Origin of the sequence: Psychrobacillus mangrovi, from assembly GCF_037104765.1 — a bacterium.
Classification (GTDB): Bacteria; Bacillota; Bacilli; order Bacillales_A; family Planococcaceae; genus Psychrobacillus; species Psychrobacillus mangrovi.
This window is the reverse complement of sequence record NZ_JBAWSY010000009.1, coordinates 1-115,343: the sequence shown is the minus strand read 5'-3', so window position 1 is coordinate 115,343 and position 115,343 is coordinate 1. Positions and strand designations below refer to the sequence as shown.

96 protein-coding genes, 1 other RNA gene, 1 pseudogene and 1 riboswitch (1 of these 99 running past the window's edge) are annotated in these 115,343 nt (G+C 34.4%); of the genes and pseudogenes, 24 read left to right on the top strand and 74 right to left on the bottom strand.

The genetic code is table 11. The annotated features are described in order from the left end of the window. From WAX74_RS13100 to WAX74_RS13070, 7 genes are all read right to left on the bottom strand, one after another. Nucleotides 1–597, bottom strand: partial view of a methionine ABC transporter permease gene (locus WAX74_RS13100; RefSeq protein WP_336498121.1) — the 5' portion only. It extends 72 nt beyond the left edge of the window; the window shows 597 of its 669 coding nt (coding positions 1–597); it begins with the start codon at nt 595–597; its stop codon lies beyond the left edge, outside the window. Then, on the bottom strand, nt 590–1,615 hold the full coding sequence (locus WAX74_RS13095) for a methionine ABC transporter ATP-binding protein (RefSeq protein WP_336498120.1): 1,026 nt from the start codon (nt 1,613–1,615) through the stop codon (nt 590–592). The genes WAX74_RS13100 and WAX74_RS13095 overlap by 8 nt, the downstream gene beginning before the upstream one ends. Nucleotides 1,616–1,719: 104 nt before the next feature. Beyond that, nucleotides 1,720–1,826, bottom strand: a riboswitch (SAM riboswitch). 37 nt (nt 1,827–1,863) lie between these two features. Further along, nucleotides 1,864–2,190, bottom strand: coding sequence for a thioredoxin family protein (locus WAX74_RS13090; protein ID WP_336498137.1), 327 nt, complete (start codon nt 2,188–2,190; stop codon nt 1,864–1,866). Between the two features lie 4 nt (nt 2,191–2,194). Beyond that, nucleotides 2,195–2,545 (bottom strand): toprim domain-containing protein, encoded by a 351-nt coding sequence (locus tag WAX74_RS13085; RefSeq protein ID WP_336498118.1) that lies wholly within the window; start codon nt 2,543–2,545, stop codon nt 2,195–2,197. Between the two features lie 79 nt (nt 2,546–2,624). Further along, a complete protein-coding gene (gcvH, locus tag WAX74_RS13080) occupies nt 2,625–3,005 on the bottom strand; it encodes a glycine cleavage system protein GcvH (RefSeq protein ID WP_336498117.1) in 381 nt (126 codons plus the stop codon). Between the two features lie 70 nt (nt 3,006–3,075). Continuing rightward, nucleotides 3,076–3,438 carry an arsenate reductase family protein gene (locus tag WAX74_RS13075; RefSeq protein WP_336498116.1) on the bottom strand — a complete coding sequence of 121 codons (363 nt, stop codon included), beginning with the start codon at nt 3,436–3,438 and terminating at the stop codon, nt 3,076–3,078. Nucleotides 3,439–4,135: 697 nt separating this feature from the next. Continuing rightward, nucleotides 4,136–5,257: an acyltransferase family protein gene (locus WAX74_RS13070; protein ID WP_336498115.1), complete on the bottom strand. Its 1,122-nt coding sequence runs from the start codon at nt 5,255–5,257 to the stop codon at nt 4,136–4,138. 221 nt (nt 5,258–5,478) lie between these two features. On the opposite strand from WAX74_RS13070, the gene WAX74_RS13065 reads away from it, so the two are divergent. Further along, nucleotides 5,479–5,778: a site-specific integrase gene (locus tag WAX74_RS13065; protein ID WP_336498114.1), complete on the top strand. Its 300-nt coding sequence runs from the start codon at nt 5,479–5,481 to the stop codon at nt 5,776–5,778. Between the two features lie 344 nt (nt 5,779–6,122). On the opposite strand, the gene WAX74_RS13060 is transcribed toward WAX74_RS13065, so the two are convergent. Genes WAX74_RS13060 through WAX74_RS13050 form a run of 3 tightly spaced genes read right to left on the bottom strand, consistent with a single transcriptional unit; the run spans nt 6,123 to nt 11,531 of the window. After that, nucleotides 6,123–7,904, bottom strand: a complete 1,782-nt coding sequence (locus tag WAX74_RS13060; RefSeq protein WP_336498113.1) for an acyl-CoA dehydrogenase family protein — start codon at nt 7,902–7,904, stop codon at nt 6,123–6,125. Between the two features lie 36 nt (nt 7,905–7,940). Next, nucleotides 7,941–9,116 (bottom strand): acetyl-CoA C-acetyltransferase, encoded by a 1,176-nt coding sequence (locus tag WAX74_RS13055; protein WP_336498112.1) that lies wholly within the window; start codon nt 9,114–9,116, stop codon nt 7,941–7,943. A gap of 30 nt (nt 9,117–9,146) precedes the next feature. Continuing rightward, nucleotides 9,147–11,531, bottom strand: coding sequence for a 3-hydroxyacyl-CoA dehydrogenase/enoyl-CoA hydratase family protein (locus WAX74_RS13050; protein WP_461787010.1), 2,385 nt, complete (start codon nt 11,529–11,531; stop codon nt 9,147–9,149). 252 nt (nt 11,532–11,783) lie between these two features. Between WAX74_RS13050 and WAX74_RS13045 the strand changes: the two genes are divergently transcribed. Together WAX74_RS13045 and WAX74_RS13040 are read left to right on the top strand one after the other, a co-directional pair. Then, nucleotides 11,784–12,101, top strand: a complete 318-nt coding sequence (locus tag WAX74_RS13045) for a thioredoxin family protein (RefSeq protein WP_336498110.1) — start codon at nt 11,784–11,786, stop codon at nt 12,099–12,101. 171 nt (nt 12,102–12,272) lie between these two features. Next, a complete protein-coding gene (locus WAX74_RS13040) occupies nt 12,273–12,749 on the top strand; it encodes an STAS domain-containing protein (RefSeq protein ID WP_336498109.1) in 477 nt (158 codons plus the stop codon). Nucleotides 12,750–12,785: 36 nt separating this feature from the next. Here WAX74_RS13040 and WAX74_RS13035 read toward each other — a convergent pair whose 3' ends face one another. The 3 genes from WAX74_RS13035 to WAX74_RS13025 are packed head-to-tail and all read right to left on the bottom strand — an operon-like array spanning nt 12,786 to nt 15,553. Next, on the bottom strand, nt 12,786–13,664 hold the full coding sequence (locus tag WAX74_RS13035; protein ID WP_336498108.1) for a GNAT family N-acetyltransferase: 879 nt from the start codon (nt 13,662–13,664) through the stop codon (nt 12,786–12,788). Beyond that, nucleotides 13,661–14,281 carry a TetR/AcrR family transcriptional regulator gene (locus tag WAX74_RS13030; protein WP_336498107.1) on the bottom strand — a complete coding sequence of 207 codons (621 nt, stop codon included), beginning with the start codon at nt 14,279–14,281 and terminating at the stop codon, nt 13,661–13,663. The genes WAX74_RS13035 and WAX74_RS13030 overlap by 4 nt, the downstream gene beginning before the upstream one ends. 15 nt (nt 14,282–14,296) lie before the next feature. Then, the gene (locus WAX74_RS13025) at nt 14,297–15,553 is read right to left on the bottom strand and encodes a GNAT family N-acetyltransferase (protein WP_336498106.1); all 1,257 of its coding nucleotides are present in this window, start codon (nt 15,551–15,553) and stop codon (nt 14,297–14,299) included. A 534-nt stretch (nt 15,554–16,087) separates the two neighbouring features. Here WAX74_RS13025 and WAX74_RS13020 point away from each other — a divergent pair. Then, entirely contained in the window at nt 16,088–16,600 is a 513-nt protein-coding gene (locus tag WAX74_RS13020) for a C39 family peptidase (RefSeq protein WP_336498105.1), read from the top strand. Here WAX74_RS13020 and WAX74_RS13015 read toward each other — a convergent pair. Then, on the bottom strand, nt 16,597–17,478 hold the full coding sequence (locus tag WAX74_RS13015; RefSeq protein ID WP_336498104.1) for a 5'-3' exonuclease: 882 nt from the start codon (nt 17,476–17,478) through the stop codon (nt 16,597–16,599). The two genes, WAX74_RS13020 and WAX74_RS13015, sit on opposite strands and share 4 nt — an antisense overlap. A 104-nt stretch (nt 17,479–17,582) precedes the next feature. On the opposite strand from WAX74_RS13015, the gene WAX74_RS13010 reads away from it, so the two are divergent. Then, the gene (locus tag WAX74_RS13010; protein ID WP_336498103.1) at nt 17,583–18,797 is read left to right on the top strand and encodes an NAD(P)/FAD-dependent oxidoreductase; all 1,215 of its coding nucleotides are present in this window, start codon (nt 17,583–17,585) and stop codon (nt 18,795–18,797) included. Between the two features lie 30 nt (nt 18,798–18,827). Here the strand turns inward: WAX74_RS13010 and WAX74_RS13005 are convergent, their stop codons facing one another. From WAX74_RS13005 to WAX74_RS12950, 12 genes are all read right to left on the bottom strand, one after another. Next, nucleotides 18,828–19,628 (bottom strand): polysaccharide deacetylase family protein, encoded by an 801-nt coding sequence (locus WAX74_RS13005; RefSeq protein ID WP_336498102.1) that lies wholly within the window; start codon nt 19,626–19,628, stop codon nt 18,828–18,830. A 166-nt stretch (nt 19,629–19,794) separates the two neighbouring features. Beyond that, on the bottom strand, nt 19,795–20,508 hold the full coding sequence (locus WAX74_RS13000; RefSeq protein ID WP_336498101.1) for a hypothetical protein: 714 nt from the start codon (nt 20,506–20,508) through the stop codon (nt 19,795–19,797). 52 nt (nt 20,509–20,560) lie between these two features. Beyond that, nucleotides 20,561–22,159, bottom strand: a complete 1,599-nt coding sequence (locus WAX74_RS12995; RefSeq protein WP_336498100.1) for a GNAT family N-acetyltransferase — start codon at nt 22,157–22,159, stop codon at nt 20,561–20,563. Between the two features lie 46 nt (nt 22,160–22,205). After that, the gene (locus WAX74_RS12990; RefSeq protein WP_336498099.1) at nt 22,206–23,117 is read right to left on the bottom strand and encodes an NAD-dependent epimerase/dehydratase family protein; all 912 of its coding nucleotides are present in this window, start codon (nt 23,115–23,117) and stop codon (nt 22,206–22,208) included. Continuing rightward, a complete protein-coding gene (locus tag WAX74_RS12985) occupies nt 23,114–24,214 on the bottom strand; it encodes a glycosyltransferase family 4 protein (protein WP_336498098.1) in 1,101 nt (366 codons plus the stop codon). The genes WAX74_RS12990 and WAX74_RS12985 overlap by 4 nt, the downstream gene beginning before the upstream one ends. Before the next feature lie 337 nt (nt 24,215–24,551). Beyond that, nucleotides 24,552–25,781: a lipopolysaccharide biosynthesis protein gene (locus tag WAX74_RS12980; RefSeq protein WP_336498097.1), complete on the bottom strand. Its 1,230-nt coding sequence runs from the start codon at nt 25,779–25,781 to the stop codon at nt 24,552–24,554. Nucleotides 25,782–25,818: 37 nt separating this feature from the next. Continuing rightward, nucleotides 25,819–26,187: a hypothetical protein gene (locus WAX74_RS12975; protein ID WP_336498096.1), complete on the bottom strand. Its 369-nt coding sequence runs from the start codon at nt 26,185–26,187 to the stop codon at nt 25,819–25,821. A gap of 231 nt (nt 26,188–26,418) precedes the next feature. Beyond that, complete coding sequence (locus WAX74_RS12970) at nt 26,419–27,609, bottom strand: hypothetical protein (protein ID WP_336498095.1); 1,191 nt, start codon at nt 27,607–27,609, stop codon at nt 26,419–26,421. 98 nt (nt 27,610–27,707) lie between these two features. Continuing rightward, entirely contained in the window at nt 27,708–28,406 is a 699-nt protein-coding gene (locus WAX74_RS12965) for a CpsD/CapB family tyrosine-protein kinase (protein ID WP_336498094.1), read from the bottom strand. Between the two features lie 4 nt (nt 28,407–28,410). Continuing rightward, nucleotides 28,411–29,319: a YveK family protein gene (locus WAX74_RS12960; protein ID WP_336498093.1), complete on the bottom strand. Its 909-nt coding sequence runs from the start codon at nt 29,317–29,319 to the stop codon at nt 28,411–28,413. A 58-nt stretch (nt 29,320–29,377) separates the two neighbouring features. Continuing rightward, nucleotides 29,378–30,130, bottom strand: a complete 753-nt coding sequence (locus WAX74_RS12955; RefSeq protein WP_336498092.1) for a tyrosine-protein phosphatase — start codon at nt 30,128–30,130, stop codon at nt 29,378–29,380. 111 nt (nt 30,131–30,241) lie between these two features. Further along, entirely contained in the window at nt 30,242–30,874 is a 633-nt protein-coding gene (locus tag WAX74_RS12950; RefSeq protein WP_336498134.1) for a sugar transferase, read from the bottom strand. Between the two features lie 1,427 nt (nt 30,875–32,301). On the opposite strand from WAX74_RS12950, the gene WAX74_RS12945 reads away from it, so the two are divergent. Continuing rightward, nucleotides 32,302–32,607, top strand: a complete 306-nt coding sequence (locus WAX74_RS12945; protein WP_336498091.1) for a hypothetical protein — start codon at nt 32,302–32,304, stop codon at nt 32,605–32,607. 87 nt (nt 32,608–32,694) lie between these two features. Here WAX74_RS12945 and WAX74_RS12940 read toward each other — a convergent pair whose 3' ends face one another. From WAX74_RS12940 to WAX74_RS12905, 8 genes are all read right to left on the bottom strand, one after another. Next, on the bottom strand, nt 32,695–33,402 hold the full coding sequence (locus tag WAX74_RS12940) for a hypothetical protein (RefSeq protein WP_336498090.1): 708 nt from the start codon (nt 33,400–33,402) through the stop codon (nt 32,695–32,697). A gap of 69 nt (nt 33,403–33,471) precedes the next feature. Further along, on the bottom strand, nt 33,472–37,113 hold the full coding sequence (locus tag WAX74_RS12935; protein ID WP_336498089.1) for a multicopper oxidase domain-containing protein: 3,642 nt from the start codon (nt 37,111–37,113) through the stop codon (nt 33,472–33,474). Between the two features lie 14 nt (nt 37,114–37,127). Beyond that, entirely contained in the window at nt 37,128–37,418 is a 291-nt protein-coding gene (locus WAX74_RS12930; RefSeq protein WP_336498088.1) for a hypothetical protein, read from the bottom strand. Between the two features lie 19 nt (nt 37,419–37,437). Next, nucleotides 37,438–37,728 carry a hypothetical protein gene (locus tag WAX74_RS12925; protein WP_336498087.1) on the bottom strand — a complete coding sequence of 97 codons (291 nt, stop codon included), beginning with the start codon at nt 37,726–37,728 and terminating at the stop codon, nt 37,438–37,440. Between the two features lie 19 nt (nt 37,729–37,747). After that, nucleotides 37,748–38,461 carry a hypothetical protein gene (locus tag WAX74_RS12920; RefSeq protein ID WP_336498086.1) on the bottom strand — a complete coding sequence of 238 codons (714 nt, stop codon included), beginning with the start codon at nt 38,459–38,461 and terminating at the stop codon, nt 37,748–37,750. A 36-nt stretch (nt 38,462–38,497) separates the two neighbouring features. Beyond that, nucleotides 38,498–39,073: an SCO family protein gene (locus WAX74_RS12915; RefSeq protein WP_336498085.1), complete on the bottom strand. Its 576-nt coding sequence runs from the start codon at nt 39,071–39,073 to the stop codon at nt 38,498–38,500. A gap of 37 nt (nt 39,074–39,110) precedes the next feature. Then, nucleotides 39,111–39,560 (bottom strand): hypothetical protein, encoded by a 450-nt coding sequence (locus tag WAX74_RS12910; protein ID WP_336498084.1) that lies wholly within the window; start codon nt 39,558–39,560, stop codon nt 39,111–39,113. Between the two features lie 20 nt (nt 39,561–39,580). Continuing rightward, nucleotides 39,581–40,000, bottom strand: a complete 420-nt coding sequence (locus WAX74_RS12905) for a hypothetical protein (RefSeq protein WP_336498083.1) — start codon at nt 39,998–40,000, stop codon at nt 39,581–39,583. Nucleotides 40,001–40,304: 304 nt separating this feature from the next. Here WAX74_RS12905 and WAX74_RS12900 point away from each other — a divergent pair, with 304 nt between their 5' ends. Further along, nucleotides 40,305–42,344, top strand: a complete 2,040-nt coding sequence (locus WAX74_RS12900) for a PKD domain-containing protein (protein WP_336498082.1) — start codon at nt 40,305–40,307, stop codon at nt 42,342–42,344. A 53-nt stretch (nt 42,345–42,397) separates the two neighbouring features. Beyond that, nucleotides 42,398–43,219 carry a collagen-like domain-containing protein gene (locus WAX74_RS12895; protein WP_336498081.1) on the top strand — a complete coding sequence of 274 codons (822 nt, stop codon included), beginning with the start codon at nt 42,398–42,400 and terminating at the stop codon, nt 43,217–43,219. Nucleotides 43,220–43,440: 221 nt separating this feature from the next. Here the strand turns inward: WAX74_RS12895 and WAX74_RS12890 are convergent, their stop codons facing one another. After that, nucleotides 43,441–43,899, bottom strand: coding sequence for an SRPBCC domain-containing protein (locus tag WAX74_RS12890; RefSeq protein WP_336498080.1), 459 nt, complete (start codon nt 43,897–43,899; stop codon nt 43,441–43,443). An 18-nt stretch (nt 43,900–43,917) separates the two neighbouring features. Further along, nucleotides 43,918–44,397 (bottom strand): MgtC/SapB family protein, encoded by a 480-nt coding sequence (locus WAX74_RS12885; protein WP_336498079.1) that lies wholly within the window; start codon nt 44,395–44,397, stop codon nt 43,918–43,920. A 699-nt stretch (nt 44,398–45,096) separates the two neighbouring features. Here WAX74_RS12885 and WAX74_RS12880 point away from each other — a divergent pair. Beyond that, nucleotides 45,097–48,144: an efflux RND transporter permease subunit gene (locus tag WAX74_RS12880; protein ID WP_336498078.1), complete on the top strand. Its 3,048-nt coding sequence runs from the start codon at nt 45,097–45,099 to the stop codon at nt 48,142–48,144. Between the two features lie 51 nt (nt 48,145–48,195). On the opposite strand, the gene WAX74_RS12875 is transcribed toward WAX74_RS12880, so the two are convergent. The 10 genes and pseudogenes from WAX74_RS12875 to sstT form a co-directional block, all read right to left on the bottom strand. After that, entirely contained in the window at nt 48,196–48,405 is a 210-nt protein-coding gene (locus WAX74_RS12875; RefSeq protein ID WP_336498077.1) for a hypothetical protein, read from the bottom strand. Between the two features lie 152 nt (nt 48,406–48,557). Then, a complete protein-coding gene (locus tag WAX74_RS12870; RefSeq protein ID WP_336498076.1) occupies nt 48,558–48,779 on the bottom strand; it encodes a gamma-type small acid-soluble spore protein in 222 nt (73 codons plus the stop codon). 184 nt (nt 48,780–48,963) lie between these two features. Next, nucleotides 48,964–50,088: an NADH-dependent flavin oxidoreductase gene (locus tag WAX74_RS12865; RefSeq protein WP_336498075.1), complete on the bottom strand. Its 1,125-nt coding sequence runs from the start codon at nt 50,086–50,088 to the stop codon at nt 48,964–48,966. A 305-nt stretch (nt 50,089–50,393) separates the two neighbouring features. Then, a complete protein-coding gene (locus WAX74_RS12860; protein WP_336498074.1) occupies nt 50,394–51,701 on the bottom strand; it encodes a CitMHS family transporter in 1,308 nt (435 codons plus the stop codon). Between the two features lie 260 nt (nt 51,702–51,961). Beyond that, nucleotides 51,962–52,956, bottom strand: a pseudogene (locus tag WAX74_RS12855) (AbrB family transcriptional regulator). A 493-nt stretch (nt 52,957–53,449) separates the two neighbouring features. Further along, nucleotides 53,450–54,418: a tripartite tricarboxylate transporter substrate binding protein gene (locus WAX74_RS12850; RefSeq protein WP_336498073.1), complete on the bottom strand. Its 969-nt coding sequence runs from the start codon at nt 54,416–54,418 to the stop codon at nt 53,450–53,452. Between the two features lie 141 nt (nt 54,419–54,559). Further along, nucleotides 54,560–55,234 (bottom strand): response regulator, encoded by a 675-nt coding sequence (locus WAX74_RS12845; RefSeq protein ID WP_336498072.1) that lies wholly within the window; start codon nt 55,232–55,234, stop codon nt 54,560–54,562. A gap of 18 nt (nt 55,235–55,252) precedes the next feature. Beyond that, nucleotides 55,253–56,854, bottom strand: coding sequence for a sensor histidine kinase (locus WAX74_RS12840; protein ID WP_336498071.1), 1,602 nt, complete (start codon nt 56,852–56,854; stop codon nt 55,253–55,255). Between the two features lie 285 nt (nt 56,855–57,139). Beyond that, complete coding sequence (locus tag WAX74_RS12835; protein WP_336498070.1) at nt 57,140–58,318, bottom strand: NupC/NupG family nucleoside CNT transporter; 1,179 nt, start codon at nt 58,316–58,318, stop codon at nt 57,140–57,142. Nucleotides 58,319–59,359: 1,041 nt separating this feature from the next. Next, nucleotides 59,360–60,592 (bottom strand): serine/threonine transporter SstT, encoded by a 1,233-nt coding sequence (gene sstT, locus WAX74_RS12830; RefSeq protein WP_336498069.1) that lies wholly within the window; start codon nt 60,590–60,592, stop codon nt 59,360–59,362. Nucleotides 60,593–61,091: 499 nt separating this feature from the next. Here sstT and WAX74_RS12825 point away from each other — a divergent pair, with 499 nt between their 5' ends. Then, the gene (locus WAX74_RS12825; RefSeq protein WP_336498068.1) at nt 61,092–61,730 is read left to right on the top strand and encodes a 2OG-Fe(II) oxygenase; all 639 of its coding nucleotides are present in this window, start codon (nt 61,092–61,094) and stop codon (nt 61,728–61,730) included. Between the two features lie 748 nt (nt 61,731–62,478). Here the strand turns inward: WAX74_RS12825 and WAX74_RS12820 are convergent. From WAX74_RS12820 to WAX74_RS12775, 10 genes are all read right to left on the bottom strand, one after another. After that, entirely contained in the window at nt 62,479–66,885 is a 4,407-nt protein-coding gene (locus WAX74_RS12820; protein WP_336498067.1) for a coiled-coil domain-containing protein, read from the bottom strand. Then, nucleotides 66,872–67,609, bottom strand: a complete 738-nt coding sequence (locus WAX74_RS12815; protein ID WP_336498066.1) for a DUF6063 family protein — start codon at nt 67,607–67,609, stop codon at nt 66,872–66,874. Before WAX74_RS12815 ends, WAX74_RS12820 begins: the two co-directional genes overlap by 14 nt. A gap of 2 nt (nt 67,610–67,611) precedes the next feature. After that, nucleotides 67,612–69,102 carry a replicative DNA helicase gene (locus WAX74_RS12810; protein WP_336498065.1) on the bottom strand — a complete coding sequence of 497 codons (1,491 nt, stop codon included), beginning with the start codon at nt 69,100–69,102 and terminating at the stop codon, nt 67,612–67,614. Further along, entirely contained in the window at nt 69,102–70,118 is a 1,017-nt protein-coding gene (locus tag WAX74_RS12805; RefSeq protein ID WP_336498064.1) for a Wadjet anti-phage system protein JetD domain-containing protein, read from the bottom strand. The genes WAX74_RS12810 and WAX74_RS12805 overlap by 1 nt, the downstream gene beginning before the upstream one ends. A 1,148-nt stretch (nt 70,119–71,266) precedes the next feature. Further along, nucleotides 71,267–72,607, bottom strand: coding sequence for a hypothetical protein (locus WAX74_RS12800; RefSeq protein WP_336498063.1), 1,341 nt, complete (start codon nt 72,605–72,607; stop codon nt 71,267–71,269). Between the two features lie 16 nt (nt 72,608–72,623). Continuing rightward, nucleotides 72,624–73,718, bottom strand: coding sequence for an HNH endonuclease (locus WAX74_RS12795; RefSeq protein WP_336498062.1), 1,095 nt, complete (start codon nt 73,716–73,718; stop codon nt 72,624–72,626). Between the two features lie 626 nt (nt 73,719–74,344). Further along, nucleotides 74,345–74,680: a hypothetical protein gene (locus WAX74_RS12790; protein WP_336498061.1), complete on the bottom strand. Its 336-nt coding sequence runs from the start codon at nt 74,678–74,680 to the stop codon at nt 74,345–74,347. An 8-nt stretch (nt 74,681–74,688) separates the two neighbouring features. Next, complete coding sequence (locus tag WAX74_RS12785; RefSeq protein ID WP_336498060.1) at nt 74,689–74,829, bottom strand: hypothetical protein; 141 nt, start codon at nt 74,827–74,829, stop codon at nt 74,689–74,691. Between the two features lie 21 nt (nt 74,830–74,850). After that, on the bottom strand, nt 74,851–75,261 hold the full coding sequence (locus tag WAX74_RS12780; RefSeq protein WP_336498059.1) for a hypothetical protein: 411 nt from the start codon (nt 75,259–75,261) through the stop codon (nt 74,851–74,853). A 278-nt stretch (nt 75,262–75,539) separates the two neighbouring features. Then, nucleotides 75,540–77,759: a phage/plasmid primase, P4 family gene (locus WAX74_RS12775; RefSeq protein ID WP_336498058.1), complete on the bottom strand. Its 2,220-nt coding sequence runs from the start codon at nt 77,757–77,759 to the stop codon at nt 75,540–75,542. A 294-nt stretch (nt 77,760–78,053) separates the two neighbouring features. On the opposite strand from WAX74_RS12775, the gene WAX74_RS12770 reads away from it, so the two are divergent. Both WAX74_RS12770 and WAX74_RS12765 read left to right on the top strand, forming a co-directional pair. Further along, nucleotides 78,054–79,028 (top strand): ParM/StbA family protein, encoded by a 975-nt coding sequence (locus tag WAX74_RS12770; RefSeq protein WP_336498057.1) that lies wholly within the window; start codon nt 78,054–78,056, stop codon nt 79,026–79,028. Continuing rightward, nucleotides 79,025–79,315, top strand: coding sequence for a hypothetical protein (locus tag WAX74_RS12765; RefSeq protein ID WP_336498056.1), 291 nt, complete (start codon nt 79,025–79,027; stop codon nt 79,313–79,315). Before WAX74_RS12770 ends, WAX74_RS12765 begins: the two co-directional genes overlap by 4 nt. A 334-nt stretch (nt 79,316–79,649) precedes the next feature. Here the strand turns inward: WAX74_RS12765 and WAX74_RS12760 are convergent, their stop codons facing one another. Next, nucleotides 79,650–79,781, bottom strand: coding sequence for a hypothetical protein (locus WAX74_RS12760; RefSeq protein ID WP_336498055.1), 132 nt, complete (start codon nt 79,779–79,781; stop codon nt 79,650–79,652). 213 nt (nt 79,782–79,994) lie between these two features. Between WAX74_RS12760 and WAX74_RS12755 the strand changes: the two genes are divergently transcribed. Genes WAX74_RS12755 through WAX74_RS12740 form a run of 4 tightly spaced genes read left to right on the top strand, consistent with a single transcriptional unit; the run spans nt 79,995 to nt 82,022 of the window. After that, nucleotides 79,995–80,384: a DUF1878 domain-containing protein gene (locus WAX74_RS12755; protein WP_336498054.1), complete on the top strand. Its 390-nt coding sequence runs from the start codon at nt 79,995–79,997 to the stop codon at nt 80,382–80,384. Then, nucleotides 80,381–80,863, top strand: a complete 483-nt coding sequence (locus WAX74_RS12750; protein WP_336498053.1) for a hypothetical protein — start codon at nt 80,381–80,383, stop codon at nt 80,861–80,863. The genes WAX74_RS12755 and WAX74_RS12750 overlap by 4 nt, the downstream gene beginning before the upstream one ends. A 42-nt stretch (nt 80,864–80,905) precedes the next feature. Continuing rightward, entirely contained in the window at nt 80,906–81,751 is an 846-nt protein-coding gene (locus WAX74_RS12745) for a hypothetical protein (RefSeq protein ID WP_336498052.1), read from the top strand. A 1-nt stretch (nt 81,752) separates the two neighbouring features. Next, nucleotides 81,753–82,022: a hypothetical protein gene (locus tag WAX74_RS12740; protein WP_336498051.1), complete on the top strand. Its 270-nt coding sequence runs from the start codon at nt 81,753–81,755 to the stop codon at nt 82,020–82,022. A 326-nt stretch (nt 82,023–82,348) separates the two neighbouring features. Here WAX74_RS12740 and WAX74_RS12735 read toward each other — a convergent pair whose 3' ends face one another. The 5 genes from WAX74_RS12735 to WAX74_RS12715 all read right to left on the bottom strand — a co-directional run bounded on the left by WAX74_RS12735 (nt 82,349) and on the right by WAX74_RS12715 (nt 95,362). Further along, nucleotides 82,349–85,537, bottom strand: a complete 3,189-nt coding sequence (locus tag WAX74_RS12735) for a DEAD/DEAH box helicase family protein (protein WP_336498050.1) — start codon at nt 85,535–85,537, stop codon at nt 82,349–82,351. Nucleotides 85,538–85,549: 12 nt separating this feature from the next. Then, nucleotides 85,550–88,705: a site-specific DNA-methyltransferase gene (locus tag WAX74_RS12730; protein ID WP_336498049.1), complete on the bottom strand. Its 3,156-nt coding sequence runs from the start codon at nt 88,703–88,705 to the stop codon at nt 85,550–85,552. A gap of 176 nt (nt 88,706–88,881) precedes the next feature. Further along, nucleotides 88,882–92,007 (bottom strand): site-specific DNA-methyltransferase, encoded by a 3,126-nt coding sequence (locus tag WAX74_RS12725; RefSeq protein WP_336498048.1) that lies wholly within the window; start codon nt 92,005–92,007, stop codon nt 88,882–88,884. An 18-nt stretch (nt 92,008–92,025) separates the two neighbouring features. Continuing rightward, complete coding sequence (locus WAX74_RS12720; RefSeq protein ID WP_336498047.1) at nt 92,026–94,896, bottom strand: SNF2-related protein; 2,871 nt, start codon at nt 94,894–94,896, stop codon at nt 92,026–92,028. A 124-nt stretch (nt 94,897–95,020) separates the two neighbouring features. Then, on the bottom strand, nt 95,021–95,362 hold the full coding sequence (locus WAX74_RS12715) for a hypothetical protein (protein WP_336498046.1): 342 nt from the start codon (nt 95,360–95,362) through the stop codon (nt 95,021–95,023). 305 nt (nt 95,363–95,667) lie between these two features. Between WAX74_RS12715 and WAX74_RS12710 the strand changes: the two genes are divergently transcribed. Then, nucleotides 95,668–95,934, top strand: coding sequence for a hypothetical protein (locus WAX74_RS12710; protein WP_336498045.1), 267 nt, complete (start codon nt 95,668–95,670; stop codon nt 95,932–95,934). 35 nt (nt 95,935–95,969) lie between these two features. On the opposite strand, the gene WAX74_RS12705 is transcribed toward WAX74_RS12710, so the two are convergent. The 4 genes from WAX74_RS12705 to WAX74_RS12690 all read right to left on the bottom strand — a co-directional run bounded on the left by WAX74_RS12705 (nt 95,970) and on the right by WAX74_RS12690 (nt 99,009). Next, complete coding sequence (locus tag WAX74_RS12705; RefSeq protein ID WP_336498044.1) at nt 95,970–96,947, bottom strand: hypothetical protein; 978 nt, start codon at nt 96,945–96,947, stop codon at nt 95,970–95,972. Between the two features lie 63 nt (nt 96,948–97,010). Further along, entirely contained in the window at nt 97,011–97,463 is a 453-nt protein-coding gene (locus WAX74_RS12700) for a helix-turn-helix domain-containing protein (RefSeq protein WP_336498043.1), read from the bottom strand. Nucleotides 97,464–98,128: 665 nt separating this feature from the next. Continuing rightward, the gene (locus tag WAX74_RS12695; RefSeq protein WP_336498042.1) at nt 98,129–98,329 is read right to left on the bottom strand and encodes a hypothetical protein; all 201 of its coding nucleotides are present in this window, start codon (nt 98,327–98,329) and stop codon (nt 98,129–98,131) included. 410 nt (nt 98,330–98,739) lie between these two features. Further along, the gene (locus WAX74_RS12690) at nt 98,740–99,009 is read right to left on the bottom strand and encodes a hypothetical protein (RefSeq protein ID WP_336498041.1); all 270 of its coding nucleotides are present in this window, start codon (nt 99,007–99,009) and stop codon (nt 98,740–98,742) included. A gap of 225 nt (nt 99,010–99,234) precedes the next feature. On the opposite strand from WAX74_RS12690, the gene WAX74_RS12685 reads away from it, so the two are divergent. Both WAX74_RS12685 and WAX74_RS12680 read left to right on the top strand, forming a co-directional pair. Continuing rightward, complete coding sequence (locus WAX74_RS12685) at nt 99,235–99,363, top strand: hypothetical protein (RefSeq protein WP_336498040.1); 129 nt, start codon at nt 99,235–99,237, stop codon at nt 99,361–99,363. Between the two features lie 139 nt (nt 99,364–99,502). Then, on the top strand, nt 99,503–99,727 hold the full coding sequence (locus WAX74_RS12680; RefSeq protein ID WP_336498039.1) for a DUF2188 domain-containing protein: 225 nt from the start codon (nt 99,503–99,505) through the stop codon (nt 99,725–99,727). A gap of 562 nt (nt 99,728–100,289) precedes the next feature. Here the strand turns inward: WAX74_RS12680 and WAX74_RS12675 are convergent. Both WAX74_RS12675 and WAX74_RS12670 read right to left on the bottom strand, forming a co-directional pair. Next, entirely contained in the window at nt 100,290–102,038 is a 1,749-nt protein-coding gene (locus WAX74_RS12675; protein WP_336498038.1) for a GTPase, read from the bottom strand. Further along, nucleotides 102,038–104,194 carry a GTPase gene (locus WAX74_RS12670; protein ID WP_336498037.1) on the bottom strand — a complete coding sequence of 719 codons (2,157 nt, stop codon included), beginning with the start codon at nt 104,192–104,194 and terminating at the stop codon, nt 102,038–102,040. Before WAX74_RS12670 ends, WAX74_RS12675 begins: the two co-directional genes overlap by 1 nt. Nucleotides 104,195–104,662: 468 nt before the next feature. On the opposite strand from WAX74_RS12670, the gene WAX74_RS12665 reads away from it, so the two are divergent. Beyond that, nucleotides 104,663–105,400, top strand: coding sequence for a hypothetical protein (locus WAX74_RS12665; RefSeq protein ID WP_336498036.1), 738 nt, complete (start codon nt 104,663–104,665; stop codon nt 105,398–105,400). A gap of 171 nt (nt 105,401–105,571) precedes the next feature. Here the strand turns inward: WAX74_RS12665 and WAX74_RS12660 are convergent, their stop codons facing one another. After that, nucleotides 105,572–106,207, bottom strand: coding sequence for a hypothetical protein (locus tag WAX74_RS12660; protein ID WP_336498035.1), 636 nt, complete (start codon nt 106,205–106,207; stop codon nt 105,572–105,574). Between the two features lie 582 nt (nt 106,208–106,789). Here WAX74_RS12660 and WAX74_RS12655 point away from each other — a divergent pair. After that, nucleotides 106,790–107,059 (top strand): helix-turn-helix domain-containing protein, encoded by a 270-nt coding sequence (locus WAX74_RS12655; protein WP_336498034.1) that lies wholly within the window; start codon nt 106,790–106,792, stop codon nt 107,057–107,059. Nucleotides 107,060–107,209: 150 nt separating this feature from the next. After that, on the top strand, nt 107,210–108,379 hold the full coding sequence (locus WAX74_RS12650) for a site-specific integrase (protein ID WP_336498033.1): 1,170 nt from the start codon (nt 107,210–107,212) through the stop codon (nt 108,377–108,379). A 124-nt stretch (nt 108,380–108,503) separates the two neighbouring features. Here the strand turns inward: WAX74_RS12650 and ssrA are convergent. The 5 genes from ssrA to secG form a co-directional block, all read right to left on the bottom strand. Beyond that, nucleotides 108,504–108,858, bottom strand: a transfer-messenger RNA (tmRNA) gene (gene ssrA / locus WAX74_RS12645). A gap of 95 nt (nt 108,859–108,953) precedes the next feature. Continuing rightward, nucleotides 108,954–109,421 carry an SsrA-binding protein SmpB gene (smpB, locus tag WAX74_RS12640; protein WP_053588444.1) on the bottom strand — a complete coding sequence of 156 codons (468 nt, stop codon included), beginning with the start codon at nt 109,419–109,421 and terminating at the stop codon, nt 108,954–108,956. A 306-nt stretch (nt 109,422–109,727) separates the two neighbouring features. After that, on the bottom strand, nt 109,728–112,040 hold the full coding sequence (rnr, locus tag WAX74_RS12635; RefSeq protein ID WP_336498032.1) for a ribonuclease R: 2,313 nt from the start codon (nt 112,038–112,040) through the stop codon (nt 109,728–109,730). Nucleotides 112,041–112,082: 42 nt separating this feature from the next. Beyond that, complete coding sequence (locus WAX74_RS12630) at nt 112,083–112,829, bottom strand: alpha/beta hydrolase (protein ID WP_336498031.1); 747 nt, start codon at nt 112,827–112,829, stop codon at nt 112,083–112,085. 160 nt (nt 112,830–112,989) lie between these two features. Continuing rightward, nucleotides 112,990–113,217 (bottom strand): preprotein translocase subunit SecG, encoded by a 228-nt coding sequence (secG, locus tag WAX74_RS12625; RefSeq protein ID WP_053588441.1) that lies wholly within the window; start codon nt 113,215–113,217, stop codon nt 112,990–112,992. Nucleotides 113,218–113,407: 190 nt separating this feature from the next. On the opposite strand from secG, the gene WAX74_RS12620 reads away from it, so the two are divergent. Next, nucleotides 113,408–114,949 (top strand): hypothetical protein, encoded by a 1,542-nt coding sequence (locus tag WAX74_RS12620; protein ID WP_336498030.1) that lies wholly within the window; start codon nt 113,408–113,410, stop codon nt 114,947–114,949. A 228-nt stretch (nt 114,950–115,177) separates the two neighbouring features. Further along, a partial coding sequence (locus WAX74_RS21015) for a transposase (protein WP_413788968.1) occupies nt 115,178–115,343 on the top strand: 166 nt, incomplete at its 3' end.

The window sequence follows — 115,343 nt, the reverse complement described above, 5'->3', positions numbered from 1 at the left end:
TATGGTTGCAACAAGCGTTACATCTTCTCTACTTCGTTGAAACCCATCTAAGAAAGCTAACGTACCCAAGCCGCCTGCCCCAATAATACCCGCCATTGCCGTATATCCAACTAGCGATATACATGTAACTGTTAGTCCAGAGACTAATGCTGGCATCGATTCAGGCAATAAAACCTTCCATATAATAGTAGAAGTTTTAGCACCCATTGATTTAGCTGCTTCTAGTACACCTTTGTCAATTTCTCTTAATCCAATCAAAACCATCCGAGCGTAAAATGGAGCTGCTCCAATTACAAGAGCGGGAAATGCTGCATTAGGGCCGCGAATTGTGCCTAAAAGAAACTTTGTTAATGGTATTAGCAATATGATTAAAATAATAAATGGTATGGAACGAAATATATTTACAAATGCTCCCGTTAACCAATTTGCTAGTTTGTTGGCCCATGCTTGGTGCGGACTTGTTAAAAACAAGAGTAATCCTAGTGCTAGACCAAATACAAATGTTAATAAGGTAGAAACTGCAGTCATATAAAGAGTTTCCATTGTCGCTTCCCACATTTTTGGCCAATCAACATTTGGAAATAAAGTATTAATCATTGTTGATCACCTCTGTGTGCACTTTTTGTTCATTAATAAAAAGAATTGCTTTATCAATTGCCAATGCATCACCGTCAATTTGGAGAATCAATGTTCCATATGCTCCACTTTTCGTATGCGAAACATTTCCTTGGACTATATTTACTTCCAAATCGAATTGTTTAATTAGTCTTGAAAGAATCGGCTGTTCTGTTTGGTCACCTACAAAAACAAGCTTAATCAGTTTGCCATTTGGATAAAGTTCTCTTAAATTTTGTATCGTTTGCTGAGCCTGCGCATTTTCGGACACTTGCGAAACAAATCTCTTTGTAATAGGCTGTTTGGGGTTTTGGAAAACTTCAAGTACGTCCCCTTCCTCTACCACTTGACCATTCTCCATAACTGCTACTCGGTTACAAATCTTTTGAATGACTTGCATTTCATGAGTTATTAATACAATGGTTAAGCCTAATCTTTCATTAATACTAATTAATAAATCTAATATCGAATCCGTTGTTTCTGGGTCAAGTGCAGATGTAGCTTCATCACAAAGCAGTACTTCTGGACGATTTGCTAGTGCTCGAGCAATTCCTACTCGTTGCTTTTGACCTCCAGATAGCTGAGAAGGATAATAATCCCCTCTTCCTTCTAAACCAACTAGCTCTATCAACTCTTTTACACGAGTAGCTCTTTGTTCTTTTGGCACTCCTGCGATTTCCAATGGAAAAGCTATGTTTTCTGCAACTGTTCTTGACCATAAAAGATTAAAATGTTGAAATATCATACTTACTTTTTGTCTTACTTGTCGAAGCTTATCTTCGGTAATTGATGTAATTTCTTTATCATTAACAACAATTTGTCCGGAGGTTGGCTTTTCCAATCCATTTAACAATCTAATTAACGTACTTTTTCCGGCACCACTATATCCAATAATTCCAAAGATCTCACCCTGCTTAATTGTAAGATTTACATTATCAACAGCAACAATGGTACCTTGCTTCGTACTGAACTTTTTCGAAATATCTTTCAAGCTAATCACGTAAATCTTCCCTCCTGTATAGACAGTACAATACTATAAAAAAAACCCTTCTGCAAAAGAGCAGAAGGGGTGTATGTTATCATTCAAAATAACAGTCATCCATTCTCTCATTTTCCAAAGCAATTACGCTTTGTGTGATTTGGCACCATTTCATTTACATGACGGTTGCTGGGTTTCATCGGGCACTTCCCTCCACCTCTCTTAATAAGAGCGACACTATTCAATTGTTATCAGTAAATCGAATTTTATCATGATAATTCGGTGTCGTCAACACTTTTTATAACATCTAAGAGATAAGGGATAGATTGAAAAGCATATATCTTTTTATAAACTATTCCATGTTTTGCAATTAAAAGACATGGGACACTTTCAATTTCATAATCCACAGCTAATTCTTTTATGTAATTAATATTTGCTTGTCCAACTGGAAACTCTACAATTTCCTTAATAACCTGCATCATTTTAGAGGCTACCAGGCATGTACCACACATTGGGGTGTAAATATATAAAAGAGAAAGACTAGGAGCATTTTTAGCCTGCTCCCATTCCTCTCGCGACCATTCATTCACAAACATCATCCTATGCTAAAAATTCTTTTTTCACTTTAATCTTAGCACGTTGCAAGATAGAAGCCAAAACATCAAGAGGGGTATTTGCAACTTCACCATATACAGGATTCGTATATAGATGGATAGCTTCTGGATATACTTTTCTTACAATCGATCGTATTTGTTCTCCTGATTTATCGGAGTCTAAAAAAGCATAAATGGGCAATTCTTCTAAAGGACTTAAAATTTCTTCTAATTTTACATTAGAAATAGTACCATTCGTACAAACAATTTCAGCTGCTTCTTCAAGAATAGTTAAAAGTCTCAGTTTATCTGATCTACCTTCCACAAGAATTACTTTTTCACTAAATACCTTAGCCATTAGCTTCGCTCCCAGCACATCATATATACGTAGTATATGAAAAAGCGCCAGTAAATAACCGGCGCCTTCCCTTATCAAATTATTCTTGAATTAACTCTTCATATTGTTCTGCAGATAATAGTGCATCCACTTCCGCTACATCAGAAGGTTCAACTACAATCATCCATGCATTTTCATACGGAGATTCGTTTACATATTCAGGGCTATCCTCTAATTCAGCGTTTACTTCTACTACTTTACCGCTGATAGGAGCATAAAGTTCAGAAACAGTTTTAACTGATTCAACACTTCCGAAAGGATCTCCAGCTTTTATATCGTCTCCTACTTGTGGAAGCTCGACAAATACGATATCACCAAGTTCTGATTGTGCAAAATGTGTAATACCAATGCGTACTTTACCGTCTTCTGTTTTTACCCATTCATGCTCTTCTGAGTATTTTAATTCTTTAGGTGTGCTCATGTTATACCCCTCTCAAAAATATATATTCCTCTATAATATTCACATATTTCTATTGTAAAAACAAGCAACTTTATACGCTTTTCCAAATATGTTCAAACTCTTCTTCTTTAAAACCTAGTGTCAAATGTTCTCCATCATATACAAGAGGTCGCTTAATAAGCATTCCATCTGACACAAGCGTTTCAATTTGTTCTTCCTCAGTCATATTTGGTAGCTTGTCCTTCAATTGCAGTTCCCGATATTTAGTGCCGCTAGTGTTAAAGAACTTTTTTAAATCAATATTTGTCTTTTCTAACATTTCTTTTATCATTTCTTTTGAAGGTGGGTTTTCCACTATATGATTATCCATAAATTCTACTTGATGATCTTTCAACCACTTACTTGCCTTTCTGCATGTACTACATTTAGGATAACCAAAAAATTGAATCGTCATTAAAATCACCTTTTTCTTCTTATCATATACAATACTATTGCACAAAAGCAATGTTCTTGTGTGACGAAAGAAAAGGTGTTTTCCAACTAAACAAACCATCTTTAAGAGAATGGCAGAGTAAGTTTTTCCGAATCACACCGCTCGCTTTCCGTTGGCGAGCCACGAGCCGCTTGAGCAAACACGGTTGGTCATGAACTTGGCAAGTTCCAATTACGGACATCATGCCGTTCATCACTCAATGTTATAAATTAAGAAAGAATACACCTTTAAATCTCTAAAAAACAAAGGATTTTACATTTTTACTGTTCACATAACTATTAAAATAATAAAAAGTGGTTAAAAAAGTGGTCAGATTAAAACTAAATAAAACTCCTTGATTTTACAAGAGAACAACTGAATATGAAGTCTACCCGAAATGTTAGAAACTTTATTTAGTTAAGTACCCGTTAGCCATCCATGCAGCACAAAAAAGTACTGCACCACAGAGAATGAAAATGGTCAAGAAATGTCAATACTGATACTGACCTTAATTCAGTCCATCCTAATCCATAGACTTATTAATGTACGTCTCTTCATTTTTTTCTCGATTAATCTGGGTCTTTTTAAGTGTTGTCATTTTCCTTTTCTTGAAGAAATCTATATTCATGGTAGTTGAACAAGATAAATGAACAATATGTTGTTCTTAGTGTTCAATAAGCTATCGGACTTGTCTGAATACTCGATTCTGTTTTTTCTCTTGATCCCTAGATGAGAACGGCTTAAATTTCATGGTTGGTTTCTCAATTATCCACCAAGAAAACATAGCCATTAATAAAGTAAATAATAAAACTATGAAATGTACTATTGTCCCAGGAAGATTCGGGTATTTATCTGTAAACTGGAATGTCATTAGTGTGTTAATAACCACCATATGCCAAATATATATACCATAACTATAATCACCTAATTTAGTTACTTTCAAAAAAAATATAGGTGCGTTATAACCGAACCAAATTACAGCATAACTAAGTGGTAAAGCCCAAGCAAATTCATAAAAAGGTCCCAAGAAATTTTTCATTTGAAGTATATCGTATCTAATAACAATATAAAACCATGCAGCAAGAGCTGCTAAGACAGGTGAATGCTTGACGCTTCTCCACGTTCTTAACCAAAATATACCAATACCAAAATACAGTAGATGTGGAATGAAAGTTACTAAGAACAGTTTCTCAGCTAAAGTTTCTAAAGGGTTTATAATTAACAACCACTTTATACATTCTCCAAACAAAGAAACAACAACTACAAAAATTATCATTTTCTTAAATCCATATTTTGTCTCTAAAAAGAAAAGGACTGGAATGAAAGTGTAGAAACCGAACTCGACAGGTATAGTCCAAAGACTACCGTTTACAACTCCTACCCCAAAACCTTCATAAATAATTGGATGATAAACAGGAACTAAAAAAATATTGCTTAAGAACCAAGCAAAAAACGATACTGAAAAAATCTCCTTTGTTGAAAGTATCCCAATAACTAACAAGAGGGTAATTGTTATCAAGACATAAGCGTATATTGCAGGAGCTATTCTAAGTAAGCGATTGGCGAAGTATTGCCAAATAGGTCTGCCGCTTGAGACACATTTTTCGCAAGATTGATAGACTAGTAGCCCACTCAAGATGAAGAAAAGAGGAACGCCGTCCCAAAACCAATAAGACTCCCCTGTATCTAACCAAAAAAAAGAAGCTTCTAAATGTGCTATAGCATGTTGTACTACCACACACACAGCTGCAAATAATCTTAAAAAATCAAAACCATTTTCATTTCGATTATTACTCAACATCCAATAAAGCGACCTCCTTATTTCACCATTCGCGCTACAGATTGTACCATGTAAAAAAGACTTTTCAATCGCAATTTGAAACATTGATAATTGTAAAATTAATTGTGTATGTTTCCAATTTGTTTAGCTGTGCCAACGGATTTAGACCAAACCTTTTTAGTTTAATACAGCACTTCTTATCCTAAGAAATTTTAAAAAAGCCATCTGAATTATTTAATATATTGGATGCTGCAAAACATCAAGAAAATATAACAAACTATTCTTTCCTTCAAACAGTTCCCTACACAGGTATAAGACGAGGTGAAGCTTTCCATCTACAATGGAAAAATATCGAGAATATTTATCGTAAATGGTGTAGAGAAACCATGCTCTCTTTTGAGTATAAATTTAAAGATGATTCCTTTGTTTTTATCATATCAAACTGGAAAATTCTTCTTCAGACAACAGTAAAATATATGCTTGCTGATATAAGATTATTAAAGAAAACTGGACTACCTCTTGTTATAATCCATGGTTTATGACATAAACATTGTACAATATTATTGAACAACGTTTCGGATGTAATAGTAATTGTTGAACGATTAGGGAATACTCCACAAAATGATTTACGATAAATATGGTCATGTTCTGAAGGAATTAGAAACAGAATCAGTTGCATTGTTTAGTATAAATTTAGAAGAAATTAGGACTAATCAAAGGAACATCGTTGAAGTATTGATATAACAAGGGTTATAAATACTATTGACTTCCACTTCATTAATGTTAGAGATTTATTTAAGCAAAATTTTAAAGGCAGTTGGAATGAGCAAATTCCAACTGCCTTATGTTTTAGATTTAAGCCGATCTTTTTGGCTCTTTCATTTAATTAAACAACATATTTCTCAGCTTCAATTAACTTAACAGAAGCTTCGCGTTTCTTAGCAATCACATTGTATGGAGTATAGCGAGTTAGTTTACGAAGTGCAGAAATCATCATTCGTAAGTTATCACCTTCAACAGATGCAATTAATGTTTCTTTTGCTGCTTTTTCAATTTCATCAAATGCTTCTTGGCAGAAGATCTGCGTATACAGTAATTTTTGGCTAGCTTTTTCTGCTCCGTCACGGTCAATTGCTTTTTCTGTACGAAGGACCGCTGATTCCATTGCAAAAAGGTTATTAGCAATGTTCGCAATATTAACTAATACTTCTTGCTCTGCTTCAAGTTTTGCACCAAAGCGTTGTGCAGCAAGACCTGCAGCAAGTAAACCAATTTTCTTCGCATTTGCTACTAATACTTTTTCTTGTGCTAGTGGCTCATCACTTACTTCTTCTGGCATCATCATCAGTAGCTCTTCTTGTAGACTTTGTGCTTTTTGAAGTAATGGAAGCTCGCCTTTCATCGCTTTTTTCAAGAATGTACCAGGAACGATTAATCGGTTAATTTCATTCGTCCCTTCGAAAATACGGTTTATACGTGAGTCACGATAAATACGCTCTACTTCATATTCTTGCATAAAGCCATATCCACCATGTAATTGAACAGCTTCATCGACGATGTAATCAAGAACTTCTGATCCAACTACTTTATTGATAGAGCATTCAATTGCATATTCTGCGATAGAAGCTGCAATTGCTTTTCCATCTTTTTGTTCTGCCTCACTTAATTGTCCCATGCGTTCTTCAAAGTAACCAACAGTTCGGTAAATCAAGCTTTCTGTTGCATATAACTTAGAAGCCATTGTAGCAAGCTTTTGTTTTGTTAAATTAAAGGAAGAAATAGGTGTTTTAAATTGTTGACGTTGATTTGTATATGAAATTGCAAGCTCTAAAGCACGTTTAGATCCACCAATTGTACCTACCCCTAATTTGTAGCGACCGATATTTAAAATATTGAAGGCAATTACATGACCACGGCCAATTTCACCAAGTAAGTTTTCTACAGGCACCTCTGCATCTTGTAAAATAAGTGTACGAGTAGAAGAAGATTTAATACCCATTTTCTTTTCTTCTGCTCCTACTGAAACGCCTGGGAACGTTTTTTCTACGATAAATGCCGTGAATTTATCTCCATCAATTTTCGCATAAACAACAAATACATCTGCAAAACCAGCATTCGTAATCCATTGTTTTTCACCATTTAAAATATAGTGAGTTCCTTCTGCATTCAATTTTGCAGTAGTTTTTGCACCTAAAGCATCCGAACCTGAACCTGGCTCAGTCAATGCATAAGCAGAGATTTTGTCTCCTGATGCAGAGTTTGGTAGATACTTTTGCTTTTGCTCTTCATTACCAAATAAAACGATTGGTAATGTCCCAATTCCAACATGTGCTCCGTGCGTGATGGAAAAACCACCAGCAACTGAGAGTTTCTCTGCAATTAATGCAGAAGAAATCTTATCTAGTCCTAAACCGCCATATTCTTCTGGAATATCAGCAGCAAGTAACCCTAGATCTCCAGCTTCTTTTAATAGACGTACTGAATGCTCGAATTCATGGTGTTCTAGATTTTCTACAACTGGTAACACTTGATTTTTTACATATTCTTCAGTTGTTTTAGCAATCATTTTTTGTTCATCGGTAAAATCCTCTGGTGTAAACACTCGGCTTGCCTCTAAATCTTCCACTAAAAAGCTTCCGCCTTTAATTACGTCTTTAACTTCTGTCATGTTAAATCTCCCCTTTTGTTTGAAATTTGTGATAGCTTATAAAAGCTCAAATACTCCAGCTGCTCCCATTCCCCCGCCGATACACATAGTAACGACTCCGAACTGTTTTCCTTGGCGTCTTAATTCGCTCATCATTTTTAAAGTTAAAATAGTTCCAGTAGCCCCAAGCGGATGTCCAAGTGCGATTGCTCCGCCATTCACATTAACTTTTTCAATGTCGATCCCTAAATGGCGAACTACTTGAAGTGATTGAGAAGCAAAAGCTTCATTGATCTCCCAAACATCAATATCTTCTATAGATAGTCCTGCCAACTTTAATGCTTTTGGTACTGCTACAATCGGTCCGATTCCCATTACTTCTGGTGGAACACCGCCAACTGCGAATGAACGGAATTTCGCAAGAGGTTTTAGCCCTTGAGCTTCTGCCACTTCTCGGTCCATAACAAGAACTGCACCTGCCCCATCAGATGTTTGAGAAGCATTTCCTGCCGTTACAGATCCACGAACATTAAATGCTGGACGTAATTTAGAAAGTGTTTCAACCGTTGTACCTTCTCTAACGCCTTCATCCATTTCGAATAAAAACTTTTTCACTTGAGCTTTATTGTTTTCATCAATATAATGCTTTACTACTTCGACAGGAACGATTTCATCATTGAATTTACCTGCTGCAATTGCAGCAGCTGCACGTTCATGTGAACGTACGGCAAAAGCATCTTGATCTGCACGACTCACACCATATTTGTTTGCTACTTGCTCAGCAGTGTGACCCATTCCCATATAATATTGCGGTGCCGTTTCTGCTAAATGAGCATTTGGACGAATCGTATTTCCCATCATTGGTACCATACTCATTGACTCTACCCCTCCAGCAATAATTGCTTCTGAGTGGCCTAGCATGATACGTTCTGCTGCATATGCAATGGATTGTAAACCGGAAGAACAGAAGCGGTTTACTGTAATAGCAGGTGTTGTATCTGGAAGACCTGCCAGTGCTCCGATATTTCTTGCAACGTTCATTCCTTGTTCTGCTTCAGGCATTGCACAACCTAAAATTAAATCATCTATTGGACCATCATAACCACCAGCCCTTTTCAATGTTTCCTTCACAACTAAAGCTCCAAAATCATCTGGACGAACAGTTGCTAAAGAACCTTTTTTCGCTTTTCCTACTGGTGTTCTTGCACCTGCTACGATAACTGCTTCACGCATGAGTATTCCTCCCTTATCACCTACGCAAAATTAGTTGCGTAATGGCTTACCTTTCACTAACATGTGCTGCATTCTTGCTTGTGATTTTGGATCTGCAACTAAGCTTAAGAAAGCTTCGCGTTCTAAATTAAGTAAATATTGCTCATCCACTAAAGTGCCATAAGGAACTTCTCCACCAGCAATAACATATGCAATTTTTTTAGCTATTTTTAAATCATGCTCACTAATATAACCGGATAGGAACATGCCCTCTGCACCTAACAGTAAAGTTGCATAACCTGGCGAACCCGTAACAGGAACTTTTTCACGAATAGGTGCTTTGTATCCAGCGTCTGCAAGCGCAAGTGCGGCTTGTTTCGCATCATATAATTGATGATCTGGATTGACACTAATACCATCAGCAAAGTTTAGGAAGTTATTTTCACGTGCTTCTTCTCCTGAAGTGGAAACTTTCGCCATCGCTATTGTTTCAAACACTTTGTTCGCAACATATTGATAGTCAACTTGAACCCCGTTCGGAAGACCTTTTAAATGTTTCATATAAAGCTCTTTGTTTCCACCGCCACCTGGGATCAAACCAACACCAGCTTCTACTAGACCCATATAAGCTTCAGTAGTTGCTTGAATATGCGTAGCTGGCAAACAAGCCTCTGCTCCTCCACCTAATGTCATGCCAAACGGAGCAGCGACAACTGGTTTAGAAGAATATTTCATTTTCATCATGGCATCTTGGAAGCTACGAATAACAAAATCAAGCTCAAAAATATTATCGTCCTGCGCTTCCATTAAGATCATCCCTAGGTTCGCTCCAACACTAAAGTTTTTCCCTTGGTTTCCGATGACAAGCCCCTTGTAATTCTTTTCCACTTCGTCGATTGCAAAGTTAATCATTTGGATTATGTCTAAACCAATTGAATTTGATTTCGAGTGAAATTCCAAAAGGGCAATTCCGTCTCCTAAATCTATTAAACTTGCACCAGAATTTGATTTAATAACACCATGTTTTTTCTTAAATCTTTTTAAATCAATTACTTTTTCATTAACTGGAACAACTTTATAGTCATTTCCATCGAAGAAGTAAAGATCTCCCTCTTCTTCTTTATAGAATGATTCAAAACCTTTATCTAATAACGACTGTACAAATGAAGGAATTGCTTTATCTTCCTCTTTCATTTTCACAACGGACTCTTTCACTCCAATGGCATCCCATATTTCAAATGGTCCTTGCTGCCAGCCAAATCCCCATTTCATAGCTTGGTCGATTGCTACGATATCATCAGCAATCTCACCGTGTAGTTCAGCAGAATAAAGAAGTGTTGGACTCAAAATGCTCCATAAAAGTTCTCCAGTACGATCCTTTGCATACGTTAAAGTCTTCACTTTTGCAGCTAGGCCTTTTTGTTGCTTAGCCATTTCAATAGAGGCAGTTTTTAGCTTTTTAGCTGGTTCATATTCGAGTGTTTCAATATTTAATTCCAATATTTCCTTATCTTTTTTCAAGAAGAACCCTTGACCTGATTTAGCTCCAAGCCATTTATTTTCTAGCATCTTATGAAGAAATGCTGGAATTTCAAATACTTTTTGCTCTTCACCAGACGTTTGGTCATATACATTTTTGGCAACATGTGCAAATGTATCTAATCCAACAACATCCAAAGTACGGAATGTAGCTGATTTTGGACGACCTAATAAAGGACCAGTGACTGAATCCACTTCTCCGACGGAATATCCACGTTCTTGCATCTCCCGTAAGGAAATAAGTAATCCGTATGTTCCAATGCGATTTGCAATAAAGTTTGGAGTGTCTTTTGCCAAAACGACTCCTTTCCCTAAAATGTCTTCTCCAAATTGCTTCATAAATTCAACTACTTCAGAATCCGTAGTTTTTGCTGGTATTACTTCTAATAATTTGAGGTATCTTGGGGGATTGAAGAAATGAGTTCCTAAGAAATGTTTTCCAAAGTCCTCCGACCGTCCTTCAACCATCGCATTAATACTTATACCTGAAGTGTTGGAACTAACGATTGTTCCCGGTTTTCGTACTGCATCTATTTTTTCATATAAGCTCTTTTTCACATTTAAATTTTCTACAACTACTTCAATGATCCAGTCAACATCTATTAATTTTTCTAGATCATCTTCTAAGTTTCCAGCCGTTATTAACTGTAGGCTTTTAGTAGAAGTAAGTGGAGCCGGTTTCTGCTTTAATAGTTTTTGTAATGCTGTTTGAGCAAAACGATTACGAACCATAGGATGCTCCAAATTCCATCCTTTTGCTGATTCCTCTTTATTTACTTCATTCGGAACGATGTCTAATAATAATGTAGGAATGCCAATATTGGCTAGGTGAGCAGCTATTCCAGATCCCATTACCCCTGAACCTAAAACAGCAGCCTTTTTGATTTGATATGTCACGTACAAAGCCTCCCCTTCGCTTTGAATGAATACTCATTCATTTTATAGGTAAAAAAAATAAAAGCACTTCTATATCTATTAGTTTAGAACAATTTTTAAATTTTCGCAATAATAAAATGATATGTTTAGAGCAGTTTTCTTTCTAGTACTTCCGAAACAGTGTACACTGTTTAAGAAAAGTGTTCTACGTTACTTTTGCAGAGAGCGTTTTGCATTTAGAAAACCCCAAAAAATCATCGGAGGTATATTTATATGAATAAAATTACAACAGCAGAACAATTTAATGAAATTATTTCTGGGGACAACGAAGTACTGGTAAAATTCGAAGCTGGCTGGTGCCCTGATTGCCGCCGTATGGAAATGTTCATCGACCCAATTGTAGAAAAATACAATCAATATACTTGGTATGAAGTAAACCGTGACGAACTTCCTGAAATTGCTGATAAATATGAAGTAATGGGAATTCCAAGCTTACTTATTTATCAAAATGGAGAGAAAAAAGCACACTTACATAGTGCAAATGCAAAATCTCCTGAGCAAGTAACAGAATTTTTAGATGCACAAAACTAATAATCATTTAGCCCTTTCGAGTTCTAACTCCTAAGGGCTTTTTTAGTTTATTCTTTTAAGTGTACATGCTTCATTCAAATATCATTTATTCTATTTAACTATTCTTTTTCTAGTATAAATTTGATTTATCCGAGTCGTATTCGTATAATGGAAAAAAGTAGAGGTGTCAGTATGTCACAAGAAGTAGAAATTCAACAGCTAAAAGATAAAATAGCCTATTATGAACAAATAATTCAAACGATGTCTACTCCTATTATTCCATCTATTGTTCCTAAAACGATCATGATTCCAATTGTTGGGTATATGTTTCCCGAACGTTTCGAAAATATTGAAACACAAACCCTTATGTATATTGGGGAAAATAGAGACATTGAAAATGTTGTTTTTGATTTCACAGGAGTTAGATTAGAAGATGTAGTATCATTTGACTACAATGATCTTGCAATTTCGATATCTCGCTTAAATGGTTCTCTACGACTTATGGGTGTTCGTTCCATTTATGTAGGCTTCAACCCTAAATTCATTCGAGAGATTGTTCATGCAAGTATTCATGTGGAAATTGAAACGTATAAAAGTTTCCGTGCTGCCTTGAATCGCCTCTTAAGTGAAACAAACCAAACAATTGCTTCTATTTATGAAGTGAAGTAAAACAGCAACTATAGAAATTATAGTTGCTGTTTTTGATTACATTAAAATTTTAACCATAAATACTTGTGATATCTCTGTACTTTTGAATCCATTATTCTGCAAGAAAGAAAGTGTTCTTTGATTCAGATCCAGCAAATTATAAGTTGTTCTTTTAATAGGTTGTTTGAAGTCAAGCCCTTCCTGTAATACTAATTGGAGTGCTCGCTCCCCTTCCACATTTTCCTTTTTCAAGACCGTTTGAAATAGTGTGACACCTTCAAGTTCAGATCCATATTGATGTCTTTTTCTTATAAGGCAAGCGGCAAATACTTCATTATTTTTAGTTGCGATGACAGCCTCTCCCCCTACTTTAGGCATAATAGATGGATCAACCTGCCAGGGTACTTGAGTTGGAAAAACTCCACTATTAACTGTTTGAAATGCAGGAATACGAATAATGGTAAATTCATTCTCTAAATCTTCTTTATAAGGGAGCACGCCTTCTGCCTCCAAAAAGTGTAATGTGTCGATTACTTCATAGCCAACATTTTCATATAATTTTATTGCCGGTTTATTTACAGACAACGCTTCTAAGCTAGCTATAGAAACATTTTGTTGTTTTAATAGATCAACCGCTTTTTCCATCAGAACAGTTCCATGCTTTTTCCCTCTATAAGCAGGAATGATTCCTGTGCCCCCATTCCATGCTATTTTTTGACCTTCTACTTCCCTTACACCTTGTAATACAAAACCGATTGGATAATCTTCATCGTACATTACAATTGATAGTTCTGGAGAAAGGCCTTCATTTCCCATACGGGCCACAAAAGCATCAAGTGACATCTTCATGGGAATAAAATAACCTTCAAATCCATTTATAAAAAGTTCATGTGCTACCTTAAAAGATAAACTTTCCATTGTTTTAAACGTAATCATCCTAAGTTCCCCTTTTGTAGAAATGATATATACATCTCTTTTGCCGTCTTCACGATTTGCAAATATGAAAAGGAAGGTAAGACAGATGCATGTAAAAGCATTCCATCGATCATACTCCAAAATAATTTTGCAGCGTGTGATGTATTGAGTTTTCTTGAAACTTCTCCGCTATCTCGACCTTCTTCTAAAATAGAATTGATAAGATCATGAAAAATTTTACTATGTCTTTCAAATTTCGCTCGTTCTTCTTCTCTACTTCCTGCAATCCAATGCTCCAATTGGTTTCTTACACTATTTAATTTTGGTTCCTTCAACCACTCGTTAGACGTATATAGATCGAATAAGACAGCAATCTTTTCTATCGAGGAATGAACATGTGAGAATTTATCTGTCAACACTTGAATAGTCTGTTCCACTTGCTGCTGAAGCATATGCTCATATACTTCTTCCTTACTTTTAAAGTAATGATAGATTGCTCCTTTACTAATCCCCGAAGCTTTAACTAAATCATCCATCGTCGTGGAATAAAAACCATTTGAACCAAAAACAGTTGCTGCAGCCTGTATTATTTCTTTTTTCTTTTCTTCCTTATACTCTTCTGATACTTTTGGCGTCAAATGAACACATCCCTTTTAAAACGATGTAAAGCAAATCGGGGTAATACTTGGAGAAAACCACTCGTCTAGTATTTTTGCCTCTACATTAAATAAAGTAACTTCTCCATATTTATGAAGCGCTTCTATAGAAACACATCCCATCCACCAAGAGCTTAAATCATGAATACCAATGGAAATGTTTGCATTTTCTTTAGAAGTCTCTAGCTTTGTCGCATTCCAAAAATCACCATTAAAAACGACTTCAAATAAACCATTCTGTTCGTTTAGAAATGTGTCCTCTATTTTTATTAATATTCTAGTAAACTCCTCTGGTCTTTTAAGATTATGAAAATTTGTCGTATGCACAAAGGAAATAACATTACAAACGCGATACATCAATCCTGCTCCAGTTGTTGCTACTTCATGGTTTGCACTAGGTATTAGATGATTGGAATCATTTAATGGATTGGTAAGTGCAAACAAAAAGGATTGATCATTCGTTCGAAAAATAATACGATCCACTTGATCTTGTTGTGATTGCAGCCAAGCAGCTATTTGCTTATAGGCACTTGGCTTTGACCAAATCCATTCATGTACAATTAATTGTTGATGTAAAAAGTGACTATCTTTTACAGGTTCCAATGTGAACGCTAATGCACCGATAAGTTGCTCATTTTCTTTTACACCTACGTAATTGGTTACTGCATTTTTAATTCTCAGCCGCTCATTCCATGTTCTTTTAATCATCCCGTGATGTTGTTGAGCGTAGTCATTGTATAATGATACGATTGCTTCTTCATCGTTTGAGGATAAAAACTGTACTAATCCTTTTTCCCCGTTACTAACAAGTGCACTCGGTTTTATTTTGAACTCATACTTCATAGGTCCGTACCCATAGCCCATATTACGATAAAAACTTGGATTAAAGGGATAAAGAGAAACGAGCGATACATTTTCCTGCCTAGCATATTCATGAAAATGAGAAAGCAACTTAAAAGCAATTTTTTCTTTTTTATGAAGAAGATGAACAGCAACCATTCCTATTCCAAAAATACGTTGAAACCTACCGTTTAAATTGCAATCAAATTCATTTAAGCGATAAATACCAATGAGTTCTTCATCCTCGTTAAAATAGCCAAAATACTGAATACCATTTTGTTCCTCATCTTCTTTTTTTAAACGATCAATAAATGCCTGTTTACTTTCTGGCGTTTGTATATGCATACCTGGATATGCAAGTGCGGCAATATTAGCAGCACTCTCAAAATCCTCTGTCTTTAAAAGTCGAATCATACCTTTACCCCCTTTAAATGTAAATAAACTACTCAGTCGGTTTTATTATAAAATAGTCGAATTATTTAAACAATACTTTTTTTATATACTATTTTTGTTGCAAATAGACCTAGGGATGATTAAAGTAAATAAAAAAGCTCTTCCTATTTTAAGGAAGAACTCAGACTGTAGACAAACTCAATTTTGGATGCTTAGAGATGTATATTAAATTCGGCAAGGACCACCACTTCGCTTTCCGTGGGCTTGGCTTCAGCCTCCTAGGCCAACAGGATGTTGGTCATGCAATCGTTGCCGCAGGATGCGGGGAACTTAGATTGCCTTCCTCTCAACCTGCGGGGTCTTCTGCTCAAGCTGTTCCCACAGGAGTCTTCGTGGTGGTCCTTGCCTTATATACAATTCCTTATATATTTCAACTGTAGATAAAGAAACCACTTTTGGAAGATTTATTTTATTCATAACGTTTATAAATACTTATCTGACTCTTCCTATTTAAAGGAAGAACTTCTAATCCATTTCGTTATCCGGAGGTTTCATATGAAAATACAATTGCCTGTTCGAGGTCATTCCCAATATGACTCTTCCATACGAACCAATTATCAAGCGTCCGCTTGTGGACCAGTCACAGCTTATGTTCTATTAAACTACCTATTTCCAAATGCATGTCCCTATCAACCGAACGAACTTTATGAAAAATTGGGTGGTACTCGTATTGGATTATTTACTCATCGTTTTGTTCGCAATTTACGTAAAATACTTGGACCTGACTGGAAAGTAGACAAGTGTACACTTCGAACTGCTTTAGAAGAATTAAAAAAGGGACGTCCTGTTGCATTAAAATTTGATAAATACTTTTCATTCCATTTGAAAAGAAAATTTACATTTGCTTATCACTGGGTACCTCTTATAGGGTACGAACTAATTGATGATGAACTATTTTTAATCATCCATGATAATGGAGGGCGTAATAGAGCAAGTCAAATTCGCAAAATACGTTATTCGGATGAAGCTCCTATTTTAACATTTGTACAAGTAACTCCAAAATCCTAGATTTGATTTTGGAGTTGTCTTGCTAAAATCGTATACCCGTTATCATATAAATAATCGAATTTTGAGTCTGAAATAGTTTGTACAATTAGTTGATCTAATTCTGCTTCTATTGGGACGTCGCGACGAATCGTTGCTAGTTCTTTAGATAGTTGAAGCATTTGTAAATCTGTTTCTATTTTAGTTCGGTGACCTGCTTTTAATAAATGAAGAGACTCAAGAATTTTATCTACTGTCCCATATGTTTGAACCAATTGTAATGCCGTTTTTGGTCCAATCCCCTTTACTCCAGCATAACCATCGCTAGAATCTCCCATGAATGCTTTTACATCTGGAAAAAGAAGCGGAGAGATACCGTATTCTTCTAAAAAGCGAGCTTCACTGTAAACATCATAAATAGTAAAACCCTTTTTTGTAAACGCAATTTCCGTAGAGGGGTGAAGAAGCTGAAGTAAATCCTTATCTCCACTCACAATCGTAAATCTAGCATCATCCTGCCATTTATGTGTAACAGAAGCAATCGTATCGTCTGCTTCCATCCCAACTACCCCAAAGTTCATCCATCCCAAATGTGCGGAAAGATCTTGTGCCATATCAAATTGTGGTATTAATTCTTCTGCTGGTTTTGGACGATTAGCTTTATACCCATCATATAGCTCATTGCGAAAAGTATTCATTCCTTTATCCCAGCAAATAGCCAGATGAGTTGGTTGCATTAAATTTTGTGCAGCTAATACATGCCTTGCAAAGCCCTGGACTGCATTTGTAGGAATTCCTTTTGAATTTTTAAAAAAATTACCGGACATCGCCGTTGCAAAAAAAGATCGAAACAACAATGCCATTCCATCTATAACTAATACATGTGGTTTATCTTCTGTCATGTCAAACACCCTTTATAGTAGATTAGTTTAAGTATAACATGTTTATGTTTAGATCTAAGAAAGTTTGGGTATTAGAGTGGATATGAATATTTGGAGGTTCTCACATGAAAATACATAATGGATCACTTTATTGGCCTTCTACAACAGAACTATTTGAACCAAGCGCTAATTTTGACAAACTTGAACTTTATGATGTGGTCATTGTTGGTGGAGGAATGTCTGGTTGTTTAACAGCTTTAGCAATGGTAGAATCCGGGCTTTCAGTTGCTATACTAGACAAAAGAAAATTTGGAACTGGAAGTACTAGTGCAAACACAGGCCTACTTCAATATTCAAATGATATAATGCTCCATGAACTTATTGAACAAATTGGCGAAGAGGATGCAGTTCAATTTTATAAGCTCTGTTATCAAGCATTATCTGAACTTGAAAAAATAGTTAATGAATTACATATAGATTGTGATTTTATACGTAGACCTAGTATTTGTTACGCAAGTGATGAAAATGATGTAGAAAAAATAAAAGCTGAATATACAACTTTACAGAAATATGGTTTTCCAAGTGATTATTTTGGACCTAATGAAATGCGCGAGAAATTAACTTTTTCTAAACCTGGCGCATTAATAACGTTTGAAGATGCTGAAATAAACCCATTAAAATTTGTCCAAGGTTTACTACAAAGATTAGAGGAAATGGGAGTGCATTTATTTCCATATATAGAAGTAGAAGATGTCTTTGAAATAGATGATCAGCTAGAAATAAGAACTTCAGGACAATCATTTTTAGCGAAAAATATAGTTTTCACTACTGGATATGAAACGGTTCCTATTGGAAAGCGCATTGGCGCTGACATAAATCGTTCCTATGTATTTGTTAGTAATCCAATCAACAACTTCGATGATTGGTACAAACAGGCACTTATTTGGGAAACAAAACGACCTTACTTATATGTACGCTCAACGATAGATAATAGATTAATTGTCGGTGGCCTAGATGAAGATCAACCAGATGCCCCCCATTCACAAGAATTAATTCAACAACGTGCGGAGAATTTATTGGAAAAGGCCGAGGAGCTGTTTCCTCAATATAATATTGAAATTGACTTTGCATATGCAGCAAGCTTTGGAGAATCCATCGATAATCTTCCTTTCATTGGGGAACATCCTACGAAGGATAAACACTATTACTTGTTAGGTTACGGTGGAAATGGAACAGTTTATAGTATGCTTGGATCTCAGATACTTAAAGATTTAGTTATAGGCAAACCAAATGAGGATGCAGAGATTGTACAATTGAAAAGAAAATGTGGAGTGAAATGAAAAACGAAGGGAGATGATTCCCTTCGTTTTTTATGAATTAATGTTCATAACGTCCACAATATCTCGCATATGCATACTCTGAAAATTATACTTCTCTCTTAAAAGATCTACATGTTTTAAAATTTCTTCTAAAAGTTGCAGATTTTCTTCTATATTCTTTCCAAAGTTATGTGGGTGCCACCATAAATGATATAACTCATTAGACTTGGCTGCTTTTGTCAATCCATTTTTGATACGCCGCAAACGTAATTCCTCTACAACTTTTAATCGTTTACTGAATGGCCTTAAAAACCTACTAGATTTTATATTTATCAGAGGGTCTGTTTGTATATTTGCAACTGAATACGTATGATGCCCTGTCAAATTCACATATGCATCAGCTAATCGAAGCAAACGTTTAGTTTTCGAATTTGTTTTACTAGTATAAGGTGCATAAATCCAACTATCCTCATTACCTCTAAAAGCTGTAATTCCATATTTTTTACTCATGTTTAAATATTCCATATTCGTTTGATTTCGTGGAAAAACTAAGGATGAAGTGTTTTCATTAAGGCTAACAACCTCTTTCAGGTCAGCCTCAAATTGTTCAATATGTTGACCTTCTTCTAAACAATAATAATGGGAAAATGTATGAGTGCCGATTTCTTGATTGGGGATTGTTTTAATAATATCAATTAAAGATGTACCAAAATGATAGGGATCATGAGTTTCATTTTCTCCTACGTTTGCGAGATTATTTTTAGGAGAAAATGATTCATTTACATAGGTAATATTTAGCTGCTCTAACCTTTCTAACAGTTCCTTTTTGTTTTTGCAATATAACATACCCACGATAGCCCAAGTTGCATGAATATCATACTTTAAAAAAAGCTGTAGAATCCGAGGGATAGCCTGTCTAGCCCCAAGTATATTTTCACCATATTCCTCAAGAGTAAATACATCATGTACGCCCCAGTTTAATTCAAAGTCGAGTGAAATAACAAGTGCTCCCAGTACTTCATCCTTTCCTCATCTTAATCGTTCTTACCCATAAGACCAGCTTACCTACTAATGAATTTGCTTCATAACCAGAGTATACTGGGGTGATTTCCCCACCAAATTCCATCTTAAAGCTACGAATGTTTTCATTCGCTGTAAGTCCACCCATATCGTAAATTGTAAGATTTAAATCTTTGAAATATAAAATATTACGCCAAAGTAAATATCGACTAGCCAAACTTAATAGTCTTTTCTCTTCCTTTTTTTCCTTCAATCGAAAATGCGAAGCCGAATATAGAGAAAATACCGTGTCGCCATCTGAAATATATACTCGGTAACATAAGATTTCATTTTCTTCATTTAAAAGCTGAGTAATAACAAGAGCATTCTTGTCTTTTAACTTACTCATCGTATTTACATGAAAGGAATTACAAGAGTACGTGTTTGTAAATTTTGCAAAATGATTATAAAACTTCTGAAAAGCACGAATATCAGCAATCGTTGGTTTATCAATCACTAATATATGAAAGTTATGTCGGGAAGCTTTATTAATTTGTTTTCTATTCGTTCGATGTAATTTCTGAAGCAATTCTTCTTCACTCTTCGTTAAATCAATATGAACCGTTTCGAATTGCTGTAGGTTTTTATTGTGGACTAATGAATGAGTGAAACCTCCAATATCCATTAATTGTTCATTTAAAATTGGCTCTTTCAAAAAATAATAAGTATTCATTTTAATATTTAGAAACTTTCTTTCTAAAAGTATAATATAGGCACCTTCTCTTTTATATTACTTCTTCTTTTATTACTTTTTTAATTCCAAATATTCTTGAATAAGTGATCCTCTCTGTTAATTTAAATCCAAATTTTTTCATTGTTTTAACACTTTTTTTATCACGCTTGTTTACATGCACAAATATATGTTTAGGACGGTAGTTTGCTTGGACAAATAAAATGATTTTCTCTAAGTGTTCATTCTCCCAGTCCCTAATATAAACGCTTCTTTTCTTGAGGTTTGATACCACATCAATATCATCTATACGTATTACATTTTCATTGACCCAAAATGCTTTATTCGGATCTGTAGAGTAGTAACCAGTATATCCGTTATAAATTTTTTGCAATATTTCTTTTCGATTATTCTTCATATTAAGAGCTGTTTCAGTTGTTACTTTTTCAAAGTGACTTTTCATATTTATTTCATTTACATCTAGTTTAGCAATAATATATTGTTTTCGCTCATATAGGTAAGGCAGTAACTTTTTTTTCCAAATAATTTTTCTAAAATTAAATTTTTGCTTATTTCGGATATAATACTTCAATTTACCAATATAATTTCTTCTGAAAATCACAAGCGAATAATATTTTCTTAGCTTAGAAATAATCGTTTCTTTTGCAAATAAAAAATTTCGATAGGTTTTAGCTCTAAAAGTATTTGTAGAAAAAATTGTTTTTCTTGTGTAATCAAGATCAGTATTCCACTCAAATTTATAAGGTTCATATCCTATGCTCATATCTAATTTATGAAATCCATCATCTATATTTCTTTTAATCTTCTCTTTAACTAGAATCCTACCAGGGCCATAAACATCAAAGTCGGAATCATGTCCTAATACATATCCCAAATATCTTCCACGGCAAGAAAAACCATACGTAAAAGAAATAATTTTATTTTCCAATGTTAATGTTGTAAGTCGAACACCCAATTTCCCATGATTCTGTTCTGCTAAATATTGAAAGAAAGCTTTTTTTCTATCACTTGAAAATCCGCTTGTATCATTCTTCTTTTCCCATCTTTTTTGATGCACTTTAAATATTTGGTTCATCTGTATTGCGGGAGAGATTTGCAGACGAACTTCTCCAAGTAAACGTAATCTTTTTTCCCTTCTATCTAAACCATGCAACTTTTGACGCGATTTCATATATTCTTCATAGGAAAGTTTTTGTAAATCAATATAAGGCGTTACAATTCGATAATATTGCTCTTTCATATTTCTACCTTTCAAATAATTGGATAGTTGAAATGGTGTATCTACGCTTTCTAATAACCCATGTAAATAAAATACTACACTCTTCTTCTTTTTAATTATTGCATCAAAAACATACATAATGACCCGATCAACGTCTCTTTTTCTTGCAATAATATCCATATAATTAGCATCACCTAGAGCTAGAAAATGAAGAATATAACCAAACCAAGTTTTTTCCAATTGAAACGGGAAAAATGCTATTATACGGTTATGCTCTTTTACTGCATATATTTCTACTTCTTCATTTTCACCTAAAAACTGCCACCAATTATAAACAAATTCATATTCTATAAATGGGTTCGTATTTTGATTTGCTTCTAAAATAGCCGACCATTCTTTCTCATAAACACTCAAATGTTTATACGATTTAATAAGAATGAGCTCCAAATAATCATCCGTTCTAGTTAGGTTTTTTAAAAAAAGAGTAATATTGAATAGTTTCTTTTAGTCCTTCCACAAAACTATATGTTGGCCTCCATGCAAGATTAATTTTCGCTTTTTCATTCGAAAGGACGCTTCTTTCTATCTCTCCATCTCGTAACGATTCATAAATTGGTTGCGTCTGAACTCCAGTAAGTTCCGATAATTCTTCATACACTTCTTGAATGGATATTTCTGTAGAAGAGCTAATATTAAAAACACCTGTTTTATCAGACATTAATGATTGTATACAAGCTACTGCAACATCTTTCACATAAATAAAATCTCGTGTTTGATTGCCATCAAAAATAACAGGATCTTCCCCCTCTAAAAGACGATTGAGAATACTCGTTACTACTCCACTTGCTTGCATAGGTCCATACACATTTGAGAAACGTAATATACAGCTTTTTAAACCAAATAAATTTTCATATAACTGAACATATTTTTCTGCTGAAAGCTTTGATAATGCATAAAAAGAAAGCGTAGCAAGCTTACTCTCCTCTTTAACTGGTAGTATACTTGGATTACCATAGACTGCTGCGGTAGATGCGAAAATACATTTTTTCACTTCAAACTGTTTACATAATCGAAGAATATTAAGAGTCCCAACCAAATTTGCATGGCAGTCTTCCATCGGATTAACCATCGAATTTAATACAGATGATTGAGCAGCTAAATGAATAACATATTCTGGACTTTCAATTCGAAAAACCGCTTCTAACTCACTACTTGTAATATCCATCTTGTAAAATGGAACATTTTCAACCAAATTACCTTCGTTGCCTGTAGATAAGTTATCTAAAGCAATTACTGAATAATTTTCTAGTAATAGTGCTCTTACAACATAAGAACCAATAAACCCCGCCGCTCCTGTTACTAATACCTTCAACCATTCTCCCCCAATTTAAGTAGATTAAGATATGTAGAAATTGTCTTTTCATACATTTTTTCAAAAGTAAAACTTGCTTCATATATTTCTCTACTCTTTTCTCCCATATTTTTTCGAAGTAATTCATTTTCTATTAATATGGAAAGAAGTTCAGATAAGTTATTACGAATTAAAAACCCATTTTCTGTATCTCTGACGGCTTCTTTTACTCCTCCAACATTGGATGCAATAATGGGAAGACCGTGTACCATTGCTTCTAAAATGCTTAATGGTAGTCCTTCCCAAGCAGAAGTAAGCACGAAAAGATCCGCATCACTTAATAGATCAGAAACATTCGAATGACTCCCAAGAAAAGTGACTTTATTACCTAAATAGTTTTCTTGAACAAATTGTGCAGATGCTCTTTTTAAACTCCCATCTCCCACAAAAATCATTTGCCATTTTAGATTTTTAATTTGCAAGAGTGCCTCTAAAAGCTCTAATTGTTGTTTTGGTTTTTCAAAACGAGCAACCATCAAAATTTTCATGACTTCTCTGTTCCCTTTTTCTGATGGTGTATTTTTTAAATCCATTACCCCATTGTGAACAGTAATTATTTTTTCGGATGGAAGCACTTGATTACGAAGTGCTAAGTTTCGATCATGATCACATACCGTGATTACTTTGGTGGAAATTTTCCCTACCCATTTCTCGACGGTTCTATAAAAATGTTGCTGTTTTTTCTCCACTCCTTCAGTGAATGACCAGCCATGTGCTGTAAATACAGAAGGAATTCGAAGTGACCAGCAGGCAATTCTACCGATAATCCCAGCTTTAGAAGAGTGAATTGCTACAAGATTTGGTTTTGTAAGCTTTAATTTTTTCCTAATTTCTAAAAAAGCAAGGAAGTCTTTTACTACATTAATTTTTCGGATTAAAAATTTGCTATGATTATAAGTAATAGTATCTACTATTAAATCATTCGCGACTATTTCATTTCCACCATAAATAATCGTCACGGAATGCCCTTCCAGAGCTAGTTGTTTGGACAAATCCCGTACATGCACTTGGGCCCCGCCAATTTCATTCATATGTGTGATTAGCTGAACTATTTTCATCAATTATCCCTCATTTTCTCTTATGGAAACCTGCTAAAAAAGTAACCAAAATGTTGTTAATGAATGATATATACATAATACAGTTAAATGCTAGCCTGATAATTTAGGAAAATAATACGAGATTAAGCTAATGTTTTATTTCCATCAAGGCTAGTTAAAGATTTACTTAAAGATAATCAAATCAATAGAAAACCTAACCAATCGTTTTCAATGTATACGTGGATACTTAAAATTAGTCAAAAGTACATAGAATCCATGTGCACACTAAAAACATTCGTCATTATAAATGAACTAACTCTAAAGAGTAAAAATAATAGAATTGCAATCTTTGTTGTAATCATATATTTGCTAACCTTCTTTTCATTACAAACCATGCAAAAAAACCATGAATAAAGTAACCTAAAGAGCTTATGAGTGTAATGCAAATCATTGCAGCATAGGGAGAAGAAAAATAAAAATAAGCTATCAAAATGGACCCTCCAATAAAGAGAAGTCGAATACATTCACTTATAATTTGAAATGTTAATGCTTCGAAAATAATAAAATTACCACTAATTGGATTAATGATAATTTTCATTAAATACAAAATCGCAAGAATCTGTAAATACACACCTGAATCTTTCCAAACTTCTCCGAATACAAGTTCAATAACAAATGGAATCGTAATGCTAGCGGCAATCATTGCAAAGGCACCCATGATTAGCATTTTCTTCACAATCTCCCAAAAGAACGATTCGATTTCCTTTATAGAAGTCCTCGCGTAAATCGCAGCCTGAGAAATATAAACTTGAGATGCAGAAAATCCAATTAATCCTTCTGGAATATTTCCTATCCGTTGTGCGAGAAAAACGAGACCTGCTGTCGTGGGATCAAAATGAAATGCTAAAAAAAATGTTGGTAATTGACTTCCAAAGCTATTGATTAAAGCGGCCCAGTTTGACAACAAAGGAAACGACTTATATCTGCTCGTTACTTGTTTCATTAAAGGCAAATTAACTACTTGTCGAGTAGGGAAATGGATTTTAAATTGTTTCATATAGGAAATGGATCCAGCGATTCTTCCCACTACTTCTCCAACTAATAACCCAATTAGGCCAAATTGAAATACCCCCAATAAGAGTTGAACTGAAAGTTGACCACCATTCATCGCAATTTTCGCTTTAGATATCACTCCAAAAGATTCCACTCGAATAGCCCATGCATTAAAAACTTGATATAAACCAATGCCAAATAAACTAAACGAAACTAAAAAAATATATTTTTCCTGAAAAGGGATTAATAACGTAACGATGAATGTTAATGTACTAATAATCACTACAACTGCTATTGAAAGAATCGCTAATTGATGTGCATCTTTGTCTTTTTTTGGTAATGGGATTGCCGTCTCCAAACGGAGAGATGCAATAATGGATAGCGTAAACAATACAGAAAGAAAAACAGACAAATGTCCAAACTCTTCTGGTGTATATAATCGAGTAAGTATTGGTGTTGTTATTACAATAAGTACATTCGAAAACGCAGAACCCATCATTAATACAGACAGACTCTTAATAAATTTATTAGACAATATTTTTTTCTTCCAACCTAGTAGCCTTGCCATACTATTACGAGATTCCTAATATTTTAAATAGATGAATTTTCGTCAACTTAGGACTAAATTTTCTTTCTAAATACTTATATTTTTGTTTTAATCCGCTTTTTGTAAATGCTAATAAAAGATAATCCAACATAGTTACATACAAACGCACTTCCATTCCAGGTAAAAACTTAATCGGACTAGAACGTTGCTGAAATTGAATGTTCATATCTTCTACTTTGCCATTAATCACAGAAGTAATATTGATGTTTTTTCCATCTAAATGATTTAAAATTGCAGTATTATGCGTTATTCTATTTGCAGTTGCATCTTTAGCTAGAAATAATGTCTGTTCCTCTAATCCAGGTAAAATCTGATTTTGAATTTCAACAAGCAATTACCCTCTCTCCTTCAGTAACTATTAGTAGATTCTTCTCGGTAATTTTTGATTTATGATTGTCTCTACTATATTTGCTTGTACTTTTGGAAATACTCTAGACTTTCCCTTGTCTCATCCAATTGTTATATCTATAAATCTTTGGGCATCTGATAAGTTACTTTCACTTAATGGTTAAAAGGTGTAATGAGCTAAGAAGCCCACTTACCTCTTATACTAAATGGTATACATTCAATTAAGATTTTGACGAGTTATTCTTTTTATCTCTCTAAACGATTTCTTACTAACAATATGTTCACCATATACTTTTGAAAAAACGAGTACTAACGGAAACCAACCCACTATTCGCAATCGAGCGGCTGCTCCGATATTATCATTAAATATGCCAATTAACATAAACCATATAACACTATTAATTATCAGAAAATAATCATATTTACTTAGCATCCATCGTAATTTATAAATTTTATAGGAAATAAAAAAAAGAAGAAGAGACTCTGTAAAAAATAGAATCATTGAGCTGATACCCGTGAACTGCCATGGAAAAGGTCCTAACGCGTTACTAAAAATACTATAAAGATAGTTTGTGTAAAACAAAAAAACATTTGTTTGATCCAATGATATATACATTTGGCTCCCACCTGCATACAATTCTATATTAACAGCGCGATATTCGAGGATATCTTCTATTGACAAGTTAATAATTGGGAACTTAAATGATTTTAAGAATGTATACATAATAGTAAAAACAAAAAAAACATAAACAAATATTTTCTTACCATTTTTCAAAGGTTGTTTTCTTTCAAATAGAAGAAAGTAAATGACTGCACTAGCCAAAAAGCTTAGTAAAGCATATTCACGATATCCAACTAGCAACAATAAAGAAAGTAACAAAATTATAGTATTTATAACTTTCAGGTAAAACTCTCTTGATTGTAATATCTTTAACAACATTAAGATTGATAACAAATAGTAAAAAATGATCCAACAATCTCGTATAATGGATCCATTAGAATTCATCAAGTAACTTGGATAATAAGAAAGAATTGCCACGAAAATTATTCCAGCAGTTAGATTTCTATTAGCCATCTGTAATAGAAAAAGACTCTTTAATCCTACAAATAAAATTAGTATATTACCAATAAAGTTAAAGGCCCTAAGCACAAATACATCATCTGTTTGAAATAGATTTAATATCCCCCCAAGAACTACTGCATGGATAGAGGTTAGGTCAGCAGGACGACCATATGCAATATTTAATGCTTGTTCATAATAAAATCTATCGTCTCCTCCCTTGAATAATGGGATTGCAAGCCCTTCATATCCTAAACTCATGCTATATATATAGATAAATGAAGTTAGAAAAAAAAATATTAGACAGTTAAATACAATACAAAAGGAGAATAGATTTTTGATCTTCAATATATAGTTCTCCTTCTTTTTCTTTTAGCTTCCAAGGTAATTTTGAACACTTTTCGGATAAATTTTGGAATCATAAAACAATACTATTAAGGTCTTAATCATTCTGTATGTCCATAATACTCGTAATAGTAATGACTCTTTTCAAGCTTAAAGTTATTAAGAATAGTCCCAATAATATTTGCATTCGAGGCTTGAAGTGCTTCCTTAGCTTTTACAACATTACCTTTATCCGTTGCCCCTGAGCTAATGACAAGAATAGTGCCATCACATTTATTGGATAGAATTTGTGCATCTGCAACCGATAGGACTGGAGGAGCATCGAAGATAACAATGTCATATTTTGATTTCATTTCTTCAATAAATAAGTCCATTGAAGTCGAGCCAAGGAGTTCAGCAGGATTTGAAGGTATTGGTCCGCATGTAATTAGACTTAATCCTACGATTCCAGAATTTTTAACAATATATTCAAATTTCCATTGACTCATAAGTCGGTTTGTTAACCCTGGGGATATTAATGTATTAAATGTGTAATGGATAGTCGGTTTCCTCAAATCTGCATCAACGAGAAGCACCTTCTTACCTTCTTGTGCAAAAGAAATGGCAACGTTTGCTGCTACCGTTGACTTGCCCTCTCCCATAGAAGCCGAAGTGAATATAAGTGTACCCATTTCCTTACCCTTCATCGCGAAATTAATATTCGCACGGAGAGTTCGAAATTGTTCCGAAACGATTGATTTGGGATCAGTGATTGTTACAAGTTTCCGTACAGCTGGTATCCGCTTTTTCTTTTTAAACATCCTTCTATCTCCTCGACCTTCTACTGCTTTTGCGTTCCTCTTTTATTTTCGATTCTTTTGTTATTTCCGATACCTTTGTTATTTTCGATTCCTCTTTTATTTTCGATTCTTTTGTTATTTCCGATTCCTTTGTTATTTTCGATTCCTTTGTTATTTTCGATTCCTTTGTTATTTTCGGTTCCTCTGTTATTTTCGATTCCTTTGTTATTTTCAGTTCCTCAGTTATTCTCGATTCTTTTAGAGGAATTGGGCTAATGAGACCAAGAATTGGTAACTCTAATAATTCATCAACATCCTGCTCTGTTTTTACTGTGGTATCTAAATATTCAATTAGGAATGTAATTCCGACTCCTAGCATTAATCCAATAATAGCTGCAATTGCCATATTGAGAATTGGATTGGGGAAAACAGGATTTATATTCTTTGTATTGATTGCAGGTGATAAGATGTTCACATTATCGACGTTCATTAGTGTTCTAATTTCTTCTTGAAACACTTCTGCGGTCATATTGGCTATATCTACAGCTTTTTTCATTTCTGGATCTTGAACTGTCACGTTAATTACTTGGGAGTTTTGTTCACTGCTCACTTTAATTTTTTTATTTAGTAATTCTGGAGTGGTACTTAAATCTAGATTATCGACTACTTTTGATAAAATAACTGGGCTTTTAATAATGACATAATATGTGTTGATCAGTTGAAGATTCGTTTCTATATCCAGAGTGTTAAATTGATTTTGCTCTATTTCCTTTTGATTAATTAGAATTTGAGTTGAAGCTTCGTAAATCGGAGTTAGAAAGAAGTAGCTAACTACCCCAGTAATCGTCACTGCTAAAACGAATGTACTGATAATGAGCACAAGCCGTTTCTTCATTATTTTGAATAATTCTTGTAGACTAATCGTTTCTTCCATAAGAGTCGAGCCCTCCTTTTGTTACTCAATTCGATAGCATCCGCCTCTATTTTATTAATCATGTATTTTTTTGGAAGCTAATGGGTAACATTGGTTGAAATTCAGTACCTAATATGACATGTTTTGCATTTTCACTAAAATAAGTTACTTGATTTTCAGTAAACTTTTTTTGTACATATTGATACGCATCATTCAATAAAAAAGGCCGCTTTACATGATGATGTGCATCTGAAGATATAAAGTGAGCTAAATTATGTTTTATTAAATCTATTGTGTATTTTTTCAAATTTCTACCGTGCTCACCGAGCAAAGTAGAAGCAGTTATTTGTACTAGAGATCCTTTATTCACCAAATCATAAACTTTTTGCTTGTCTTTTCTTAGTACAGTATTTCTTTCCGGATGCACAATGATTGGGGTATATCCCCTCAACAGTATTTTATAAAGAGTTTCAAAAGTTGAAACAGGAAAATGATTTCTAGGTAGTTCTATTAATAAATATTTTCCACTATTAGCTAGTGTTAATAGATCATTCTCTAAATCTTCAACAATGCTATTGTAAAAATAAACTTCTTGCCCTGAAAAGATTTCCACCGGGATATCCTTTTTAGAAAGCTCCTTGTTTAAATTGTTTACTGCCTCTTTTACTATTGAAGAAGAGTTTATATATTTTCCATTATTATGATGAGGAGTAGCAATAATATGTGTTATTCCATTATCAACTGCATTTGTAGCTAGTAAAATTGCCTCTTCAATGGACTTTGGCCCATCATCTAGTCCAGGTAAAATATGATTATGAATATCTACAAGCAATTGATTTCGCTCCTTCAGTAATAATTATGCGATCCAAATTATTAAAATTTCTTTGATATAATTCTTTCTACTATTTAACTCACTTTGTAGAGATTCTACTCTTACGAATGATCAGTATGCTCCCTTTCCAGTAATTACAAGTACTACCGTCTGAATAATAATTTTCAAATCTAGCAGAAATGAGTAATTCTCTACATAGTACAAATCATGCGCTATTTTTTCCCCATGTGTAATAGAAGATCTTCCATGAACTTGTGCGTACCCCGTAATTCCAGGCCTTACTTGTAAACGCTTCTTTTGCTCTTCGGAATAATGATTCGTAATTTCGATTATTTCTGGTCTAGGTCCAACCAAGCTCATATCTCCTTTTAACACATTCCATAATTGAGGAATTTCATCTATGCTATATTTCCGGTATATTTTCCCAACCCTTGTAACATTCAAATGTCTTGGCTTTGCAAAAGAAAAGTCATTAGGAACCCCCCCTTGCCAGTTATATTGGTGACTATTGGACTCCAATGTACTTGATTCCATCGTTCGAAACTTCCAAATTGTAAAAGGTACATTGTGCAAACCAGTACGAATTTGCACAAAAAAAATAGGTTTTCCGGATAGTATGAAAAGTATAATAGCGAATAAAAAAATTAATGGCATGAAGATTAATAGAAGAGAGGAACTACCTACTACATCTGCTATCCTTTTGCCAATACGGTGATACAAGTAATGCTTAGAAGTCCTCAACATCATATCTTTACACGCTCCAAATCACTATCTTCTTGATATTCGTAAAATGCGAGCTACTAAATATATTATTCTTATCTGCTTAAATAGAACTAATTAAAAAAACATAGAAAAGTTGTTATAAAAAAAGCTGTCCAAGGTTATCGCATTAGAATTGCTCGTAAATACAGTTTTCAGATTATAGGACTATATTTGACCCCCTTCGTTTATCATAATTATTTCCGATATATTCTGGTCTTCCACACTAGTTTATGCAGTAGAAGAAAGCCCATTTGGACACTCTCAGACAGTTGACAATTTTCTCCTGCGATGAATTTGAGTCGAAGGGCCTAGCTTCTAGGACAATCTATAGGTCAGAGAACTAAGTGGGTAAGCAATATGCTAGTGTATTGTGGCTGTTCAATTTTATTAGGAGGCAAAATAATTGATGGGTACGCCAGTAGGATTATTTCCGCTAGCTGTAACTGGAATGGATGTGGTGGAATTACTTAAAGGGGCGAAACAAGCAACGATTGATTTAATGCGTCCAATTTAAAAGGCAAACTCTGCATACGATTGTGCATTGTCTAGATTTTTGTTTGAGAAAAAAGGTTATTCATAAAAAATAATCGTGTCGTTTGAGCAGTCACTTCGCAACTTCTTCGAATGGTTGAAACAATTATTTGGAGAAAGTGAAGGAAAGGTCAGGAAAGGGATCTTTCCTGCATCTTTTACTTTCACGACAGACCTTCTAGGCTTCTTCTGTATTTTTCCCAAAAAGCGTGTGCAATGAGTGCATATTTGTCGTAAACCTTTTGATCAACCAAAGTATATGTAATGTTTTTTTGGCTGCATTGCGATTTCCTTAACACTCTCCAAGAGCAGCCTTCTCTAATATTTGTACCTTAAAGCTTCTAAACAAGTATATTCACCTTTCCTACTAAAAAAGAACTAACAAAATAACTTTTAGGCATGTTAAATGGAACGAAAAAGTAGCAACTAGCCGGGTAATTTCTTAGTATAACTTGAAGATATTATTTTGAAGTATTATTTAATCGTCTCTATCTATTTTCTTAATTTTATTAATTAGACACTTAATTTTTTTCCAATATTAGTTACTTCTCCTTTTGTCATCTGGTTGATTATTGCTTAGGTTTTAATTGGAAATGTCATAGGTTCACCAACCATTGATGGCCTTTAAAAACTCATATACTACTATATAAATTAGGAAAGGAATGTGAGATATGGAAATGCATTTTTCTTCGGATTGTAACTGCCAAAAATCTAAAAACAGTTTGTGCGAGGGATGTTCCCACCATAATTGTTCCTGTCACTGCAATCGTTGCCGTAAAGATTTATGTAGTACCGATTTTAAAATTCGCTTAGCTGGTTTACAAGGGGGGCTTAACTTCCGCCTAAGTCAGAATCTGTGGCGTGAAGCTGAGGTTGAATTGGATAACGGGAGTATAGTCAAAGGAACGATTGTCTTTGTCGGATCTAATTTTGTTGAAATTCTTGTTGATGAGCCTTTAGCGTTGGACGAGGGGGAACAAGTGGTAGAAGATGTAGAGATTGTTGCCGACGAAACAGCAGCTGAGTTAACTGCCGAAGTAGATTTGGACAAAGAGTTAACACATAAACCCCCAGTAGAAGAAAATAAACTTGATGAGGGTGAAAAAAGAGAACATGTAAAAGGTAAAACATGGATCTTTTCTATTGATAAAATAGTAAAGGTCAAACTATCAAATTCTAACTAACAATTAAGTTAGTAGTTCTAATTCCTTTTTCTTCAAAAAAATAAGTCAGCATTATTGAAGTGATACTTCAGTGAGCTGACTTTTTTTTTATGATTTTATTGTTATAAGCAAGATCTTATCTATTGGAAGGATGTTTCTTTCTTCTTCCACTTTTAAAACAATCGTATCTTTATTTACATCTTCAAGAAATCCTTCAACTAGTGAATTTTCTATTTTCACTTGAATTCGTTTAGCTATCATTTTAAGCAAATAGACATTTAAACGGATTCTGAAAAATAAATGAATCAATTCTGGAGACGAAGAAACGACTTCACCAAAGTGAAATGTTAATTCCCGTCTGAAGCAAGGATCTATCTCACTTAGTTCAGGGTCATGGTAACGCTCTGCAAACCGACCATAGGGCTTGATTGTTTCAATTTGACTATAAGGCAAAATGGTGATTTTTTCTTCTTCTCGAAGAACGACAAAATCGTAACCAGCTATGTTTACGTTTCCCTCGATTGTTTCACCTAGCAAATTTGTAATTTCAACTCGTAAACCAATCAAACCATCAAAAGCTTTTTGAAATGTTTCCTCTGGAGGGCGTTCATCAGCTAAAGCAAGATCCATAAGCAGCTCATTTGCATTTCTAATTTCTTCCTGAACTTTTAGAAAAGCTTCTTGTTGTAGACAGTCTGTTGGGGACGGAAGTTGTGGAGAGGGAAATCGTTCGGGGCAACATTCTTCTGGAAAACAAAAATCATTTGTTCGTTCTTGTACTCGCATAAATAAATCCATATCCTTTTCTTGTTCCATTTTTTCACCACCTTTCTGCTAGTATTTATGTAGAAAAAGAGAAGATAATTTTCTTCTCTTTTTGCTTATCTATTGTTCTAATGGAGGTAAGTGATCTTTTTGCTCACTGTGCACTCTCATTATTCCCCACATACCTTGTTCAAGATCCCATTGAATATTTCCTGAACGATACATATAATCTCCTGGTAAGCTCTCGTATGCACCTGCTCCGCCTAAAAGTTCTAAATTCCGCTTAGCCCCTGCGACGTTGAATCCAGCGAATGATTCAACTCTCGAATTAATATCCTTAATGTCAAAGCGGAATCTGTGCCCGTGAAGATGAAATGTATGAGACCTTCGTCTTTCTGCAGGGGTAACTAGTCTTATTGTTACTGGTTCCCCAGCATAGCTTTCGAACAGTGGTGTCGCTGGATCACCGAACACATGAGTACTAAATAAATCTTGAAGAACAGGGTGTTTTCTATAACGATTAATTAATCGTTCACTTCTATAGTTAAAGCCTCTCGATCCTTGATCATACGTATCTACCACTTCGTCTACTGCATCTGGAGGTTGCAAGACAATTCCGGCTATCGGGTCGAGAATGACCTGTTCATTTTTATCTAAAAGTCTTACACCATCGTGCATAATAATGATAAATTCTCTAATATCGGGTAAAAAAGGGTTACACAAAATAACATTCGATCCTGTTTTTACAGGCTTTTGCGTATACGGATCCAAATACTTAGTTCCTCTTGGTTCTGCGATAAAGGCTCCAAATGCCCCTTGTGATTTATGATTGCGAATGTCCGCCATATCCCACATACCACAAGCTCCTACTTGAGAATCCACGTACCAACTATACATCCTTGTCTCTCCAGGTCCGACCGTTTGATCTCCATTAAACCCTACTGTTTCTCCCGCAGAAGTTTTCACGTCATACTGAATCAATTGAGGATGCAACGAGATTCGCAAGGAAGGCGGATAAAAAGCCTGTTCCTTTACCTCAGGATAAGGATAAATTCCATCTTTAAAAGGGAATAACTCTTCCTTCAACATGCTTGTTAATTTCACTTCCACTGTATCTCCAACATTTGCGCGTATGACTAGCGGTTCAGGCTTTTTGATACCCATTAATATGGCTTCTCTATCTTCCTCTAACGCGAAAATAATTCCATGTGGATCATGATCATTGAATTCATTGTAAGTAATAGGTAATTGGAAAGCTACAATGTCAAAATTGCAAACCGATACCCCTTCTGAAATAATCACTGGTTCTTCCGCTTGTGGAGGCTTTTTCCCATTACATTCAGGTAGAGGTTTTGATCGTTTTAACGGCTCTGGACGATCTGATAAAGGAATCAAATCTGGTACTTTTTCATCGAATGCTCGAATCAATCCCCAAAGTCCATTCCATAAATCTTCTTCTGTCTCGAATGCCCATAAATAATCACCTGCTCTTGGGATAAACGTTTCTATCGTAAATGATTCAGAAATTCCGATATGCTGCTGATCTTCTAACTTTGAATTCAAACTACCTCTCTCTTTTAGCCAACTTAGTCCATGAACATTAAAACTGTGGGATTCTTCTTGGGCTCCTTGAAGTAAACGGATTCGAATGGAATCCCCTTCATAAGCCTTGAATATTGGTGTAATTGGATCACCATTCACGAAAGAACTAAATGAGTATGCAGGGTCGCAATCCTTTCCTAAACGAAATTGAAGCGGTTCGTTTTTATAATTTACACCAAATAGACCTGGGTCATCTTCAGAACCTGGAAAGTTTGGTGGTTGAAGTGGCTTACCATTTTTGTCAAATAACATAGCGAAGTCATGAACAAACAATATAAAGTCACGATAATCTGGTATTAATGGATTGACGGAAGTAATTTGCGTTCCATGAACCACTTTCTCACCAGATGAAGAGTCAAGAAATGTGGAAAAACGGGGATGAACAACACCTGAACCAAATACTCCATGTTGCTGATGAGCACTTGGATATAAGTGATCATGGAAAAACCATGCTTTTAACTCTACATCCGCATAATAGGAATACTGCATTGTTTCACCGGGTAAAATGGAGGAATCATAATTCCAACCCACATTCGCTCCATCATTAACTAGAACGTCAAACTTCACAAAATGAACATGCATAGCACTTTCATATGTTCTTGTGACAAGTTGAAATGCATCCCCATCAAGAATGTGAGGTAATTTATTTGTAAAGTTTATATGGAAGCAAGTATGTGCTGGGGCATGTATCACGAGAGGCTCTGGTTCTTTTTTTCCTGAACAAATATCTTCAATATCCTCGTCTAGAACATACAATCTCCCTTTAGGATCGTGCCAACCTTGTTTGTTATATATAATTGGCAACTCGATTAACGAGATATTAAATTCTTTCACTGGCGTACCTTCAGGGCAAGGATCCGTAAATACTGCACCAGGTCTAGGATTGTTAATAGCCGCGTGACGCTCCAATTCAGTCAGTCCACGCCCACCTTTTATACCAAGTGGCGGTCGAGGTGCCTTGTGACCAACTTTACCAGGAATAAAATTCGGGAATCCGGGTTTTATTTTTGTCGGCTTTGGCGGCGCTTTTCGATCAGGTAGTGGCTTTAGCGATTTAATAGGAACACCATTTGGATAGCACTGGCTTCCATCTTGAAGTGTATTAAAAACACGGTTCAATCCCCACATTCCAGCTGCAAAATGTGGATAAAGGTGACAGTGAACTATTGCATCACCAAATGACCCTTGCAAACTTCCTAATCCATAAAGAGGCTCAATTGTGTAATGTGACTGAGGACTAATTGCCTGTGCATCAAAAATTTCAGAATTTAAATCTTGTGGATCACTTAACCACTGATGAACATGATAATGAAAGACATGTGTTTCTTTTGCCCCGCCGTGTATGACTCGAATTTTCGCTGGGTCTCCAACATATCCTCGCAAAATTGGAGTAGATGGATCTCCAAATACCCATGAGTCATGATGGACTTCTTCTCCATCAGTATTTGGACCAACGACCCCTTCTGCAATAAGTTGTTGACGTCTATTTATCGGCTCATATCTATAATTGGCTCCATGGAAAGATTCCTCTTCCTGGTTTGTTAAATGATTGATTGGCCGATTCCCAGTTAAATCATCTACTTCCATCTCATCATGGAAAATCCAAGCATATTCACGGAAAGATGGTAAAAGCGGATGATGGATATCTGCATACACTCCACTATCCATTGGCTTCCCTGTCTCCGGATCCGTCCACCAGGAAAAGCGTTTCTCTATAAACAGCGCCCCAAACAGACCATTTGAATTGGAACCATTTTGACCACTAGAGGGATTACCTAAATCCGAAAAGAAATAAGTTCCTTCTTTTACACCTTGTATTCGATATAAAATTGAATCGAAGGGTGCAACCGTACTATCTTTGTTTAAACCAACGTTCGCTCCATCTGCTTGATTCACTTCATATTCTGCTTCTTGAAAGTGCATACCTATGTGAAATGGTAGTTTATTTTCTAATGTAATTTCCACTGTTTCCCCTTCATTAGCCCTAATCACAAGGGGCTGAACGAGATCTACTGGAGAAAACTGATTTTTATTAACTAATTCCTTTACCTTATGTTCGTTTTCTTTTAACACGTACATCATACCATTTGGATTATGGTCGCCAAATGTGTTCAAGACGATACGAATTGGAATGGCTACTACATGGTAACTTCTAATCAAGAGACCCCTCTTTTCTAACTATCTTTTAAATGAGGGATTTTTGGTCCAATCCCTGTTTCAACATAAAACACATCAATAGAGTCAATATGCACATTCCACCTTTTTCCTTCTAAAGCCGGTACGGAGGTTGTCTGTACATCTAATTCAATAATATCTCCAAGTATATTTTGAATTCTTCCGATAAACATAAATGGAAATGATTCAGTCAGAATAAAAACTCTTCGACCGATATTTTTTCTAAAGTAAGTAACCATTGCTCCTTCTTTAATCTGATTAATCGTACTGGGTTCATTCTGGTTAGCCATTCAAGTACCTCTCCTTTAGTTATGCTAATGGATACACTAAGTCACTTGGGACTTCAGTCGAGTAAGATACAATTTGTTCAAGTGGAATACTTAGGGGAAAAGGGAATTTATAAAATGGAGCGTTCACCATTTTTATAATCACTGGAGATATTGTTAGATGCCCTTGTTGAACATCTGAAATAGTTCCGGTAAAAATGGGACGAAATACTTGACCCAATAAATTAAGCTGAACTGCCCTAGTAATAACAAGGATTTCTTCTCCAACTAGCTGTTTTAATTCCTCAAATATGTTATCTCCTATTAGTTCCAAATAATATAACCTCCAATTATTAAAGAATACTTAATTTTAAAATTGACTTTAAAACATTTCTCCATAAAGGAATAATCCCTATCGTTGATATAAAGCGAATGTCATCTAAAGCGATAACTTTCTTTGACTTAAAGACCTGAACCAATAGCTCTTTTTTCGTCGTTTCTATAATCTTTCCATAAACTACTTCATTCGCTGTTTTTACCTCTATCCACATTCCACTCCACGATTTAAGGTTTGTTTGTAGGGTTTCTTCAAAGAATTGTTTAATAAGAGCTTCCCTTTTAGCTACTGTTTCACCAAATTGTAGAACGAGCTTTTGCTGTAAATTGTTATCATATATAAAGTGTTGATGGGTATTTGAATAGGAAGGAAAGCCGAAAGGGATATTTGCGGTTTCAATTGCATTATAAGGGATCCATATCCTTTTTTTGAGGTTAGTAAGCATTATAAAGTCTCTTCCGATTGTTGAGACTTTTCCCTCTGTTGTCACGGTAACATCTTTTTCTAAAACAGAAGTAACTACCACTTCTTGATTTCGTTTCATTTTAAAAAACTGCTTTAATATAAGAGGTTTCCTACGTGTTTCATCCCGATTAACCACGTTAAATAAATTCTTCTGATTAATATATTCTGAAAGAATTCTTGTCTCTTCTATTGATACTGCACTTGTCGGTGACGAAAACGATGAAGGGCTTTTTAATTGATCCTCTATTTGATTTCCCTCTCTCATTTTATCAACCCCCTCCTTCATCGGGCTTACCCCTAATCACTTTATAAGCTGCTGCAAATGATTAGCAATTTCTTCTATATTCACCCGTTTATTCCCAATTGCCATATCATGATGTGCTCTAATTTGATCATTTGAATCTACTATATACATGGAGGTTGAGTGAGTAAGAAATCCATTCTGATCTTTTTTATAGTAAAAATTGAAGTTATCACTAAATTCCTTTGTTTCTTCTTCCGTTCCTCTTAAAAATAACCAATTAGAGCTTGATATCTCAAATAAGTCTTTATACTGTATAATCCTCTCATTTGTATCGTATTCAGGATCCAGCGTAACGGATAGGACAATATACTCATCTTCAGATATACCTTTTTTATTCATTAATTCTTGCATTTTTATTATGTCCACCATTGTGGTAGGGCAAATATCCGGACAGTTTGTATAGTAGAAAGAAACAAGCTTTGGTTTTTTTTCCATGGATATTTCATTTCCACTCACTTCAGACAGTGTCCACTCTTCTACTTCACCAATCTTTGGTAAATCAATTGATTTTGGCCAAAAAAAGAATGCTATAAATCCTATGAATACTATCATCACACTGACAAATATTTTCATTAGGAGCTCCTTATATCTCTTTACGAAAAGAGTTTTTTTACACTTTAAACGAATAGCGGATGAAATGACTTATGAGTGCATGAAGAAATGCAGTAAAAATTGCAATATAATACATATTTGTCTTAATCAGCGTATCAGACACTATCGGGATATTACATAGTGCAGGATTCTTTAAAACAGCTCCTAGCATTGTTCCCATAATTCCTCCCATAACGCCATTATAAATACCGTTCAAGGTTGCTGGAGCCTTCATGATTGCACTAAATTTCCATCCAACAAATAATCCAGTTAATATAGGAAGAAGATAAAAAATCCTTTCAATGGAAGGAAGTAATAGTTCAAGGTAAATTGCAAAGACAAATGAAGAAACCATTGTTATGGCCATGCACATTGTCTTTATAAATCGATCATCGAAAATCAAATGTTTCTTTTTGAAAATCCTATAAACAAAACCTAATTCAATTAGATTCAACGTAAATAACATCATGATGAGCAACAAGGATTACATCACGACCTTTTTATTGAAATTATTATTGTGATTAAACTTAAAACAAAAAAAACATGCATGAACCAAATAAACAAGTTTGGCATTTCTATAACAGTACCAATCATAGGTGACATCAGCCCTACAAGCATTCCATTCGTTAACCCTGTCACAAATGTTTGATAATCGAATAACCTCCCAAATGATGCTCCTGCGATCATTCCAGCAGAAGTGGATAAAATAGTAATTAAAGTAAAATGAAATGGAAATTGTAGTATAAGTAATACTCCGAATAATAAAGAAATCATTCCACCCATAACAACGCTAATATTCGTACCTAATTGAAACCCAATCAGTTTCTTGATTCTTCGTAAATACATATAAAAACCAATAATTAAACATACATCTATATACAGTAAAAGTAAGATTCTAGTATGTTCCATCCCACCACCTCTACATACGTTATGGCATAGAAGACAAAAACGAAACTTGTCCAATTCATACGTATTGAAAAACAGATTAGTAGGAACAGATTGTTAGGTCAGCATTCCTACATCTTCATACCCCTTGTACATATACTACATACAGTTTCACTTTATAGATGTGGATTAATTAATATTTAGAAACTAAGTGGAAGTGGATTCGCCCGATGTAACTTTATCCTACAAATATAAAGTTAGGCATTATTGTTGTAATTTTTTTATTTTAACTTTTTGCAATCACTTTATTCTATCGAGGAGGTTTTTTATGGAAGTTGGACCTATTAATTCGTTTGATGGATTTCCAGATTGGTATAAAGATGAGAATGGTTTACGTCTTCAACTAAATGTTAACCCTACCGACCCGTTCTCCGGCATCACAACAGCTGATTTACCTGATTCATCACAGCCTGTTTCTTTTCCTAACAATTACCCAGAGGAAGCGTTTTATCAGCTGGTCGAAAGCGAAATGTTAACAGGCACGGGTGAAAGAGCACGGCTTGTTTTAGCATTAGAAGCTGCATTTGTAAATGAAATTCCTAGAGCGGGTGAACAAATTGTATTTGGTAGAGTTCGCATTCGTGTTGCTGGACTACAGCCAAATGCAGAATATGTTGTTACTCACCCATATGGAGTCGACTCATTCATCGCAGAACCAGATGGAGAAGGCTTTGGTGAAATTAATTTCACGGAAGATATCGGAGGATTAAACGGTGGGGATTTTGATCTTGCGCTGAATAGTCGTGTGCATCCGTTCTTACAATGGGATCCTTCAGTTGCACCTGCAGCACCAGAGGGATACATTGGAAATCCAGCAGTGTTACATCCAATTGTCGGAAGCTTGTTCATTGATCGTTTTGGGCAACCTCAAAACTATTTTCGAATTGAAGGTCCCGGAATTGGAATCGGTTCACCAGATCGATCAACTACCCCAGGCATTGATGGAGATAACTGCATTGAAACTGTTAGCTTTACGGTAATTGGGAAAATCTCAACCATCTCCGGCGTGGATGTATCAAGAGCTACTTACACACAAATTGAAAGTTTGGGTGGGTTTATAGATGTCTTCGCTACGTCTGATGACTCGGCTCAAACTATTAATGTGACTGGAACTGGCATTGACCCAACATTATTAGAAGGCAGCGTTGGGCAGTACTTTGCTCGTATTCTTTTTACAGGTGCACGTCCACCTAACACAATTACCGTCACCAATGTAAGCGACGTTCCTAACAGTATAAAGGAACTTGTTCCTGTAGACTTCATTACAGCTTCTGCCACTTATGACACGAATACGAAAGTACTTACTATCGTAGCTAATTCTAGTGATTCAATAGGTGCACCAATTTTATCTATATCGGACTTTGGACTCGGTGACATAATCATTCCATCAGATGGAATTAGCACAACAAGTCTTACTTTTGCTCCAGCCATTGTGACAATTAACTCAACTGCTGGAGGAAAAAGCTCCATATCGGTAACTGTAACAGGGTCACCAAATGTTCCAATTCCCGTAACAGCCAATGCTGGTGAAGATGAAACGGTTATTTTTGATTCAACGGTTATGCTGGATGGCACAAAATCTACCGGGGTAATTACATCTTATAATTGGACTCAGCTTTCTGGTACACCAATTACATTAACAGGAAACAATACTGCAACTCCAACCTTTATAGCACCCAATTCAACTTCAACTCTAGTATTTGAATTAACGGTTGACGGTGAAGGTGGACCATCTACTGCCACAGTGAGTATCTCAGTAATTGAGTTTACACCAATACCTATAGCAAATGCTGGTCCGGATCAAACCGTGCAACAAGGATCGTTCGTAACATTGTCAGGGAGTGCAACGGGTATCGTTACAACCTATCAATGGGAACAAATCTCTGGATCTCCTGTTCAGTTAACCAATGCGAATATGCCATCAGCTTCGTTTTCATTTCCTCCGTTAGATGAAACGCTTTCTTTTCAATTAACAGTTCGAGGGCCAGGTGGTACATCCTCTGACGTAGTCGATATTACATCCCTATCTGAAAGCTTAACGGTTACACGGGCAGAATTTAGAACCAGTGATGCTGAATGGCGAATTTCTGGAACATCTAATGTTCTTGTGACTGAAGCCAACATCTCCATTTATATTGGTAATGATTTGGGCGGTCCACTTCTATCTGAAGTGTCAGTAGATGCACTTGGTGAATGGGAATATCGCGCTAAAGGTTCTGATATTCCACCAGATGGAACGAGAGCAATTTCGATTCAATCGAGCTCAGGTGGAACACTCATTAATGTCCCACTCAATATTCGTAGTTAACTTTAGTTAAATTTAGATGTTAAAAATGATTTAGTAGAAAAGGAGAAGAAAGCATGGATCATTGTCCAAAATGCAATGAATGCGAATGTAAATGTGGGCTTGGGTCAAGAGGCCCAAGAGGCTATCAAGGACCTCCAGGAATCAGAGGGGAACAAGGTCCTCCAGGGCCCAAAGGTGAACAAGGCATTCCAGGACCCAAAGGTGAACAAGGTCCTCCAGGGCCCAAAGGTGAAAAAGGCATTCCAGGACCCAAAGGCGAACAAGGCATTCCAGGACCCAAAGGCGAACAAGGTATTCCAGGACCCAAAGGTGAAACAGGCATTGGTGAACAAGGACCAAGGGGTAAAAAAGGTTCTCGTGGACCAAAAGGAGGTCCAAAAGGTGAAAGAGGGAAACAAGGCCCTGAAGGACCCAAAGGTGAACAAGGTCCTCCAGGACCAAAAGGTGAACCCGGACCTAAGGGTGAAAAAGGCGAACAAGGACCAGAAGGGACGATAGATTCAGCATATGGATATGCCTATTCCGAATCTTTAAGTCATACATCGGGAATTGTGAGATTTAACATTGCCGGTCCATTACAAGAAGTTGAATTAGTCCGCGAAGGTTTAAAAGTATTAAAAGCTGGGGTTTATCAAATTAGCTATAAAGCAATATTGGAATCAGAAGATATAACAAACATTCCTTCAAAGTTTCAACTTCTAATAAATGATGTTATTAAGGTAGCATCATCAATGACTCAGTCAGCTACCTCAACTACACTAACTTCCACTGCATTGTTTTCTTTATTAGATGGAGACGTCGTAAAACTAGTTGCAGAATTACAGGAAGGTTTTAGTTATAAGTTGGCAACATTACAAATAATAAAAGTTGGATAACATCAAAATTTAAAAGCTACAGTCCCGCTAATTGGCGGTGACTGTTGCTTTTATTTCATAAATCAATTCAACTGTTTTTAAATAAATGAAAATATTAGATGTAAAAAAATATATTCTATTATTCTTACCTAGCTTGTATTACTAATCGTTGCGTTCTCTTTCAGCCTAAAACTAAAAAAGTTAACAGATTGATCTGTTAACTTTTTATTAGTTGTTAGGAATTAAACTGTTATCGAAGGAAGAGGTTCCCCTGTCTCAAGCAAACTTTTCAAATTGCTTAGTATTGCTGGCCAACCATTGTTAATCCCTTGAAAATTATCATTTTCTTCATAAATATCGGAAGGTAACAACTCCTCGTGCTTGAGTGATAATTTTACAATGATATCCATTTCACGGAGTGTAAATGTCACGATAGGTGAAACTTCACGTTTCGTTGTATCTTGCACCCACTCAAATGTATAAGATAGAAGTTTGCTTGGCTCAAAATGTATAACCTGTCCTTTATCTACAATGTTATCGAACTTATCTAAGAAAACTACAGATGAACCCTCTGTCCAATCAGATTTAATTTCATGGCCGAACCAGTATTGTTTTGTGTAATCTCCACTAGTCAGTGCTTCCCATAGTTTTTCGGGTGTGGTTGCAATGTAGGTTACGTATTCAAAAGTAATATTACTCATTTTTTACCTCCTTATTATTTATTCTTCCCCGTCACTATCATGCTCATCATGTCTTGGTGGTAAGATTCCTATCTTCTCAATAAACTTTGGTAAATTCATAGCTATAAACATTAAAATGACCGTTATAATAGCAAGATCATATGCACCATACCCGATGGTTAATCCTACACATGCAGTTATCCATAAATTCGCTGCAGTAGTGAGACCACGTTTCACATTATCCTTATCTACCCAGATTACCCCCGCACCAAGAAATCCAATTCCACTAATTACTTGAGCAGCTAATCGCATTGGGTCCATGTATGGGCCTTGATTTAATGAAGATAGAGACATTGCCAAGGTAGCTCCTAAACAAACTAAGATGTGAGTTCTAATACCTGCTGGCTTATTTTTGATCGCTCTTTCTAAACCAATTAATAACCCTAAAAATGTTGCCACAATTAATCGAATGTATAAGTCATAATGTGAATTAAATAAAGATGTTATAAAGTCCAGCATTTATTAACTCCCCTTTCCATAATTGTTTAATTAATCATACAGATGTTTTATGGATTTTAAAAGAGAATGGGTTATTAGATAAAAAAATTTTGGAAGTACAGCCTGGAGTAATTAAGGTCGTGCTTCTTTTTTGATGTAGACGAATGAAGTGAAGTATTAGTTGAAACACCAAAGGCAAAATAAAAGAAGCCCATAACGACCTCTTGTAAAATGTAGTTACCACACCAACATTTTTAAAAGAAGTACTCTGATCCCGTGCTCTAGTAGTATTACACCATCTACACTACTTCCTACTTGTCAAAAGCCCGTCCATAAATACCTATCCCGCAACCTTCCAATAATTGCTGACTTGAGGGGATGCTATTGCCCATTATTCCTCTAGATAACCCAGTCCTTGCAATAAAACAGCAAATCTACCAGAAGCCCACAAATCAGTATAAATGCTATTGCTATAAAACCACATTTTTTATCTTCTAAGTCTTAGGTCTTAGTAAAATATAATTCTTAGGATCAATGTGGAATATTTTTCTATTTTCTACAATAAAGAAGAGCCATAAATGTTAAATAGAAGGGAGTTCCCAAATAAAAATTAAGTTTTCGTAAATTTTTTTAAGTTTTTAATCAATTAAGTTATTAGTATTGCATTTATGTTAGGATTTTATTGGTACAAATTTGTCATTTTCAGGAGGAATTATTTCTATGTCATTATTCACCAAGTGGGCTTTTAGTAACAAAGCAGCCGTATCCGTATTAACCATTTTAATATTAGTAATCGGCGTTGTTAGTTACTTTAGATTGCCAATGGAATTTTTACCATCTGCTGATAATCCACAAGTTACGATTATCACAATGGGTCAAGGAACTGACTCCAAAACAATGGAATCAGAGGTAACCACCCCGATTGAAAGAGCAGTTAATGGACTGAATGGAAAAACATCCGTTTTTTCAAGAACTGGAGACGGATATTCGAAAGTAGATCTAGTCTACGAGTCAGGCTATGATATGAAGCAAGCCAAACTGGACGTACAAGATGCATTAAGTAATGTAAATTTGCCTCAGACTATAGCTAAGCCAATTATTTCACAACTAAATACATCAATGATTCCAATTGTTAATATTGCAGTCACCTTTGATGAAGGAATGACTACAGAAAATATGGATTTTGCACGTAACGAACTCCAAACTAGATATCAAGATATCAAAGGGGTTTCTAGCGTTGAGATTTATGGAATAACAGATTCTGTCATATCCGTTAAGATTGATGATGAAAAAATGGCTGACAACCAAATTTCTCTACAAGCAGTTATGGGTATTCTAAATGGGCAAAACACCGCTGTAGCTGTTGGCGAGAAAAATATTGATGGAAAAACAAGTAATATTAAAGTGATCGGCGATTTAACAAGCATTGAAAAATTAAAAGGATTGACTGTAGCACCTGATGTAACGCTTGGGGATATTGCAACAATTGAAGAAACAAAAGATGCGAACTTCGTAAGCCATTTCAATGGTAAGGATAGCTTAGATATAAGCATCACAAAAGATAGTCAGTCCAATGCAGTGACTATAAGCAAAGAAGTTGCAAAAGTTACAAAAGAAATCAATGAAAAGTATGATCAGCAGGAATCCACTCTTTACATATCCTCTGCTGATTTAGTAGAAAATTCCGTTCATACAATGATAAAAGAAGTTCTTCTCGGTGCACTGTTTGCAACGATTGTCATTATGCTTTTTCTACGTAATATCCGTTCGACTTTTATTACCATTGTTTCAATTCCATTATCACTATGCTTCACATTATTCCTACTGTCGATGTCAGGAGTGACATTGAACATTTTAACACTTGGAGGAGTAGCTGTTGCAGTTGGTCGTCTAGTGGATGACAGCATAGTTGTTATCGAAAATATTTTCCGTAAAATGCAAACAGAGAAATTCTCCGTCAAAATGGTTATTGATGCTACTAAGCAAGTTGGAGTTGCGATCACTGCTTCTACATTAACAACTGTTGCAGTTTTCTTACCAATGAGTTTATTGAATGGCGGACTTCAGGACTTCCTACTTCCATTCGCATTAACTGTTACCTATTCGTTACTTGCCTCTTTAATCGTGGCGTTGACTGTTGTTCCATTAATGAGTGCCGGGCTATTAAAGAATGCAAAAATTCCAGAACATAAACCAGCTGTTCATTTTCCAAAAGCAGTAACATGGTCTTTAAATCATAAATGGATTGTGTTTACAATTTCTATCCTTCTGTTTGTTGGTTCCATAGGAGCTTACTTTGCGATTCCAAAAGGTGCAGTTGATAACTCATCTGCAGATTATGTTGTGGCTACGCTGAGCTATCCGAATGATACACCAATTGATGAAGTAAAAGAAAATACGTTTGAACTTGAATCCTCTATACTAGCAATGGATGAAGTGAAATATGTGTTTGCACAAGTAGGTTCTCCAGCAGAAGCAGCACAATATGGCTATGTTGGATCTCCGACAGAAGCATCCTTTAGTATTTTATTGGACGATAAAAAAGATACGGATGTCATCGTAAAAGAAATGGAAAAGAAAAAAGATCAATACACTGATGCCAAATTAGAAGTAAATACAGCCAGCTTCATGATGGGCGGAGGAAGTACGAATATCACCATAGATGTTGTAGGTGAAAATATAACTGACCTTGAAAAAGTTGCAACGACTGTTAAAGAAAAAGTGCAGAATATTGATGGCGTAGAGGAAGTAACGACCAACCAAGATGAAAAGAAAACAGTATACTCTCTCGTTGTGGACCCGACGAAAGGAAATACACAACAAATCGCACAACAATTAGGTGTCATGTTAAATAAAACACCAATTGGTACGATTAATATTAACGAAAAACAAAAACCTGTATTCCTTGAGCCTGTACTTGATACAAAAACACCAGAAGACTTGGAGAACATACAAGTTATGACCGATACTGGCCTAGTCCCTGTATCTGATCTCGCTACCTTACAAAGTGAAGAAAGTTCAACGAGCCAGTTTCATAAAGATGGGGATGCTTATCTTCGTGTAACAGCTACCGTTGATCCTGCAAAGTTATCGGAGATTTCAAGCGCAGTAAGCTTAGAGATACTTGGCGATAAAAAGAACAACGAAGGCATGGATATTCCAGAGAATGTCGAAGTTCTAATAGGAGGAGCAAGTAGTCAACAGTCCGAGGATTTTACAGATTTATTCCTTATCATGCTTGTTTCCATTGGAATTGTATTTTTAATAATGGTCATCACATTTAAGTCCATTAAAGCACCGATTGCCATTCTTTGCTCGCTTCCACTTGCTGCAATTGGAGCAATCTTAGGAATACTTATCAGTCGAATTCCAGTTGATATCACAGCACTTCTAGGCGCGTTAATGCTAATCGGTATCGTCGTAACAAACGCGATTGTGCTTTTAGATCGAGTAAAACAAAATGAACAAAAAATGATTATTCGTGACGCTCTTGTTGAAGCAACAGCAACAAGAATGAGACCAATCTTCATGACTGCAATCGCAACCATCTGTGCAATGCTTCCATTGTTAATGAAAAAAGCAGAAACAGGAAGCTTAGTATCGCAAAGTCTTGCAATTGTTGTAATCGGAGGGTTAGCTATGGCAACAATGTTAACGCTGATTGTGATTCCATGTATATATGAATTGCTTTACTTTAGAAAATCTAAGAAGCAGCGTGTTAGTCAAGCTGCGGAGCAAGATGCTTCACTTGAATCAACAGTCGAATAAAAATATACCAGACCATAGCTTAAATGTTATGGTCTAGTTTTTCAATAAAAATTAACGTGAAGGTCTTGCTTCTTGACAATTAGGACATTTTTTTTGATTACTACCTTTGAACTTTGTAAAAGTCTTTTCAAAATTATTTCCGCAAGAACATTTAAACAGTAGTTTTTGCGAGTATCCTACGTATTCAGTTGAAAGTAATACACTATCTGAATTCTTTTTTACATAATCACGTATTTCTTCAATCGTCCACTTTTTATTCATTTTGACACCTCCGTTACGAATTTGGAAAAATTTACAGTATGGGAAACATAGCTTGCTTATGTACATAGATACCAATTATATCATCACTTGACTACCTTGTCTTAAACTCAAATAAAAAGATGGGAGCATTAAACTCCCATCGTTTTTATTAATTAGTACTTATTATTTTTTCTTTGCGCTTGTGCTTTTTGGTTTGCTTGAGCGTTTTGTTGTTTTACTTCTTGTGCATTTGTTTGACTCTCTTGAGAAACTCCAAATTCAGATCCAAATTCAGCTTGAGAAGCATTTTGATTTGCTTGAGCATTTTGTTGTTTTACTTTTTGAGCATTTGTTTGACTTTCCTGTGGAAGATTGTTTTTATTGTTGTTTGCCATTTTTTCTTCACCTCCATAAAAATTATCTTTGCCAAAACAGAGGTAATTATTAATAGCAAATGTTGGAGTGTGACTAATTAAGTTTTTTAAGACAAATTTAATTCATACTAATAGTGAAGAGAAATTAAGTAATTTTAAAACAATCGAGGAACTCATCAATTTTGAGTTCCTTGATCGAAAGTATTTAATCTACTACTGGCAACCAACCTTTTACATTCATCAATCTGTTCCATAATGGATCTGGAATTACTAATTTTTCCTGATCTTTTCTAGATAAAGTTGTACGGATTTCTTCTATTTGCCCAGCTTCCACTTTTTCAATCCATTTTGGCTCCATTAATAGTTCGCGGCCTAAAGCAATTAAAGGGATGCCTGCTTCTAACGCTTCCACTACCTCATCTGGCGTGTGTAGTGAACCTACACCGACTATTGGAACTCGACTTCCAACTGCTTCATGAATTTTAATAATCCTAGATTCAGATTCATTTTTATCACGGAAAGACCCATTCCAAAATGTGTTTACAGAAATATGTAAATAATCAAGGGATTGATCCGCTAATTTATCCACAAACTGAAGAGTATCTTCTAATGTTATTCCTGGATTTGTTCCTTCTTCAGGTGAGATACGATAACCAACAATAAATGGTTTCTTAGAATGTTCAGCAACAATTTGTTTTACAGATTGTACGATAGCTAACGGGAACTTCATGCGATTTTCAAGCGATCCACCCCATTGATCATCTCTTCGATTCGAATGTGGTGAGAAGTATTGCTGTAGTAGATACGTATTAGCACCGTGAATTTCAACACCGTCAAAACCTGCTTCAATTGCTCTTCTTGTCGCTTCACCAAAAGCTTTAATAGTATTTTGTATTTCTTCTTCCGACATTTTACGAGGTACTGGTGAACCTTCTCTTTCTGCTGCAACAGCACTTGCCGATACAGGCTGTTGATCTGGTAATAACTCTGGTGGTGACTGTCTTCCCCCATGGTAAATTTGGATAATTGCTTTCGTTCCATTTGATTGCATGGTTTCAGCTAATTTCTTCAATCCTGGAATGAAAGAGTCATCGTCAACACTAAACTGCCCTGGAAATCCTTTTCCATCCTTGCTTACATAGGCACATGCTGTAATAAATGTCCCAACGCCGCCAGAACGCTCTTTGTAATAAGCAAGTTCTGCTTCAGATACTTCTCCGTTATCGTGGGAAGAATAATTGGTCATTGGTGCGACCATAATACGATTCTTTACTTCTACCCCAGAAGGAAAGGTAAAGGATTGAAAGATTTGTTCATATTTCGTATTCATATGTAGTCCCCCTATCATTTTAATATATTCAACTATTACCATACACTTTTCATTCTTTTATGTCTTGAAAAAGGTTTCAGTAAATCTTAACTTAGGATGGGTTTTGTTTAATTTTGTTATACCCTTAATCAAATCACTAAAAAAACAAAAAAGCCACAATCAACGAATCAAAGCGACGAATGAAAACTTCGAAGATACAATTTAGCTCCCACCCAATCGTACAAGAATTTTACCATTTTCTAAAAAACACAAAAAAATCACCTCCATCTAGAAAGATGAGATGATTTTTTGTGTTGTTTTCTAAATTAGAAAGTAATAACTCCGAAGATAATTGCCGCTATAATCATGACAAAACACGACCCTAGTGCCCACTTAAAAATAAACTTTTGATGGTCTCCAAATTCCACACCAGCCATACCAACAAGTAAGTAAGCTGATGCCATTAATGGACTCATCGCATGAACTGGTTGTCCTAGTATAGATGCACGCGCAATCTCTACTGGATCCACACCATAAGCAGCCGCAGTTTCAGCTAAGATTGGCAACACTCCGAAATAGTAAGGATCATTTGCCATAAAATAAGTAAACGGAATACTTGTTACAGCTGTAATGACCGCAAAAGACGAACCTAAAGATTCTGGAATTACTGCAACTAAGCTATTGGCCATCGCATCAACCATTTCTGTTCCAGATAAAATTCCTGTAAAAATACCGGAAGCAAAAACTAACCCAACAACTGCAAGTACATTTCCTGCATGATTAGATATTCTTGCTTTCTGGTCATCTAGATTTGGATAGTTAATCATAAGCGCTATAACAAAGGCAATCATGAATAAAGTAGATAAAGGTAATACAGAAGTAACCAAACAAATAATAAGTGTAATAGTTAAAGCAAGATTGACCCATAACAGTTTCGGACGCTTATAGTCTTCCACTGCTGAAGTTGCAGCTAGTTCACTTATAGCAAGCATCTCTTCCTTTGAATATTGAATCTGGGCAATTCCCAATCTTTTGCGCTCTTTTTTCCCAAGAATAAACGCAGTAAATAAAGTCCATAATAGACCAGCGGCCATAACAGGGATAAGTGGTGTAAACACATCTGCTACATCAAGCTGCAGTGCTGCTACTGCTCTAGCTGTTGGTCCTCCCCAAGGTGTCATGTTCATAACACCAAATGAAAGCATCGCAATACATGTTAATATTAGCGGATTCATTCCAATACGCTTATAAAGTGGAAGCATTGCTGATACTGTAATCATATAAGTTGTCGTTCCATCACCATCAAGTGCTACAAGCATCGAAAGGATAGCTGTACCTAAAACAATTTTTAATGGATCTCCCTTAACAACCGCTAAAATTTTTGAAACAAGCGGATCAAATAAGCCCGCATCGATCATTACACCAAAATAAAGTATAGCGAACATTAACATAACACCAGTCGGTGCAACTTGCTTAATACCATCTAGCATCATCTCACCGATGCCTGGTCCAAATCCTCCTAGTAACGCGAACAAAATTGGTATCGCAACTAATGCTACCATCGCAGACATTCGTTTTGTGATGATTAAAAACATAAATACGGCGATCATTGAAAAACCTAAAAGCGCTAACATACTATTCCTCTCCTTACTGCTTTTCCACAATTGTAATTTATCAAATAAATTTAATAATTTAGATATTGTTTATACAATATAGAATAGTAGTAAGCGCATGTAAACGTTTACAAAATATTATTATTTAAATACTTTAAAGCTATTTCGTTCATTTAATCCATAATCTGATAATTCTTTCATTTAAGACCTAATATATATGGTGGATAAAGCTCTCTCTCAATAATCCAAAGTTCCAAATGGCAAAACTCATTATGAATGGTCTATAATGCCTTTACCGGTCTTTCAAGAACCTCCTGTCTACCAAATAGATACCTTAAAAAAATCGGCACGATGAATAATATGAAAAAAACACGAAACAACTGATAGGCGGCAACCATTGATACATCTGCATGGACAGCATGAGCCGTAACACCCATTTCTGGTAAACCACCTGGAGCTATACATAAAAATGCAGTTGTCATTGTAATCGGATAGATCATATGTAAGCCGTAAGCTAAAACGAGAGCAAAACCGACAATCAATAATCCAGAAATAAACGAATATGGCAGTAATTTTTTCCAATTTTTCAACATATTAATTTTGATTCCAATACCAAAATAAATACCTAGAGAAAGTTGTGCAAGTACGATAAAAATGGGGGGTAGATTAGGTGTTTCAAAGCCACTTACGGTTAAAATTGCTGATGATAGTAGAGGCCCAATAATCAATGGAGCTGGGCATTTGAAGCGAACTGCACATGCAGTAATAACTAGAACAATCGCAATAACCGTAATAACCTGAAAAAAATTACCGTATCCAGTTTGCGTTACTAGATCGATTGTAGGTTCACTTTTTTGTGTTCCACCACTTGAAAATGCATGAATCGATAGTGTTGGTACAATGAAAATAACTGTTAACATTCTAATTGTTTGCATGAATGTAACAACTGTTGAATCTGCTCCCTTGATCTCTTCGCTCAGTACAACCATTTGGGATAGACCACCTGGTGTCGTCCCCATCACAGCACTTGGAATATTAATGCCAGTTAACTTTGAAACAAAAAAGCACTTGCAAGTCCAAAAACTACCATTAGTATGGTAATAATAGCCATTGATGGCAACTGGTCTACAATCTGTCTCGCACTAGCAATCGTAAACGATAAGCCCATACTATAACCTAATAACATTTGGCCGCCATTTCTAAAACTTACCGGCCAATATAAATCCCGTTTTGATAGTAGCTTCCAAATCAACACAGCTGTTAATGGCCCTAACATCCATGACAATGGTAAATTTAATAGTGTGAATATAAATCCACCTAATATGCCACTTAGTAAAGTTTCTACAAATTGAAGTTGACTTTGTTTTCTTGTATTTATCAACTTTGAAATCAATGTAAAAGTCATGATGCCCTCCTATACTTACAACTCAGCTACATACGTAACAAAACGAGGCTGCCCCGGGTATTGTTATAACTCTCAACCAACTTGAATAATACGGTGGAAGTGAAGTGTTAACACATATGTCCCCAAGTCAACCTCGAAATAAGATAATTTCAATACCATAACAGCTTCTATAAAATAATCATAAAAAAAGACAACTTTCGTGAGGATTATTCACTTGCCTCATTCCTAGCTTTTTAGATTCGAGCCAAGTAGTTTTGTATACTTTTACCAATACCGTATAGCTATTAAAATAAGAAGTAAATAATACGAAAGATTTTTTCATTAAATTCATTTAAATTATTATGTTTATTCTGTTCAAAAAGTATTAGTCTTCACCATTAACATTCATTAAGTCCTCATACATCTTACCCTGCTCTTCTAGAAATTTAGAAGTTTCACTACTATTCATATAATAATCTTTCCACATATACTTCTGTAGCGTTTGTTGCCATTCTTCTGTTCGTACCATTTTTTCAAATGTCATATCCCAAAATTGAATTTCATCCTTCGTCATATTAGGCGGCCCCATAATACCGCGCCAATGTTCAAAAACTAATTCAATTCCTTCTTCTGACCATGTAGGGATTTCAGGAAGTTCTTTTAATCTATCATCAGATGAGATAACGAGCAGTTTCACTTGATTTAAATCATAATACTCTTTAGCCTCTGCTAAAGTCATTGTCGCAACATCTATTTGCTTTTTTAATAATGCATCAACTACTTGAGCACTATTTTCGTATATAAAAAAATCAAGTTCTTCGGGTTGCACTCCAACTTGTTTGCTCGCTAATACAAAAGAGAGCTGATCGTCATTCCCTAATCTTGGAGAAACACCAATTTTATAATCATGAGGTGTTTCTTTCAAATTTTCCATTAAGCTTTTTGCACTGCTTATGCTTGAATCTTTCGGAACTATAACAACCTCCCATTCTGTAGCCAGAATAGCGATTGGTGTAAAATCTTTATAAGTTATCTTACTTTGACTTAATAAATTATTAGTAATGAGCAAGCTTGAATTGATGGCTAATACATGATCTTTTTGCTGTTTTGTATATTTCCAACCTAATTCTCCACCAGCTCCAATTTTATTCAGAACACGAATATCTTCGTCAATTAAGTTTTCACTCATTAAAACGTCTTGTATCGCTCGTGCTGTTAAGTCCCATCCTCCACCAATAGAGCTTGGAGCAATTATCGTTACTTCATCTGTAATCACTTCTTGATTCCCTTTTGGTGAACACCCGGTTAAAGCCGTGACAAAAAGTGCAAAAACGATAATAATTTTTTTCCTCATTGTTCATCCCTCGTTAACTTAATCAAATAACCTCTGCGTATTTGAGCTCAGATTTTCAACTTTATTCAACAGGTGCTGTGGTCCCATCACAACATGCAAGAAGTGGTAGACTTCTGCCGAATGTTTATTGAATTCTACTAGTTATTCTACAAAGTAATATTTCCTCTGAGGTCTTCCTACAATTCCATATTCATGTTTTGCTGTGCAGACATTTACAGAAACAAGATACTCTAAATATCTTCTTGCAGTCGTTCGAGATGCCCCCATCTTTTCACTCATTTCATCGATGGAAACGCCTTTAAGTTCTTCCACTACCTCTTTTACTTTCTCTAAAGTATGGTGATCAATACCTGTAGGGAGATCTTTATGCATTATTGTTGATTGATTAGTGATTCCAAAGAATCGATCAATCATAGTCTGATCAATCTCATCACTAATACTAAGTAATTCTTTCTTTCTTTTATAATCTTCAATCGTTTCAACAAATTTCTTCATTGTTACTGGCTTTAATAGATAGTTAAATACACCATATCTGACAGCCTTCTCAAGCATTGTTCTTTCAGTTGCAGCAGTCACCATAATAATATCAATTATCGGATAACTCTCCCTGATTTTCGATAATAAATCAGTACCAAGTTCATCAGGCAAATAGATGTCTAGTAAAAGTAGATCCACTTCATTTTCACTTAAAAGATCCATTGTTTCTTTCGCATTTAGCGCTTTCCCGACCAGTTTTACACCCGTTATCTTTTGCAAAAACTGCTCTTGTACTTGTGCAATTCGAAAATCGTCCTCTGCTATTACAACCTTAATCACTTTATTCCACTCCTTACTCTATCCTAGAACCTTTTTTGGAAGGTAGACTGTAAAAATAGACCCTCCATTTCGTTCATTACTCACTTCAATTGTTCCACCGAATGATTCTACAATGCGCTTAACATTGAATAGGCCATACCCCCTATTTTCACCCTTAGAGGAGTATCCTAACGTAAACAAAGACTCTAACAAGTCTTCTGAAATTCCTTTTCCGTTATCCGTTACTTCTATAATAATATCGTTTCCAAGTCCCGTAATGGAAAAAGCCACTTTTTTCTCTTTCTGATTCGCAACTGCATCAAATGCATTATCGATGAGATTCCCTATAATTGTAACGATATCTGTTACCTCTATATGACTTGGTAAGGGATCTACATAACTATCGGCATCAATTTCAAGTAAAATTTTCTTTTCTGACGCTTTTCCAAGTTTACCTAACAAAATAGCTTGGACATTTGCATCATGAATCTGATTAAATAATATCTGATTTTGATGCTGATGAATGACAGACTCTTTTTGAATAAATTCTAATGCATCCTGATATCTTTCTAAATGTAATAATCCTGATAACAAATATAATTTATTGGCGTACTCATGTGTTTGCGCACGAAGTCCGTCCGAATAATCACGAACCTCTGTTATTGTATTCATAAGCTTTTTTAATTCAGTTTTATCCCTGAAACTAGAAACGACACCTACAACATTCCCATTTTCAATAATCGGGATTAAATTAAAGATAAAAATTTTATCGTTAATCAAGACCTCAACATTATGAGCAGTCTGTCCTGTCTGTAACACATCATCTATTTTTATATCCTGAAGGACATGCTGAATGTGCTTGCCTATAAAATCTTCTTCGTAGAGATTTAACATCGACTTTGCAGAATGATTAATTAAAGTTAATAATCCAGTATCATCAATAGCTATAATTCCTTCTTTGACGGATAAAAGAATTGCACTTCTTTCCCTATACAATGATGCAATTTCATGGGGTTCCAGTCCCAACGTATCTTTTCTAATACTTTTTGTTAGAAAAATACCGCCAATGATTCCCAGCAGTAAAACAATCAATGACGCAATAATAATGATTTTAATTCGTTGATATATACTCTGATAAATATCCTTTTCCAAAAACTCGACGGATACCGTTCCAATCACCTGAGTATATTCTCCATAATCCGCAATAATAGGGACCTTCCCAGTTATAACTGAACCTTGCTCTCTTTCAACTTCAAAATTGTTAGAACCACCAAAAATTAACGCCTGATAACTTGTGTGGTCTAAACTCTTCTGACCGACCAGGCTTGGATTTACGTGTGAATAAATGATTCCCTCACGATTTTCGATGATAATATTTGCCGCATGCACCTGATCTTTAACTTGCTCCGCTATTGGTCGAAAATGGGCTTCTATATCCTTTTCTTCAATAGCATCCCTAAGCTCAGGCATAAGAGAAATCGTCTTAGCCGATTGCAAAGCTAATTGTTTCACTTGATTCCTTGTATCAACAGTTTGCAAGTAAGCAAATATGCTTGCGAGAAGAATAATAATTAAAAGAATTAACGAACTAATTAGCCCTAATATTTTTGTTTGTAATGGAATATTTTTCATATTATTCATTGTCATAACTCTTTTCTAATATAGCTATTATTCTAATATAGCATTTCATCAAACTAATTTCCTCTTAACTACAAAGAGTCATGGAAGCAAGATGAAAAAGAAGATGATTCAAGTTATTGGAAATATTAAAGATACCTGATTTTCAGACACAAAAAAACCTCCTAATCATAATTGATTTAGAAGGTTCTTTATCTTTACCAGTAGGTCCTGATTCAGTGGTCCAGAATGGTTTAATGCGAAGAAAAAAAGCAGACCAGCAACGACTAGCTGATCTTTTTTTTCTGATTATAGGATAAAACTTACAATTACTGCTGATAGTACGCTCACTAACGTTGCTCCGTATAAAAGTTTCAATCCGAATCTAGCTACAACGTTTCCTTGTTTTTCATGAAGTCCTTTTACAGCTCCTGCAATGATTCCAATTGAAGAGAAGTTTGCAAATGAAACAAGGAAAACTGAAATGATTCCGATTGATCGTTCACTTAAGCCTGACCCTAAGTCATTTAATGAGAGCATCGCTACGAATTCGTTCGTAACTAGTTTGGTAGCCATAATACCGCCTGCTGTTACTGATTCTGAAACAGGGATTCCCATTAAAATCGCAAATGGTGCAAAGACATATCCAATAATTTCTTGGAATGAAATTCCGAATATCATATCAAATACGCTATTTACTCCTGCCATTAGTGCAACGAAACCAAGTAACATCGCCGCAACTATGATTGCTACCTTGAATCCATCCAGAATATATTCGCCTAGCATTTCGAAGAAGCTTTGTTTTTCTTCTTGCACAACAAGGAGATCTTCTTCTTCGGTTACAGTGTATGGATTAATAATTGAAGCAATGATGAATCCTCCAAATAAATTAATCACGATTGCAGTTACGACATATCTCGGTTCAACCATCGTCATATAAGCTCCGACAATTGACATCGATACAGTAGACATCGCTGACGCACTTAGTGTATATAGACGTTGAGGAGATAATTGTCCAAGCTGTTTTTTTACGGTAATAAATACTTCAGATTGTCCAACAATAGCAGATGCTACTCCGTTGTAAGATTCCAATTTACCCATGCCGTTTACTTTACTGAGTGCCCAACCAATCCATTTCATAATGAAAGGAAGAACTTTAATATGTTGCAGAATTCCAATCAGAGCCGAAATGAATACGATTGGAAGTAAAGCAGTTAAGAAGAAAGGAGCCTGTCCTTCATTCGCAATGCCAGCAAATACAAAATTGATTCCTTCATTTGCGAATTCTAGTAATTTTGCAAACCCGGCTGCGACTCCCTCAACAATTATCAATCCAAATTTGGTATTCAGTAATAAAAAAGTTAATATTAACTGAATAACGATCATTTGGATAATTGGTCTGATTTTAATTTCTTTACGATTGTTACTTGCAACCCAGGCAAGACCTAGAACAACAATTAAGCCTACGATTGAGATTAAATAATTCATTAGATGCCTCCACAAAGATGTATTGTTAAAAGGTTGAACGTCTGACATTCAACTTATTAAGTATACAATGATAACTTCTCATGTCCAAATACTAATTTTTACATGTTACAAATAGCTGATAAAAAAATATAATATTTTAATTTCATTTTGCTTGAGTCAATTTAATAAGACAGGAGTTAACATCAAAATCCGAACAAGGTTGATTTACGCAACAGTCGGACGCTTTCCGCATCAATCAACGAAAGTAAAATTTTTATTATCGCTAACAAGTCAATATATTTTTATTGAAAATGTTCCCTTTTAAAATTAGAAAAAAGTAATTATGAAATCGCTTAATTTAATAATGTTTTTCTCTTCTTTTCAAAGCCATGAATTCATTTATACAATAAAGGTAAATTTCCAAATAAAATGAATTAGTTAATACATACCTACCAAAATAACATAAAAGCCTTTAATAAGGCTAACAGAAACCACTGATTATTTGAGGATACAACATATGTCTGGTTGCGAATTGCAAAGAATCAGAAGCTCAGCAAGGACCACCACTTCGCTTTCCGTGGGCTTGGCTTCAGCCTCCTAGGCCAACACGATGTTGGTCATGCAATCGTTGCCGCAGGATGCGGCGAACTTAGATTGCCTTCCCCTTTCCTGCGGTGTCTTCTGCTCAAGCTATTCCCACAGGAGTCTTCGTGGTGGTCCTTGCCTTAGAAACAATTCCTAATAGATATTCTACTATCTTACCTATAATTGAATAAGTGAACCTCTTTAGGAAGATTTCACCATTATTAATAACCGTTTATAAAAATACTTTTGTCGGCAAGCTGAAGCCTCTCCTGAAATAGGAGAGGCTTTTTCTATAGAATAATTGGTGGAAAGTGTGAACGCGTGTCAATTGCTACACAACTAAAAAAGCTACGATCACCAAATCATCTTCGGTAATCGTAGCTTTTAACCTTCATTAATCATGCAATTAAATGTATACATTAATAGAGCCGTTTCAATATATATGCTTCTATATTCTAACTACTATTGTCGTAGCTTCTAGGAAGTCATAGAAACTATTTTACCTTCTCTACGTTCTTTAGCTTTTTGAGCTGTAGCTGTGAACAATACGTCAGAAGATGAATTTAGTGCAGTTTCACAAGAATCCTGAATAACACCGATGATAAAACCAACACCAACAACTTGCATTGCAACATCATTTGGAACGCCAAATAAACTACATGCTAACGGGATAAGTAAAAGTGATCCGCCCGCAACGCCTGATGCACCTGCAGCAGAGACAGCTGCTATCACAACAAGCATGAGTGCAGTCATAAAATCTACTTCAATACCAAGCGTATTTACTGTAGCAAGAGTTAGCACAGCAATTGTAACGGCTGCACCACCCATATTAATAGTAGCACCTAGAGGAATTGACACTGCATAAGTATCTTCATCTAAGCCAAGTTTTTCACATAATTTCATATTAACTGGAATATTTGCAGCTGAACTACGTGTAAAGAATGCATAAATACCACTTTCTCTTAAAACCATAAAAACAAGTGGATAAGGATTTTTTCGCGTATAAATGAACACGATTAACGGATTCACTACAAGCGCGATAAACAACATACATCCAACTAAAATTAATATCAATCTACCGTATTCAAGTAAAGCAGAAAAACCACTTGTTACAATTGCACTGTAAACAAGCCCCATAATACCAAGTGGTGCAAAACTAATCACCCATTGTACTACTTTAGTGATTGCATCCGAAAAATTACCTAACATGTCTTTCGTATTTTGGTTTGCATTTTTTAATGCAACCCCAAGAACGATTGCCCACATTAATATGCCTAGATAGTTAGCATTTATTATTGCATCAACTGGATTGGCAACTAAGTTAAATAATAAAGTTTCAAAAACCTCACCAATACCTTCTGGTGGAGAAACGTCTTGTGCACCTGTTGTCAGTGTTAGCGTAGTTGGTAACATAAAGCTTGCAACTACAGCGACAGCACCTGCTAGGAATGTACCAAGACCATAAAGAACAATAATCGATTTCATATTCGTTTTCTTACCACTTTTATGTACGGCAATCGCATGCATCACTATGAATAATACTAATATTGGCGCAACTGCCTTTAATGCACCGACAAATAAAGAACCAAAAATGGAAATCCAACTTGCAGCATCAGGAAGTGTTAAAGCTAAGATTAGACCAACAATAATACCGATAACAATCCTTTTTACTAGGCTCACTTGATTCCATTTAACAATTAAATTTTTCATTACACTCTCCCCCAAAATTTTCTTAAATCTTCCATGATAAAAAACTCACATTCACTTCTCCCCGTTGAAATAAGATGTACTTATTTTATCATTAAGTCGACTGATATTTTATTTTAACACAAATTTTCTGAATTGCGAGATGGTTTTTTCTGTTAATATATTTTTTGGAATTTCTTATAAAATCGTCGAGTGTTAATTGCTATTTTAGGAGAATATGTACAGTGCAAGGTAAGGACATCATGAAGACGACAAAAAAGCTACAATTACTGAATTCTCTACATCCTAAAATATCCACATGTTAAATTTTTCACAAAGTTGTGATATATAAAAATACTATGATAAAATAAAATGAAATTAATTCCATAAAAAGTATAAAAAAGTATAAAAACATACTTTGATATTTAGGTAGTTGAAGTAAAAGAAGGCAGTTAACACGTATAGTCATGACCCAAAGACGAACACGTTTTGAAAATTTAATAGTTTAAGAGGTGGTTTGAAGTTGATAACGGAGAATAAAGAGCAAACTATATTTGATCACGTTGGAAATAAAATAATTACAGATAGAGAGATTGACATAGTCACTAGATTAGAGGAGCCATTGATAGTGCTTTTAGGAAATGTTTTAAGTAACGAGGAGTGCGATGAACTAATCCGATTGTCTAAGGACAAAATGAAACGTTCAAAAATTGGCACGACACGTGAAGTAAATGAACAAAGAACAAGTAGTAGTATGTTTTTTGAAGAAAGTGAAAACGAAATTGTTGCTAGAGTAGAAAAAAGAGTCGCATCTATTATGAATATACCCATTGAACACGCAGAATGCCTTCAAATACTTCAGTATACGCCTGGTCAAGAGTATAAAGCTCATAATGATTTTTTTTCATCAACTAGTAAAGTAGCAAATAATAATAGAATTAGTACACTCGTTATGTACTTAAATGATGTAGAGCAAGGTGGAGAAACTTTTTTCCCTAAACTCAATTTTTCAGTATCGCCCAAAAAAGGTATGGCAGTTTATTTCGAGTATTTCTACAACGATCAAAATTTAAACGATTTAACTTTACATGGTGGTGCCCCAGTTATAACCGGTGAAAAGTGGGTCGCAACGCAATGGATGAGAAGACAGAAATTAAGATAAAAAGATTCTTTAAAAAACTTTTTTATTACAGAAACAATTTTTAACTCTAAGCCCTTATAGCACAAGATTTTTTGCACTATGATATTTATTTAGAGTTTTAGTAAAAGCCAAAATAGATAGTTTGAAGATGATGATGACACTGCAAAATAAATCAGTATTATTATCTGACTACTTAAGTGGAATATTCCAGTCACAATGTTCATTACTAGTAAACCTGTAACCTCAATACTTGAAAAAAGGAACATATGGACGTATACTAAGAATAACATGTGAGTACAATAAAAAAGACCGATTGATGTTAGTGCATCAATCGATCAATATAATAGTAGGTTCCCTTCAAGGGGATTGGCTATTGATTAGGTAGTAACCCATCAGAGCTCTCAACTCAAGGATGGGTTATTTTTTATGGTTAAATGAAAGTATTGATACAATCAATGCTGCGAACGCTATTGCAAACATTAATGCTTCGAATACTGTCACCGACACCACCCCCTTTCGAAATGGGAGTGAGCCAACCACCCTTGAGCTACCTGCTATTATCGCTCTATTATACCACACGTACGTTCTGTTCTTTATATTTTATTTCCAATCAATCTGTTATAATTTTTTATATAAAAAAGCCACGATTTTCGTATTAAGTCCCTGTGTAAGAAACAAACATGAAAATTACGAAATTCATGTTTGTTTGAATAACCAAGAATGTTTCTTACACAGGGTAGAGATTTACAGGGGAGTTGTTTAAAACTTCTTATTTCTCAAACAATGAAAGTTGCTTTTTCTCCCCAACGTAATGTAATGCTTCCGGCTGTTGATCGGCAAAAAATGCTTTGTTGATGTGCTGCTCCTTTTGGATGATTTGGTGAGCATCATTTTTTGCGAATCGTAAGCGACAGCTATATACTACTGGAAAATAGTCTGCTATAAACTTTCCTTCGGCGTGGGCAGTTAGTGCAATCATTTGAAAGCCTAGCTGCTCTGCAATATAAAATACGGGACTTAAAACGTGATCACTGGATGCTTTACCGAACGGATTGTCTAATATTAAAGTACGGTCACGTTTTGTATTCGATGGTCCACCTGCTTTTTCAGCAATGTATTTTAAAATACCTAAATATAGAGCCATGTTTTTACTCCAACTTTCGCCACCCGACCATTTATTCGATTGCTCCCAGCTATAAAAGTTAGAAGAAATTTGACGTTCACTTTCTACTTTACGGCATTTTACTTGCATTTTTTTATTACCCAGCACTTGCCGTAATAGTGGTACTGTTTGCAGATGCTTTTCTAAAAACTTACGGATTGTGGCTACATCTTCATTGCCAAATTCATCTCTATATTTATCCTGCTCAAGCGTAGTTAAAATCCAGTCAATATATTGACGAACTGCTTCTTTTGCTTCTTGCTCTTCCCATTCTGGAATCATAAATTGATAAATATATTTTGTTTCGTCTTCGATTCTAATACGTGTTTTCTTTGGAATTTCCAACAAATTATGGCGTACTCGAGCCAGTTGCTGCACTGCATACTGTATGATTTGTTGTTGATCTTTATCGAATTCTTGAATAGACGTATCCGCAATATGAATTGCTTGTTGAATCGTTTGATGAATGAGTTGTTGATGTGACGTAATTTCTGCATACGTGTGACGATTTTCAATTCCATCAATTGTTACTTTACTTAATTTTTTATCTTGTAGCTTTGCGCAAAAATCTCGGAATTTTTGCTTGTCGCGATTAATTTTTTGTTGCTGGTTTACCATAGCCTTTTGACGCACTGTTAGACTTGAAAATAACTGCTCCAATTCTTTTTTGTAGTCATAGTCAAAGGCTGTCTGCTGTTCACTTGATAAATTATGAAGAGGTTTTATTATTTTATTGAGTTGGTGAACAAAATATTGATCACGCAAGGTCTCTTCCACTATTTGAAAGCTTTTCGTTTGCTTAGTTTTACGCTTATGCTCTGCGTTTGTAAAAGTTAACTGCTTCTCATAATTTTCTAGCTCTAATTGTAATAATTGTTGGAGCTCTTCATTAGGAAGTGTTCGAATTGGCAATTCTTCTCCGTACTGCAACATTAGAACTTCTATTGTTGCCAGTAATTTTTGCAACTGTTTTTGCTTTTCATTTACTTGATGTTGCGGTTCAGTAAGTTCAGATTTCAAACGTTTTGTTTCTACTTGTAATTGGGTTACTTTTTCTTCTGCGTTAAATGGAAGTATGGCATTTACATCTAGTTGTGGATTCTCCGCAAGCTTTCTACTAAGGGCGAATTTATAATCACGATATAAGCGTTCATTCGTTTCGATTCGCTCATTTAAATGTTGGATGGTTGTTGAAATTTGTTTTAAAGCATCTTTCAGGTAATTATGTTCCAATTTTAATGCATGCTCGGACTTTGTTGTCACCTTTGCAGTGAGCCTGTCCTTTTCTATATAAATTCCATGCTGCAGAACCTTGGTTTCTAATTCAAATTGTAACCTCTGTTCCTCATCTTTCACATCGAGCCATTGTTGCTTTAAGTCTTGCTCTCTCATTCTGAGTTGCTCCACTTTTTTATGCAATCGATCCACTTCTTTAAGATCGAGCGTAAGTTGCGTTTGTAATGGCTTTAGCTTTCTTCCAATTTCCATATAGCTATGTGCTTTCGGAATTTGAAACTGCTGCAAGTTATTTAGTTCATCACTATCGCGATTTTGCAGACCTTTTGTTTGTTCTATTCTTTTTTGTGAATCATCTATTTTTTGCTCTAAAGTCTTATGGTCATAAATAGCTTTATTATAAGCTTTTGTAACGCTCTCGTAATTCTCCGTCAATTGCTTATATTCTTCATAAGGAAATTTTTGAAGGAAAGCCTGCAAATGACGTTCTACTTGTTCAACTGCAGCAAGTTTCGACTCAATTTCTTCTCGTTCGTTCTCTATTCGTTTTGCTTCTTCAAGGGAAGTACTCTTCCATTGACTAAAACTTTCTTTATTCGTATGCGCACGCCAAAACATCGGCGCAATCCATGATTCATCAAAAGGCTCGCCCTCGACAAGCAATCTGGCTTCCTCGCGTGCTAATATAATAATCGGTGTCGTTATCCGTTCAGCCACAACATGGACCTTATCAATTAACGGCTGCTTCTCAGTGGCTGTTGTAATAAGTGTAATTGCCCAAAATGGATATGCACTAGTTTCCGCTTCATGCTCTTTTCCAAGGGCCTGTAAGTATTCGACACCTGTTTGTATAAATGAAAACTGTGACCACTCTTGCATTTTCTCTACCAAATAAGGCTCTGCAAAAAATTGTTGTTGCCCCAAATAATCATCTAAATAACGTCTCGCTCTACGCTCAAGCACAAATTTCTCTGCGCGTTCTTTTTTTAATTGTGTTTGCTTATCTTGTAATTGATTCATATAACTGCTTGCACGATCATATACAGACGTAGCTGGACTAATTTGATTCAAAATAGTACGTAAAATTTCTTTTATTTGTAATTCTTGTGCTTGCTGGTCTTCTACTTTACCTTTAAGAATTTTACTTTGCACATGAAGCTCTTCTTTTTCGTTTCGTAACTGCTTTTCGTGTGCATCTTGCTGCATGAATTGCTGCTGCAGGGTTTTTATAAGTTCTTCATGCCTACGAATTGTTGTTTCCAGCTGCATTGAACGGCTTTCCCATTCTTTGATGAGCACTTCCACTTGCTCGTTTTCATTAGCGACTAACTCAAGCTTCAGCTTATCTAGTTGATTCGTTAGTTCTTTAATTAGCGTTTCATTTATCGTTTGGCGATTTCTAGCCTCTTGTTCTTTTTGTCGCATTGCTTGCAGTTCTTGTTCTATCTGCTTCGTTTCTTCGTCATTACGTCCAATGTGGTGATTTTTTTCCTGTAATCCTTTTTCTAGCTCCTCTTTTTGATTTAATAATAAATATAGCCACTGTCCCTTCACTAGCTCCAGTTCATTTTGTATATCAGCGATGTCTTGCTTATCATTTTCCAGTTGCAGTTGATTGCGTGCTTGCTCCACTGTTTCATTCGCTTGTTTCATCTTTGCTAAATCGATTGCATATTCTAAACTATGCTTTTCATGTAATGCAATCTCCAGTTTACTAGATATTTCATCTACTAATTCTTGAAAATGATTCAACTCTGAATGGACGTGTTGTTGCTTTTCTTGTTCCTCATAAATAGTCACGGCTGCTTGACGTTTTATTAGCTGCTTTTCGATTTCACTAAGCTCAAAAAGCCGTTCCTCGATTCCTTGCACATCTTTTTGTATATTTTCTTTTTTCTGTTGTAAATATTGATAATAGACAGCAGTTTGCTGTCTTTCATCTTCATAACTTGTGATTGCCTCATTATAGGTGCGAAAGCTGACCACATAACTATCTAGCTGTTCTTGCATCGCCTTATATTCAGTCTTTTTTTCATTAAATTCTTTGTATTTTTTTAAGTTACTTCGTTGTTTTTCAAATTGATCAGTAATACTAAGCGGATTAAAATACTTATCTGCATTTTCAACTGATGGAATGAGCAAACGGTCAAAAAGCTCCTGTGTGCCTTTACATTCCTCAAATACTTTTTCAATGCCACCTTCTGCACTATTCATAACAATCATATTTTCCCACTCTTCACGAATGATAAAATATTGTGTCTCTAAGTAATCCGTGAAGGCTTTTATAGACTGTGGAAATAGTTTCGCACGCATCGGAGTTTGCTGCACCATCTGTTGAAAATAATTATGCATTTCATCTTTACTAGCTGGATACTTCACACCTGCTTCACGCTTTGTAAATGGGATCTCAACAATGGAATGCTTATCACGTTCGCTATATTCATATACATAACGCAATGACTCTACTTTATTATTTTTTGTATATAAGGTCACTGCTGTCACCAAGTATTGGCGGGGTCGTTCATTTAATAACCATTCAATCGCAATATGCGCAGGACCTTCCTCTAAATAAAACGTTTCCTTAATTTGGCGATGTGACACCGTCGCTTGCGGAATAATTGCCTGCATCGCTGCTTGGATAAAAACCGTTTTTCCTCCACCATTTTCTAATAAGATCGCGCCATTCTGTGTATCAAATTGAAATATCTCATCATGGTATCGTTTAAGTCCTTGCTCATAAATCACGTTAGCAAAGCGAATTTTACTAATTGTCGGCATACACATCCCCCTTTAATCCATATAAAAAGTCAATAATGCCTCGATTGTATTCGGTATCCATAAAGAAATTTCCAATAATGACTTGTGCCTTCTCGGTTAGTTCAAATTCACCTATACCAGTCTCTACTAAAAGATCTTCATCACGTAGAAAACGACAAGTTGTATGTAAAAAGCTGACGCGGCTCATTGTATTGGCACTTTGACGCTTTGCTGATTCTTTCACGTCATCCAACCCGTCCCACTTTTCAATGAGCATATGCCAGCGATAGGAATATTCCTTTTCTTTTGCCTTGAGCACTTCTTCATCATATGTACGAAGTGTTTCCATTCTTTGATTGATGGCCTGAATCCATTCCTCATAAGTAATAAACGGTTTGGTCGGTACTACGGAATGAAATGAATTATAAAATTCACCAATGACACATATGGTTGCAAAATACATCAAATATAAATCATCATTTCGACCTTTCGATTTAAAATATTCACGTTTTAGGGTCTCATTCGTTACATGAAATGGAGACAGTTTTGTCGTTGGTACAAGTAGTACTTCATTGCCTACTTCAAGGCAAATAGTATCGACTTTCTGGCAAAACATTTCGACTAGTGAACGTAAATCCGTATCGATTTTGAATAAACGTGCTAAATCACCGCTAACTCGTCCCTCTAACGCAAGTTCGCTATACATATCGAAAGCGCGCAAGATTTTGTCCTGTTCATACAGCATAGCTATTCCTCCTGCCACATAAATACTAAATTTTGAATCGTAAAGCGAGGTGTAACTTGTAGGGTATCATAATGTTCCTCAATAACTAACAGACGTTTCTCGAGTAACATTGTCGCATCGGCCAATAAATGCATCGACATCTCGTCCTTTATTTCTGCACCTTTTGAAAGTGGGGAACGCTGATGACATAATAGTAAAAAATCGTAAAAATAGCGTTCATCGAGAGATATAGTCCTGTTTTTTTGAAGTTGCTCAACCCATTCAGCGAGTGTCCAGCTTAGTCGATCTTCTGCAAAGATCAGCATTTCCTTCATAAAGGATTGATACACTCGTCGTATTTGTTTCGCATATTGCTCACGCTTTTCCTCTGCGACAACTTCCTCATAGTGTGCTAACTCAGCATTTTGCTCTTCCTCTGTCCATGACTGTACGCCAAAAATACTCAGTAACGACCAACTTTTCTTAGATTCCAGCTTTAAAAATGGTGCTAAAATACCTTTCATAGACTCAAGGGGTAAAGGTGTACTGACAATCTCTGAAACTATTTCTTTATCAAAATTAAACTGCTCTAGTCCAATATTATAAAGCGATTGCTGAGCCGCATCTAAAGCCTCTTCCTTTAGACGTAAACTATGAGTCAGCAAGTCTTTATGCTGCTCGTGTACTGCGAGTAGTGCTTCGTCAATTTTTAATAACATACGAAAAGCCTTCATATCTTCTTCATTTACAGTTGACTCTGTTGCTTTTCGAGATTCAACTATAAACTGATGTAGCTCCTCAAACTCTGTATTTTCCCTCTGCAGCCTCATATTACGATCCTGCAACACATCCATATATCGTTTTTGCGTTTCGCTATTAATAATATTGCGCCTAATTTCTTGCGACAGCTTTTCCATTCGTTCATGTAGCTGCTCCACGTCCATACGCATTTCATTAATTTGACGTAATGCTCCTTCCAGCTCTCCCTTTTCTAGAAGCTTTCGCAGCATCAGTTGGTGAATAGACAACTGGAATTCCTGGAAATATTCTTTCGTTGCAAAAATCAATTCCAACCCATCATCATCGAGCTGATAATATTGGCGATTTTCTTTCGCATCAAAAAAATCTGTTTTCAAAAAAGAAAATGGAATTTCCTCCACTTCATCCGTTCCCCAATCATAAAACGAATATGTTTTATAGACGCCTTTTGCTGGTCGAAACGTCTCTTTTACAATCATTAGAAGTGCATTTACACGCTCGTCCGCAATATTGTAGCGTTTTTGAAGTAGTGGTCGTATAAAATGGGCTGCCTCTTCCAGACCAATTTTGGATTCGCGCATTAGCTTCATTTCAAAAAAATATAGCAGAGTAAACAAACCTATCATCCGCATATCGATTTCACGTCCATCGTCATCTAATTGACGCTTGCCTGCTAACTCATGCAGTGGCTCGAACAAATAAATACGTCGCATTCTTTCACGTAAATCTTTGGTAATATGAATATTTCCCTCCATTATCCGTCCTCCAAATCATTACTCATTTGCTGCCAAATCCTCTGAAGTTTTTCTGCTGCTATTACTTCCTGCGAAATATAATCATTTTTTTCTAAAAGTCGCTGACATCTTTCTTTCATAAGTGGTGGTAAGTTTTCCAAAAACGTCTCTACCGCCTCATCATCTCGCAGTTGCTTTGTCAAAATAGGCTTTCCTTCATCCTGTAAAGCTACTTCATAAAATGGTAATGCAAGTGAAACAAACTGTTGTTTACTTACTAAATACCAAATAGAAATCCCTGCAAAATCGAGGTCCCCAAAATAATAAAAGAAATGACGTACATTTGGTAACGGTAACTGCTTGTCGAACAAGTTCAAGCTACCTACAATTTCAAAACCAGCACCGTATATCAATGTTGAAAACCGGGTTTTCTTGAGTGCTGGCAGAAGACCTTCATAGGTTGTTTTATTCTCGACGATTAAATGGAATTGTGTTGAGTTATGTAACTGTTGAGGGTTTACAGCAAAACGAAGAGGCTCTTTAACATCAACAACTTGCATCTTCAGCCATAAACCAAGACGCTCAAGTACGCGTCTTCCTCCTTTATATTGAAGCCACTTTTCATCTCCAACTAATTGCTGACTACGTTCTGGCGCAGGTGCAGGCTGGGTTGGGAAATTATATGTAAGGATAAATTGATTAATCTTTTGAATAAATGGCAAATCTTGCTCTAGTTGCAGCGGCGTCAAACGGTAATACGTATCCAATGAAATACTCGGATGCAACTTCAGCTGCAAAGGCTCAATCACTCCACTAAGCGACTTTTTCACCGAATGTTTTAACACTTTATATTTATAATGAAGTCGTGGCATCTGCGGTGTTTGCCCAGCACTCTTAACTGGCTGTATCAACTGGGCCTGAACAAGCTGTAACACGGCATTAGCAAACGATTCATACGATTGATGTTTGTCTAATAATTGCTCAAGCTCTGATAATGTAATATATGATTTCTTAAATTGCACCAGCTTATCATTCATTCTGCACCCCCTGTTGGATTTAGTATAACAAAGTCCATTATCATACCTCTAATTTAATGTAAAATTATCTCAAGTTAATTCCAGGAAGGATGTTATCTGTTATATTGGTTTTAGAAAAAAGTGAATATTATATCTAAAAAGGAGTAGAAAATTAATCTCTACTCCTTTTTCATTTTGCGTATTTTTAATTATAATTTGCTTATAGTAGATTGTTTTTCTTGATACAATTATAGCTTGGACTTGGGTGTTGCTGAAAGGTATTTTTAGGTACATTGAAGGCTCATTTTTCCACCTTTCCTACTTTTTTATGGTCGTTTTATTAATATTCAATTTAGCATTTTTCTATCAACACAATTTGGACAAACACCGCATGGAACTTTGCTATTTGTTTAGTCATATAAATTTGTAACTAAAGATCAAATTAAACAATTTAAAAATTTCATTACTAAATTAGAAGACTTCTTATTAACTACTTTTCCAAAACTTCATACTCTTAACGATTTCTCTTTAAATTTACCTGCTAAGATGCAATTGAAAGAAATATTATCTGAACCAATATATTTAAAATATTTTGGTGCCGATAGTATTTCATTTGGTATTCTACATTCAAATTTGATTTTACTTAAATTTGAAAAATATAGAATCCTGACTCCCAAAATGATGCCAACGAATGCCACTGCACAAAATCGACCGAAAACACAAAAAGACTGAAACCCTTATATATCGTGGGTTTCAGTCTTTTTTGAAATCTGTTGATTTCGTAATGTGGAGACGGCGGGAGTCGAACCAACCGCTCCACAACAGGCTGTAACACCAGTGTTTACAATGTTTTTGATGTAATCTGAAAATGTTTGACCATGGTTTTGACTATGGATTGAATAAATTACTTACGGAGACAAGAGTTTTATTATGCATTCAACAAAAATACTGTTACCTTTTATTCTTTGGTAGCTCTTTGGCTGTTTCTGTTTGCTAACTGTAAGCATAACTCCAAGAGCATTAATATGAACATTAAAATAGTTGTTCACTTCCATTGAAGAGTGCCAAACTTGAATAACTGAAACAGTGCTTTTACTCAAGCTTTCCACATCCTCAGTTGTTCTTTATATTCAAAGCATTAATAAGGGGAGTTTCACCATCCCTTATTGTCATTGCTCCTCTTTAAATTCAACACTTGTAAACTTATCCTTATAATCAAAATCTGACCCAAGTATTAAATCAGAATAAGCTTTAATTTGTGTGTTATTATTTTTAGCATATCTATGAGCATGACATTGGCGGTTTCTGTTGATACCATCATACAAAGCAAGGAATTGCTCTCGATTAAACTTAGATAAGTTTGGTTCAATGAATACATCAAAATTAATGTCTGCTGTGTTAAAATTTCCACTGTGAACGAATTGCTTAATTAGTAAGTCATAATATTTCTCTATACAATCATTTTCAGAAGCCCACTTGAAAAGCATTTCTCTTTCATTCTCATTTAATATATGGCTTTCATGAAACCTTTCTTCATAAGTATAATCTTTCCAATGTAGTTCATTAATTAAGTAATCAAAATGTTTTTCCATACTATCTCTCAAGAATGGAGCACGAACCTTGAGATTTCCTTTACTTTCTATTTTTGCTTTAAGCTTTGTTTGATTATGATTCTCCATAAAGCTATATAGTTCTGGGTTATTACCAAAAAACTCAGTTAACCTTCTCAAGATACCCATATCCTCTTCTTTAAACTTATTAAAAGGAATAGGGTTCTGTTCAATGTACTTCAATAAGCTTGCTCTGAATTTTTTATAAAGAATTTTCAAGGTACGGAAGTTTATTTCCCTGTTTTTTTTGCAAGGAACACTTTCACAATTTAATGTAATGCTCCACAAATCTTTAAATATTGTGTTTATCATATGTTCATTAGTGTTTTTCAAGTATCTCGACTCAATGTAGTTTTCAAGTGACGAATCATCTGAAAAGAAATTTTTATGTCCCTCTAAATCCTCAAGAAGAGTGTTAAATACTTTCTTAGACATAACTGGGTTTTTAATAAGCAAGCCTTCAAGCATATTTCTAATTAATGCTCTGGCAGTTTCTTTATTTGGAGTTAAAAGTAAATCCTCTTGAGTTAAAACTGGATGTGCTGATAAATGTCTGTGCTGTCTCAAAGAGTCTAAGGTTATTTTTTCCGCTGGCTCTAACAATAGTGTTCTTGTTTTTACTTCATCAATAAGAATACCTTCCCAAGCACCAGGATTGGTGGTATTTCTCGCTTGCTCTTCTTCTATTTTTTCTAATATTGATAATGCTATTTCATCTTCATACAATTCTTTAAGATCTTTGAGTTTATAAATTAAATCACACATAACAACGGAATAAAGCATTACAATCGCTGAGCGGTAACTCCCATTGACATAAGACTGCAGAACTTCTTTGAAGTATTCCCTTGTTTTTGGGTGATAAATTTGTTCAGCACCTTGCTCAATAGAATATAATGACATAGTTTGACTCCCTTACTTAATTTTCTATAAATCTATGTTGAAATGATAAGACAAACTCTTTAGCAACTCTATTTGCTAAAAATGCACACATTTCTTTAGTTATGTATGGGTTCTCCTCTTGCGGATATTTCTCAGTCATTTCCTTCATAGCATTTGTTGTAATTTGATTTATTCTTTTATCAACTATAATTTTATCCACCCTCTGTAAAAGATGCTTCATTCGTTCTTCAAACTTTTTAACATCAATATTCTTAGATTTGTAACGCTTCAATTGCTGAGGTGGAATCCTCACTGGTTCATCATACTCAACCACTTCATTAGTAACAACATTATAATGATAGCTTTGATAAATTGCTTCCCCTTCATATTCTCTATTTATATAAACCACCATTTTAAACTCGTTAAAAAGTTCAACATATACGTAAAGATATTTTCGCTGGGGGTCTCCAGCCAAAATTAATGTATGTAAGACCTCTTTTTCGCCTTTGTAAAAGACCTCAGATTTTGGATAATAAAAGTAAACTTCCGCTTCTTCTTCACTTCCCTTAATATATGGAAGTAAATGCTTAACCTCTTCTGGTTTTCCACCATGGTAGATAAAAAAATTAACAGCCATTTTGCATAATGCACGACTTGCTTCCTCTCCACCAAAATCCATATTAATCTTTACAGATGGCAAATAGCTTTTATTTCTACCAGCATTTTTAATCTGTTCATCAATATTTATTTCGGGATGCTTCCTTTTTAACCCTTTAAGAACTTCTTTTGCCTGTCTTTCTGAGGAAGCTTCTATATGAAACATATTTTCATTCTTTTCAACGTAAGGTCTTGCAAGTTTCAACTTCCCACCAGGTTCAATTAGAATATCCTTATTATTATATGTACCTTTCACATTCTGTGGGTTTCCTCTATCTCGCTTTATGTCTAAAAGGTTAGCTATTGGATTTAACTGCCTTGCAAGAGAATCATCAATTTTACTACCAAAATCTGAATTACAACCCTTGCATATTAGTTTTTTAGACTTTAACTTTCCTCCAATTGCGTTTAGAAGAATATGCTCCTCTGTCTCATTTTCGCTTGTTATTTCCTCATCACAAACATAACATTTCATTAGCAAAGCCCCCTTAATTATCTATAATTAACTTCTTTAGTTCCTTTTTGGTCAATCAAGGCCTCAATCTGTTAAGCATTTCTATTTCTGCTCGATTGTTTTACTTATACGAGTACTGAATTTATTATCATTTATTGTCATACTTAAAAAATTCAAATGTTCCTAATATTGTATCATATTAACCTATCAAATTACCCATTTCATTTGAACTACACTACTTTAAAGCCCATCTTTAAATATTCTTATGAATTCCTAATGATGTTCTATAGCATGAATTGAAAAATCTTTTCAGATAAAAAAACCGAAGCGGAAGGCATTCGGTCTTCAAAATTATTTAATTTAATTGTTTTCAATCAATAATTTGTTATTAAAGTCAACGATTTAAGAAAACGAGATTATTTCAACACCACATTTCATTTACGCTCCCCAAAAGCCTTATCATTAATTTCACTAACTTCTTTCACCCCACACCCAAATCCCTCAAACAGTTGTACCTTATTAGAGGTAATTCTCCCGTATTTCTTACTCATTCCATAAGTCTCGAGTGATGGAACCTTCAACGAATGTAATAACATTTTTGAACAATTACTCTAATACATTTTGAAACTTCAAAGTCTTTAGGTCTCTCATTGCACCAATTCCTCTTTAAACTCTTTGTTATAATAAAACTTTTCAAGTTCATCTATTGCAATAGAATCCCAATACCATGAAAATTCTTTCCATCTACTTACGTAATAGTTTTTAAATAGTTTTTTATCATCAACATTTTTGTGCTTTAAGAATTCTTCGAGGCTTTCATTCAAAGTATAATATTCAGTTAAAAGTGTGGGGTCAAGTAATTCCTCTATTTCTATAGAAGGAATACTAAAATCTCTAAAAATTAGATATGGAGATGTGTGGTCTAAAGAAAACATATCATGACATTCAAGTTTCCCTGTTCGCAAATTTATTGTTGCAAACATTTCAGGATTTAGATACTTACAATACGTTTCTTGCCACACAATCTCAAAACTTTGTCATAATCAATTAAAAATAACATTTTAATTACCTTGTCTTTATTTATTACATTATCAGACCCATTTGGAAAAAAAATAATTTCACCATTTCTCATTGTCAGTCCTCCACTTCCTTATTATCTTTCTATAAAAATTTCTTTAGCGATATTTTTTACTACTTTTCCATTTTGGATATGAACTTTTTGTTCAAACCCACCTAAGACTTCCACAACACTTATTTTAAATTCTAAGTCATATTGTTTTGAAAAGACCTGATATGGTTCTGGCTCTACGTACCACGCGGCCATAAATCCATTATCTTCAAAGTGACTGTCATTCTCTTGATAGTTATATTCAAACTCTATCTGCCCTTCGATATAATTTCTATTTGTTCCCTTAAACCATGTATATATGTCTGGTCGAAGAATTATCTTTTCTCCAGTATCAATAACTTCTTTAGCATCTTCACCCAATATATCAACCAGGAACCTCTTAATATCCTTTCCTTTTCCTTTAATCTCAATGATACCTCGACTCCAATTTGGCATTCTATTTTTCCTCCTATCAATAATTTTTCGTTAATAGTTTTTTTATTTTTATATTCTGATTAAATTTACTAATTCCCCTTGATAAGTCCTCTCTCCATAAAACAGGACAACCACAAGGAGGGGGAATATGCGGGTATTCGAGGGAGTCTTTTCGTATCTTCTATAGAATTTAGAGATTAACTACATATTTTCTGTAAAAACTGTAATAGTCAAAAAAACTATCTCTTTTGCCTGAATCCCCTTCCTCGTGGTTGTCATCTTCTCTTTGGAATAGTCACTTATAGTTTCTTGCCGATAGTTATTCCCTTAAAAATAATTCTCTTACTGCTATCTTCAGTTTTTAGGACATTGCGTTTGTATTCCATATCAAGTGACTTGTTAAACTTTGTCTGTGATATCGGTTGCATATTATTTTCTAAGCATGTCTTTTTGTAATGATGATAAAGGTTCTGACTATATTCAACACCATCTACTTTTAGCTCACAGAATTCTGTTACATACCAAATGACATTGTTGCTTTGTTTTTTGTATTCAAACAACAGATTTTCGGTCGTTTCACTTTTTGTAAATTGGTAGTTGTTCGTTATTAGTCTTTCGAGACCTTCTAACGCCCATCTAACAATACCATCTGCTTCATTTTGTAGTTTAAACTGTAATGCAGTATCAATTTTAGATTCTTCTACCTGTCTCAAAAAAGGAAGTATAATTAACCTTCTATAAAATCCATCTGTTCTATCAACATAGTTTGCAGGAAGTTCATTACAAGAAAATAGCAGTCTTGCCTTATTACTGAAAGAGAATGGAGAACGGAATTTTTCTTCTGCTACAATCGAATCTCCACTGACCAAAGTTTTGAATAAACTTGTGTCTTGTAATGCTTTGTTTGGTAAATCAGCATAAATATTCGCCAATTTTCCAAATAATAAACTTGGTTTGAACTGATGGGATAAATCTTGTAAAGCAACATTACTGATATTTTTCTTTCCTAAAATATATTCAATCAATTTTAAGAAAGTCGACTTACCAGTGCGTCCTGGTCCATGTAGAATGAACGCTTTTTCTGCTACAGTTTCTGGGATAAGTAAATACCCCATTAATTCCTGTGCAATCATTACATCCTTTTTTGACAAAGAACTATTAATAAATTCGTCAAATGTTGGACAACTTGCTGATTCATTATAGTTAGCATTCAATTGGATTGTAGTAACAAGTTCAGGTGAATGTTCTTCCATTTTTCTCGTAGTGAGATTTAAAATACCATTCTTACAGTTGATTTTGTTCTTCAGTAAAGGAGAATCGAAAAGATCTCCATCATACCAGACTCTATTTTTCAACTGTTCCAATGTATCTCTCACATGCGAAGACTTACTATGCTCATCTAATAAATGCTTTTGAATCTTCTTCTTCATTTGTTGCTCTTCTATTTTTTGATAAACACCATTTTCATATTGAAAGAAATGCTCACTGGAATAAATCAGCTTTTCCTTAGATTGTAAGTGCTTCGCTAAAATTCCTGGCATGAACGTTAATGAATTTGACCCTTTCATATACCAATGTGGAAATTCATTTGCTTGCCCTTTCATATTATTCTTCGTCTCTTTAGTCCTAACACTACTTCTGTCATTTGACGGATTATAAACAGCGTCCGTATCTTTTATCGCTTTCTCTATCACAACATTTCCATAGGTGCTTCCATCCGCATAATGAATACCGTCCCATTTAATGGTATTCAACCCAGATTTTCTAAACAGGCTATCTATTTGGTCAGCATCTTTTTTTGTATAAAAGGCTAATGCATTGCACAATGCCAAATCAGCTTCACTTTGAGATGAGTAATATCCTTTCCAATCTCCATCATATAAACTTCTTAGCCGATGACCGTTTTTGCTTCTGAACATAATTTCTAATAAATCTTCATCTGTTTTTTCTTTTCTGTCGACTATTAATAACACTTTCTCTTCTTCCTCTCCTTTTTCTAAAAATATCTTACAAATTGAATTTATTTTGTCTGATGAACTATGAATCTCACTGAAACCCTCTAACATATTCCCTGTAACTGTGAAGTATCGTTTATTTTGATAAATTTCTAAACCGCATTCACTGTTCTTAGACCGATTGGATTCTTTTATTCCTTTAGTAATCAAATGAATTCCTTTTCCACTTGGAGAATATTCTGCATAAGCTCTGCCTTCAAATTGACAAAGAATCTCCTCTGCTATCTTATTGAATTGACCATTTTCACCCACGCACCCATCAATATCAATTCCTACATAGTCGTCCTCGCTTGTAAATACGAATCCTATCCCTGAGACCACTTTGTTACCTGTATAATGAACGGCTTCCTCGAACTCAAGCCAATTATCTTCCTTATTTGAATCAATTGGAGTTCCGCTAATTGGATTAACAGGAACTTTCGTTATTTTTTCGCCTCTGGACATTGCTTTATAGCAAACCCACTGTTTCATATGTTTCATTTCTTCTGGAATATTTTTGTACATTTAAAGCCTCCTTTTAGTTGATAATCATAGTTTAATTACTTTTGCAATTACTTGAAATAGATTTTCGGGTTGATGCTGTTTAACCTTTTCCATATCAAAACCTGATACAAGTGTCATTCTATAAAATTAGTCAAGCTGATGAAATGCTTTTTCTGTACTATATTGTTCGAGCTATTTAAGAAAATTTATGAAACGCTCCGACATACTCCGACCCTTTTTTCTTAAATTTTCTTATTTTCTATTAGTGAACTGTATAAGATACAAGGTAAGTAAATTTGAGAGGAGACGATTTTATTGAAAGAACATGTGTTTATAGGAATAGATAGTGGAAAATACGCTACAAAAGGATTAATTGAATACAGGGGTAAGACAAGCACAATGTTGTTTCGTACTAAACTGCAAGAAGTAAGTGATATAGGAATGGATATTCAGCCAAACTCATTCAAGATTGACTACGAAGGGAAGCAGTATTTGATAGGAGATATGATATCCGAGAATCATAGTGATTTTAATTTGAGCAAAGAAACATTGATGCACAAAATCTCCATTTATACAGCTATTTGTGAATTGATGAATAAAGCCAATGCTTATTTCCACAATGTTCACCTTCATGTCGCTATTAACGTTCCAATAAACGTGTATAAATCAAAATCCCTGAAAGAATCATTTAAAAGATTTATAGAAAATAATAACAGAACAATTTATTTTCGATTGAACGACTGCCAATACAATTTCAACCTAAACGATATTACAATCTGCTTTGAAGGTATGGGATTAACTTATACGAACCCAAGTGAAGCGACAAATTCAACATCTATGGTTGTTGATATAGGTGGACTTAATACCACATATTGTATGTTCAATGGAGTCCAGCCTGATTTTAACAGCATGACAGTCGCTCATGTCGGCATGAATATATTAAAAGCAAAGTTAGAACAGGAACTGGTGCAACGCTATAATCGGAACATTTCTGCAAACGACCTGGAGCAAATAATTCAACAGGGGTATATGAGTTTCATGGGGCAAGTAACTGAAGGAAGTAAGGAACTTATTAGTCAGGTCAAGAAAAACCACTTTGACCAGATTATCAATTATGCCAAACAGCACAATTATACGTTTAATCAAGACAACATATATTTTGCAGGTGGAGGATCTCTTCTATTAAAACAAGAAATCCTACAACAATTTCCTAACGCAACTATTGTCGTGAACCCTCAATTCGCCAATGTAAAAAGTTTCTTAGAAATCATGAAGGTTAAATACTCATGAGTCAGTACAAAAAAATCACTATCAGCTTCTTACCGCATGACAGTGATTTGTGGATTTATATTGAAAACAAGAAAGAAACGTGCAATTTGAGCGAATATATCCGAAGTTTAATTAAGAAAGATATGATTTATGGCAATAACACTTTTACTACAGATGACAGTTCCATAGAAAAGATTCTTGAACTGCTATCTGCTCGACTACCTACTATATCTAATGACCCTGAAAAGCTATATGAAGAAGCTCCAGTGAGTGAAGAAATGAAAAAAACTATACATTCACTGTTTTAAAAGAAAAAATGCTGACGCTAATCAGCATTTTACATAATAGTTTCGACTACATGTTATAAATGCACAAAGCTTTAGACACCGCATTAATCGGGGCGAAATAGAAGATTGGCTGAATCTTTATCAATAAGTCGCACGGAACAATTTAAAGTCAAAGACAAAAGAAGCTGGGATAAACACTTTCTTTGCTCCTGCGTCCTCTCACAAATCACCTCTACAAATCTTGTCCACTTCCATTATCTCATTCTTACTCTTCAAAACAAAAGAAGAGCCACTTAATTAAATACTATGTAATTTAGGCATTAGTTCTTACTCAATGCCTTCTCCTCTGATGGTTTTAGGGTTCTACGAACCCCCTATTGCCTTCTCCCCATCCAATGAATAACTGGCTTTCTTCTGCTTTTAAACGCCATTTATGGTTAAAAAGGGAATAAAAAACAGGAGTAGAGAATGACTGATTTGCTTCCAAGATCTCGTCTCCTTATTCACTCGTTTATAAACACTTTATTTTGATTATGGCAGTGGTTTATTAGAAATGTCAGTAGTTTATTATTGGGTTACATTATAGCAGCAGGTAGACCTTGGGGACATAGGAAGTATTTACATAATATTTTATGATATAATCTAACTACGTTATTAATAGAATTTAAAATAATTTCCAACTACCGAATGGAGGTAAACTATGGACCCGAACCAAAAAATACAATTTTTAGAAAATGAGATTAAAGAGCTAAAGCAACTCCAAAAAGAAATGGAATTTAGACAGGATTTAATTTTTTTTAATACCGCTATAAATCGAATTCTATACGAATATAAAATAACTAAGGAACAATATGATAAAATTATGGATTTAATGGACCTGTATAGAGAGAAAATTGGCAATAAACAAAAAGTATCTCATGAGACTTTTGAACAGCAAGTTTATAATATCGTGACACAGCATGATGGAAATTACCATTTGGTTGAATTCCTAACAATGGCATTCAAAGAAGAAAATAGATGGGGAGAAGTTTTCGATGCTCTTTACGGGGATTTGCCAAAATTCAAGAATAATTTAGAGGAAAAATCATGAACTTTACTGAAACTATCGGTGTAATAGGGAGCATTGCCAGTATCATTAGTATAATAGGTGCAATATTTTCTTGGCAAAAGGCAAACCAAGCAAAACAATACAGTGAAATATATTATACAACTGATACTAAGGAAAAATTACAAACTGTTTTTATACGATTAGAAAGTATTCAAGAAGTGTCATATAAATTAAATAGCAGTGATAAACGTGGTTTAAATGAAAGTAATGAAATTAAAGAATATGAAGCTATTAGGCAAAAGTTAAATAACTTGATAAACATTACACCTTCTAAGTATTCAGTTATCTTAACAAGGTTAAATAGTATCAAAGATAATATTGACTCGCTTATTCAAAAATCCACTATTATGGACACACAAGATTTAATTTCATTTAAAACTTCTATAAATTTATGTATCGGAGATGTGAAGTCTGAACTTGAAAACCTCCGAAAAGACTTAGTTGATTTACAAAATAAATAAAATTCACTTTTTAGGATGCTTGTTTGTAAAGATATAATCAATTTGATAAAGGATGAATCTAACATGGGAAAACCCTTGACACCTGCTCAAGAAAAAATTAGAGACGCACAAATAAGTAAAAATGAACAATATATAGCAAAGGTCGAATCTATATTACAAGAGATTGCCCCCTTTTATAACGACACCAATAATTATAATTCCTATTTAGTAGAATTGTATGAGAAATTAAACAATGCCCATGGAATGATTGTTCAAGGTGAATACGCAAATCTATACACAAAACACTTTGGAAAACCAACTTCTGCAGTGTTTAATCTATATAGTGATTTAAGTGATGAATTCTTTATTTTAGACGATAAACATAAAAAAGAATTTCTAAAAGGGCTTCCTAATCTGGAAAACTACCAAGAAAAATCAGATTACTATTACAAGAAAATAAAACCATTATTCGATGATGTAAATTCAGAAAATTCAATAATTATACGTTTTGAAGGGATGGAACAATTATATCTTGAACTTAAACAATTATCTGAACAGCATTGGAATTATCCACAACAGCTTGCAGTAAGACAAGCATACCATAATAGGGAATTCTTACAGCCCATTATGTTTCATGGAATACCGAGGACAAATCCGTTTCATATAGAAGTATATTTAGAATACTCTCCTAAGTTAAATACTGGACTTTTACTAAAAGGAAAACTTGAAAAACTTAAGCCAATTATTAAGTCGATTAACGCACAGCTTCCCTTTGCCGAATTAGCTGAAAAAGTACCTCAAATCCAAAATATTGTTAGGGGCACAGATAATAGTACATCAATTGGAGAAAATACAAGTATTGGAAACGATAACGCAATTGGAGATAACGCTTTTGTGAGGGGGAAGTAATTTGCCAGTAAAAATAGAACGTGGTGTTAAAATTGGAGATAACAATGCTATTGGAGATAATGCGAGTGTTAAAATCAGCGAAAACAATGCACCTATAGGTAATGGAAGTATAGATATAAAGAGCAGTTTGGATAGCAAAGCTGAAAAAAGGCCATGGTTTGGAAAGCATCCTTGGTTATCAGCAATTATTTGCTCATTAATTGCCAGTATTATTTTGCTTCAAAATTGGAGCCAACTCTTCACTTTCATCGAAAAGTTGTTTAATAAGTAACGGCAATTAATCTTCAGTTACAAACTATATTATGTTATTAATTTTCAATACAAAGTTAAGATTTGAATTAACTTTAACGAGTTGTTTAATAAAAGATTCCGCATTAATTGCACAATAGATTATAAATTCTTCCTTTTCTGATGAGTACATCGCTTTAGTTGCTTTATTCAATATGGGCTTTACTTCTTTCGTTTTTTTTAACAATTCATATGACAAAAATAAATTAACACACTAAAAAAGAGCCTTAAAGGCTCTTTTAGGGTTTAAGTTAAATTAACTATCTTCTTCCTCGAAACTTAGAAGACCGCTGGAAATTTTCGACATTTTTATTCTTCTAAGATTTTTTCAAATATCTTACCAATATAACCTTTGTCTTCATTTTGGAAAAATACATTATATAGTTCAAAGTTGCCAGCATCCCCCCAATGGGATACATTATTAAATGGTGTCCCTGCAATGATAAATGAGTTAAGAACAACGCTCCCGTCTTGTTCACTAAGGTTACGTTCTATACTTTTTATCGTTTGAGATAGCTGAATCTTTGGGTCAAATAGCCCTTTTAGATTTCGGATACCTTTTGGGTCAATAAACGTAATGTATTGCTTTTCATCATGTATGAGCCACATAATAAAGTCAGGGAAGAAGTTGTTAGCTTCAAAAAAGCCGATTCCTGCCTTGCTTTTATTGCGTAGTAGATAAAGTTCTTTATCGTAAAAAAAAGATTCATTCTCTTTGTAATGGACCTTTAGGTCATGTACAAAGTTACGTTCGCCCTCATTCAAGTTTATGGGGCTGACTTCTATATCAGTCGCATTCTTCTTTATATAAATCAATGGATTGTATAGATGCTCTCCAAAACCAAATGGCTCAAAATTGCCATGTGAAAAGTTATTGAATTCTATATCCATTAATTCTCCTTTTTCAAGAAATTCCTTCAATTGGTTCAATTTACTTATCAAAGAGTCATTTTCTTTTGGCTTGTTAATTGTAAATACATACTTATCTTCTTTTATAAAGTTAGTATCAGCTTCTGTTAATACTTGATAACTTAAATGCGGAAATTCCCATTCAGCTTTTTTATGCTTATAGAAGAAATCACAGTATTTCTTTAATAGTACGATTGCAAGGTCTTGCCATTTTTTAAAGTTTTTAAAATCCGTAAATGCAAGTTCTGCTCTTGGAATTAACAAAGTGTACCAGTTTGGATTCATAAGCAGTTCCTCGACACCCTGTTTTGTAATATTAAGATTGTTAAAAGCCTTTAAATTTTTATAGTGTTGGATTTCAAAGTACACCTCATCCATATTAATGAATGCAAGATGCTCCCTTTCCAATATACCTGTATCCATTGAACCTAAATCATTAGAAGTTCCTGAAGATGTTTGTATCTGTATTTTTGGATACCAGTCTACCACAATCTTATGATTAGTCTCCTCTTTCAGTGGTGATAAAAGTGGCTTAGGTCCTTGCCTTTTAAAATTTAAGCCATCCCTTACCCTTAAGGTTCGGAGCTTACTTAAATTGACATCTTTATTACGGATAACAGGAAGTTCAATAGATTCTTGGTCATTATCGGGGTCAAGCTCTTCTTCTTTCAAATACTCTTCAAACTGCTTCATATAATCAGCTCTTATCCCAAAAATATTAAGCGTTTCAAGAATCTCTATATACTTAGGTACTGTTATCTCTGAGTTTTCTTTTTTAATGAATTTACTCCTCTTTAAACTAAATCCATACCCTTTTAATCGAACCCCTCTTCCGAAAAGCTGAATGATTTCAGCTCCCTCCGATTGCCCGACATTTAAAAGTCCCATTGTGCTGACACGCCAACTACTCCACCCTTCGGTAAATTTCTTTGAACCGATTAATACATTTACCATCGAATTGGAGTGGTTTATTCTTTTAAACAAAGATTCGGAAAATTCCCTTTCAGCAGTTAGCAAACCATTCTCATCACAAAGCTTTACGAGCTTTTTATCATCACCAACATTGATAACTCCAAAATACTGATTTTCTCCAACTCTGACACCTATCTCACCAGTTACGCCTTTTAAATTCTCAACATGCAGTTCCGCCCCTGGTGTATGGGAATTAAATACTGTTTTAAGGACATCCCTATAGACTTCCTCCAAGCTGCTCAGCTGATTACTAATCAAATATTTAAAGGTATCTTTAAATATTTCCCTTCCTTTATTATCAAGTAAACCTGGACTACCACCAAGCAATCTTTCAATTTTTTGGACACTTTTTACTTCATTTTTCACAAATTCGGAGAAAAAGGTCAGAACATCAACAACATCAGAAGCCTCTGTGTTCTTCTTTCCCTTAAGAACACTTGCACCAACAAATATAAACAGTGGGTTGTCCAATAAAAAAGCCGAAAAATCTTTTCTATTGTCTTCAAATAATTTCTTTTGTTGATAAAAGCTTAGCAAACATGCAGTTAAATAAAGTTGACGAACATCTTCATTACTATCATCCTGAAGGTTCAAGATGTGGTAATCTTTTCCGTATCCATCCGTATGAAAGTAACGGTAAGAATAGTCAAACAGGATACACTTGGCATATTCCTGTATTAGTTCGTCTTTCCCTGATGCCTTCATTGCTTGACCGAAGGTTGCTGAGTATTCAAAGGAAAAACCTTTTTCACTTAATTTGTCTCTTTTTTCTTTCCAAACCAGTCCTGATGCCCCTTTATGCCCCTCATCAACTAAAACAAGATTATTGCCTTCAAAAGAATCAACAGCAACCGTTTTTTCTCCTTCTTCATCTCCTATTTTATGAATGTCAATTATCTCAATCGTTGTTTCGGCTAATCTTAATAGAGCACCCTTTGTTTTATCAAACAGCTCCGCTTTTAATCCAGAGTTTTTAAATTCTTCAAGATGTTGGTTGGAAAGTCTTTCATTTGGAGTTAAAAGAATGATTTTATTAATTTCGTTCTCTTTCTCCAATGCCTTCAAATAATAAAGATATTGAAGGATATTAACGTGCATAATTAGGGTCTTTCCTGACCCTGTTGCATTCCAAAACGCCAACTTTTTCAGCTCATATTCCTTATATAAGTCAACTTTATCAGTCTCTAACTTGTCCTCATTGAACTGTTCAACATATTCATTTAGCAATTGTAGCAATTTATCTTTCTCGTTGAAGTATTTATCAAGATACAGCTCAGTAAAAAGAAGTGATAGGTACTGAAAATACTTCCACGTGAATCCTAATTCCCTATTTTCAGATATTCGTTTCGTATGTTCCACAATATTATTATCATATTGAAGGAGCTTATCTTTGCTTATTTTTACTTTATCCATCCAATCATCAACAAGGAAGTGATAGAAATTGGTGTTATTATCTTCTGATAAACCTTCAAATTTAGGTTTCTTCATTTCCTTCCCAATTTCCTCAAACTTTTCTACACCAAATAATGAAAGGAAATACTGGTTTAGAACCAATCGCTTATTAAATTTTAATTGAGGTGCTTTAGCTTGTTTACCCTTTTTTGTTTTAGTCACCATTTCAACACCCCCTTATACCTCTTGCACATGAAACATTAGCTTTTTAAATTCTTCTTCGATTAGAACAACTTTCCATCTTTCTTCATCCAACTTTAGGTTTTGAAGGTTATTATCTCCGTTCACATAAATCCGATTGAACTCAAAATCTTTTGTACTATACTTTTTCTTTAAGAAATATGCATCAAGGGCCGCATTATCTTTAATGATATCACCTGATAATGTTCTCCAAATCACAAGGACTTTATCTCCACTTAAAGACCTACCCTCAACTTCTTTAAAAACATATTCTCCACTTTTCGCAAAACTTAACTTGACCGCGCCTGGGACTTCACTATCATTATCCTTTTCAGCACTATAACGCATTTTCCCTTCATTCCTTATTACTTCAATACCCAAAAGATAATTAAAAGTCTCTACCAAATCAATAGTTGTCAATTGAGTTTCCAATCCATTTGCAATTTTTAATTTATATTCAAATGGATTTTTAAACATATCTATATTTAGAAGTGACATGCTATTCTCTGTTTCATTATTGAGCATATAAGAAAGCATATACTGCTCTCTTAATTCTGGATTCTTTTCAAGCAATGATAACTGCTCCTGGGTTAAATTGATTTCAAGATTATTAATAGTATCTTCATATGATTCAAGACGTATGTACTTGAAAAAATGACTTTCCCCTTCTCTTGAAACAGGTTTTCCATTTTTCCAATCCTTAGAATATACCACCTTTTGTATACGAGGCTTAGTTACAGTATTAAAATATTCACCCATTTCTACAAGGACATACTTTCTATTGCCTCTATCTTCTTTATTGAGATTAATTATTGCATGACCTGTAGTACCTGAACCTGCAAAAAAGTCAAGAACAGTATCTCCATCCTGGATATTTAGTACCCTAATCGAATCTGCCACTGCATCAACAGCCTTTGGAAAATCAAATTTAGCACTTGTTCCAAACAAATCATTTATAGTCCTTGTTCCATTATCTCGTGCAGAATACCCTGGTTTGTCCCACCATGTTCGAGGTAATGACCCCATTTCGTTTAAATATTTTTTGCGGTATATTTCAAGATTACCGTTTACACTCTTTACTATAAATTCATTTATCATAAGACGTGCTCTGTCAATACCATATTTCCATACTTTTTCGACGCCAACTGAATTAATAGGATATACCAATTTATCTGTTGATTGAATATCTTCATCCAATATATAACTACTACTTATTTCATCCCAGTGACATAGAGGAATCCTCAATACCCCCTCTTCATTAATACCAATGGGATAAAATTGCTTTGGTCTATCATTTCTATCAGAATCTGTACCATTCTTTCTAAAATTTTCCCATTCGTATGCTCCATTTTCATCTTTGAGGTCATAACGATTAAGCTGTTGTTCATTATGTGGTAACCTACCAAGCTCAGCACTTTCAGATTGAGAATAAAACAAAGCATACTCATGATTAATTGAAAAACCTTTTACAGTTGACCTACCTGAAGGATTGTTTCTTATAAGGGCAGTGGCTAAAAAGTTATCTTTATTATAAACTTGGTCCATAAGAATTTTTAGGTAACTAACTTCAAGGTCATCTATTGTATAACATGCTATCCCATTCGAACTTAGTAATTTTTTTGATAATTCAATTCTGGGCAACATAAGTGAAAGCCAAGAAGAATTTTTATAATTATTCTTATATAATATCTCTGAAGCGTTTGTATTATATGGAGGGTCTGTATAAATTCCTTTTATTACACCTTTATATCGTTCAAGTAAAAGATTCAATGCCTGGAAATTTTCACTGTGAATTAGAACCCCATTAATTTCTTCATCTAAATCTTCAAACTTACTTATAAGAGATTCTTTAAAATCATTATTAAAGAATGCAGTATCGATTAAAAGCGATGGATTTTGTTTTAAGAAATCTTCGGTAATAGGTTCGGAAAATCCTTCCCCTGTTAAGTCCTCATCAATTTCATCAATTGCAAAGTGTTCTTTCCATTCTTCAATCTGTCTCTTATTCTCAGTAATTTGTTTATAAAATTCTTGGGGCACTTTATCTAAAGTTATGCAATAATTTGTCTCAACTACGAATTTCTTCTTCAACCATAATTTTTTCTGAAAATTCTCTGTCTGCTCAAGAAATGAAATTATCTTACCACCAATGTTTTTGATAACTCTTATTTTAGTTAGATATTGTTCAAACTTCAGGTTATCTTCAACATCAATATCATCTAAAAACATAACTTCATTTTTAATATAGAAGTCTAATTCCCTTTTAAGGAATCCACCAAGGTCTTTATGGATAAAGTAATCGAACGTATTTCGAGAAGTATAATCATTCAAATACTTTTCGATTAATTTCCTTTTAGGAATTCTTTCGGTAGGTTCAATCGCAAGTAGACTTTGGAATTGTCTTAGTTCTATAACATTATCTATTGATTCCGAAACAATTTGAATCGCTTGTTTATTTAAATCCTGTTGCTTCTGTTCGTTTAATACATATTCAAATTGAATAATAAGTTCTTCGTTTTCTATTACCACAGGTTCATCTTGATTAATAATAAATCTTTTCTCTTTTCCTCTTTGTGATTTATTATTATCTTTTTCTGTTATTGCATTAATTAACTTAAAATGAACTTTATTATTATCAGGTGTAACAAAAGTATAGTCTCTAAAATGTTCGGCAGTTTTAATATAGTATTGGTCTGCATTTGCCCAATGTAGCTTTACTTCTTGTCCTTCATATGGGATTGCATATACATCTTTTTTATATCGTCTTAAAGATATGAAATCCCCATTATTATAATAACGTTTAAAAAAATTAGCTAAGTGAGAAAATACATCATTTTCTGCTGAAGTTAAATTAATACCATTATCCATTTTGGATTTTAATGCAACATATTTAGAACTACTTTCAAGCTCCACACCAGCATCTTCTAATTTTTCTTTTAGTTTTTTAAGTTCGTTTTCTACACCTTTTTGCTCAATTGAAATATATTTTTCCAGTTCAGATTTCACTTGTGGAAGTAAATCTTCGTTTAGGAACTTTTCAATTTCTTCTCTTTTATAATTCATGATTCTATAAATACCAAAATCCAAGTCAGATTGGTCTAATTGAAACATTTCTTTTAAAATTCCAATTAGATTCTGATAATTATCACTCATTACTTTCCTCCTCCGACCATTTATAAAACCAGGTCTTTTGCATCACTATAATCTTCCGTGACTTTAAATCTCCACCTCAATATCTCAACCGAGTGAGCGATTTGAGATATGTACGGAGATAATTAATATCTTTATATGTTTTATTATCTATGTTTTTTACACATTTTATTACCACATTATACATCTTGAACATCAAACATGAGCTTTTTAAATTCTACTTCGATTAATACAATTTTCCATCTTTCATCATCCAGTTTTAGATTTTGAAGGTTATTATCTCCATTTACATAAATTCGATTAAACTCAAAATCCTGTGTGCTGTATTTCTTCTTTAAGAAGTATGCATCAAGGGCCGCATTAGCCTTTACTATATCACCTGATAAAGTACGCCAAATAACAAGAACTTTCTCACCATCCAATGTTCTGCCTTCAATTTCTTTGAAGACATATTCTCCATCTTTTGCATAACTTAACTTGACCGCCCCTGGGACTTCATTATCATTATCCTTTTCAGCACTATAACGCTTTTTTCCTTCATTCCTTATTACTTCAATACCCAAAAGATAATTAAAAGTCTCTACCAAATCAATAGTTGTCAATTGAGTTTTCAATCCATTGGCAATTTTTAATTTATATTCAAATGGATTTTTAAACATATCTATATTTAAAAGTGACATGCTATTCTCTGTTTCATTATTGAGCATATAAGAAAGCATATACTGCTCTCTTAATTCTGGATTCTTTTCCAGCAATGATAACTGCTCTTGGGTTAAATTAATTACAAGATTATTTAGTGTATCTTCATAAGATTCAAGACGAATATATTTAAAAATATGGCTTGAACCTTCCCTTGAGACTGGTTTACCATTTTCCCAATCATTTGAATAAATTACTTTTTGGAGTCTTGGCTTTGTGACTGAATTGAAATATTCGCCCATTTCCACAAGAATATACTTTCTATTGCCATCATCAAGTCGGTTTAGTTCTACGACAGCATGACCTGTTGTTCCTGAACCAGCAAAAAAATCTAAGATATAATCATCCTTAGTCATCGTGTGTTCAATTAAAGATACTAATAATCCCACAGGTTTAGGTCTTGGAAAGTCTTCCTTATCGAAACCTAAATCAATAAAGTCTTCTGTTCCTCTTTCACTATTAAAACTTTTTTCATACCAAACACTTGTCGGCATTACTCTTTCTTCGTCAGTTAAAAAATCTTTTTCAAAAACTGACCATACTTTTCTATTTGGCATAAACTTAGGAACAAGTTTATTTAAGTTACCAAGTGAAGTGTCCATTCCCCATCTCCAACGACCTTCACGACCATCTGCCCTTAACGGAATTATTTTCACAAACCCTTCCATCTCCAATTCTTCATAGGAAGGATAAAATTCGTTTGTCTCCTCATTAAAGTAAAAATAATAGAACATTTTGGGTCTATCTTCCCTTAAATCATTGTCGCCTGTTTTTCTTAAATCTATTTCTCGATATTTGTTTCCATTTTCTTCTTTTGAATACCTTTTAAGTACCTTTTCTTCTGGTAACCAACCATATGATTTAGCTTCATCATTTGCATAAAATAATATATTATCATGTGCAGTTGGTAGATGCTTTTGGTCTGAACGACCTTTAGGATTGTTTACATTAACAATGGCATTTACAAATGAATCTGCTCCCAATATGCTATCCAGGAGAAGTTTATAATTGAACATTTCATGTTTATCTATACTACTTGTAAAAATACCAAAATCACTATTTAAGATTGTTTTGGAGATTCTGATTCTGTCATTAATCATACTTAACCAACTTGAATGTTTGTAATTATCCTTATAAACAAAGCCATCTCCCTCTCTATTATACGGAGGGTCAATATAGATAAAATTAAATTTGTTCCTGTACTTATCTTTAATTAGATTTAATGCTTGGAAATTTTCACTATGGATTAATACCCCATTAATTTCCTTATCTAAGTCATCAAAATGACTTATAAGTGCTTCTTTAAATTCATGGTCAAAAAAGATAGTATCAAGTAAAAGTGAAGGGTTCTGCTTTAAAAAGGTTTCAGTAATCGGCTCTGAAAATCCAGCTTTCATCAAGTCCCCATCTATCTCATTAATCTTAAAAAGTTCTTTCCACTCTTCAATTTGTCTATTATTCTCAATGATTACTGGATAAAACTCTTCGGGAATTTTGTCTAAAGTAATACAGTAATTTGTTTCTGTTACGAATTTTTTCTTTAACCACATTTTTTTTTGAAACCCCTCAATTTGGTCAAGGAAGGAGATTATCTTATTTCCTACTTTTTTGATAACCCTTATTTTTGTTAGATATTGTTCAACTTTTATAGTGTCCTCAACCTCAACATCATCTAAAAACATAACCTCATTTTTTATGTAGAAATCAATTTCTCGTTTTAGGAATCCACCCAGGTCCTTATGGATAAAGTAATCAAAAGTATTACGAGATGTATAATCATTAAGATACTTTTCAACTAATAATCTCTTTGGATTTTTTTCAGTTGGTACAAGTGCTAATAAACTTTGAAATGACTTAAAATCAGGCTCAGTCGTTAAACGCTCGGAAATAATTTCCAACGCTTGATTTGTTAAATCTTTTTGTTTTATATCTTTAACAACATACTCAAACCCTATAAACAATTCTCCATTTTCCACAACTAAAGGTGTGTTTTCAGAAATAACAAAACGTCTTTCTTTTCCTTTTTGAGATTTATTATTATCTTTTTCAGTTTCAGCATCAATCAGCTTAAAATGAACCTTATTACCGTCAGGTGTAGTAAAAGTATAATCCCTAAAGTGTTCTGCTGTCTTAATATAATATTGGTCACCGTTCGCCCAATGTAACTTTACTTCTTGTCCTTCATATGGAAGTGCGTAGATATCCTTTTTATATCGTCTTAAAGAAATAAAATCTCCATTACTATAGTAACGTTTAAAAAAGTTAGCCAGGTGAGAATAAACCTCATTTTCAGTTGATGTAACATTTAAACCTTTATCAAGCCTTGAGTTTAACGCAACATACTTAGAACTACTTTCAAATGCCACACCAGCCTCTTCTAATTTCACAGTAAGGTCTTTAAGTTCTTTTTCCACACCTTTTTGTTCGACTGAAATGTATTTTTCAAGTTCTGTTTTTACCTGCGGTAGTAAATCTTCATTTAGGAATTTTTTGATTTCATCTCTTTTATAATTCATTATTCTATAAATACCAAAATCCAAGTCGGATTGGTCTAATTGGAACATTTCTTTTAATATTGCTATTAGCTTTTGATAACTTTCACTCACTACTTTTCCTCCTTTGACCTACACAACTTCCCATTTTATCATAAATAGGTCATCCCTATCTGTACTTTGATGTAATCTGGATTCAAGCTCCTCAATTAACTCGTCTCTTCTTTCAATCACTTCGTCTTCCACTTGGAAAATCTTTCTACGCATTGTTCTCTTCTTCTTTTCAAGTTCATTTATTTGCACTTGAATCTCATGTTGTTCTTCAGTATTAATCGCCAATCTTGCTTTCCTTGATAAATCTCGAATGTTTCGCTTAATATCATTTAGTTCCTGTTCGGAAGCCAGAACTAAATCGTCTGCCCACTTTTGCAACCTTTCTTGCTCGTCTTTAAAATACTTATTGTTTTGTTCCATCACCATACTAACTGTTGCTTCTGAGTATCTATCCATTTCTCTCAACAACTTGTGACTATGATTTTCCTCTATATTGTTTAATGGAATTGTATTTGCTTGACACTGGAATAGTTTTTCACATTGCTCTTGGTCGAGTATCTCACCATCAAGCGTAAAGCCACTAAATAACAAGTATTCACTTTTCTCAAATGATTCAATCCCCAGCTTAGAAAGAATAAGATAACCACTCTTACCTTTTAGTGATTGTACTAATGAGATTCTCATAGGATTATTGGTAATATCAAACTCCAATTTAGCTGGGGGAGTTGATATCGAAAGAGCTTTATCAATTACGTACTCACCAAGAGGGTGAGATAAACGGTATAAATTGACACCTTCTGCAGTCTTCCTTTGTTTTGATATCATAAAATATTTACCACTTGTTATTCTTTCATTTATAGCTTTATTTAGTTTAAAACTAAACTGGTCGTTATCAAATTTTGCTTCATCCTCTAAAATAGACTTTGTTACATTCCAAAATAGACTTTCAAGTTTATTGAGATGGTTCTTTGTAAATTGAAGATTGAATTTTAATCTATCATGAACATCCAAATCGAAATTTTCTAATAGCTTATCTCTTGTTTTATCCATTCTTTGTTGGATATTATTTTCCATTTCCTGCTGTAGTTGTTGAAAAGCACTTTCAATTTCTTGAGGATTTCTACATGTTTGGTAAATGTCTAAGATTCTTCTTTCAAAATCAACGCCTGATTCAACAGAACCTAATACCTCGTCTGAACTACCTAACACACCTTCAAAAAGACTGAACTTTTCATTTAATAGTTCGTACACTCTTATATCAGCCTGGTTTCGCTGATTGATAAAGTTAATGACAACTACATCGTACTTCTGTCCATAACGATGACAACGTCCAATCCGTTGTTCTATCCTTTGTGGATTCCAGGGTAAGTCATAATTTACAAGAAGAGAACAAAATTGTAAATTAACACCTTCTGAAGCTGATTCTGTTGCAATCATTATTTCGGCTTTATCTTTGAAATATTCGATAAGTGCATTTCTCTTATCTGCTATCTTTGAACCACTAATTCTGGTCGTATTTTGATTTTTTTCCACCCATTGTTTATATATTTCTGTCGACCCTTTATCCGAATTTGTTCCATTGAATAAGACAATTTTATCCTTATACCCATTTGCCTCAAGGAATGTCTTTAAATACTCTTGTGTTCTTTTAGATTCCGTAAAAATTAATGCTTTTTTGTTTGCACCTAATTCATTCATTCTATCGAAACCAATAGTTAATGCTTTTAACAAGGCTTCCGATTTTGTATCAACTTTAATTTCGTTAGCCATTTGGATAAATCTTTCTATTTCAAGAATTTCCTGATTGATTTTTTCAATATCAGGTCCAAACTCTTCTTTTTCTACCATTTCATAATTATCAATATTTTCTTCAAATTCATCTTCACTTTGCTCTAAAGTTTCCAATTCGTCTTCGTCCACTAACTCCTCTAACAGAAGATTAGTAGCTGTAAGTCCATCTCTTATATCAATCAATCTCTTTTTAATAGTCTGTAAGGTCTGTTGGACCGCATTCGTCGAAGAAGCAAGTAATTTCCTTAGAATTAGAGTTGTTAAAACCCTTTGACTTTTAGGTATAGCAAATGTATCTTCCCTTTGTAGGAAATCAGAGATAGCTTTATAAAGAGCTTGTTCTCTGTCGCTTGATGTAAAAGGTTGGGTTAAGGCGTGTCTTTCTGTGTACTTGATATATTCCAACACATCTTTTCTAAGTGTTCTTTTACAAAATCCTTTAAGTCTTTCTTTCAATTCTTCCAAGTGTCCATCATTTATATAGTTAGCTCTAAATGCTTTTAAGTCGCCAAAAATTCGGTCATCGATTATAGTCGATAATCCGTATAGCTCTAACAAGGAATTCTGAAGTGGGGTTGCTGTTAATAAGAGTTTTTTTCTATCTTCAACTGCCCATTTTATCCCTTGTCCAATACGGTTGCTCTTTCGGTAAGCATTTCTTAGTTTATGAGCCTCATCTATTACAGCTAAATCCCAATTAACAGCTTTAATATCATCCTTTCTTCTGTGAGCAAAATTAAAAGATGTAATAATAACGCAAGATTGGTTAAAAGGATTACCGTTTCCTTTTCTAAGCTCCTCATTGTAATTTTTTGTTTCCAAAATAATGCTTGGTAAATTAAACTTCTCTTGAAGCTCCAGACTCCACTGCTTTCTTATTGAAGATGGACATATAACTAATAGCCTTCTTTTTCTCTCTGCCCAATACTGACAAAGCACAAGACCTGCCTCAATCGTCTTACCAAGCCCAACTTCATCTGCTAAAATGACACCTTTAGATAACGGTGATTTAAAGGCAAATAAGGCCGCATCTACTTGGTGAGGATTAATATCTACTGAAGCATTAAATAATGACATAGAGAGCTTCTCTATATCGTTAGATGGAGAACGGTTAATCAATTTATTAGCAAAATATTTTGTATGGTATGCTGTATTCAATTTGAACCCCTCTATTTCATATATAAAATAAAATAAGAAAAACCAACCAAAGGATATTAGTCCCTAATGATTTTCTTGGATGTAACAATGTTCCTTATATTCGATAGTATCATATAGGTTAATATTAATAATTTTCTATTTCAGTAAGAGATATATAAGCAACTGCACTTCCACGCCCAAACTTTCTCAGCACTTGTTCTTCTTTTTTTTGCAATTTTACTAATATTTCAGACGGAACTTCATTACCTTCAAATCTTTTTCTCCCCTTTTCAGTGCCATATTCAATAACCTCCCACTTAGAAGGTTGGAAAGCACAAACAACTTTACCGCCACTTATCCCAGCAACGTATTGAATAAATGGCAATCGACTTTTATTTATCTTCCAATTTCCACGAGTGGCTTCATAGTAATCTTTTCTTTCTTTTAATGCGTTCTGTATTTTCAATAAAAGGATTTCCTCTTTCATCAATGACTCCTCCCACATTATTTCTATAGGTATATTATACAATTCAATTTTCTCAATAAGTAGATTCATTTCTTTTTCCATTACCTTAAATATTGTTTGGTTTCAAAATCCCTTGTATTTGAAAGAACATCTAACTCCCGACAAACTACAATACCATTTTCTCATGAGCATTCTATTTAAAAGCTAAATTTATGAAACAGACACCATTGGGTCCTACTATCATAGCAGGTTGGATATGATACCTTAAATATGATGATATAATATTATTATTGAAAATTTCTAAAAATTGAAAAGGAGATAATAGTATGAACAAATTGTTGGAGAAGATAGAAGTCAATTCAATGAATGGAATGTATCGAATTTATCAATACGCTGATAGGAACGCCTTACCCAAACTTGAGATTTATCATGTAACAGGTGGAATAGAAGCACCTGTAAAGAATATGTATGGAGAATTAAAAAAGTTAAATGACGAGTTCTTATTCAAGATTGAGTACGAGCCAAAAGACCGAACAAAATTAAACACCAGAGAATTTGGCAAAGAATTCATTAAACGATTTAAGGGCAACTAAAAAGGCATTGGATTTCCCAATGCCTTACATTTTTTTCATATCCCTTGTGCATGGTAATCCCACATCTGTTTATTATCCTCATAGAAATAATAAGTGTAATTTGAGAAAGCAATAATCATTTTTTCAAATATATCTACCAATTTCGCGACTGTGTCCTCAACACTTTCAAATGGATGGTACTTTACTGATATACAGTTATCTTTAAAATTGACTACTCCACCGAACCTCTCTTGGACACTCTCTTCTTTTTCCTTAATAGAATTGTATATATTGCTATTGTTATCGCTAAAACGCAACTCTACAAAAGCCATATTTCTTCTGTCACTTAACGATACATAGTAATTGCAATCGCTACGACCTGCTCCAAAACTGAGAATAAGATTTGATAAATTAGCCTTTTCACGATGGAATGTAAGAAAGTAAGAAATTCTACTTCTTAGAGCATCTAAAAGAAATTCGTTAGCTCCTTTTCTTGATTCTAAATCATAACTTTTATCTACTCTTACCAACCTTTTAGCTACAATCGGCTCTACAATACTCTCCTTTTCTAAGTATTGAATAGGATTCAATGTATTTAACAAGTTTAGATTCTCATAAATTTTCAGCTTGTGCATTTGGTTTAGCTTTTGAAGATTATCAAGAATATTTGTATTCAATTTTAAAAAGTAAATGCTTATTGCCTTACCAGACGTTTGTATAACCTGTTTCAGTTCCTCTAAGTGTTTTTGTTGGAAATCAAGTGCTAAATAGACAATAATACCTTTATCCATCATATTAATCAGTTTTAAGACCTTATTTTGGTGAGCCTTATTACTTTTAAGCAATAAACTTTCAACAAATACCTCTGCTCCTAAATTATAATCACATGCGTACATATCAATTTTCATACCTGGATAATGTTTTTCTAACTGAACATTTTCTAAAGTAAGGTTAAGCTCTTTCTCAAGAATTTCCTTGTTTTTAGATAAAAACACACTCAGTAAATACTCTTTTTCGCTCCCTTTAAAACTCATTTCTTCTCAATTCCTTCCTGTTAAAAAAAGAGAACTCTAATAGAGTCCCCCAAATTCCCAAGTCTACTTACTTACCTCTTTAAAATCATCAATCAGCTCCGACAAGTCAAATAACTGCTTAATTTTGTTATCTTCATCCCATCTCATTTCAAGAACAAACTCAATGATTTGGATAAAAGATTCTTTCTCGTCTTTACCCATTAGGTGGTCAGCGTCTATTTTGCATTCATTATACAAAATCAGCTCTGCTACTAACGGAGCTTCATTACTCGTAGTTTCAGACGTTGAAATGTCTAATAACAGTGAAAGTGGAATGCCCAGTGCATTTGCGATTTTTGAGGAGATTGGAATGGATGGTGCTTTTCTATCTCCACGCTCAAGTCGTGAGATGTAACTATTTGACACACCTGTACGCTCAAAAAGCTCCTGTAGGCTTAGACCTTTTTTCTCACGATAGTATTTCAGAGTAGACCCAAAATTATTACTTACCGCTCTGTCACTCCCATGTTTAACCATGTTCATTTCTCCTCCTGTAAAAGCTGTCTAATCATTGGATTAGAGCATCCTGTTTTAATAGGTTTTCAAATAGAAATCCTTTTTTTGTTTGAACATTATATTATAGTTTTTGCAGTTTGAAATATAACTGATAGAACAGGAGTAGTGAATGGTTCGGCAGGTTGACAAAAAAACACCTTACCACAGTTGGGCAAAGTGTCGAATCTATAAAGTCTCTAATTCATTCGTTGATTCAATATTCTTCCAAATACTCATTTTCGGAATAAATTCTTAAAATATCGGACACTGTCACAGAAGCATCATTTTTCAAATAAGAATAACAATATATATCCTTAATCCAGCCCTATTCGATATTTGGCAATCTTAAAAATTCAGCAAGATTGTATAGAAACTCTGGTCCTCTTCTAATTCCTTAGAAGCCTCTTTTTGTTAAGAGGCGAAGAACCTTCTGATTAGCAATTTTTAAAGTTTGGTTCATCATAAGCTCTATCGGAACTTCCATAGCTCGTCTATTTGGGTTTTGACATTTCGCTTTCCTCTTAATTTTTTTCAAAATTAATCATATCCTTTCATTCATCTCCGCTACCTATTTAGTTTCATCTGCTTGCTCATTCCTTTGGCTAATAGGAGCGTTATTATACGCATTAGCAGGTCTTAGCTCTGGACTACCTTTCCATCAGGACCTCAAATATCTCTTCCTTTATTGCCTGGTACTCCTCTTCACTATTCACCTCGCTAAAGCCATATTCATGGATTTTAATGTCCTCATTTAGCCAACCTTTTATACCGTCATCAACATCAGTCACATCTACTTGCTCGAATTTTTTATAAAAATCAGCGTTATACTGTGCTATTTCATTCTTCATATTTCCTACCTCCTGTTACTGTTAGTATTATTTATCACTGTCCAATAAAAACTCGATATTCACACTGTTTTCTATCAGAGTTTCTTTATCAAAATCACACCATTTCTCCTAATAACATTTCATTCCTTCCTCACCTCACTTCTCTCTTTTGAATCAACCAATTAGAACAATTTTGATATAATACGCTCCAAAGAGAGAAACGATTATCATTGAGACGTCACCAATAATTTCTACTAACAAATCTTGTACCTTCATTTTCACTATCATCACCTTCTTTCAATGTTGTTTGAAAACAAACCATATAAAAAACGCTCAGTCTGATGACTAAGCGTTGGTTAGAAATTTTTTATTTGTATAGTGATTACGAAATTTCCTCATAGGAACCCGACCTTTTAAAAGATTCTAATAGTTTATTCCATCTTACTTTGTTTCAATATGAAAATCAATTTCCAGGTATACTTCATGTCAATTCTCACTTTAGATGGTGAGATTAGGATTTCTAATCCCTTATCTTCACCATAATCCCACAGTTTAACAGACGGATAACTTCCTTCTGGTAGGATAAAAATTCGCTCTTCTAAGTGCTGAATTGGGTTAATACTTCCCGAACACCCATGCAAAAAGCAAGCTGTATGAGGATATACAATCCGTCCAGTGTCATTGTAGAAAACAAATTTCATAGTATGAGAACCCTTCTCGTAAATATTAGTTTTTATTCACTTTATAAATATCTGTTTTTATGGCATTACCACATTTCACTTTTGAAGTCTACCACAAACACTACATGTTGTGTCTCATTAACATATGAATGCACAACATATTGTGATAATGGGCGATTAACGATATAATAAGAACAGTGGAGGGCGAATAAATTATCCCTAAAAGTCTGAGGAGGTGGGAAAAAAATGGTGCGAGTAAAAGTGAATAAATCAAAGGTAAACAGTACGGTTAGAAAGTTAAATCGTGAAATGAACCAAAGCATGAAAAGAGAGATGCAAAAACTTGAACGTGAGCTAAAGCGAAAACTAAAATAAAAGGCTCCTATTTGTTTTGCAGAACAAATAAGAGCCAAAAAATAATATATATATCCTAATACTACAACAAATTTATATATGATGATAGACAACTAATGTTCGCCTTCCACGCTAAAATAAATAACTATGAGGTGAAAAGATGGGTAAGAACCAGCATGTAACTCCCCGTTCAAGTGGAGGATACCAAGTTAAAGGTGCAGGAAATTCAAAAGCAACCAAGGTGTTTCGGACGCAATCAGAAGCTATTACATTCGCCACAGGAATTGCCAAAAACCAAAAATCTGAACTGTTCATTCATAATCGAAGTGGACAAATCAGAGAAAGAAACAGCTACGGGAACGACCCTCATCCACCAAGAGGCTAAGCCATATAAATACTTGAAGAGTTTTATTTATCATTTCTATACTTAAAGGGATTTTTATGCACTTTAGACACTCTCTAACAAGTGTTGTAAAATCTAATCATGAGAAGGATTTCACAGCCTTGTTTATTGTCTGTTACTACTTTTTAAAAAAGCAGTAATTTTGATAATTAACAAGGCTTTTTCTTATCCTACTTGGTCTCACTCCTTCTCCCCATCTTTTGGAAGAGAAAAAAGTTTGGACCTCTTATTCCCCAACTTTTGCTCAAACTTGTACAGAATTTTCATGGTCGCAGACAGAATAAACTTTGTCCAAAGGTACTGGATTCGCCCTTTCTTCTCTCCTTCTCCACTGCTTTTTCTCCTGTTTTCCTTCTGCTTTCTTCTGTATCGGGGCATTAAAAAAGACCGAAGATCTACCAGGCTTATTACCTGATATTGATTCGGTCTTGACCATACTTTTTTATTTAAGGACATGATTTTATGTTTAAGGACAATGTTTTTTAGGTGTGTACAAAACAAAGGTTTAAGGGATTAGACATAAAGGACCTTCTTTTTAAATTCTTCACATATTGCCATCAATATCCCTTGAAGTGCGTTCGACTTCTTGCTGTAGTTCTAATAATAATTTTGATTGCTCTGTTTGAAGTTTTTCTTTATCTCTAAGGGAATGAATACGACTATTAATATTATCCAATTCTTTATCATGCACTGCTTTCAACAACTCTGCTCTTTTCTCTTGAGCATTACTTTTAATTTCATTAGCCCAGGTTCTGAAGTTATTTCTAACTTCAGTTCTCGCTTCTAACAACCGTTTTTCATTTGCTCCTTCTTGGTATTCTTCGTAGGTTGCAATTAACGGAGACGCCACCGCAGTCACAACACTCACTTTTGTACCAACTTTTGTTAGTACCTCTCCAGCTTTTCCGAGTTTGTTTACAATTTTCAATGCTTCATAGGGTCGAAACTTTTTACCAAAAAAGTGTCCGACATCTAAAACAAATTTATGTGCTTCACTACCCGATAGTTTCCTCAATCCATTTCCAGCTTTTTCTGCATTTATACACCAACTTTTAAAACCCTTACCTGCCACGCCTAAAAACTTCCCTATATCTCTTATAGATTCAGGAGCTTTTTTAAAATTATTTGTATCCTTTTTGTCTTTAAAATTAACGTTAAAGTCTACATCCGTATTAAATTCGTTTATTAGCTCTTTAAATACAGGAGTATCTTCTAACGCATTTATTTTTTTAATTAAATCGTCTAATTCTTGGTCTACAATATCTTCTATTTTTTCGCCAGCTTCACTGCATACTGTTTCAACTTTTTCTTTTGTAGTCTCGAATTCATAGTTCAATTCACTTGAATTTTTTTCACCAGTAATTTTAGATAGAAACTCGTCAGAAACTATCATGACACTATTGTATAGATTTTGAATTTCACGCTCAATTTTTCTATTTGTATTTTTTCTACTTTCAACAACTAAGAACTTTTTTCTTAATAATAACTCTTGAACTTTCTTTTCTTCTTCATTCGTAGAAATTTCATTTATAATTTTATCTAAATATGTATTTAATACATTTAGAGGAGATAACAGTCTCCCAACAATCCCTTTTTCTTCACTGAAATCATCTAAATTTGCAATTAAATTTTTTATATTGCTTCGTTCTATTAATGCATTACGAAACTTTTCATTATTTGGCTTTAATGCTTCTAAATAACTATTAGCATCAGTAAAAGTCACCTTGAACTCCTCTAAAGTATAGGGTGACAATACTTTTTTAATATCATTTTCCCAATGTGTTTTATTGGCAATAGACTCTAAAGAAGTTTTATTTACTACTAACATCATTTTGGAAGATTTTTGTTGCGTAAAAGCAATATTTTTAAAATCATTTGCAATTAATTCATCAAAACCTTGAGTTGTTACTACATACACCAATAAATCTGCCAAATCCATATACCTGTATGCTAAGTCGGAGTGTTCTTGATAGTCAGTTCCGATTCCAGGGGTATCTACTAATACGATATTATTCCATTTATATTCATTAACTTTATCTGTTGTTATATTTTGTCCTGTTTTTATATTCATATTCTCCGTTAAAGAAGCTATTAATGTTGATTTTCCAGCAGAGTATTGACCTATAAAAGCAATCTCCACATTACCTTTATCTATACTTTTGGAAATATCATTTTTATATTCACTCATTATAAAATTACATTTATCAATGTCAATTCGGTCAATGATATTATTAAAATCCTCTTTTAACTGATCTATTTTTTTTGTGTACTTAATGTATTTTATTTCTTCCATTACCCCGTCTCCTCCACCGTAATGTTTATATCATCAAATAGTCTATTTGTTAATTTTATATTTCTTCCTTTTTTCCCAATTATCCCTCTAACACTATCTTTACTTGCCCTAACAATAACTTGGGGTAAATTGATTTCTAACTCAATATCATCGGTTTTTGCTGGAAATAGTGACCGCCTAAAAAGTTCATTCGGTTCATTTATAAATTCAATATAAATAAGCTTTTCTCCCATTATATTCTCTAACAACCTTCTACTATTATGTTGTTTTAAATTTATATCATCGTGTGTCATGATTTTAGTCATGACCCCCTGCTCCCTTGCAACTTTCAACATTGAACTATCAAATTCTGTTAGGTATGTTTGTTCATAAAGTAATTTAAAAAGATTAACATTTTCTTGTTGTTCTTCTTTTCTAATACGGATTGCTGACTCTTTAAGTAAGTTTAAATATGCAAATAACATGTCTACATTTTTATCCCACTCAATATTTACTTGTTCATACAAAGGGTTAATAATATTTTTCTTAAAGGCACTTCGCAACTGCTTTTTTGTATCATTAGCCATTTTGTTAACTGACCTTTTCATATCGATTTTTAGTTTTGATTTCCTTTTATCAAATTTTTTGCTATCGTTTCCTGAAAAGAAGCCTATGACGCTCATTAAAACTCCTCCAATACCAATTACACCAGAAACCCAACCTGCTGGATTCCAAAAATTAGTTAAGGTAAATAGCCATGTGACATTTAAGGCAGCACCACCCCAACGTGCAACCTTTCCCATCACACCCTTCTTTAATTCGCTAACATCATCGGCAATACTACCAAAATTGAGATTGTTGACTTCAAATGTAATTTGACGTGAAAATTCATTCAAATTTCTCGTTGCTTCTTTTGATAAACTTTGATAAATCTCATTGATTCTGTTATGTATCTTATATGACTCTACTTTTTCATTCCATTTTTTTTCAGCATTTTTATTCCCCGCATAACTATCTACAAAAGCATCCACTTCTGATGATAACTGTGTGAATATTTGAGATACATCACTATCAATTGTACTTAATCCATTTTTTTTAAATTCTTCAAACCAACTTTTTATTGCCTTATGCTTTCCACGAATATATTGAACTCTCGGCTTTATCTCTTTAAAACTGTTCCAATAAACGCTTTCTAAACTTCTCAAATAATAAATATAATCATCCCTAAAACTTAATACTCTTTTTTGTTTGCCTTGATTCACCACTAATTCTCTTAGCATAAATTTAACTTTATTGAGGTTAGAAGCATTATATAACTTCCGTTTCAAATCCTTATCTTCCTCTTTTGTACTTTTAAACGCAGATAACGCATGTATAGGAATAATCTGAAAGTTATTACTTCCTAAGTATTTTTTTGAGTATTCTCTTATTCTTTCAACATTCCCCGCCTGACCACTTAAACTAATAGTATCCTTGTAATTTTCAAGGAAAATTTCCCTGTATAATTCATCGTCAATGTCCATTTTAACATTGAGCAATATAATAATCGGCTTATTCTGAGACCTTAATTGAATTAACTTTTCAAATTCAGTTTCCTGTATGCTGTCATTTGTAACTAAAAACATAATCAAATCCGATTCATCTATGACGCTTTCAGCAATTTTAACATCCTCTTCTCCCTCGTAAGCAGAAATTCCTGGAGTGTCGATAATTCTAAGATTATTCCAGTAGTATTCTCTAACGTCTCTTGTTGTTCGTTGTGAGCCTTTACCAATGCTCTCACCATCTCCGTCAGTCAAGGCTTCCCTTATTGTGCTTTTTCCTGCTTTTGTCCTTCCAAAAAGCGTTACTGTAAACGTACTCAAATTCTTTTTCTTTTTATTTATAGATTCTTCTATATTTTTTATTCCCAGTTTTAAATTATTAGAGATAGTATCGTTTAAACTTTCTAACATGGTCATTAATGATTCGTCTTTCAATTCTGTTAAATCATTTGCGTGATTAATAAAAAGATTCAATTCTTCATTATTTTTTTTCAGCAATTTTTTCAAATCTTTAACTCTACCAGAAACATACGTTGCTTGTTTCTCAGCTACATACTTGCAGTCAGTCAATGCTTGTTTATATTCATCGTAATCAATTTTTCTTTTGTTATTATTATTTACAACCTTAAACATTGATTCCACCTCCAATATAGATATGTATATATCTTCATCAAACTATAATACTATTTTAACTCATATCTATACAGAAAATAATACTTATTAACTAATGTTATTTTAATTGCGGTTTATAACACTTATCCATTTGTCGAGGCAAGCCTGTCATCCTCAATACTTTCTATTCAGGTTATGCCTCACCTCTTAATTCTGACTCTTTCAAGATTAATTCATTTCTTCTGATACGAAAATCCTCAACTGATTTCAAATGTCTGACAAGGTAGTTCTTCGTCATCGGTATTTACTCAATTACTTTAGAAGGTAGTAAAGGTTAAGAAAAGATTGAAAATTCAAAGACACTCAAATACGCACATTTACGGATATTTACGTCTGTTATTTTTTTAAAAATACGAATTGACACGAACCAATACGCTATGGTAAGATGATTTTATAAGAAACAAAAACAATATAAACGGAGGGTTACGAATGAATCTATTCAATATTAATCTATTTCAGTTTAAAACAAAACCAGAGGGGAAAGAGAAGGCTTCCGAGTTTTTAAATGAAGGTTTTATCGCTATTGGTTGGAGTAAAGTTTTAGATATGACCACAATGGCAAAAGAAGATATTCGAGATGCATTATCCTCTGCTTATGGTTACTCTGGTCGCTCTTTATCAACAAACTTAGGTACTGTAAATACGTTTAAAAACGTTATGCGTAAAGGAGACGTTGTACTAATCACTCAAGATGGGTTTGTTCATATTGGTATTATTGGTGATTATGAATATCACCCAAATAAAGTTAAAGATGGAACTTGTCATAGACGGTCCTGTGATTGGAGGAAAATGATTAATAAGGAAGAATTAAAAGAAGAGGTTAAGTCATTGCTTAGAAATATGACTACCGTAACTAAGTTCCCTCACCCCTTTGTTACATCTGGTATCGGTGAAATATTAGGTATGGTAGCTAAACATGAGATTCCTCCCACTGAACATACACATCCAATCGATATTTGGGAAGAAGAAAAAGAAGACAAACAAACATCACCAAATGAAAAGGACCCTGAAAAATTAATAAGTCGCCTTGGTCAATTGGGAACTACCGCCTTAGAAATTTTAGAAGAGGAAATGCAATCAGAAGACCCTGATAGACGTAGAAAGGCCGCTGTCGATATACTTAGCATTATTAAAAACAATCCAAAGACAACAACGGAAGAAGAATAAAGTAATGAAGAACAGAAAGGATGGGCAGTAGCCCATCCTTTCATCATTCCAAACAATTTAATCAATCTTCATAATTCTGGCTCTATATGTTTAATAGCAAACTGGTGAAAACTTTGTATTGATTGAATCCCCTCTGCCCTTAGACATTATACAAATTCCTTTTCCAAATTTTTAAAATGGATTCTCTTCTTTTTTGAAGGGGACATACTCTTCCTCGAAGCAAATATAGCAATAGCCTGATTGGTCTTTATTGAAAATGGCGTTTCTCTCCTCACTTAATCCATCTGGAGTGATGCTATACGCACGAACTCTTTGCAAATCAAATTCATTATCAAAAAAGCGGTAAATTATTAGAACATTTGACCCTTGAACCCTATTCTTATTAAGAATTAATTTGTTTAGATAATCTATTCTTTCAGCAGATTCAATGTACTGTATCCCAATAACATTATGTGGAACATATCCTTCATCTGTTTGTGAAAATAGCTTTTCAATTGTCTCAACATCTTTCTTCGGTAGGCTTTCCCTCTCCAAATGCAAAGCAAGATATAAAAAATGTTCTTTATCAAATCTGGCATCCCATTTCCACCAGGATAAATCCATTGGTCGGGAACGCCCTTTTAATTTATCAAACTTAGAGTCTTCTACAAATGCATTGAATCCAAGAAATTCCCCTAATTGTGCAAAATAGTCAATTTCCCTTTTTGTAAACATAGAGACATTATGTAAATGTGACAAATTCATTCTGCGATAATTCCGTACATATCCTTCAAAAAGTTGCATGAGGTTAAAATACTGTTTTTCCATCTTAACTACCACCCTCTGTTTAGTTTACTAACCATAAAAAATAAACCAGTTATCTTCCTATCTTTAATCTTTTCAATAACGATTTTCTGTTCTTCAGTTAGTTCCACTAAACCTTCTCCTTATCTTTGTATAGAGAGCTGACATATAAAATATATATATGACTAAATGCTTTTCACCAAAGTATAAATAAAATCATTATTATCCACAAGCACAATTCTTTGAACTTGTCCGTACTTTTCTATTAAAATCTGCTCATTCTTACGAAAGTGTCTATATGGTTTATCTTTGTCGTCAAACTCATATTCGCCCGTTATTCTTACAATTAATCGCTTGTTGAATTGAAACTGATTTCTTCCCCGTGGCAAAAAAACACCCTTACACCATTCCACGAAATTGCTTGTATGGTTCTTGCAGTGCTTTCTGTTAATAACCTTATTTTATTTATTTGTGTTTATAACTACCAATTAGTGTAATTTCCATTTTCCGAATATAGGGGTCAAGCAACATACGACACTTCTTGTATTCACTGAGGATTAAATTTGTTCTATTATGAGTTCAAACATTAAAGGAGGGTAAAAATAAATGGACCATTTAATAAACAACTTTGAGCAATTATATTCTATTGAAAACCAATTCAAAAACTGGATTACTGACGCTATGAAGGATTACCACACACCTCATGCCACCACAAAGCAATGGATGAGTATCAAAGAAGCCTGTGATTATATTGGTGTGGCTAATAATACGTTTACGAAATATCGTGAAATGGGATTGAAAGTTTGTGAAATTGAAGGTGTGAAGCGTGTTTCCAAGTCAGAAATCGATAATTTTCTAAATCAATTTAGTTATTAAAAAAATAGGAGACATTTTGTAAAGTTTAAGCTTGATAAACTTGAGTATCCTCGCTTAAATCATGTAAGATAAATATGTTGCTTTCATATAATAAGCGACAAACAATATCCTCTACATCTTGTCTCCGTAAGATAATAGGAGGAAAAAAAAATGAATAAAACAAAAAATACCGCTATAAAAACGTACACAAAAAAAAATAATGAAAAATGCTACATGTTTAAAGTATATTGTGGTATAGACCCATTTACTGGTAAAGAACAATATACAACTCGACGTGGATTCAAAACGAAAAAAGAAGCTGACCTGGCTTTAGCTCGAATTAAACTTGAAATTGACAAAGGAGTATTTAAAAAACGACAAGTAGAAACGTATGCAGATATCTACGAGTTATGGATTATTCAGTATGAGAAAACGGTTGAAGAAAGTACATTTATTAAGACAATTGGTATTTTCCGCAATCACATTCTACCTGCTCTTGGAGCATATAAAATCGAAAAAATTAATGTGGATATATGTCAAAGACATGTTGATGAATGGGCTTCTAAGTTAAAAAAATACAGAATGGTCAAAGCATATGCTTCAAAAGTTGTTAATTTTGCGATTAAGCGTGGATATATTGGGACAAATCCCTTTGCTTTAGTAGAAATGGCAAAAAAATTGATAAAGGTTTGCATTGATGATGAAGACAAACCTGAAAATTTCTACACAAAAGAACAGCTCATTGAATTTCTTAGATGCATGGAGCAAGAGAGTAATTTTAAAGCATATGTGTTATTTCAACTTCTTTCCTACAGTGGGATGCGTAAAGGTGAAGCCCTTGCATTGACATGGAAAGATATAGATTTCACAAATAATGAAATTCGTATTAATAAAGCCATTTCAAGAGGGAAAAACAATAAACTCTATGTAAAAACCACGAAGACAGGTATTGCTCGTACAATAAAAATGGACTCAACCACTATGGGGATTTTGAAAAAGTGGAAAAAGCAACAACGAGAAGACTATCTTCTTTTAGGATTTAATACATTACAGCGTAATCAACTTGTTTTCAGTAATGAACAAAACGAGTTTTTACAACCTACTAAAACACGCAAATGGCTCGAACATGTTTTAATAAAATATCAACTTCCCAAAATAACAACTCATGGATTTAGGCATACACATTGCTCACTTCTCTTTGAGGCAAACGTAGGAATTAAAGAGGTTCAAGATCGTCTTGGTCATACTGATGTACAGACGACGTTGAACATCTATGCTCACGTATCCGATAAAGCAAAAGATGAAGCAATCAATAAGTTAGAAAATTTTATGAGCATGTAAAAGTTTTTGACCATGGTTTTGACCATGGTTGAATGAAATTCAATGAAACTCAATGAAACAAGCAAAATAAAAAACCCTTGATTATCAAGGGTTTTGAGATTCATTGAAACTCAATGAAATTGTAATATGGAGACGGCGGGATTTGAACCCGCGTCCAGAAACTCTAACACTTAAGCTTCTACGCGTGTATCTTACCTATTTAAAGCTTCGCGTAGCATTATGCCGATAAGCGGGCGTCCTGTACGCTAACTTGGAAATCTCTTGCTGACAGCTCAAGTGGCACTGCCAACCGTATCCCACTAAAGTTGAGCTCTACCTAGCCACATGGGCGATGAATAGATAAAGCAGATCCGAGCTTACGCTGCGAATGCTAAGTTGTTGTTTGTTTTGCCTGTTATTATAAGGTCCGTTTTTGCGGAGCCGAGCCTCCGACGCGCAACTCAAGCTCAGACTATCCCTGTCGAATCCATAACGTCCCCGTTTATGGAATAATGTAAGCTTCGTTACATAGATAACTATACATCAAATTAGGTCAAAATTCAAGTGAGACATTCTACCAATACTGGTTTGTACCCTATTGGTTTCTAGCCTTGAATGCTCTTTCAATCTCACGTTTTGCTTCTTTCTTCTTCAACACATCACGTTTGTCGTAATCTTTCTTCCCTTTACCGATACCGATCAATACTTTTGCATAGCCATTTTTAATATACATTTTTAGCGGTACTATTGTGAATCCTTCTCTTTTTGTTTCACCAATTAAGCTGCTAATCTGTTTTTTATGTAAAAGTAGTTTTCTTGAACGTAAAGGATCGTGATTGAAACGATTTCCTTGTTCGTAAGGGCTAATATGCATATTGGAAATCCATGCTTCGTTATTTCTTATACGTACAAAGGAATCCTTTAATTGTACTTTACCGTTACGAATCGATTTAATTTCAGTTCCTTGCAACACAATGCCAGCTTCAATTGTCTCTTCTATAAAATAGTCATGGCCGGCTTTCTTATTTTGTGCAAGCACCTTATCGTCATTCTTTTTTGCCATCTCATTCACCTCTTTAAAAGTAGGACAGAAGCGATTTCTCTCCTTCAGGTTGTAGACGTTAGCTAATTGGTCACTTTCATTAATTTAATTTTTTTCATTAAATAGAAAAATATCTTTTGTGGTTTGGAGAAGCGTCCGCTCGACTCCTGCGGGAAAGCGAGACAGACGAGACCCCGCAGAAGCGTAGCGACGAGGAGGCTTGTCGCTCGCCCGCGGAAAGCGAGCGGTAAGCTTCGGAAAACCTACTCTATCCTATTTAAGAAAATTCGAGTTTGTCTACAGTCTGAAGGAGCGATTTCTCGCTCCTTATTTTTTCTTTGAACGTTTACGTTTTTGTGAGTTTTTAGCTACTGATTCGTAGAATTTCTTTTTCTGTTTTACTTCTTTCTTTGGACCTGGTTGGGAAGAACCTTTTCTTTGATTACCAGAGCCTTCTTTTTTCTTCGCGTGTATAACTTTAGGGGCTTCTTTTCTAGTTCGGTGGAATGCTTTTTTCATTCCTACGATTTCAAAGTCTACTGAGGACTCTTCTGCTTTAACATCAGCAACTCGAACGGTTACTTCATCCCCGATACGGAACTGCTTACCTGCACGTTCTCCAATCATCATCATTTGACGATCATCGAATCGGTAATAGTCATCTGTCATGTTCGTCACATGCACAAGGCCTTCTATAGTATTTGGAAGCTCGATAAACATACCAAAGTTAGTAATAGAGCTTACGATACCCTCAAATTCTTCTCCGATTTTATCAGCCATATATTGTGCTTTTTTCATCGCATCAGTATCTCGTTCTGCATCTACTGCACGTCTTTCACGCTTAGAAGTATGCTCGGCGATATCATCCATGATTGCTCCCCAATGGTTGATAGTACCTTGAGAAACATCTCCTTCTACTAAATACGTACGGATTAATCGATGAACAATTAAGTCGGGATAACGTCGAATTGGCGAAGTAAAATGAGTATAATACTCCGTTGATAGACCGAAATGTCCTAGACACTCTGCATAATATTTTGCTTGTTGTAATGATCTTAAAAGCATCGTAGAAATTACTGGTTCTTCAGGCATTCCTTCAATCGACTCAATAATCTCCTGTAAAGCCTTTGGATGAATATTATTTCCTGTACCCTTAACAACTAGACCGAAATTCGTTAAAAACTCAAAAAAGCGTTGAAGTTTTTCCGGTTTCGGATCTTCGTGAATACGGTAAATAAACGGAACATCCATCCATTTAAAATGTTCTGCAATTGTCTCATTGGCAGCTAGCATGAATTCTTCGATAAGACGTTCCGCTACAGTTCTTTCACGAATTGCAACGTCCGTAGGCCAACCATCTTCATCAACTAAGATTTTTGCTTCCGGGAAATCAAAATCGATGGCTCCACGATCTTCACGTTTCTTTCTAAGAACAGCTGCTAACTCTGCCATAGTTTCAAACATTGGAACTAGTGGCTCGTATCTCTCCATTAATGCAGCGTCTTTTTCTTCCAATATTTTATACACATCAGAATAGGTCATTCTTTCTGTTGTTCGAATAACACTTTGGAAAATCTCATGTGATGTGACCATTCCTGAACCATCAATAATCATTTCACATGATAATGTTAAACGGTCTACTTGTGGATTTAATGAACAAATACCATTCGATAAACGGTGTGGAATCATAGGTATAACACGATCGGTTAAGTAAACACTTGTTCCGCGATCATATGCTTCTCGGTCAAGAGGTGAACCTTCAGTCACATAATGACTAACGTCAGCTATATGTACGCCAAGCTTATATGTGCCATCTGGAAATTTTGTAACAGTAACAGCATCATCTAAATCTTTCGCATCTGCACCGTCAATTGTCACAATTACTTCTTCTCGTAAATCTCTACGATTTTCTAGATCCTTCTCATCAATTTCCGATGGTACAGCTTCGGCTTGATCGATTACTTCCTGTGGAAAATCAATAGTGATACCATGTTTATAAATAATCGATAATATATCCACGCCTGGATCATTTTTGTGCCCTAATATTTGTGTAACAATACCAGTTGCCGATTTTCTATCGCTTGGCCAGTCCGTAATTTCAACGACTACTTTGTGACCTTCGATTGCTCCAAGTGTGTCACCCTTTGCAACAAATACGTCCATAGGAACTTTTTTATCGTCTGCGATAACAAATCCAAATCCTTTATTGTCCTGGAAAGTACCGACGATCTTTGACATGCCTCTTTGCGTAATTTTAATAATTGAACCTTCTCTTCTATCTCCAGAAGATTCGCGCGATACACGAACAAGTACCGTATCGCCATTAACTGCCCCATTTACCTCCGTAGGTGGAATAAAAATATCATCCATGCCACCCTCTTCTGGTGCAACGAATCCAAAGCCTTTTGCATGACCTATGAATTTACCAACTATTAAGTTCATACGGGCTGGAACGCCATAGCGGTTTGATCTTGACCTAACGACTAAGCCCTTTTCTTCCATTTGAACAAGTGTTTTAACCAATTCTTTAAATTCCTCTGAATGGCTATAACCGAAATGCTCTTCTAGTTCTTTAATCGTAAGTGGTTTATATTCATCTGCTCGCATTAATTCAAGTAACGTATCTTTTAAATTTTCCATGTAACATCCCTCCCTTTTCAGCGTGTGCACATTTGGTTTGTTTTACACATTCCAATCAAGTGACTCTAAAAAGTTTAATATATCTTCGTGTAATTGCTCTTTTTCTGGACCAAGTGTAATGACATGACCAGAGTTTTCATACCAATTTAGTTTTTTCTCAATGGATTCTGCTTCTTCATAAATGATATTAGCTGAATTCGTATCGATAACCGAATCCTTTTTACCTTGTGTGACAAGGAGCGGAGCATAAATATGATCTACATGATCCCGTACATTGTAAACAAACTCTCTTAACTCCGATAAAGTTTCCATCGGTTTCTCGCGAATTGCCTCTACTTCTTTTTCGATTTGCTGCTCGGTTTTTCCTTCATACTTTTTATATTCTCTTGCATATTTTAATACACCTTCAAACATAATATCCGTTGTTTTCATGCTCATTGGTGAACACATCGTCACAATTCCTTTCACAGGAACTGTATACCCTAATTTCAGCGAAAATACGCCTCCAAGTGAAAGACCTGCAACAGCAATTTCCTCATAACCTGCAGCCTTCAAACGGTCATAAGCCATCATGACGTCTTTCCACCAATCAGTAGGACCTGTTTCCAAAAGTTCTTCAGGTGGTACACCATGACCCTTATAATGTGGTGCCAATGATGTATATCCATTTTTCTCTAAAAAGCGTCCAAGCATTCGAACATCCGATGAGTTTCCTGTAAATCCATGTAATAGGAGCACTGCGCGTTTACCAGCTTCAAAGAAAAAAGGTTTAGGCGTTGTAATTCGCATTAAAAAAACCTCCAATATAAAATATAGTATGCCTCTAACTGCTTTCATTCATAACAGAAAAGTCATGCAGCCAGACATTACTATATACAAGCTTAATATGTATATAAAAATTTTTAAAAGAAAACGCCTAACCAATCAGAAGTCGGTCAGGCGATCTGTTTTAAAATTTAGTAACAGCAATAGTTAAGATAAAAAATAATACTGCAAGTACAATTGTCACTCTATGTAATACAAGGTCCATGCCTCGAGCTTTTTGTTTTCCAAATAGTTGTTCAGCCCCACCAGAGATGGCTCCTGAAAGACCAGCACTTTTCCCTGATTGTAACAACACAACAACGATTAATGCGAGCGATACGATGACTAGTAAAATCATTAAAAACGCATGCATTTATTCCACCTCCTGATAAGAACGTTCACAACAATATTAATTTTACCAAAAAAAACTAGAAGTTACAACAGTCTATCTACAAAACAGTATAGTCATTAAAAAGACTAATTCCTAAATAAAGGGAATTCATAGTTCTATGTAGAATTAAGTAATCTAGTAACCTCATAACCTAATAGGCAAAGGAATGTTCATGTTGAAAAACAAATTAATAGGTCTAAGTATACTCATCTTAGTATGCATAGCAGGTTTTCTTTATTGGTCCACTCTACAAGATCAAATTCTCCCCCCATCCAAAGATTGGAGTAGGTCCTTTCAAACTAATGCAATCGAAGGAAATTTCTCGAAATTGCACAGTGTAACGGAGGAGAATGGATATACGATTAGTCTGCTAGATTTTAATAAGCTAGAAGTATTGAGTTGTGACAAAGAATTGAAATGTGAAGGGAATCGTACGATTGATGATATTAATACATACAAAAATAGTTGGAGCGATCAAACAGACTCCTACTTTATAAAAGAAAATTCACTTATCCATATCAATAAAACATCAGGAGAAAAGATTATTGCCCCAGAGGCTGTAAACTTTTCAAAATCAGAAAATACACTCGTATATTGGACAGAAAATAATGAAGTTGTCATTTTAGATAGTCCTTTTACTATTGAAAAAAGTCGTTTTAAATCTAAGCACCCCGTGTATTTTGTAAAAATTTTAGATAATCAAATCTTTGTTGTAACAGAAAATAAACAAGAGAAACTTTATACTTTGTATAACATCACCGACAATCTAACTGAACTGTTTTCATTTCATATTGGTGGTCACGAAAACCTATTATCTGTGAATATTATCCAATTAAAAGATATGAATTATGCTATTATGCTGGATAAAAAAGTATTAGCTGGCGGATCTAGTACGAAAAACATTGAATTAGCACAATTCGATTTAAATAAGAATCAATCATCAACCTTCGATAAGCTTTCTTTTCTGGAAAATGAAACAGAATTAGCATTAAATGACATTCAGTTTCCTACTGTTTATCAAGGACAGCAAGGACCTATTATTACCTTTTCTGCTTCTTTATATGATCCCATATTAGGTAAAATCAATAAGATTTTTGTAGCTGACTTAATAGATAATACTGTAAAAGCAAACGCAGTTACTAAAGTCGGAAACCGTTATGAACGTTCAGTTCTATTAAACGAAGAGACAGTTGCTTATTTAAGAATGGAGGGTAAAAACCGGATTTTAGAATATTCATCATCTAATGAAATCAAAAAACAAGAAACTCTTGCAGTTATGCAAGGAGATTATAAAGCAGCTTTTTATACCTTATTAAGTAACCTAATTAATGGTTTTTTACTTATTTTATTTTCCATCGGATGGATTATCCTCACTTTTATTGTTACGTACGGAAGTTTATTTTTATTCAATAAAAGAAGATGGGTGAAATCACATGAAATTGCTTTTGTTATTCATCTAGTAGCTCTATTTATTTTTCAATCTATTTTCTTGGTTAAATTTACTTATATTCAATCGATTATTGATAGAATTCCCTTTATAACGGAAAATTGGCACTTTATATTACTATTATTGCTTGCGATAATTCTTTCAACAATCCCATTGTTCATTGTTCGTCACAATGTGTCCGAAGAAACTTTTAATCTATTTGTTTTATATACTACTTTTATGAATTTAAGTATATTATTTATTTTAATCGGACCTTATCTCTTTTAACAAAAAGCTCCTTAACGAATTAATCGTTAAAGAGCTTTTATTTACAGTTAAAGGATATTCCAACTAAAGCAGTGAATTTTCCAACTAAATGCTCTAATATTCCAACTAAAATAGTCTTTTTTCCAACTAAACACTTCTAGATTCCAACTAAATTAGAGTTAGCATAAAAAGTGGACATGTTAAAACACGACCCTCATACTAAAAGTAAATTAAGGGAGCGTGTGTAGGATGGCTGTATTATCAAGAGAAATGCGAGAATATCTAGTAAAATTAGTTGTAGAAGACGGAAGAAAAGCTTCCGAATTGGCATATGAGTATGGAGTAAAACCAGAAAGAATACGTGATTGGGTTAGAGTTTACAAACAGAAACAAGCCCTATTGAGTGACGGTGAGC

Excerpts from the sequence above, each read along its gene's own strand:
- WAX74_RS12880 (WP_336498078.1), top strand. The coding sequence starts at position 45,097 with ATGTCATTATTCACCAAGTGGGCTTTTAGTAACAAAGCAGCCGTATCC.
- WAX74_RS12790 (WP_336498061.1), bottom strand. The coding sequence starts at position 74,680 with ATGTTTGCAACAATAAATTTGCGAACAGGGAAACTTGAATGTCATGAT.
- WAX74_RS12850 (WP_336498073.1), bottom strand. The coding sequence starts at position 54,418 with ATGAGGAAAAAAATTATTATCGTTTTTGCACTTTTTGTCACGGCTTTA.
- WAX74_RS13055 (WP_336498112.1), bottom strand. The coding sequence starts at position 9,116 with ATGCGTGAAGCAGTTATCGTAGCAGGTGCAAGAACACCAGTAGGAAAA.
- WAX74_RS12765 (WP_336498056.1), top strand. The coding sequence starts at position 79,025 with ATGAGTCAGTACAAAAAAATCACTATCAGCTTCTTACCGCATGACAGT.
- WAX74_RS12755 (WP_336498054.1), top strand. The coding sequence starts at position 79,995 with ATGGACCCGAACCAAAAAATACAATTTTTAGAAAATGAGATTAAAGAG.
- WAX74_RS13070 (WP_336498115.1), bottom strand. The coding sequence starts at position 5,257 with ATGTTGAGTAATAATCGAAATGAAAATGGTTTTGATTTTTTAAGATTA.
- WAX74_RS12690 (WP_336498041.1), bottom strand. The coding sequence starts at position 99,009 with ATGAAATTTGTTTTCTACAATGACACTGGACGGATTGTATATCCTCAT.
- WAX74_RS12660 (WP_336498035.1), bottom strand. The coding sequence starts at position 106,207 with ATGGAAAAACAGTATTTTAACCTCATGCAACTTTTTGAAGGATATGTA.
- WAX74_RS13000 (WP_336498101.1), bottom strand. The coding sequence starts at position 20,508 with ATGAATACTTATTATTTTTTGAAAGAGCCAATTTTAAATGAACAATTA.
- WAX74_RS12890 (WP_336498080.1), bottom strand. The coding sequence starts at position 43,899 with ATGAGTAATATTACTTTTGAATACGTAACCTACATTGCAACCACACCC.
- WAX74_RS12800 (WP_336498063.1), bottom strand. The coding sequence starts at position 72,607 with ATGTCATTATATTCTATTGAGCAAGGTGCTGAACAAATTTATCACCCA.
- WAX74_RS13075 (WP_336498116.1), bottom strand. The coding sequence starts at position 3,438 with ATGACGATTCAATTTTTTGGTTATCCTAAATGTAGTACATGCAGAAAG.
- WAX74_RS12700 (WP_336498043.1), bottom strand. The coding sequence starts at position 97,463 with ATGGTTAAACATGGGAGTGACAGAGCGGTAAGTAATAATTTTGGGTCT.
- WAX74_RS12750 (WP_336498053.1), top strand. The coding sequence starts at position 80,381 with ATGAACTTTACTGAAACTATCGGTGTAATAGGGAGCATTGCCAGTATC.
- WAX74_RS12775 (WP_336498058.1), bottom strand. The coding sequence starts at position 77,759 with ATGTACAAAAATATTCCAGAAGAAATGAAACATATGAAACAGTGGGTT.
- WAX74_RS12685 (WP_336498040.1), top strand. The coding sequence starts at position 99,235 with ATGGTGCGAGTAAAAGTGAATAAATCAAAGGTAAACAGTACGGTTAGA.
- WAX74_RS12875 (WP_336498077.1), bottom strand. The coding sequence starts at position 48,405 with ATGAATAAAAAGTGGACGATTGAAGAAATACGTGATTATGTAAAAAAG.
- WAX74_RS12630 (WP_336498031.1), bottom strand. The coding sequence starts at position 112,829 with ATGCGAATTACAACGCCTAAACCTTTTTTCTTTGAAGCTGGTAAACGC.
- WAX74_RS12815 (WP_336498066.1), bottom strand. The coding sequence starts at position 67,609 with ATGCTGTATGAACAGGACAAAATCTTGCGCGCTTTCGATATGTATAGC.
- WAX74_RS12665 (WP_336498036.1), top strand. The coding sequence starts at position 104,663 with ATGAATCTATTCAATATTAATCTATTTCAGTTTAAAACAAAACCAGAG.
- WAX74_RS12675 (WP_336498038.1), bottom strand. The coding sequence starts at position 102,038 with ATGGAAGAAATAAAATACATTAAGTACACAAAAAAAATAGATCAGTTA.
- WAX74_RS12680 (WP_336498039.1), top strand. The coding sequence starts at position 99,503 with ATGGGTAAGAACCAGCATGTAACTCCCCGTTCAAGTGGAGGATACCAA.
- WAX74_RS12960 (WP_336498093.1), bottom strand. The coding sequence starts at position 29,319 with ATGGAAGAAACGATTAGTCTACAAGAATTATTCAAAATAATGAAGAAA.
- WAX74_RS12795 (WP_336498062.1), bottom strand. The coding sequence starts at position 73,718 with ATGAAATGTTATGTTTGTGATGAGGAAATAACAAGCGAAAATGAGACA.
- WAX74_RS12620 (WP_336498030.1), top strand. The coding sequence starts at position 113,408 with ATGTTGAAAAACAAATTAATAGGTCTAAGTATACTCATCTTAGTATGC.
- WAX74_RS12705 (WP_336498044.1), bottom strand. The coding sequence starts at position 96,947 with ATGAGTTTTAAAGGGAGCGAAAAAGAGTATTTACTGAGTGTGTTTTTA.
- WAX74_RS13045 (WP_336498110.1), top strand. The coding sequence starts at position 11,784 with ATGAATAAAATTACAACAGCAGAACAATTTAATGAAATTATTTCTGGG.
- WAX74_RS12730 (WP_336498049.1), bottom strand. The coding sequence starts at position 88,705 with ATGAGTGATAATTATCAGAATCTAATTGGAATTTTAAAAGAAATGTTT.
- WAX74_RS12840 (WP_336498071.1), bottom strand. The coding sequence starts at position 56,854 with ATGAATAATATGAAAAATATTCCATTACAAACAAAAATATTAGGGCTA.
- WAX74_RS12900 (WP_336498082.1), top strand. The coding sequence starts at position 40,305 with ATGGAAGTTGGACCTATTAATTCGTTTGATGGATTTCCAGATTGGTAT.
- WAX74_RS12860 (WP_336498074.1), bottom strand. The coding sequence starts at position 51,701 with ATGTTAGCGCTTTTAGGTTTTTCAATGATCGCCGTATTTATGTTTTTA.
- WAX74_RS13020 (WP_336498105.1), top strand. The coding sequence starts at position 16,088 with ATGAAAATACAATTGCCTGTTCGAGGTCATTCCCAATATGACTCTTCC.
- WAX74_RS12715 (WP_336498046.1), bottom strand. The coding sequence starts at position 95,362 with ATGAAAGAGGAAATCCTTTTATTGAAAATACAGAACGCATTAAAAGAA.
- WAX74_RS12915 (WP_336498085.1), bottom strand. The coding sequence starts at position 39,073 with ATGAAAATATTTGTCAGTGTGATGATAGTATTCATAGGATTTATAGCA.
- sstT (WP_336498069.1), bottom strand. The coding sequence starts at position 60,592 with ATGAAAAATTTAATTGTTAAATGGAATCAAGTGAGCCTAGTAAAAAGG.
- WAX74_RS12885 (WP_336498079.1), bottom strand. The coding sequence starts at position 44,397 with ATGCTGGACTTTATAACATCTTTATTTAATTCACATTATGACTTATAC.
- secG (WP_053588441.1), bottom strand. The coding sequence starts at position 113,217 with ATGCATGCGTTTTTAATGATTTTACTAGTCATCGTATCGCTCGCATTA.
- WAX74_RS13060 (WP_336498113.1), bottom strand. The coding sequence starts at position 7,904 with ATGACAGAAGTTAAAGACGTAATTAAAGGCGGAAGCTTTTTAGTGGAA.
- WAX74_RS12910 (WP_336498084.1), bottom strand. The coding sequence starts at position 39,560 with ATGATGTTATTTACGTTGAATCTAATTGAATTAGGTTTTGTTTATAGG.
- WAX74_RS12950 (WP_336498134.1), bottom strand. The coding sequence starts at position 30,874 with ATGTTGAGGACTTCTAAGCATTACTTGTATCACCGTATTGGCAAAAGG.
- WAX74_RS13090 (WP_336498137.1), bottom strand. The coding sequence starts at position 2,190 with ATGTTTGTGAATGAATGGTCGCGAGAGGAATGGGAGCAGGCTAAAAAT.
- gcvH (WP_336498117.1), bottom strand. The coding sequence starts at position 3,005 with ATGAGCACACCTAAAGAATTAAAATACTCAGAAGAGCATGAATGGGTA.
- WAX74_RS12835 (WP_336498070.1), bottom strand. The coding sequence starts at position 58,318 with ATGAATTATTTAATCTCAATCGTAGGCTTAATTGTTGTTCTAGGTCTT.
- WAX74_RS12965 (WP_336498094.1), bottom strand. The coding sequence starts at position 28,406 with ATGTTTAAAAAGAAAAAGCGGATACCAGCTGTACGGAAACTTGTAACA.
- WAX74_RS12930 (WP_336498088.1), bottom strand. The coding sequence starts at position 37,418 with ATGGCTAACCAGAATGAACCCAGTACGATTAATCAGATTAAAGAAGGA.
- WAX74_RS13010 (WP_336498103.1), top strand. The coding sequence starts at position 17,583 with ATGAAAATACATAATGGATCACTTTATTGGCCTTCTACAACAGAACTA.
- WAX74_RS12810 (WP_336498065.1), bottom strand. The coding sequence starts at position 69,102 with ATGGAGGGAAATATTCATATTACCAAAGATTTACGTGAAAGAATGCGA.
- WAX74_RS12870 (WP_336498076.1), bottom strand. The coding sequence starts at position 48,779 with ATGGCAAACAACAATAAAAACAATCTTCCACAGGAAAGTCAAACAAAT.
- WAX74_RS12865 (WP_336498075.1), bottom strand. The coding sequence starts at position 50,088 with ATGAATACGAAATATGAACAAATCTTTCAATCCTTTACCTTTCCTTCT.
- WAX74_RS12735 (WP_336498050.1), bottom strand. The coding sequence starts at position 85,537 with ATGGTGACTAAAACAAAAAAGGGTAAACAAGCTAAAGCACCTCAATTA.
- rnr (WP_336498032.1), bottom strand. The coding sequence starts at position 112,040 with ATGGAAAATTTAAAAGATACGTTACTTGAATTAATGCGAGCAGATGAA.
- WAX74_RS12710 (WP_336498045.1), top strand. The coding sequence starts at position 95,668 with ATGAACAAATTGTTGGAGAAGATAGAAGTCAATTCAATGAATGGAATG.
- WAX74_RS13040 (WP_336498109.1), top strand. The coding sequence starts at position 12,273 with ATGTCACAAGAAGTAGAAATTCAACAGCTAAAAGATAAAATAGCCTAT.
- WAX74_RS12905 (WP_336498083.1), bottom strand. The coding sequence starts at position 40,000 with ATGGAACATACTAGAATCTTACTTTTACTGTATATAGATGTATGTTTA.
- WAX74_RS12920 (WP_336498086.1), bottom strand. The coding sequence starts at position 38,461 with ATGAGAGAGGGAAATCAAATAGAGGATCAATTAAAAAGCCCTTCATCG.
- WAX74_RS12650 (WP_336498033.1), top strand. The coding sequence starts at position 107,210 with ATGAATAAAACAAAAAATACCGCTATAAAAACGTACACAAAAAAAAAT.
- WAX74_RS12895 (WP_336498081.1), top strand. The coding sequence starts at position 42,398 with ATGGATCATTGTCCAAAATGCAATGAATGCGAATGTAAATGTGGGCTT.
- WAX74_RS12780 (WP_336498059.1), bottom strand. The coding sequence starts at position 75,261 with ATGCCAAATTGGAGTCGAGGTATCATTGAGATTAAAGGAAAAGGAAAG.
- WAX74_RS12655 (WP_336498034.1), top strand. The coding sequence starts at position 106,790 with ATGGACCATTTAATAAACAACTTTGAGCAATTATATTCTATTGAAAAC.
- WAX74_RS12985 (WP_336498098.1), bottom strand. The coding sequence starts at position 24,214 with ATGAAAATAGTTCAGCTAATCACACATATGAATGAAATTGGCGGGGCC.
- WAX74_RS12940 (WP_336498090.1), bottom strand. The coding sequence starts at position 33,402 with ATGGAACAAGAAAAGGATATGGATTTATTTATGCGAGTACAAGAACGA.
- WAX74_RS13035 (WP_336498108.1), bottom strand. The coding sequence starts at position 13,664 with ATGATTACGTTTAAAACAATGGAAAGTTTATCTTTTAAGGTAGCACAT.
- WAX74_RS12785 (WP_336498060.1), bottom strand. The coding sequence starts at position 74,829 with ATGAGAAATGGTGAAATTATTTTTTTTCCAAATGGGTCTGATAATGTA.
- WAX74_RS13025 (WP_336498106.1), bottom strand. The coding sequence starts at position 15,553 with ATGATTCGACTTTTAAAGACAGAGGATTTTGAGAGTGCTGCTAATATT.
- WAX74_RS13085 (WP_336498118.1), bottom strand. The coding sequence starts at position 2,545 with ATGGCTAAGGTATTTAGTGAAAAAGTAATTCTTGTGGAAGGTAGATCA.
- WAX74_RS12670 (WP_336498037.1), bottom strand. The coding sequence starts at position 104,194 with ATGTTTAAGGTTGTAAATAATAATAACAAAAGAAAAATTGATTACGAT.
- WAX74_RS12805 (WP_336498064.1), bottom strand. The coding sequence starts at position 70,118 with ATGAATGATAAGCTGGTGCAATTTAAGAAATCATATATTACATTATCA.
- WAX74_RS13015 (WP_336498104.1), bottom strand. The coding sequence starts at position 17,478 with ATGACAGAAGATAAACCACATGTATTAGTTATAGATGGAATGGCATTG.
- WAX74_RS12695 (WP_336498042.1), bottom strand. The coding sequence starts at position 98,329 with ATGAAGAATGAAATAGCACAGTATAACGCTGATTTTTATAAAAAATTC.
- WAX74_RS12820 (WP_336498067.1), bottom strand. The coding sequence starts at position 66,885 with ATGCCGACAATTAGTAAAATTCGCTTTGCTAACGTGATTTATGAGCAA.
- smpB (WP_053588444.1), bottom strand. The coding sequence starts at position 109,421 with ATGGCAAAAAAGAATGACGATAAGGTGCTTGCACAAAATAAGAAAGCC.